General features: G+C 62.7%; 53 protein-coding genes and 1 riboswitch (2 of these 54 cut by a window edge). Of the genes, 29 read left to right on the top strand and 24 right to left on the bottom strand.

The annotated features are described in order from the left end of the window. The 4 genes from ACO77H_RS17700 to ACO77H_RS17685 form a co-directional block, all read left to right on the top strand. Nucleotides 1-137, top strand: partial view of an AraC family transcriptional regulator gene (locus tag ACO77H_RS17700; RefSeq protein WP_170043706.1) — the 3' end only. 607 nt of this gene lie to the left of the window's left edge; only the last 137 of its 744 coding nucleotides appear in the window; the start codon falls outside the window, past its left edge; it ends in the stop codon at nt 135-137. A 114-nt stretch (nt 138-251) separates the two neighbouring features. Next, the gene (locus ACO77H_RS17695; protein ID WP_432754377.1) at nt 252-1,730 is read left to right on the top strand and encodes an efflux transporter outer membrane subunit; all 1,479 of its coding nucleotides are present in this window, start codon (nt 252-254) and stop codon (nt 1,728-1,730) included. After that, nucleotides 1,727-2,878, top strand: a complete 1,152-nt coding sequence (locus ACO77H_RS17690) for an HlyD family secretion protein (RefSeq protein WP_169954783.1) — start codon at nt 1,727-1,729, stop codon at nt 2,876-2,878. Before ACO77H_RS17695 ends, ACO77H_RS17690 begins: the two co-directional genes overlap by 4 nt. Further along, nucleotides 2,868-4,388, top strand: coding sequence for an MDR family MFS transporter (locus ACO77H_RS17685; RefSeq protein WP_169954782.1), 1,521 nt, complete (start codon nt 2,868-2,870; stop codon nt 4,386-4,388). Before ACO77H_RS17690 ends, ACO77H_RS17685 begins: the two co-directional genes overlap by 11 nt. A 22-nt stretch (nt 4,389-4,410) precedes the next feature. Here ACO77H_RS17685 and ACO77H_RS17680 read toward each other — a convergent pair whose 3' ends face one another. Then, complete coding sequence (locus tag ACO77H_RS17680) at nt 4,411-4,995, bottom strand: TetR/AcrR family transcriptional regulator (protein WP_169954781.1); 585 nt, start codon at nt 4,993-4,995, stop codon at nt 4,411-4,413. A 131-nt stretch (nt 4,996-5,126) separates the two neighbouring features. Between ACO77H_RS17680 and ACO77H_RS17675 the strand changes: the two genes are divergently transcribed. Further along, nucleotides 5,127-6,299: an MFS transporter gene (locus ACO77H_RS17675; protein ID WP_169954780.1), complete on the top strand. Its 1,173-nt coding sequence runs from the start codon at nt 5,127-5,129 to the stop codon at nt 6,297-6,299. Nucleotide 6,300: 1 nt separating this feature from the next. Here the strand turns inward: ACO77H_RS17675 and ACO77H_RS17670 are convergent, their stop codons facing one another. Together ACO77H_RS17670 and ACO77H_RS17665 are read right to left on the bottom strand one after the other, a co-directional pair. Beyond that, nucleotides 6,301-6,666: a type II toxin-antitoxin system HicB family antitoxin gene (locus ACO77H_RS17670; RefSeq protein WP_169954779.1), complete on the bottom strand. Its 366-nt coding sequence runs from the start codon at nt 6,664-6,666 to the stop codon at nt 6,301-6,303. Then, the gene (locus tag ACO77H_RS17665; protein ID WP_057439099.1) at nt 6,663-6,914 is read right to left on the bottom strand and encodes a type II toxin-antitoxin system HicA family toxin; all 252 of its coding nucleotides are present in this window, start codon (nt 6,912-6,914) and stop codon (nt 6,663-6,665) included. Before ACO77H_RS17665 ends, ACO77H_RS17670 begins: the two co-directional genes overlap by 4 nt. A 196-nt stretch (nt 6,915-7,110) precedes the next feature. On the opposite strand from ACO77H_RS17665, the gene ACO77H_RS17660 reads away from it, so the two are divergent. The 7 genes from ACO77H_RS17660 to ACO77H_RS17630 all read left to right on the top strand — a co-directional run bounded on the left by ACO77H_RS17660 (nt 7,111) and on the right by ACO77H_RS17630 (nt 35,336). Then, complete coding sequence (locus tag ACO77H_RS17660) at nt 7,111-19,404, top strand: non-ribosomal peptide synthase/polyketide synthase (protein WP_432754376.1); 12,294 nt, start codon at nt 7,111-7,113, stop codon at nt 19,402-19,404. Next, nucleotides 19,397-25,135 carry an amino acid adenylation domain-containing protein gene (locus tag ACO77H_RS17655; protein WP_432754375.1) on the top strand — a complete coding sequence of 1,913 codons (5,739 nt, stop codon included), beginning with the start codon at nt 19,397-19,399 and terminating at the stop codon, nt 25,133-25,135. The genes ACO77H_RS17660 and ACO77H_RS17655 overlap by 8 nt, the downstream gene beginning before the upstream one ends. Next, nucleotides 25,132-28,302 (top strand): non-ribosomal peptide synthetase, encoded by a 3,171-nt coding sequence (locus ACO77H_RS17650; RefSeq protein ID WP_432754374.1) that lies wholly within the window; start codon nt 25,132-25,134, stop codon nt 28,300-28,302. Before ACO77H_RS17655 ends, ACO77H_RS17650 begins: the two co-directional genes overlap by 4 nt. Nucleotides 28,303-28,427: 125 nt before the next feature. Beyond that, complete coding sequence (locus ACO77H_RS17645; RefSeq protein ID WP_262377088.1) at nt 28,428-28,934, top strand: RNA polymerase sigma factor; 507 nt, start codon at nt 28,428-28,430, stop codon at nt 28,932-28,934. After that, nucleotides 28,931-29,863, top strand: a complete 933-nt coding sequence (locus ACO77H_RS17640; protein WP_170058407.1) for a FecR domain-containing protein — start codon at nt 28,931-28,933, stop codon at nt 29,861-29,863. The genes ACO77H_RS17645 and ACO77H_RS17640 overlap by 4 nt, the downstream gene beginning before the upstream one ends. Nucleotides 29,864-29,969: 106 nt before the next feature. After that, nucleotides 29,970-32,492 (top strand): TonB-dependent siderophore receptor, encoded by a 2,523-nt coding sequence (locus ACO77H_RS17635; protein ID WP_432754373.1) that lies wholly within the window; start codon nt 29,970-29,972, stop codon nt 32,490-32,492. A gap of 336 nt (nt 32,493-32,828) precedes the next feature. Further along, nucleotides 32,829-35,336 carry a TonB-dependent siderophore receptor gene (locus ACO77H_RS17630; protein WP_172314475.1) on the top strand — a complete coding sequence of 836 codons (2,508 nt, stop codon included), beginning with the start codon at nt 32,829-32,831 and terminating at the stop codon, nt 35,334-35,336. Between the two features lie 71 nt (nt 35,337-35,407). Here ACO77H_RS17630 and ACO77H_RS17625 read toward each other — a convergent pair whose 3' ends face one another. The 7 genes from ACO77H_RS17625 to pvdM form a co-directional block, all read right to left on the bottom strand. Further along, the gene (locus tag ACO77H_RS17625) at nt 35,408-36,370 is read right to left on the bottom strand and encodes an alpha/beta hydrolase (RefSeq protein ID WP_432754372.1); all 963 of its coding nucleotides are present in this window, start codon (nt 36,368-36,370) and stop codon (nt 35,408-35,410) included. A gap of 57 nt (nt 36,371-36,427) precedes the next feature. Next, nucleotides 36,428-48,235: an amino acid adenylation domain-containing protein gene (locus ACO77H_RS17620; protein WP_432754371.1), complete on the bottom strand. Its 11,808-nt coding sequence runs from the start codon at nt 48,233-48,235 to the stop codon at nt 36,428-36,430. Beyond that, nucleotides 48,235-60,552: a non-ribosomal peptide synthase/polyketide synthase gene (locus ACO77H_RS17615; RefSeq protein ID WP_432754370.1), complete on the bottom strand. Its 12,318-nt coding sequence runs from the start codon at nt 60,550-60,552 to the stop codon at nt 48,235-48,237. Before ACO77H_RS17615 ends, ACO77H_RS17620 begins: the two co-directional genes overlap by 1 nt. Nucleotides 60,553-60,740: 188 nt before the next feature. Further along, complete coding sequence (locus ACO77H_RS17610) at nt 60,741-62,390, bottom strand: cyclic peptide export ABC transporter (protein WP_169954766.1); 1,650 nt, start codon at nt 62,388-62,390, stop codon at nt 60,741-60,743. Between the two features lie 138 nt (nt 62,391-62,528). Further along, complete coding sequence (locus ACO77H_RS17605; RefSeq protein ID WP_169954765.1) at nt 62,529-63,407, bottom strand: formylglycine-generating enzyme family protein; 879 nt, start codon at nt 63,405-63,407, stop codon at nt 62,529-62,531. A 30-nt stretch (nt 63,408-63,437) separates the two neighbouring features. Then, nucleotides 63,438-64,709 carry an aminotransferase class V-fold PLP-dependent enzyme gene (locus tag ACO77H_RS17600; RefSeq protein ID WP_169954764.1) on the bottom strand — a complete coding sequence of 424 codons (1,272 nt, stop codon included), beginning with the start codon at nt 64,707-64,709 and terminating at the stop codon, nt 63,438-63,440. Next, the gene (pvdM, locus tag ACO77H_RS17595) at nt 64,706-66,067 is read right to left on the bottom strand and encodes a pyoverdine-tailoring dipeptidase-like protein PvdM (RefSeq protein ID WP_169954763.1); all 1,362 of its coding nucleotides are present in this window, start codon (nt 66,065-66,067) and stop codon (nt 64,706-64,708) included. Before pvdM ends, ACO77H_RS17600 begins: the two co-directional genes overlap by 4 nt. A gap of 171 nt (nt 66,068-66,238) precedes the next feature. On the opposite strand from pvdM, the gene ACO77H_RS17590 reads away from it, so the two are divergent. Next, the gene (locus ACO77H_RS17590; protein ID WP_432754369.1) at nt 66,239-67,867 is read left to right on the top strand and encodes a PvdJ/PvdD/PvdP-like protein; all 1,629 of its coding nucleotides are present in this window, start codon (nt 66,239-66,241) and stop codon (nt 67,865-67,867) included. 107 nt (nt 67,868-67,974) lie between these two features. Here ACO77H_RS17590 and ACO77H_RS17585 read toward each other — a convergent pair whose 3' ends face one another. From ACO77H_RS17585 to ACO77H_RS17575, 3 genes are read right to left on the bottom strand one after another with little or no spacing between them, the layout of a single operon-like run. Further along, nucleotides 67,975-69,375, bottom strand: a complete 1,401-nt coding sequence (locus ACO77H_RS17585; RefSeq protein ID WP_432754368.1) for an efflux transporter outer membrane subunit — start codon at nt 69,373-69,375, stop codon at nt 67,975-67,977. Nucleotides 69,376-69,382: 7 nt separating this feature from the next. Beyond that, the gene (locus ACO77H_RS17580; RefSeq protein ID WP_432754367.1) at nt 69,383-71,356 is read right to left on the bottom strand and encodes a MacB family efflux pump subunit; all 1,974 of its coding nucleotides are present in this window, start codon (nt 71,354-71,356) and stop codon (nt 69,383-69,385) included. Continuing rightward, nucleotides 71,357-72,529 (bottom strand): efflux RND transporter periplasmic adaptor subunit, encoded by a 1,173-nt coding sequence (locus ACO77H_RS17575; protein ID WP_432754366.1) that lies wholly within the window; start codon nt 72,527-72,529, stop codon nt 71,357-71,359. It lies immediately after the preceding gene. A 386-nt stretch (nt 72,530-72,915) separates the two neighbouring features. Between ACO77H_RS17575 and ACO77H_RS17570 the strand changes: the two genes are divergently transcribed. The 5 genes from ACO77H_RS17570 to ACO77H_RS17550 all read left to right on the top strand — a co-directional run bounded on the left by ACO77H_RS17570 (nt 72,916) and on the right by ACO77H_RS17550 (nt 80,431). Then, nucleotides 72,916-74,253: a lysine N(6)-hydroxylase/L-ornithine N(5)-oxygenase family protein gene (locus tag ACO77H_RS17570; RefSeq protein WP_169954758.1), complete on the top strand. Its 1,338-nt coding sequence runs from the start codon at nt 72,916-72,918 to the stop codon at nt 74,251-74,253. Nucleotides 74,254-74,575: 322 nt separating this feature from the next. Beyond that, nucleotides 74,576-75,292, top strand: coding sequence for an MgtC/SapB family protein (locus ACO77H_RS17565; protein ID WP_170043722.1), 717 nt, complete (start codon nt 74,576-74,578; stop codon nt 75,290-75,292). 325 nt (nt 75,293-75,617) lie between these two features. Beyond that, on the top strand, nt 75,618-76,244 hold the full coding sequence (locus tag ACO77H_RS17560) for a response regulator transcription factor (protein ID WP_169954756.1): 627 nt from the start codon (nt 75,618-75,620) through the stop codon (nt 76,242-76,244). 1 nt (nt 76,245) lies between these two features. Beyond that, a complete protein-coding gene (locus tag ACO77H_RS17555) occupies nt 76,246-79,884 on the top strand; it encodes a transporter substrate-binding domain-containing protein (protein ID WP_432754365.1) in 3,639 nt (1,212 codons plus the stop codon). Between the two features lie 133 nt (nt 79,885-80,017). Then, a complete protein-coding gene (locus ACO77H_RS17550) occupies nt 80,018-80,431 on the top strand; it encodes a chemotaxis protein CheY (protein WP_169954754.1) in 414 nt (137 codons plus the stop codon). A gap of 1 nt (nt 80,432) precedes the next feature. Here the strand turns inward: ACO77H_RS17550 and dkgB are convergent, their stop codons facing one another. The 5 genes from dkgB to ACO77H_RS17525 all read right to left on the bottom strand — a co-directional run bounded on the left by dkgB (nt 80,433) and on the right by ACO77H_RS17525 (nt 89,242). Next, nucleotides 80,433-81,236: a 2,5-didehydrogluconate reductase DkgB gene (dkgB, locus tag ACO77H_RS17545; protein WP_169954753.1), complete on the bottom strand. Its 804-nt coding sequence runs from the start codon at nt 81,234-81,236 to the stop codon at nt 80,433-80,435. A 122-nt stretch (nt 81,237-81,358) separates the two neighbouring features. Further along, nucleotides 81,359-82,273 carry an ABC transporter substrate-binding protein gene (locus ACO77H_RS17540; RefSeq protein WP_432754364.1) on the bottom strand — a complete coding sequence of 305 codons (915 nt, stop codon included), beginning with the start codon at nt 82,271-82,273 and terminating at the stop codon, nt 81,359-81,361. Beyond that, nucleotides 82,270-82,629, bottom strand: coding sequence for a (2Fe-2S) ferredoxin domain-containing protein (locus tag ACO77H_RS17535; RefSeq protein WP_169954751.1), 360 nt, complete (start codon nt 82,627-82,629; stop codon nt 82,270-82,272). The genes ACO77H_RS17540 and ACO77H_RS17535 overlap by 4 nt, the downstream gene beginning before the upstream one ends. Then, a complete protein-coding gene (locus ACO77H_RS17530; protein ID WP_432754363.1) occupies nt 82,629-84,569 on the bottom strand; it encodes a TonB-dependent receptor plug domain-containing protein in 1,941 nt (646 codons plus the stop codon). The genes ACO77H_RS17535 and ACO77H_RS17530 overlap by 1 nt, the downstream gene beginning before the upstream one ends. A 91-nt stretch (nt 84,570-84,660) precedes the next feature. After that, nucleotides 84,661-84,865, bottom strand: a riboswitch (cobalamin riboswitch). 66 nt (nt 84,866-84,931) lie between these two features. After that, nucleotides 84,932-89,242, bottom strand: a complete 4,311-nt coding sequence (locus ACO77H_RS17525; RefSeq protein ID WP_432754362.1) for a dermonecrotic toxin domain-containing protein — start codon at nt 89,240-89,242, stop codon at nt 84,932-84,934. 171 nt (nt 89,243-89,413) lie between these two features. Between ACO77H_RS17525 and ACO77H_RS17520 the strand changes: the two genes are divergently transcribed. Both ACO77H_RS17520 and cobF read left to right on the top strand, forming a co-directional pair. Further along, nucleotides 89,414-89,980 (top strand): histidine phosphatase family protein, encoded by a 567-nt coding sequence (locus tag ACO77H_RS17520; RefSeq protein WP_169954748.1) that lies wholly within the window; start codon nt 89,414-89,416, stop codon nt 89,978-89,980. Nucleotides 89,981-90,027: 47 nt separating this feature from the next. Then, the gene (gene cobF / locus ACO77H_RS17515) at nt 90,028-90,786 is read left to right on the top strand and encodes a precorrin-6A synthase (deacetylating) (protein ID WP_169954747.1); all 759 of its coding nucleotides are present in this window, start codon (nt 90,028-90,030) and stop codon (nt 90,784-90,786) included. Nucleotides 90,787-90,921: 135 nt separating this feature from the next. Here cobF and ACO77H_RS17510 read toward each other — a convergent pair whose 3' ends face one another. Both ACO77H_RS17510 and ACO77H_RS17505 read right to left on the bottom strand, forming a co-directional pair. Further along, nucleotides 90,922-91,506: a hypothetical protein gene (locus tag ACO77H_RS17510; RefSeq protein ID WP_432754361.1), complete on the bottom strand. Its 585-nt coding sequence runs from the start codon at nt 91,504-91,506 to the stop codon at nt 90,922-90,924. Between the two features lie 73 nt (nt 91,507-91,579). Further along, nucleotides 91,580-93,388: a monovalent cation:proton antiporter-2 (CPA2) family protein gene (locus tag ACO77H_RS17505; RefSeq protein WP_432754360.1), complete on the bottom strand. Its 1,809-nt coding sequence runs from the start codon at nt 93,386-93,388 to the stop codon at nt 91,580-91,582. A gap of 317 nt (nt 93,389-93,705) precedes the next feature. On the opposite strand from ACO77H_RS17505, the gene ACO77H_RS17500 reads away from it, so the two are divergent. The 3 genes from ACO77H_RS17500 (at nt 93,706) to ACO77H_RS17490 (ending at nt 107,649) form a co-directional block, all read left to right on the top strand. Next, nucleotides 93,706-104,598, top strand: a complete 10,893-nt coding sequence (locus ACO77H_RS17500) for an autotransporter-associated beta strand repeat-containing protein (RefSeq protein ID WP_432754359.1) — start codon at nt 93,706-93,708, stop codon at nt 104,596-104,598. 136 nt (nt 104,599-104,734) lie between these two features. Further along, nucleotides 104,735-106,291 carry a DUF726 domain-containing protein gene (locus tag ACO77H_RS17495; protein ID WP_432754358.1) on the top strand — a complete coding sequence of 519 codons (1,557 nt, stop codon included), beginning with the start codon at nt 104,735-104,737 and terminating at the stop codon, nt 106,289-106,291. 38 nt (nt 106,292-106,329) lie between these two features. Beyond that, a complete protein-coding gene (locus ACO77H_RS17490; protein WP_172314502.1) occupies nt 106,330-107,649 on the top strand; it encodes an Nramp family divalent metal transporter in 1,320 nt (439 codons plus the stop codon). A gap of 1 nt (nt 107,650) precedes the next feature. On the opposite strand, the gene ACO77H_RS17485 is transcribed toward ACO77H_RS17490, so the two are convergent. Next, nucleotides 107,651-108,583, bottom strand: a complete 933-nt coding sequence (locus ACO77H_RS17485) for a LysR family transcriptional regulator (protein WP_432754357.1) — start codon at nt 108,581-108,583, stop codon at nt 107,651-107,653. 115 nt (nt 108,584-108,698) lie between these two features. On the opposite strand from ACO77H_RS17485, the gene ACO77H_RS17480 reads away from it, so the two are divergent. The 4 genes from ACO77H_RS17480 (at nt 108,699) to ACO77H_RS17465 (ending at nt 110,392) form a co-directional block, all read left to right on the top strand. Then, nucleotides 108,699-109,184 (top strand): DMT family transporter, encoded by a 486-nt coding sequence (locus tag ACO77H_RS17480; protein WP_169954740.1) that lies wholly within the window; start codon nt 108,699-108,701, stop codon nt 109,182-109,184. 4 nt (nt 109,185-109,188) lie between these two features. Continuing rightward, nucleotides 109,189-109,644, top strand: coding sequence for a DMT family transporter (locus tag ACO77H_RS17475; protein WP_169954739.1), 456 nt, complete (start codon nt 109,189-109,191; stop codon nt 109,642-109,644). Nucleotides 109,645-109,734: 90 nt separating this feature from the next. Then, nucleotides 109,735-109,905 carry a metallothionein gene (locus tag ACO77H_RS17470; RefSeq protein WP_169954738.1) on the top strand — a complete coding sequence of 57 codons (171 nt, stop codon included), beginning with the start codon at nt 109,735-109,737 and terminating at the stop codon, nt 109,903-109,905. Nucleotides 109,906-109,975: 70 nt separating this feature from the next. Next, nucleotides 109,976-110,392 (top strand): SRPBCC family protein, encoded by a 417-nt coding sequence (locus ACO77H_RS17465; protein ID WP_169954737.1) that lies wholly within the window; start codon nt 109,976-109,978, stop codon nt 110,390-110,392. A 28-nt stretch (nt 110,393-110,420) separates the two neighbouring features. Here the strand turns inward: ACO77H_RS17465 and ACO77H_RS17460 are convergent, their stop codons facing one another. Continuing rightward, complete coding sequence (locus ACO77H_RS17460) at nt 110,421-111,809, bottom strand: sensor histidine kinase (protein ID WP_172314506.1); 1,389 nt, start codon at nt 111,807-111,809, stop codon at nt 110,421-110,423. Next, entirely contained in the window at nt 111,787-112,470 is a 684-nt protein-coding gene (locus tag ACO77H_RS17455; protein ID WP_169954735.1) for a response regulator transcription factor, read from the bottom strand. The genes ACO77H_RS17460 and ACO77H_RS17455 overlap by 23 nt, the downstream gene beginning before the upstream one ends. Before the next feature lie 441 nt (nt 112,471-112,911). On the opposite strand from ACO77H_RS17455, the gene ACO77H_RS17450 reads away from it, so the two are divergent. Then, nucleotides 112,912-113,799, top strand: a complete 888-nt coding sequence (locus ACO77H_RS17450) for a hypothetical protein (RefSeq protein WP_169954734.1) — start codon at nt 112,912-112,914, stop codon at nt 113,797-113,799. A gap of 144 nt (nt 113,800-113,943) precedes the next feature. Here ACO77H_RS17450 and ACO77H_RS17445 read toward each other — a convergent pair whose 3' ends face one another. Next, a complete protein-coding gene (locus ACO77H_RS17445) occupies nt 113,944-114,849 on the bottom strand; it encodes a MurR/RpiR family transcriptional regulator (RefSeq protein WP_169954733.1) in 906 nt (301 codons plus the stop codon). Nucleotides 114,850-115,090: 241 nt separating this feature from the next. On the opposite strand from ACO77H_RS17445, the gene ACO77H_RS17440 reads away from it, so the two are divergent. After that, nucleotides 115,091-115,343, top strand: the 5' end (the start) of a protein-coding gene (locus tag ACO77H_RS17440) for a bifunctional 5-dehydro-2-deoxygluconokinase/5-dehydro-2-deoxyphosphogluconate aldolase (RefSeq protein ID WP_432754356.1). It continues 1,685 nt past the right edge of the window; only the first 253 of its 1,938 coding nucleotides appear in the window; it begins with the start codon at nt 115,091-115,093; the stop codon falls past the right edge of the window.

Here is a 115,343-nt window from a genome sequence, read left to right as displayed (position 1 = left end):
GCCTGAAGCTGCTGGCCCAGGGCGCTTCGATCCTGGAGGTGGCGCTGGAGCATGGTTACCAGAGCCCGAGCGCGTTCAGCGCGATGTTCCGTCGTTCACTGGGGTATCCGCCGAGTCATTTCCGTCCCGGGGCCTGATGTTGCTTCATGTAACCCAATTGTCCATTTGGCGACGATACATGGCCCTGGCGCGGGCGAATCCGCCAGGGTGCATGCCTAATCTGCAAAGCTCATTCTTCAGCGAGCTTTGTGATGCCCAGCCTTGTCGTTCATCCACCCACTAGCCATCGATCCCCGGCATCCCTGACCCTGCTTCTGCTGGGCGCGCTGGCCGGATGCAGCGGCCTGCCCGACGAGCCAGCCGCGCAGTTGACAGCCCAGGCGGCGCCGCAATTGTCCAGTGGCTCGGCCACCCAGCCGCTGCCCCAGCGCTGGTGGCAGTTGTACCGCGACCCGCAATTGGACCGGCTGGTCGAGCAGGCCTTGAGCCACAACAAAGACCTGGAGGCTGCCGCCGCCCATGTCGACGCGTTGCTGGCCCGCCTGGAACAGGTCGACAGCGAGCGCCAACCCTCGAGCCTGCTGACCTACGGCGTGGGCTATGGCCGCAGCCGAGACGACCAGACCCTGGCCCAGGCGAGCGGTAAACATGCCGACGCCCAATGGAGCCATACGCCCGGATTCGCCCTGAGCTACACCCTGGACCTGTGGGGCGAGGTGCGTTATCGCCTGGCCGCCGCCCGCGCCGATGCGGATGCGGCGCGCGCGCTGGAAGATGAATGGCGGGTGACGGTGGCCGCGCAAATCACCCGCGCCTATGGTCAGGCCTGCGTCTATGAGTTCAGCCGCCAGGTGCAGCGTCATTCGGTGCAAGTGTTGGAGCGCAGTGTAGAAGTCACCCGCGCGTTGCAGAAAGCCGGGGCGGCGACGGCGCTGGACCTGGCGCGCCTCGATGGCCTGCTGGAAGAAACCCGTGCGCCGTTGCCGATATTGACTGCCCGCCGTCAGGCCGCCCTGTATGAATTGGCGGTGCTCAGTGGGGTGGCGCCCCAGGACGTGGCCCGCAACAGCTGTGCCCGACCCCCGCAATTGCAGGCGCCGCTGCCGGTGGGGGACGGCTGGGCGCTGGTGCAGCGGCGTGCCGATATCCGGCGTGCCGAGCGCCAACTGCAAGCGGCCACGCTGGCCATCGGTGTCGCGCGCGCAGATTTGTATCCGCGGGTGACGTTCGGTGCCGCGCTGGAGTCTTCCGCCAGCAGCCTGGGCAAGTTGGGGGACAGTGAGGCGCTGGTGTATTCCGTGGGGCCGTTGCTGTCCTGGCGCTTTCCCCATCGCGGCGTTGCCCAGGCCCAGGTGGGCCAGCGCCGGGCCCAGGCGCGCGAGGCCCAGGCGCGTTTTGACGGCACGGTACTCAATGCCTTGAAACAGGTCGAGCAAGCCCTGGCCCTGTATCAGGGCGAACAGCAACGCCGCCAGGCCCTGCAAGCCGCGCTGGACAGCAGCCAGCGGGCGTTTGAGCTGGCCAACCGCAGTTTTCGGGCCGGCGCCCTCGATGCCCTGCAACTGCTGGACAGTGAGCGCAGCCTGGTCAACCTGCAGGCCACCCTGGCCCAGGCCGACCTGCGCTTGATCAACCGCCAGATCGACCTGTTCCAGGCCCTAGGTGGCGGCTGGCAACGTGACGATCACCCCCAACCCATCCCCCTTGCGACCCTTGGAGCCACGCCATGAACCAGGCTGTTGAACCCGCCATCCTGCAATCCACTCCCAGCTTGATGCAACGCCATCGCCGCGCATTGTTGACGGGCGCATCCCTGGCGACGCTGTTGGGGCTGGGGCTGTTTGCCGGGTATTGGTGGCAATGGGGGCGATTCCTTGAAGAAACCGACGATGCCTACGTGCGCGCCGATTGGGTGGCAATCAGCCCACGCATCGCCGGCTACGTGGCCCAGGTGTTGGTGGAGGACAACCAGCCGGTCAAGGCCGGGGATGTGCTGGTACGCCTGGATGACCGCGACTTTATCGAACAGTTGCACAGCACCGAGGCCAAGTTGCAGCAAGCCCGGGCAGCGGCGACGGCGCGCCAGTCCAGCCTGCATACCCTGGACGCACGCCTGGGCGAGCAGCAGCAACGCATCGTCCAGGCTCAGGCTGCGTTGAGCAGCAGCGAGGCCGAGGCTCATCGTGCCCGCCTGGACTTCCTGCGTTATCGCGACCTGGTGGACCAGCAGATTGCTACCCGTGAGCGCCTGGAAACCGCCAGTGCCGGCCAGGCCAAGGCGCTGGCGGCAGTGACCGAGGCCCGTGCCCAAGTGGCCCGGCAGCAGGCCCAGTGCCAGGTGTTGCAGGCGCGCCGCCAACAGGCCCAGGCGCGGATTGCCCAATCCCAGGCCCGGGTGGGCGAGGCCCAGGCCAAACTGGCCCTGGCTCGCAACGCCTTGAATGACACGGCGATCCGCGCGCCGTTCGATGGGGTCGTGGGCCAGCGCAAGGTGCGTCGCCAGCAGTACGTGATGCCGGGCCTGCCGTTGCTGGCGGTGGTGCCGGTGGAGCAGGCCTATGTGATCGCCAACTACAAGGAAACCCAGTTGCAACACATGGCGCCGGGGCAATCGGTGGATATCGCGGTGGACAGTTTTTCCGGCCAGCACTGGCGCGGCCAGGTAGAAAGCATCGCGCCCGGTTCCGGCGCGGTGTTTGCCTTGTTGCCGCCGGATAACGCCACCGGCAATTTCACCAAGATCGTGCAGCGCTTTGCGGTGAAGATCCGCCTGGTGACCGACGCGGCGAATGCGCCCGTCATCTTGCCGGGAATGTCGGTGATCGCCACGGTGGACACCCGTCCGGCCAGCCAGCAGGACGGTTCCCATGGAGGCTGATGCACGCACCTCGAACGTATCGTTTCGCGCCTGGGTCGCGGTGATCGGTGGCTTGTTCGGGTGTTTCATGGCCGGCATGAACGTGCATGTCACCAGCGCCGCCCTGCCGGAAATCGAAGGGGCCCTGGGGGCTACGTTCGAGGAGGGTTCGTGGATTTCCACGGCCTATCTGGTGGCGGAAATCATCATGATCCCGCTCACTGCCTGGCTGGTGCAGGTGTTTTCGTTGCGGCGGGTGATGTTGTGGGGCTCCGGGGTGTTTCTGGTGGCCTCGGTGGCGTGCTCGATGGCGCCTAACCTGCCGGTGATGATCATCATCCGGGTCATCCAGGGCGCGGCGGGGGCGGTGCTGATTCCGTTGTCGTTCCAGTTGATCATCACTGAGTTGCCCGCCAGCAAGATCCCCCTGGGCATGGCGCTGTTCAGCCTGGCCAACAGTGTGGCCCAGGCTGCGGGGCCGTCCATTGGTGGCTGGCTGACTGATGTTTATTCGTGGCGCTGGATCTTCTACCTGCAACTGTTTCCCGGCGTTGCCCTGTTGGCGGCCGTGGCCTGGTCCATCGACCGCCAGCCGATGAACCTTGGGTTGCTGCGCCAGGGCGACTGGCTGGGCATCGCCTGCATGGTGCTGGGGTTGGGGGCATTGCAGATCGTGCTGGAGGAGGGTGGGCGCAAGGACTGGTTCGGCTCCTCCTTTATTGTGTGGATGAGCCTGGCGGCGGTAGTGGGGTTGGTGGGTTTTGTCGGCCGGCAATTGTGGGGCAGCAAAAGCTTTATCAACCTGCGGTTGTTGGCGCACTACAACTTTGGCGTCGCCAGCGTGGCGATGTTTATCTTCGGCGCCAGTACGTATGGCCTGGTATTTCTGGTGCCCAACTACCTGTCCCAGATGCAGGGCTACAACGCCAGTGAAATTGGCATCAGCCTGATTGCCTATGGTTTGGTGCAACTGGTGCTGGCGCCGTTCCTGCCGCGGCTGATGAAGTGGTTGAGCGCGAAAATCCTCGTGGCTTCGGGTTTTGCGATCATGGCTTTGGGCTGCTGGATGGGCGCGCATTTGTCGGCAGACAGCGCCAGTAACGTGATCATCCCCTCGATCGTGGTGCGCGGCATTGGCCAGCCGCTGATCATGGTGGCGCTGTCGGTGCTGGCCGTGCATGGGCTGGCCAAGGCGCAGTCCGGTTCGGCCTCGGCGGTGTTCTCGATGCTGCGCAACCTGGGCGGTGCGGTGGGCACGGCCTTGCTGGCGCAACTGGTGGTGGTGCGCGAGCAGGTGCATTCGGCGCGCATCGGTGAGTCGCTGAGCATTTTCGAACCTGCTTTGCAGCAACATTTGCCGGGCGGCGGCGTGTTGCAGGAACAATGGCCGCAGCAGCAGCAAGTGCTGGAGTTGCTCGACCAGAGCGTGCGGCACCAGGCATTTTTGATGGCTTACAGCGACGCGTTCTACCTGGCGTGTGTGGCGCTGACCTTGTGTGCGGTGGCGGCGTTGCTGCTTCGTCGCACTTGATGGCTGTCGCGGGTTGAGCAATTCAGCGATTGGGTTTCAGCCCCCGCAGCAGCAACTCCAAGCCTTGCAGCGCTTGCTCCAGGCGTTCGTCCGGGCGTTCGGCATGGGCAATCCATTGCGCCGTATCCACCAGGCTGCCATTGATCAATCGGGCCAGCGCCAGGCTGGGGGCCTGTTCAACCAGCCCGGCGTGCATCAACCCCTCCAGCAGCCCGCGCAATGATTGGATGCATTGCTGCTGGGCTGCGGTGTTTTCGCCAAGTACTGCCGGTGCATCTTGCAGCACGATGCGCTGGATCTCGGGGTCCTGGGCCATGCGCAGATAGGCGCGACAGCGTTCGCAAAAACCATCCCAGGGGTTTTCGGCCTGGGCGCTGATCTGCTGTAGACGTTGATCCATCTCGCCGTCGAGTTGCGCGACTACCGCCGCCAATAAGCCTTTTTTGTCGCCAAAGTGATGGTACAACGCTCCACGGGTCAGGCCGGCGCGGGCGGTGAAATCATCCATCGAGGTATTGGCAAAGCCTTGGGCGGCAAAGGCCTGGCGGGCGCTGGCAAGCAGGCGGGCACGGGTTTGTTCGATCATCTCGGCGCGGGCTCGGCTCATGGGAAACGCTCGCTATTTGCAGGTGAGTGGTTGACATACGCTGCGTATGTTACTCATGATTTGCCACATACGCACCGTATATCTTTCATCGGATGGCCAGCTCCAGGGCTCCCAGCAAGAGGTCACGCACCATGGCAAACCCCTACGCCGAGCTGTTCAAGGCGCCAGGCTCCAGGGCTTTTGTATCGGCTGGCATGCTCGCCCGCATGCCGATTTCCATGACCGGTATCGGGTTGATCACCATGTTGTCGCAGCTTCGCGGCGGCTATGGGCTGGCGGGCGCGGTGGCGGCGACGTTTGCCCTGGCCACGGCCTTTTGCGCGCCGCAGGTTTCACGGCTGGTGGACCGTTACGGCCAGGGCCGTGTCTTGCCGGTGGCGGCGATGATTGGCGGGGGGGCGTTGCTGTTGCTATTGCTGTGCACCCGCTTGCAGGCGCCGGACTGGACTCTGTTTATCTTTGCCGCCCTGGCCGGGTGCATGCCCAACATGTCGGCCATGGTGCGGGCGCGCTGGACCGAGATCTATCGCGGCCAGCCGCGTTTGCAAACCGCCTTTGCCCTGGAATCGGTGCTCGACGAGGTGTGTTTTATCCTCGGCCCGCCGCTGTCGGTGGGGTTGTGTGTGCTGCTGTTTCCGGAAGCCGGGCCCCTGGTGGGGGCGGCCTTGCTGGCGGTCGGGGTGAGCACGTTCGTCCTGCAAAAACAGACGGAGCCTGCCGTCCATGCACAGCTTGAGCAGCATGGCCGCTGGCTGATTACCCAACCTTCGGTGCTGGTGTTGATGATCCTGCTGATGGCCATGGGCACCATTGTCGGGGTGGTGGATGTGGTCAGCGTGGCGTTTGCCGAGCATCAGGGCCAGCCGGCTGCCGCGAGCATCGTGCTGTCGGTGTATGCCATTGGCTCGTGCCTGGCGGGGTTGGCCTTTGGCGCGTTGAAACTGCACATGCCGTTGCCCCGGCAGTTCCTGCTGTGTGGCCTGGCCACGGCGTTGACCACCCTGCCGTTGTTGTGGGTGGGGGACATTCTCGGGCTGTCGCTGGCGGTGTTTGTCTCCGGGCTGTTTTTTGCGCCGACGCTGATTGTGTCCATGGCCCTGGTGGAACGGGTCGTGCCACCCAGTCGCCTGACCGAAGGCATGACCTGGCTGATCACGGGCCTGAGCATCGGCGTGGCCATCGGTGCTGCCAGTTCCGGCTGGATGATCGACCAATCTGGCGCCCCCAGCGGGTTCTGGGTGGCGCTGGTGGCCGGCGCGGTGGTGCTGGTGGCCGCGGTGTTGGGCTACCGCCGCCTGGGATGAGTCACCCCAGGGCGGGGTGACTGTCCGCACCGTGATGGCGCAGGAACTCGTGCAACGCCTGGCGCGTCAGGTCGTTGAGCGTGACCTTTTTCTGCGTCGCCGCCAGGGCTGCGGCCAGGTGCAGATCATGGCCGACCCGCACATTGAACGAGCCTTTGCAGGGCTTTTCCGGTGTCTGGCCCAGGGTCTGGCAAGTAGCCAGGTAATCCTCCACGGCCTCGCGAAAGGCCGCTTCCAACTGGGCCACGGTCTGGCCTTCGTAGCTGACCAGCGGGCGGATAAACAGCAGCTTGCCGAACAGGCAATTGTCCTCGACGCTGGCTTCTATGGAGCCGATGTAGCCTTTGTGTCTCAACTGGTTGCTCATTGAATCAAGCCTCCTGATTCCAACTGTTCAATGATCTGGCGCCGAATGTAGTACTTCAGCTCATTGCCAGGGTGGGGCTTGTGCAGGGTGATCATTGCACTCGGGTCGCCAATGTCGAACTTGACGCGGCTCCCAGCCCCTTCGATTTGTCGATAACCCAGCCAGCCCAGCAACGTGACGAGCTCGGGCCAGGTAAATGCCATCTGCAGGTTGAGCAGTTTGGCGAGCAGCTTTTCATTTTTGGACACGGCGTTCCCTGCGTGTAACTAAATGTAGTTGCAAATGCGGTAATCCGTCAATGATAGGACGCCTTCGCGGGCCTCTGTCGGGTTTGATGTAACGCCCGATGACTGCACTCGCCTGCGCTAATTTTTCCTGTCTGGATTCGTTTTATAGGGACGACGTGCCTTTGTGCTTCCTGCCTATTGCTCCGGATCCCAAGAAATGAACGCTGAAGACTCCTTGAAACTTGCTCGCCGGTTTATCGGGTTGCCCCTGGAAAAACGCCAGATGTTCCTCCAGGCGCTGCAAAAGGAAGGGATCGATTTTTCGCGTTTTCCGATTCCGGCCCAGGTCGAGTCCGAGGACCGTCAGGCGTTGTCCTACGCCCAGCAGCGCATGTGGTTTCTCTGGCAACTGGATCCGGCCAGCGCCGCCTACAACCTGCCGGGAGCGGTGCGCCTCAAGGGCCGTTTGAGCCTGTCAGCCATCGAGCAGGCGTTTGCCAGCCTGGTCGCACGCCATGAAACCCTGCGCACGGTGTTCCAGCGCCAGGCCGATGAGCGCCTGTTGCAAGTGCCCTGCAAACCGGCGCTGGCGATTGAGCCATTGGACCTTGGCAACTTGCCACTGGCCGAGCGCGAACAGGCCGTGATGGCCGCCGCTACCGCACAATCGCTGCAGCCCTTTGACCTGGCCACGGGCCCACTGCTGCGTGTGCAATTGCTCAGGCTTGCCGAGCAGGAGCATGTGTTGCTGTTGACCCTGCATCACATCGTCTCGGACGGCTGGTCGATGAACGTGCTGATCGACGAGTTCATCCGCTGCTATGACGCCTTTGAGCGCAACCAGGCGCCGCAACTGCCGGCCCTGCCGATCCAGTACAGCGACTATGCCCTGTGGCAGCGTCGCTGGCTCGAAGCCGGGGAGCAGGCGCGGCAACTGGATTACTGGCGCGAGCAGCTGGGCGATGAGCACCCGGTACTGGAGTTGCCCCTGGACTTTGCGCGCCCAGCCGTGGCCAGTCATCAGGGCCAACGCTATGAGTTCGCGGTGCCGGCGCCGCTGGCTGAGGGCGCGCGCTTGCTGGCGCGCCAGCAGAATGTGTCGTTGTTCACCGTGCTGCTGGCTGCATTCAAGATCCTGCTGTTTCGCTACACCGGCCAGACCGACCTGCGGGTGGGCGTGCCGATTGCCAACCGGCATCGCGGTGAAACCGAGGGTTTGATCGGCCTGTTCGTAAACACTCAAGTGATGGCCGCGCACGTCGATGGGCAGGCGCGGGCCAGTGACTTATTGCAGGTGCTCAAGGACGTGGTCAGCGGCGCCCAGGCCCATCAGGACCTGCCGTTCGAACGCCTGGTCGAAGCCCTCAAGCCGGAGCGCAGCCTGAGCCACACGCCGCTGTTCCAGGTGCTGTACAACCATCAGCCGCAGGTGGCTGATCTTGAGGCGCTGGTGCTGGAATCCGGCCTGTCCTTGAGCCTGGTGGAGTGGCAAAGCCGCACCACCCAATTCGACCTGAGCCTCGACACCTGGGAGCAGGGCGGCACCCTGCGGGCCGCACTGACCTTCGCCACCGACCTGTTCACGCCCGCCACCATCGAACGCATGGCCCGCCACTGGAGCCACTTGCTCGCTGGCATGGTCGACAACGTGCAGCAGCGCGTGGCCGAACTGCCGATGCTCGACGCTGCGCACTACCAGCAGCAGATCCATGACTGGAACGCCACAGCTTCTGAGTACCCGCAAGAGCGCAGCATCCATCGACTGATCGCCGAGCAGGTCGAGCGTCAACCGGATGCCCTGGCCCTGACCTACGGCGCCAAGACCCTGAGCTATCGCCAACTGGACGGCCAGGCCAATCAACTGGCGCATCAGCTGATCGAGCTGGGCGTGGGCCCTGAAGTGCGGGTCGGCGTGGCCATGCAGCGTTCCGACGCGTTGATCGTCGCCTTGCTCGGGGTGCTCAAGGCCGGCGGCGCCTATGTGCCGCTGGACCCGGATTACCCCGCCGACCGCGTGGCCTACATGCTCGAAGACAGTCGCGCCCAGGTGCTGCTGACCGAGGCCGAGTTGCTCGCCGACTTGCCCCAGACTCAGGCCCGGGTGCTACTGATGGATCAACTGGCCGGCTATCCGCTGACAGCACCGGTCACCGCCGTGGCGCCCAATAATCTGGCCTACGTGATCTACACCTCCGGCTCCACCGGCAAGCCCAAAGGCGTGGCGATTGCCCATGGCAACGTACTGGCGCTGATCCACTGGTCGCAGCAGGTGTACAGCCGCGAAGATATCCAGGGCGTGCTGGCCTCGACCTCAGTGTGTTTTGACCTGTCGGTGTGGGAAATCTTCGTCACCCTGGCCAACGGCGGCTCGCTGATCCTCGCGCGCAATGCCCTGGGACTGCCCGACCTGCCGGCCCGCGACCAGGTGCGCCTGATCAACACCGTGCCGTCGGCGATCAATGCCTTGCAGCGCGCCGGGCAGATCCCCGAGAGCGTGCGCATCATTAACCTGGCCGGCGAGCCGCTCAAGCAATCCCTGGTGGACCGCCTCTACCAGCAGGCGTCGATCAAGCAGGTCTATGACCTGTATGGCCCGTCCGAAGACACCACCTATTCCACCTGGACGCCACGCGAAGCCTTGGGCCAGCCGAGTATTGGCCGACCGTTGAGCAACACCCAGGCCTACCTCCTCGACGCCGACCTGCAGCCCGTACCTACCGGGGCCGCTGCCGAGCTGCACCTGGCCGGCGCCGGGATCACCCGTGGCTATCTGGGCAAGGCAGCCTTGACCGCCGAAAAGTACGTGCCCAATCCTTTTTCCACCACCGGCGAGCGCCTGTACCGTACCGGCGACCTGACCCGCTATCGCGCCGATGGGGTGATCGAGTACGTCGGGCGTATCGACCATCAGGTGAAGATCCGTGGCCTGCGCATTGAGCTGGGGGAAATCGAGGCCCGTCTGCTCAGCCACCCACAGGTCAAGGAAGCGCTGGTGATTGCCCAGGATGGCCGCTTGCTGGTGGCCTATGTGGTACCGGCGACGATGCCTGAAGACCAGGGTGCGTTTGAGCAGACCCTGCGCGCGCATCTGGCCGAAACCCTGCCGCAATACATGCTGCCGACGGTAACCATGGCCTTGGCGCAATTCCCCGTGACCCCCAACGGCAAGCTGGACCGCAAGGCCTTGCCACGGGCCGGCGAGGCCAAGGTACAGGTCTTCAGCGCACCACAGGAGCCTCGGCAATTGCTGCTGGCCGGGATCTGGCAGGACATTCTTGGCCAGCCGCAGATTGGCCTGGATGACAATTTTTTCGAGCTGGGCGGCGACTCCATCGTCTCGATCCAGGTGGTCAGCCGCGCCCGCCAGGCCGGCTTGCAACTGGCGCCCAGCGACCTGTTCCGCCACCAGACCCTGCGCAGCCTGGCCGCCGCCGCCCGTGAAGTGTCGACACTGGCCATCGAGCAAGGCCCGGCCCAAGGCCCGGTGCTGCTGACCCCGGTGCAGCGATGGTTCTTTGCCCAGGACATTCCCGCCCGCCAGCACTGGAACCAATCGCTGCTGCTCACCCCGCGCCAGCCGATACAGGTCGCCGCACTGACCGCTGCGTTGCAGGCGTTGGTGGTACAACACGATGCCTTGCGCCTGCGTTTCGTCGAGGGTGGGCAGGGCTGGGAGCAAGCGCATGCGCAATCCACGACGGTGGAGCTATGGCAGCGCCAGGCCGCCAGCGTCGAGGCATTGCGCGAGCAGTGTGATCTGGCCCAGGCCAGCCTGGACCTGCAACACGGCCCGTTGATGCGGGCCTTGCTGGTGGACATGGCCGATGGCAGCCAGCGCCTGTTGTTGGTGCTGCATCACCTGGTGGTGGATGGGGTGTCCTGGCGTGTGCTGCTGGAAGACTTGCAGCGCGACTACGCCCAGGGCCTGGCCGGCGCACCGCTGACCACGCCGCACAAGACCAGTGCCTACCAGCAGTGGGCCGCGCGCCTGGACGACTACAGCCGCAGCCCGGCGCTGCTGGCCGAGTTAGCGTACTGGCGCGGGCAGTTGCAGGGCGCTGCCAGCGACTTGCCACGGGATAATCCCCACGGCCGGCAAACCCAGGCGGTGGCTGAACACATCCGCCTGCGCCTGGACCGTGAACACACCCGGCAACTGCTGCAACAGGCGCCGGCGGCCTACCGCACCCAGGTCAACGACCTGCTGCTGGCCGCCCTGGCCCGCACGATCTGCCAATGGACCGGCCACCCCTCGGCGCTGATCCAGCTCGAAGGCCATGGTCGCGAAGAGCTGTTCGATGATATCGACCTGACCCGCACCCTCGGCTGGTTCACCAGCCTCTACCCGCTGCGCCTGACCCCTGGCAACGAGGCGGGCGCGACCCTCAAGGCGATCAAGGAGCAATTGCGCCAGGTGCCCCGCAAAGGCATTGGCTACGGCGTGCTGCGCTACGGTGCTGCGGCTCAAGAGCTGGCGGCGCTGGCCCAGCCACGGATCACCTTCAACTACCTGGGGCAGTTCGACCAGCAGTTTGGCGATGATGCGCTGTTCGTACCGGCCAGCGAAGGCGGCGGCCAGGCCCAGAGCCCGGAGGCGCCCCTGGCCAACTGGCTGAGCGTGGAAGGGCGGGTGTACGCCGGCGAGCTGGAACTGGACTGGAGTTTCAGTGGCGAAGTCTACCGTCGCGAGACCATCCAGGCCCTGGTGGATCATTGCGCCCGGACCTTGCACGAGCTGATCGCACACTGCCTTGACCCGCAGCAGGGCGGGGCCACGCCTTCGGACTTCCCGCTGGTCAGCCTCGACCAGGCACAACTGGAAGGCCTGGGCTTGCCCCTGACGCAGATCGAGGACCTCTATCCGCTGTCGCCCATGCAGCAGGGCATGCTGTTCCACAGTGCCTACGATGCCGGGGCTGGCGCCTATATCAACCAACTGCGCCTGACCATCGATGGCCTGGACGTGGAGCGGTTTGGCCAATGCTGGCAAGCGGTGCTAGAGCGCCACGAAGTACTGCGGGCGCGGTTTGTCTGGGAAGGCCAGGCGCAGGCGTTGCAAGCGATCCAGCGTGCGGTGCAACTGCCGCTGACGGTGCTCGACGTCGCCCCCGACGACCTTGACCAACTGGCCCTTGAACAGCGTGAACAAGGTTTCGATCTGCACCAGGCGCCGTTGTTGCGCCTGGTGTTGGTGCCACTGGCGGCTCAGCGCTATGAACTGATCTACACCAGCCATCACATCCTGATGGACGGCTGGAGCAACGCGCAGTTGCTGGGCGAAGTCCTGCAACGTTACGCCGGGCAGGTGCCGGCGCCGGTCACCGGGCGCTATGCCGACTATGTGGGCTGGCTGCTGGCCCAGGACCCCCAGGCCAGCGAGCAATTCTGGAGCGCGCAACTGCAAGCACTGGCCGCGCCGACCCTGCTGGCCAACGCTCTGCCGACGCCGCGCGGGGGCAGCGGTCAGGCCAGTCACCACCTGCTGCTGGACGCCAGCACCACCGCGCGGCTGGGGGAGTTCGCGCGGCACCACAAGGTCACTTTCAACACCCTGCTGCAAGCGGCATGGGCGATTTTGCTGCAACGGTATTGCGGCCAGCCGAGCGTGGCCTTTGGCGCCACGGTGGCCGGGCGTCCGGCCCATTTGCCGGGGATTGAGCAGCAGGTCGGGCTGTTTATCAATACGTTGCCGATTATTTGCAGCCCGGAGGCCACCCAGAGCGTCGCCAGTTGGTTGCAACAGGTGCAGGCGCACAGTGTGGTCCTGCGCGAGCACGAGCACACACCGCTGTACGACATCCAGCGCTGGGCCGGGCAGCCGGGCAGTGCACTGTTCGACACCTTGCTGGTGTTCGAAAACTACCCGGTGTCCCAGGCGCTGCAAGCCGGCGCACCGGCCGGCTTGAGCTTCAGCGGGCTGCACAACCACGAGCAGACCAGCTATCCGCTGACCCTGGGCATCGAGTTGGGTGAAACCCTGAGCCTGGACTTCAGCTATGCCCGGACCGCCTTCAGCCCGCAGCAAATACACACTATCGGCGCGAGCCTGTTGCAACTGCTTGAGCAGTTTGTCGAGGCGCACGGCCAGGTACTGGGCAACCTGAGCCTGCGCGCTCCGGCCCTGGAGCAGGCGGCGGTGCAGCCGGCCGTCGACCCGTTGCTGGCGCACCAGCGTATCGAGCGCCGCGCTACGGCGACCCCGGATGCCCTGGCCTTGATCAGCGGTGACGAGCGCTGGACCTATGCCGAGCTCAATCAGCGCGCCAACCGCCTGGCCCATCGCTTGCGCGAGCAGGGTGTAGTGCCCGGCCAGCGCGTCGGGCTGGCGGTGCGTCGCGGTGGGGCGATGATTGCCAGCCTGCTGGCGATCCTCAAGGCCGGCGCCGCCTATGTGCCGTTGGACCCTGATTACCCGGCCCAACGCCTGGCCTACATGATTGATGACAGCGCCATGGATCTGCTGCTGCGCCAGCCCGGCGTGCTCGACGACGCCCTGGCCGATGCACGCGTGCCGTGCCTGCTGCTCGACGGATCGGAGCGCGACTATCCGTGCACCAACCTCGCCAACCTGGCGCTGGCCGAGCACCTGGCCTACGTGATCTACACCTCCGGCTCCACCGGGCAGCCCAAGGGGGTGTCCATCGCCCATGGCGCGCTGCGCGAGTTCTGCACGATAGCCGCCGAGTACTCGCAACTCACCCCTCAGGAGCGGGTGCTGCAATTCGCCACATTCAGCTTCGACGGGTTTGTCGAGCAATGCTTCCCGCCGCTGTGCGAAGGCGCCTGCCTGGTGCTGCGCGGTGACGACACCTGGGACACCGTGACCCTGTACGAGCAGATCATCGAGCACGGCGTGACCCTGGCCGACTTGCCGGCGGCGTACTGGTTCCTGCTGGCCCAGGACTGGGCCGCCGACCCGCAGCGCAGTCGCGGGCAACTGCGCCAGGTGCATGTGGGGGGCGAGGCGATGTCGGTGGAAGGGCTCAAGCTCTGGCACGCCGCAGGCCTAGGCGGCGTGCGCTTGCTCAACACCTATGGCCCGACCGAAGCCACGGTGGTGTCCAGCACCCACCTGTGCCAACTGATGGATGCCGACGCGGCCAATGGTGTGCCGATTGGCCGTGCCTTGCCGGGTCGGGCGCTGTATGTGCTCGATCGCGACGCCAACCCACTGCCCGATGACGTGGTCGGTGAGTTGTGCATCGCCGCTTGCGAGGGCTTGGCCCAGGGTTATCACCAGCGTGCGGCACTGACTGCCGAGCGTTTCATTCCCGACCCATTCGCCGCCGTGGCCGGCAGCCGCGTGTACCGCAGTGGCGACCTGGCGCGACGCGACGCGGCGGGGGTGGTGCATTACTGTGGGCGGATCGACCACCAGGTGAAGATCCGTGGTTTCCGTATCGAACTCGGCGAAATCGAATCGCGCCTGTTGCAACAGCCCGGTGTACGTGACGCGGTAGTCCTGGCCCATCAGGGCGCGAGCGCGCAGCAACTGGTGGCCTATATCGTGCCGGCGCAGGCCGAGCCTGGGTTGCGCGAGCGCCTCAAGGCCAGTCTCAAGACGAACATGCCGGACTACATGGTGCCGACCTACTGGATGCTGCTCGACCACTTGCCGCTGACCCCCAACGGCAAGCTCGACCGCAAGGCCCTGCCCAAGCCGGACGCCAGCCTGTTGCAGCAGGACTATGTGGCGCCGGTCACCGCCGTGCAGCAGCAACTGGCGGCTATCTGGCAAGCAGTGTTGAACCTGCCGCGGGTGGGGCTTGGGGACAACTTCTTCGAGCTGGGCGGTGATTCGATCCTGTCCATGCAGGTGGTCAGTCGAGCCCGTCAGGCGGGGCTGCACTTCACTGCCAAGGCGTTGTTCGAGCAGCAGACCATTCAAGGCCTGGCCAGTGTCACCCGCAGTGGCGATGGCCTGCCGAGCATCGACCAGGGTCCGGTGGTCGGTGGCATGCCGTTGCTGGCGGTGCAGCAGGTGTTTTTCGACGAGGATATTCCCCAGCGCCAACACTGGAACCAGTCCGTACTGTTGACACCCCGCCAGCCCCTGGATGGGGCGCGACTTGCCCAGGCCTTGCAGGTGCTGGTCGCCCATCACGATGCGCTGCGCCTGAACTTCCAGCACGACGGTGCGCAGTGGCTCGCCAGCCACGGCGCGGCGTCAACCCAGGAGCTGCTCTGGCAGCACCGGGTCAATCACGACGCCGAGCTTCAGGCGCTGGCCGACCAGGCCCAGGCCAGCCTGGACCTGCAACAAGGTCCGCTGCTGCGCGCGGTGTTGTTCGACAAGGCTGATGGCAGCCAGCGCCTGCTGGTGATCATCCATCACCTGGTGGTCGACGGCGTGTCCTGGCGCGTCCTCCTGCAAGACCTGCAGGACGCTTACCGCCAGCCCACCGTGAGCTTGCCGGCCAAGACCACCGCGTTCAAAACCTGGGCCGAGCAACTGCAAGGTCTTGCCCGCAGTCCCGCGCTACACACCGAGGTTGCGTTCTGGCAAGCACTGCACGGCACCGACAACCACCTGCCGGGCGCCAGGGTGGACGCCAGCCTGCGCAGCCGCGACGGCATTACGCTGGATACGCGCCTGGACGCCGACCTGACCCGGCGCCTGTTGCAGGACGCACCAGCGGCCTATCGCACCCAGGTCAATGACCTGCTGCTGACGGCATTGGCGCGGGTCATCACGCGCTGGACCGGGCGCCGTGAAGTGTTGATCCAGCTCGAAGGCCATGGCCGTGAAGAGCTGTTCGACCACCTGGACCTGACCCGCACCGTGGGTTGGTTCACCAGCCTGTTCCCGGTACGCCTGGTGCCCGCCGAGGCGCTGGACGATTCGATCAAGCAGGTCAAGGAGCAACTGCGCGCCATCCCCAATCGGGGCGTGGGTTTTGGCGCCTTGCGTTACCTGGGCGACGCATCGGTGCGGCACACCCTGGCGGCACTGCCGGTGCCGCGTATCACCTTCAACTACCTGGGCCAGTTCGACAGTAGCCTTGAAGGCGAGCACACCGCACTGTTCGTACCCAGTGGCGAACGTGCCGGGCTTGAGCAGCACCCGGACGCGCCGCTGGGCAACTGGCTGACCCTTAACGGGCAGGTGTTCGACGGCGAGTTGTGCCTGGGCTGGACCTTCAGCCAGCAGATGTTCGACGCCGCCACCATCCAGGCACTGGCCGACGTCCTGGCCTCGGAGCTCAAGGCGCTGATTGAACACTGCACGAGCGCCGGCCATCACGGCGTGACCCCGTCGGACTTCCCGCTGGCGGCGTTGACCCAGGTGCAAGTGGATACCCTGGCCGACGCCTGCGACGCCATCGAGGATATTTATCCGCTGTCGGCCATGCAGCAGGGCATGTTGTTCCATAGCCTGCTGGAGCAAGGCGGCGAGTATGTCAACCAGATGCAGGTCAGCATCGACGGCCTCGATCCCGAACGCTTCCGGGCGGCGTGGCAGGCAGCGGTCGATGCTCATCCTATCCTGCGCACCGCCTTTACCTGGCAGGGTGGTTTGCCGCAACCGGTGCAGGTGGTGCACAAGCGGCTTGAAGTGCCGTTCAGCGTGCTCGACTGGCGTGAACGCAGCGACCAGCCACAGGCGCTGCAAGCGCTGGCCGCCGCCGAGCTGGCCCAGGGTTTTGACCTGAACCAGCCCGGGTTGTTGCGCCTGGTGCTGGTGCGCCTGGACGCGCGTCGTTGCGAATTGTTGTACACCCACCACCACATCCTGATGGATGGCTGGAGCAACTCCCAGCTGTTGGGCGAGGTGCTGCAACGCTATGACGGCCAGGTGCCGACGCCGTCGGTGGGGCGCTATCGCGATTACATCGCCTGGCTGCAACGCCAGGATCAGCAGGCTGGCCAACAGTTCTGGCGCGCCAACCTGGCGGCACTGGAAGAGCCGACTCTGCTGGCCCAGGCGGTCAGCGACCCGGCGCAGGCGCTGGCCGGTGGTCATGGCGATCATTACCTGACGCTGGATGTGACGCAAACCCGCCGCCTGGGCGAGTTTGCCCGCCAGCAGAAAGTCACCCCCAACACCCTGGTGCAGGCCGCATGGCTGTTGCTGTTGCAGCGTTACACCGGGCAGGACAGCGTAGCCTTTGGCGCCACGGTCGCCGGTCGCCCGGCTGACCTGGCGGGTATCGAGCAGCAGGTTGGCCTGTTCATCAACACTTTGCCGGTGATTGCCAGCCCGCGTGCCGAGCACACGGTCAGCCAATGGCTGCACGCCGTACAGGAGCAAAACCTGGCCCTGCGCGAGCATGAGCACACGCCGTTGTTCGATATCCAACGCTGGGCCGGGCACAGTGGTGACGCGCTGTTCGACAGCCTGCTGGTATTTGAAAACTACCCGGTGGCCGCAACCCTCAAGCGTGGCGCACCCCAGGGGCTGGTGTTCGGTGAGGTGCGCAGTGTCGAGCAGACCAACTATCCGTTGAGCCTGCTGGTCAGCCTGGGGGAAACCCTGACCGTGCATGTGCGCTTCATCCACGCCCATTTCAGCGTGGGCACCATCGATGAACTCAGCGAGCATTTCAGCCGCCTGCTGTTGGGCATGCTCGATCAGCCCGAACTGGCGCTGGGTGACTTGTCGATGCAAGGTGCGGCCCGTCAACGACAGGTGGTTGCGCAATGGAATCCACCGGCGGTCGATTACCCGCGCGAGCAGTGCATTCATCAATTGTTCGAAGCCCAGGCCAAGCGGGCCCCCGAGGCCGTCGCGCTGGTGTTTGGCCAACAGTCGCTGACCTATGCCGAGCTTAATCAGCAGGCCAACCAACTGGCGCATCGGTTGCTGGCCGAAGGTGTCGGGCCGGATCGTCTGGTGGGGATTGCGGTGGAGCGCGGCTTGCCGATGATCATCAGCCTGCTGGCGATCCTCAAGGCCGGTGGCGCCTACGTGCCGCTGGACCCGGCTTACCCGGCCGATCGCCTGGCGTACATGATGCAAGACAGCGGCCTGAGGTTATTGATTACCCAGGCGCCGCTGCTTGGTTCGCTACCGATTCCGGGCGGCGTGCAGGCGCTGGTGCTGGAGGGCGAGGCGGGCTGGTTCGCCGGTTACCCGAGCCACAACCCACCGGCGTCGGCCGGGCCGGACAACCTGGCCTATGCGATCTACACCTCCGGTTCCACCGGCAAGCCCAAAGGCGTGATGGTGCCCCATGGCGCCCTCGGCAATTTCATTGCGAGCATGGCCCGCGAGCCGGGGCTTGCGGCGGGTGAACGGATCCTCTCGCTGACCACGTTCTCGTTCGATATCTTCGGCCTGGAGATCTACCTGCCGCTGACTGTCGGCGCCTGTGCGGTGCTGGTGGACAAAGACACCACCCTCGATCCGGACGCGATCCTCAGCACCGTCGCGAGCCAGCGCGTCAACACCCTGCAAGCCACGCCCTCGACCTGGCGCATGTTGCTCGACAGCCCGCAGGTGGCGGCGTTGCAGGGTTGTACCTTGCTCTGCGGTGGCGAAGCCCTGGCCGACGAACTGGCGGCACGCATGCTCGCCCTCGGCGGCGCGGTGTGGAACCTCTATGGCCCGACCGAGACCACCATCTGGTCGGCAGCCCACCGCCTCGACGGCCAGCCATGGCTGGGGCGGCCAATCGATAACACCGCGTTGTACATCCTCAGCCAGGACGGTGCGTTGGCCCCGGTCGGCGTGCCCGGCGAGTTGTTGATCGGCGGCGATGGCCTGGCGCGCGGCTACTTCCAGCGTCCAGGCCTGACTGCCGAGCGCTTCTTGCCCGACCCATTCGGTGCGCCCGGCCAGCGCCTGTATCGCACCGGCGACCTGGCGCGCTACCGCGCCGAAGGGGTGATCGAATACCTCGGGCGCCTGGACCACCAGGTGAAAATCCGTGGTTTTCGCATCGAACTGGGGGAAATCGAGGCGCGCATCCAGGCCCAGGACGCTGTGCGGGAAGCGGCGGTGCTGGCCCTGGACGGACCCAGCGGGCCGCAACTGGTGGGCTATGTGGTGCTCGCCGAACCTAGCGATAGCCCCGAACGGCACGCGGCGTTGCGCGAGTCGATCAAGGCCGGCCTCAAGCAGCATCTGGCCGACTACATGGTCCCGGCGCACCTGGTGTTTGTCACGCAGATGCCCCTGACCCCCAACGGCAAGCTGGACCGCAAGGCCTTGCCGGCGCCGGACGTCAGCCAAATGCAGCGGGCCTATGTGGCACCGGCCTCGCCGCTCGAGCAGCAACTGGCCGAAATCTGGCAGCAAGTGCTCAAGGTCGAGCGTATCGGGCTTGGCGACAACTTCTTCGACCTGGGCGGGCACTCCCTGCAGGTGGTGGTGATGCTGTCTCGCGTGCGCGCGGTGCTTGGGGTGGACGTGGCGGTGAAGGACTTTTATGCCCAGGACAGCCTTGGGGCGTTGGCCAAAACCCTGGCCGACGCGGCCCAGGGCGATGGCCTGGCCGATGACTTTGACCTGATCTTCGATGCCCTCGATGAGCTGGAGCAGGAAAACCTGGAGGAAAGCAATGCTTAACAAAACTGCGGAACTGGTGGCGCGCATCAAGGATTTGAGCGCACCCAAGCGCGCGCAACTGTTCAGCAAGCTGGAACAACAGGGGGTCAATGTCGCGCGTTTCCCGATTGTGCCGGCCAGCGAGACCGGGCCCCAGGCCCTGTCGTATGCCCAGCAGCGGCAATGGTTCCTCTGGCAGTTCGACCCCCTGGGCAGTGCCTACAACATCTGCGCGGCCCTGCGTTTGAAGGGCGAGTTGGATGTCGAGGCGCTGCAATGCAGCCTGTCGCAGGTGCTGGCGCGTCATGAAGGGCTGCGCGCCGGGTTTGTGCAAGAGGATGAGCGGGTGCTGTGCATCATTCGGCCGATTGACGCGCTGGAACTTGCGGTACAGGACGCTGCGGCGGGCGACCCCGAGTCTGTCATCAAGGCGTTTGTCCAGGTGCAGAGCAGCCAGCCGTTCGATCTGGAACACGATCTGTTATTGCGTGCCGCAGTGTTGCGCCTGGCGGACGATGAGCATGTGCTGGTGCTGACGTTGCACCACATCGTCACCGATGGCTGGTCGATGCAGATCATGATCGATGAGCTACTGGCGCTGTACATCGCCCAGGTTACGGGCACGCCATGCGCGTTGCCGGCGCCGGTCATCCAGTACGCCGACTATGCCGCCTGGCAGCGGCAATGGCTGGAGGCCGGGGAAGGGCGCCGGCAGTTGGATTACTGGCGTGGCAGACTGGGCACAGAGCATGTCCTGCTTGAACTGCCGGTGGATCGCCCGCGCCTGGGGCCGCCGGACCAGCAGGGTGCGACGCTGCCGCTGGCGTTGGACCGCGCCCTGAGCGATGGCCTCAAGGGCCTGGCGCAGCAGCAAGGGGTGAGCCCGTTCATGTTGCTGCTGGCGTCGTTCCAGGTGCTGTTGCACCGTTACAGCGGCCAGTCGGATATCCGCGTCGGCGTGCCCACCGCCAACCGCAACCGCGCCGAGACGGAGCGGGTCATCGGCTTTTTCGTCAACACCCAGGTGATGCAGGCCACGCTCGACAGCCAGCAGCCGTTTGCGGACTTTGTGCAGACCGTCAAGGCCGCCGCCCACGAGGCCCAGACCTGGCAGGACCTGCCGTTCGAGCAGTTGGTGGAGGCGCTGCAACCCGAGCGCAACAGCCTGCACACGCCGTTGTTCCAGGTCATGTTCAACCACCAGATGGAAGCTGGCCGGTTTGCCGATGGCCAGCCCCTGGGCGGGTTGCTGTGCACCCCGGTCGACTCGGAAAACCGCAGTGCGCCGTTTGACCTGACTCTCAATACCTTCGACGGGCCCGATGGCTTGTCGGCGGCTCTCACCTATGCCACCGACATCTTTGACGCCTCGACTGTCGAGCGCCTGGCGCGGCACTGGCAGGCCTTGTTGCAGGGCATGCTCGATGACCCCTGCCAGCGCATTGGCCAACTACCGATGCTTACCGCCGCCGAACAACGCCTGGCACTGCAAAGCTGGAACAGCAGCACCGCCGACTACCCTCGCCACAGCGCCATCCATCAGTTGATCGAGGCCCAGGCCACCCGTACTCCGGACGCTGTGGCGTTGGTGTTTGATACACAGTCGTTGACCTTTGCCCAGCTCAACCAGCAGGCCAACCGCCTGGCCCATCGTTTGATCGAAGCCGGCGTGGGCCCGGATGTGCTGGTGGGCATCGCGGTGCAGCGCAGCGTCGACCTGGTGCTCGGGCTGCTGGCGATTCTCAAGGCTGGTGGTGCCTACATCCCGCTGGATCCGGCGTATCCCGAGGATCGCCTGGCCTACATGATGCAAGACAGCGGCCTGGCCCTGCTGCTGACCCAGGCGCCGTTGCTCGCGCGCTTGCCGATCCCGGCCGGGGTCAGTGCGCTGGTCCTGGACCAGCCGGGTGCGTGGCTCGATGGCTACAGCTGCGAAAACCCACTGCCACGCAGCACCGCCGAACACCTGGCCTACGTGATCTACACCTCCGGCTCCACCGGCAAGCCCAAAGGCGTGATGGTGCGCCATGGTGCGCTGACCAACTTTGTGTGCAGCATGGCCCGCCAGCCGGGGTTGCACGCCCAGGACCGGTTGCTGTCGCTGACCACCTTCTCGTTCGATATTTTCGGCCTGGAAATCTACGGGCCGCTGCTGGTCGGCGCGACCCTGGTGCTGACCGGGCAGGACATCAACCTCGACCCGCAAGCCTTGCTGGCCCTGGTCAAGCAGCAGCGCATCAGCGTGTTGCAGGCCACGCCTTCCACGTGGCGCATGCTGCTCGATCACCCCCAGGCCGAGGCCCTCAAGGGCTGCAAGCTGCTGTGCGGCGGTGAGGCGCTGCCCCTGGAGCTGGCGACCCGACTTTTGGCGCTCTCGCCCCAGGTGTGGAACCTCTACGGGCCGACCGAAACCACCATCTGGTCGGCGCAGTACCCACTCACGCCAACCCAGCCACAGCCGTGGCTCGGCGGGCCGATTGCCAATACCAGCCTGTATATCCTCGACGATAACCTGGCGCCGGTGCCGGTCGGGGTCGCCGGCGAATTGTTGATTGGCGGCGACGGCCTGGCGCGAGGTTATTTCCAGCGCCCGGCACTCACCGCCGAACGCTTCTTGCCTGACCCATTTGGTGCGCCCGGCGCGCGCCTGTATCGCACCGGCGACCTGGCGCGCTACCGCGCGGACGGGGTGATCGAGTACATCGGTCGCGTGGACCATCAGGTGAAAATCCGTGGGTTGCGGATCGAACTGGGGGAAATCGAAGCGCGGCTGTTGGAGCAACCGCCAGTGCGCGAAGCCGCCGTGGTGGTGCGGGACGTCGCTGGCCATCCGCAGTTGGTGGCGTACGTGGTTGCCGTGCAAGCGGTGAGCGATGAGCAGGCGCTGCGTGAGGCGTGCAAGCGTCAGCTCAAGGGCGACCTGCCGGAGTACATGGTGCCCAGCCATTGGGTCTTCCTCGACAGCCTGCCGCTGACTCCCAACGGCAAACTCGACCGCAAAGTGTTGCCGGCGCCGGATGCCAGCGCCCTGCAGCAACACTACATCGCGCCGCGCAACGCCCTGGAGCAGCAGATCGCCGAGGTCTGGCAGCAGGTGCTGGGCCTGGCGCAAGTGGGGGTGAGCGACAACTTCTTCGAGCTCGGCGGGCACTCGCTGCTGGCCACCCAGGTGATCGCGCGACTCAAGCAAACCCTGGCCAGCAACCCAGGCTTGCGTGACCTGTTCAACGCCCCGGTGCTGGAAGATTTTGCCGCATTGCTGGCAAGCCGTTCGGCTGTGCAGCCGGCGCAAATCGCCTTGCACGCCCATGGCCCGCGCAGCACTGCGCCCTTGTCCCTGGCCCAGCGGCGCTTGTGGGTGGCCGAGCAGTTCTCGGCCGGCAACGGCGCGTATGGCATGCCCTTGGCGTTGCGCTTGCGTGGCGAAGTCTCGCTGGCGTTGTTGATCGCAAGCCTCAAGTGCGTGGTGCAACGCCATGAGGTGCTGCGTACCGCCTATGTCGCCGACGATGACGGCGATCCACTGGCGGTGATCGCGCCTGAAGTGAATGTGGACTTCGCCGTGGTCGACCTGTCGCACCTGGACCGTATCGAACAGGAAGCCCAGGTCGCCCAGGCCACACTGGACAATACCCGGCGCCCGATCAACCTGGCGCAGGCGCCGTTGTTCCGTGGGCAGATCCTGCGCCTGGGCGCCCATGAACATGTGCTGCTGTATTCGATGCACCACATCATCTCCGATGGCTGGTCGATGGCGGTGCTGGTGGGTGAACTGGTGCAGCACTACGCTGCGCTCAAGCTGGGGCGTGGCATCGATCTGCCGCCGCTGGCGGTGCAATACAGTGACTACGCCCAATGGCAGTTGGAGTTGGAACAGGCCGGGGTGTTGCAGCAACAGGCCGGCTACTGGAAGGACGCCCTGGCCGGTCACCCTGGGCAACTGCTGCTACCGACAGACTTTGCGCGGCCGCCGATGCCGTCCTTCGAGGGCTCCAGCGAGTCATTCAGCGTGCCGCCGGCGTTGGGCGAGGCACTGAAAAGCCTGTCCGCACGCCAGGGTGTCACGCCTTACACCACGTTGTTGGCCGCATTCCAGGTGTTGCTGCATCGCCTCGCCGCCAGCGACGACCTGCTGGTGGGCGCCGATGTGGCGGGGCGTCAGCATGCCGAGCTGGAAGGCCTGATTGGTTTCTTCGTCAACATCCTGCCCCTGCGCTCGCGCTTCGACGCCCGGGCGCGGTTCAGCGATTTCCTCGCCGCGGCCCGGGAAACCTCCCTGAGTGCCTTCGAACACCAGGACCTGCCCCTGGACATGATCGCCGAAGCCAGCAACGTGCCGCGCCACAAGGGTTTCAACCCCTTGGTGCAAGTGCTGTTCGTGATGAACAACCTGCCGGTGCACAGCGCGGGCCTGGCGGACATTGCGGTGGAAATGGTGCCCAGCCTGGGCGGTTATTCCAAGTTCGATATGGCGCTGTTTATCGACGAAGACCACGGCCAGTGGCAGGGCACCTGGCAGTACGCCAATGACTTATTCAAACAAGAGCGCATCACCGAACTTGTGAGCGCCTGGATGGGAATTCTTCAACAGATTGTCATGGATCCAGACATCCGATTAGGGGACATCATCATGCCGTCGAATACCGCTGTTGCTCCTGCCGCACCTGCCAGCCCGAAGGCCGACAAGCTGGGCAAGTTCCTCAAGAAACCATCTAGCCCGGTGGCCAGGGCCCCGCTGCCGGCGATGCGTGAATCGCTGTTGAACGCCGACCAGGTGTTCCCGTTGCTGATGGAACCCAACGACCCGGGGCTCGACCTGGTGACCTGGGTCCAGGCCAATCGCGCCCTGGTCGAAGAGAAGCTCGCGCGGCATGCGGGGATCCTGTTCCGTGGCTTCGCCATGCGTGACATCCACGACTTCGAGGCCTTTGCGGAAGCCGTCCAGCCGGGCCTGTATGGCCAGTACGGCGACTTGCCGAAGAAAGAGGGCGGCAAGAACACCTATCGCTCCACGCCTTACCCGGAAAAGAAAATGATCCTGTTCCATAACGAGAGCTCGCACCAGGATCGTTGGCCGCGCAAGCAGCTGTTTTTCTGTGAGCAACCGTCGCCCGTGGGCGGGGCCACGCCGGTGGTCGATTGCCGGCAGATGTACCTGCGTTTGCCGCAAGCGTTGCGCGATACCTTCGAAAGCAAGGGCCTGCTGTATGTGCGCACCTTTGCCGACAAGCTCGACGTGTCCTGGCAGCATTTTTTCAAGACCGAAGACCGCGCCCAGGTCGAGCAGCGTTGCGCGCTGGCTGGCATCCAGTGGACCTGGCTGGACAACGACGAACTGCAGATCCGCACCCCGTGCCCGGCGATCATCACCCACCCGGGCACCGGCGAGAAAACCTTCTTCAACCAGGTGCAACTGCACCATATCTACTGCCTGGACCCCGATGTGCGCGACGACTTGCTGGGCCTGTTCGGCCCCGAGCGGATGCCGCGCCACGTGTACTACGGCGACGGCAGCCCGATTGAAGACGCGGTGATGCAGCAACTGGGCGAACTCTACGAGGCCTGTGCGGTGCGCTTTGACTGGCGCAAGGGCGATGTGATCCTGCTGGACAACATGCTCGCCGCCCACGCCCGCGACCCCTTTGAAGGCCCACGCAAAATCGTCGTGGCCATGGGCGAAATGATCGAACGGCGCGACCTGGAAACGGTAGTGCCCTCCACACGTATGCAAACTGAAGGGACTGACGCATGAGTACGCTTAACGATGCAGGCCTGGCGCTGCTCGCCGAACAGCAGCAGCGGGTGCTGGACGCCCAGGGCGGCGCGAGCTGGGGCGACATTGCGCACCTGCTGTCTATCCAGATCAGCGGCGCGCTCGATGTGCCACGGCTGCAAGCGGCGTTTAGTGGATTGCGCCAGCGTCACACAGCGCTCGCGGCGCGTTTGGCGACCGCGCCCGGTTACCGTGGCCTGCGGCAGTTCTTTGATGCCGGGGCGGCGAATGGGGCACTGGCGGTGGATGAGTCCAGTAACACCGCGCAGGTCCTGGCGCTGTGGTGTCAGCGCCCGGTGAGCTTGGCGTCCGGAGTGTTTTTTGAGGGCCTGTTGCAGCGTATCGACACGCAGCACTGGCAACTGACCCTGGGCCTGGCGGGTTTTATCGGCGACCAGGCCAGCCTGGAAATTCTCTATCAAGACCTGTGCACAGCCTATGAGCAGGGCAGTTGCAGCGTGGACGAGGAACTGGGGCAGTTTGCCCAGTACCTGGAATGGCACGCAGAAGTGGTGCTTGACGAAGACGCGGATACCGCCAAGGCCTATTGGCAAACCTACCTGGCGGGCGCTGGCGCGCTGGCGCCGGACTTGCCGGGCCGCTACGCCAATACCGTGCAGGGCAAGGCCGTTGGGCAGTCCCTGAGTACCGACCTTGACCCGCGCGTGTTGGCGCGCCTGGGCCAGTTGGCGACCCAGCACGGCACCCAGGTGACCACGCTCTTGCAAGCCGCCTGGTGGGTGCTGCTGGCGCGGATCAGCGGGCGCGAAGGGTTTGTCGCAGGCCTGCGGCATGACGCGCGCGCGGACTATGAGTTCTTCGCGCCGACCGTGGGCCTGTTGCAAAGAACCCTGGCGCTGCACCTCGACCTGGCGCCGACGGCCTCGTTCAGCAGCGTCCTGGCGCAGTTGGCGGGGGTGCTGGACAGCCATGGCACCTGGCAGGAATATGCGCCGCTCGACGCTGGCCTGCCGCTGACCCATGGCTTTGGCGTGCGCCGCCAGCCGGCAGCGCGCGCAGTGGGGGCATGCACTTGGAGTGGCGCCTACAGTGCTGATCTGCGGCCGCTGTTTGAACTGGCGCTGAATGTCGATGTGGAGGAGGGCGGCGCGGTTACCGGGCTGTCGCTGGACTATGCCGCCGCCGTGTACAGCCAGGCATCGATGCACACGCTGCTGGCGCAGTATCAAGTGCTGCTGGCCAGTGTGCTGGAGCAGCCGGACGCGGCCATCGCTACCTTGAGCCTGTTGGGGGAAGCGGAGCGCCAACGCTTGCTGGCATTCAATCCTGCGACCCAAGTGCTGGAAGAGCGGGTGCTGTTGCCCGAGCATATTCTCAATTGGGCCGAAATCACCCCGGATGCGCTGGCGTTGGTGGCGGGTGGGCAATCGTTGAGCTATGCCGGGCTGGACGCCGGTGTGCGCCAACTGGCCGGCCGTCTGCGCCAGCACGGCGTTACTGCGGGCGGTATCGTCGCCCTGGCGTTGCCGCGCGGCGTGGCCCAGGTGCTGACCATTCTTGCCACCTGGCGCACAGGGGCCGCCTACCTGCCGCTGGACCCCAGCTGGCCCGCGGCCCGCCAGGCCCAACTGGTGGCGCAGGCCGGCGCGCAACTGCTGGTCACCCAGGGCGCGGCGCCGGATGGATTGGGCTGTGCGGTGCTGGATCTCGATCAACCGGTGCAGCAGCCGTTGCCGGAAGGGCCGAGCGCGAACCTGCAAGGCCAGGACGCGGCCTATGTGCTGTTTACCTCCGGCACCACCGGTGTACCCAAGGGCGTGGTGGTTGAGCATCGGCAATTGCTCAACTATGTCGCGGGTGTCAGCGGTGAGCTGGACCTGGCCGCCTGCCGGCACTTCGCTCAGGGCTCAACCGTCGCCGCAGACCTGGGCAATACCAGCCTGTTTGGCGCGTTGTACAACGGCGCCACCTTGCATATCGCTGATGAAGCCACGATGCAGGATCCGCAGGCGTTTGCAGCGTTTATCCAGACCCAGGGCATCGACTGTCTGAAAATCGTCCCGTCCCATCTTGCGGCCTTGCTCGAAGCACCGCAGCCGACAGTACCGGCGACCCTGATCCTCGGCGGCGAGGCCATCGGCCAGGGGTTGGTGGCGCGCATCTTCAACCTGCGCGCCGATTGCCGCCTGTTCAATCACTACGGCCCCACCGAAACCACCGTCGGCGTCGCCGTGCATGGGATCAGCCCGGACGACTTGCAGCAGATGGCGATTGCCCTGACTCGGGTGCTGCCAAACAACCAGTTGTACATCCTCAACGAGGACCAGCAACTGGTGGCCAGCGGTGAACTGGGTGAGCTGTATATCGGCGGCCAGCAATTGTGCCGAGGCTACCTGAATGACCCGGTGCAGACCGATGCCGCGTTTATCAGCAGTCCGTTCGCCCCTGGCGAGCGCCTGTACCGTAGCGGCGACCTGGCCCGTTACCTGCCCCAAGGCGGTATCGCCCTGTATGGCCGGCGCGACCACCAGGTGAAGGTGCGCGGGTTCCGTATCGAACTGGCAGAGATCGAACAACACCTGCTGCGTGCCCCAGGAGTGAGTGAAGCCGTGGTGCTGCTGGCGCAGGATGAGCCGGTAGCCTTTGTACTGCCGAGCCAGGACGCGCCAGCGCACTGGCTGCAAACCCTCAAGCAGCACATGGCCGAGCACTTGCCGGCGGTGATGGTGCCGCGTCAGTACCAAGTGGTGCAGCACATGCCCCGCCTGGGCAATGGCAAAGTCGATCGCCAGGCCTTGCAGCGCCTGGAGCCCATCGATGAAGACGACAACTTCGCCGAACCCCAGGACGCCCTTGAAGCCTTGCTGGCCAGCCGCATGGCCCAGTTGCTGGGCCGTGACCGCCTGGGCCGCGACCGCGACTTTTTTGCCGCCGGCGGCCATTCGCTGCTGGTGATCAAGCTGGTGGCGGGGATTCGCAAACTGCTGCACTGCGAAGTCCATCCCGGCATCGTGTTCGACCACCCAAGCCCCGGCGAGCTGGCCCAGGCCCTGCGCGCCCAGGAAGACAGCCCTGGCCAACTGGAAAAACTGGCCCAGGCACGTTTGCGCCTGGATGCATTGAGCCCAGAGGAGAAGGCCGCGTTACTGGAGAAGGCGCGCCAACAGGCGGCAGTGCAGAGCTGAGACGGTTGCGGGCGCTGGCGGTCAGTCAGCGCCCGCACGTTTTATGCTGTTGCGAACGATTCTCATAAATTGTAGTCTAGCGCCCCCTATGTGTGCCCTGCACACGGATGCCCATGGAGTGTGCGTTGGATAATCTGGATCGGTTGTTTCGCCTCTATCATCGCGAACTGCAGCAGATTGCCTACCGTCGGCTGGGCGACCGGGAAATGGCGGCCGACCTCATGCAGGACGCGTTTGTGCGCTACGTCGGCCTGGACCGGCAGCAGCGCACCCATACCATCACCAATCCGCGGTTTTTCCTGATTCGCGTATTGCGCAACCTGATCATCGACCTGGGCCGCAGCCGCACACGGCGCGGGCCGATGGACTCGCTGGAGGATGTGCAACACGAGTTGCTCGACCCATGCCCGGGCCCTGCGGCACTGGTGGAAATGCGCCAGCAATTGCAGCTGTTGCAGCAGGCGTTGGGAGAATTGTCCGAGAACAGCCGCCAGGCCTTGCTGCTCAACCGCCTCGACGGCTTGGGCCATGCGGCGATTGCCAAGCAACTCGGGGTGTCTCCCAGTATGGTCAGCAAATACATCATGAGCGCGGTGCTGCATTGCGCCCGGCGTCTTGGGATGACCGAGTGACACTGGAAAAACCTTCACCATTGCTGACCGAGCAGGCGTTGCAATGGCTGGTCGACCTGCATTCGGGCAGCCCCGAGGCACCGACCTGGGACGCCTACCTGCAGTGGTGCGAAACCTCGCCCGAACACCAGCGTGCCGCCCATGCGGCGGAACGACTGTGGGAGAGCCTGGGCAGCGCACTGGAGCGCCCACCTGGATCGTCACGCCGCTTGTTGCAACTGGGGCTGGTCGTCGCATTGAGCCTGGCGGGCGGCTTGTCCTGGCAGGCGGAGCAACACGGCTGGATGGCGGACCAGGTGACCGGCCTGGGTGAGCACCGCCGCGTCACACTGGACGACGGCTCGCACCTGGAACTGGCGCCGCGCACCCGGGTGGATATCGACATGCAAGGTGGTCGCCGGGTGCTGCATCTGTATACCGGCGAACTGTTCGTCCAGGTCGCCCCCGATACCCAACGCCCCTTCGAAGTACGCGCCGGGCGCGGCAGCCTGCGCGCGCTGGGCACTGGCTTCGACGTGCGACGCGAGGGCGAGCAGGTGCGGATGGTCGTCACCGAACACGCCGTGCGTGTGACCTTGGACGGCGACCCGCAGACCACCGATGTCGAGGCCGGACAGGCCGTGCAATACGGCCCGGACGGCCGCGCGCGCACCCAACCGGTCGACGTCGGCACCGCCACGGCCTGGCGCCGCGACAAACTGGTGTTCAACCGCCAACCCCTGGGCGAGGTGCTGGAGCAACTGGGTCGCTACCATCGCGGCGTGATCTGGGTCCGCGACAACAGCCTGCGCGACCTGCCCGTGACCGGCATCATCGCCACCGACGATACCGACGCCCAACTCAAACTGCTGCAACGCACCCTGCCACTGCGGGTGCGCCTGCTGCCGTGGCTGACCGTGATCGAGCGCGACGACTCGCGCCGACAGTAACCCATGCGCAAAAAATACGCTGGCCGCCGCTGTCGGGTTTCAGAAGGCTGACGTCTTTCCTGTTGAGATTGATTTTTATTTGGCTGATTTCAGCAGGGGGAGCGTTATGCAGCATCTGATCAGGCACACCGCCTTGAGCCTGGCACTAGCCACGGCCAGTGCCGTGGGAATAAGCCTGCCGGCACAGGCGGCGCAGCAGCAGAAGACCGACAACCGGGCCTACGATATCGAAGCCGGTCAACTTGACCAGGTACTGACGCGCTTTGCCGAGCAATCCGGGTTGCGGTTGATGGTCGTCAGCGAGTGGGTGGCGGGTCAGCAGTCGCAAGGGTTGAAGGGGAACTACCCGGTGCAGCAGGGGCTTGACCGGCTGTTGCTGAACAGCGGCCTGGTCGCCCGGCTGAGTGATGATGTGATCTTGATTGAAAAGGCCCCGGTGCAGGGAGGGGCGGTGGAGTTGGGGGCTACCACGATTCAGGGGCAGGGGATGGGGGAGATGACGGAGAATTCGGGGTCGTACACTACCGGACTTGTCAGCGCCGGTTCAAAAACGCCTACCAGTCTGAGGGACACACCGCAGTCGGTGTCTGTCATCACCCAGCAGGTCCTGCAAGACCGGCGTATTGTTGATCTGTCCGATGCCATGCGGCGCACGCCGGGCATCACCGTCAAAAACGCCAACTACCGCCTGCCGCAGTTCATTTCTCGTGGTTTCCGTATCGATAACATCCAGATTGATGGCGCCTCGCCGATGGATATCGGCTCTGGTATCGGTACCTTCTACGCCAACAAAACCTATGACATGGCTGAGTTCGACCATATCGAAGTGTTGAAGGGAGCATCCGGCCTGTTCGGTGGGACTGGTGATCCGGGTGGCATCATCAACGCCGTGCGTAAACGTCCGCTGGACTACTTCCAGCTCAAGTTCAATACATCGGCAGGTTCCTGGGACAACTACCGTACTGAAGTCGACGTGACGGGGCCAATGGCCTTTGACGGTAAATTGCGTGGGCGTGTGGTGGTCGCCAACACCGATCGCCAGTACTTCATGGATAACCGTAGCACCGAGAAACCTTTCATTTACGGCGTGTTGGAGGCTGATGTAACAGGCACGGCGCGGGTTACCGTCGGGGGGCGCTACGAGAAAATTCATGAAAATGGCACCGGCGACGGTTTGCCGCGCTTCAGCACCGGGCAGGACTTGAAGCTCAGTCGCCGCACTTGGTACTCGCCGAACTGGGCCTATGGCGATAACAGCTCCCAGGAAATCTTTGCCAAGTACGACCAGGAATTGGCTGACGACTGGAAGTTGAACGTTTCCTTGACCAATACCTTCGATAAATCCGAGACCAAAGGTGCATTCCTGTGGGGCTCTCCTGATCCGGTAACGCTTGAAGGCGCTACCTGGGGAGGGAGTTACATTAAAAGCTGGAGTGAGCAGACGCTGTTCGATGCCAACGTTTCCGGAAAATTTACGGCGTTCAATCGTGAGCATGAACTGCTGATCGGTGCTGATGCGCAGAAGGTGACCAGCCGCTGGCGCTCAACGAAAGCTATGCAGGGCTTCTATCCTATTGATGTCTACAATCCAGACCTCACACCTCTGCCTTCTGACAGCATTGGCAACAAGCTTGAGCGTGATTACAGCCCCAATACCCGTAAGCAGTATGGTCTGTACTCGACCTTGCGTTTACAACTGACAGATCCACTCAAGTTGATCATCGGGGCCAGGGTGCAGCGCTATAAGTTCGAACAGACCTACATGGCCGTAAAGGCTGATACAGGTGCATGGGGCATTGAGTCCCAGAGCAATCATCGTGAACCGACTAAGTTGGTTCCCTTCGGTGGTTTGGTTTACGCCCTCGATGATGAATGGTCGGCGTACGCCAGCTATTCGGAAATCTTCAAGCCCCAGGCCCAGCAACTGCAAGGTCCAAGTACTTCTGGAAAAGTCCTGGAACCCATGGTTGGCAAGACCTACGAAACCGGCATTAAGGGGGAACTCTACGGCGCAATGCTGAACGTTTCGGCTGCGCTGTTCTATACCAAGCGGGAGAAAGAGGCGATTCAAGATCCTCGGTTCGTGGCTGAGTCAGTCTTGTATGGCGGTAGTTGCTGTTATCTGGCCCAGGGCGAAATCGTCAGCAAGGGTCTTGAGCTTGAAGCCAGTGGTGAGGTGTTGCCTGGGTGGATGGTGATGGGCGGCTACACCTTGAATCTCACAGACAATGGTACCAAGGACACTTTCCTCACTACGGTTACACCCAAGCATTTGGCGAAGTTGTGGACCGTTTACACACTGCCTGATCGTCTTTCTGACTGGAAAGTAGGTGGTGGTGTCAACATTCAGAGTGCCAGCTACGCCAGCGGAACATCTTATAGGGTTAGAAAGAACCAAACAGGTGACGGGTATGATGCGTACGATGAAAAGCCTTTTGATATGGCCCAAGGCGGCTACGCCGTATGGGACGCCATGGTCGAATACAAAGTCGATGAAAACTGGACCGTTGCCCTCAACGGCAACAACCTGTTTGACCGCAAGTACTTCGAGACTCTGAAGACTTCCGAGTATGGCAATTACTACGGTGAACCGCGCAACTACATGCTGACTGTGCGGGGTACGTTCTAGGCTGTCCCTATCGTCGTAGAAAATCACCTCACCTGAGGTGATTTTTTTACGTGCGCCAAGCTCGCCAATGATTTAGAGGTGAGTACTCCACTGCGTGGCTGACAAGATGCGGTGTGGACCTGAGGCAAAGGTTTTGCGACTGTTACAAAGTGATTGAGAATCCTTCTAAATTATTTTTATCCCAAACGTTCATTAATGGCTCGACACCGATTCAAGCCAAAACCGTCCCTCTGCAACAGGGAGTGGAGTCCGGACGGTTTAACTAAATTCAGGTCATTCCGCCTCAAGAGTGGGAGGCCTTCGACATTAATGACATATCTGGGGCTTAACCAAACAATGAAACGCGAGAGTAAAAGGTTCAGGCAAAAACTCTTCAATGCTCCCCTCTCTTCCTGCCGCAGTTGCGTGTCGGTAGCGCTCCTTGGGTTGGCTCTAAGTGTCTGCGGCGTGGCTTTCGCCCAGCCCATACAGGTGAATGTGCCAGCCCAGTCGCTGGACAAGGCCCTGACCGAGCTGGGTAAGCAGACCGGCCTGCAAGTGCTTTTCGGGCCGGATATGGTTGCGGGCAAGAAGTCCACCGCCGTCAAAGGCACCCTGGAGCCCGAGGCAGCTCTTGAAGCATTGCTCAAAGGCGCGGGCCTGACTTTCCGGATTGAAAACAATACCGTCATCCTCGGCCCCGAAAATAGTACGAGTTCAACTCTTGAGCTGGGCGCCACTACCATCCAGGGCCAGGGCATGGGAGAGATGACGGAGAACTCCGGCTCCTACACCACCGGCTTGACCAGTATCGGTTCGAAAACCCCGACCAGTCTGCGGCAGACGCCACAGTCAGTGTCGGTGGTGACGGCGCAGGTTATTGACGAAAAACGCATGACTGACCTGGCTGAAGCCATGAAAGTGACGCCGGGCATCACGGTCACTAACAACAATTTCCGTTTGTCGGACTTCTCGTCGCGCGGCTTCAAGATTGAGAATATTCAAATCGACGGTGCTGCCCCGATGGCATTGGGCACTACGTCTGGCAGCTTCTACTCCAACAAAAACTACGATCTGGTTGAGTTCGACCATGTTGAGGTCCTACGTGGTGCTTCCGGTCTCTTTGGCGGTACCGGCGACCCGGGTGGCATGATCAATCTGGTGCGCAAACGCCCGCTGGATGCCTATCAGTTGAAAGTCGATATGTCGGCGGGCAGCTGGGACAATTATCGCACCCAAATGGATGTCACCGGTCCGTTGGGCTTTGATGGCAAGTTGCGTGGCAGGATGGTCGCGGCTTACACGGATCGTCAGTACATGCTGGATGATCGGGGTACAGAAAAGCCGATTTTCTACGGGATTCTGGAAGCCGATATCCTCCCTGACACACGCCTGACCTTGGGTGGGCGCTCGGAGCGTATTCATGAAACGGGGTCGGGGATCGGTTTACCGCGCGATGTGAACGGCAAGGACCTTGGTCTGTCCAGAAGTACCAGCCTGACCCAGAAGTGGTCGTATCTGGACGGGCGATCCCAAGAAATTTTTGCCAAGGTCGACCATGAACTGAGCGATGACTGGAAGCTCAATGTTTCGTATACCCAAACGCTGGATTCTGGCTTTTCAAAAGCAGCATTCAGCTTCGGCGCTGTCGACCCGGTAACACTCACCGGCCCGAAAACCGGAGGCACTAATAATCAGTATCGCAGCGATCAGAAGCTTCTTGATGTGAACCTGGCTGGCAAATTCGAATACGCAGGCTTGCAGCACGAATTGCTGGTTGGCATGGATCATCAAAAAATCACCAGCCAGTGGGAGGGGACTACCTCGTCCAACGGGGTAGGCAATCCGGTGAATGTATTTGACCCGGATGCGACGCCCTGGCCACAACCTGGAACAGACAAGAACTTTATTCGTAACTACAGCCCCAACAGCCAGACACAATATGGCCTTTACTCTACATTGCGTTTGCAACTGGCGGACCCACTTCACTTGATCATTGGTGCTCGTGCGCAGCGGTACAAGTTTGATCAGTTGTACCAAGCGATCGAAGAGGGAGCCTGGAAAGTGCAGTCGGACGTATCGACCCGCGAAGCAACCAAACTGGTTCCTTATGGCGGTATCGTCTATGACCTGACGGACGAATGGTCGACCTACGCCAGCTACTCCGAAATCTTCAAGCCTCAACAAAGCACGATGCAGGGACCATTACCGGGCAGCTCCATGGAGCCGATGACCGGCAAGACGTACGAGACCGGCGTAAAGGGCGAGTTGTGGGGCGGAGCCGTCAACACTTCCTTTGCGTTGTACTACACCTCGCGTAAAAACGAGGCAGTGCTGGATCCACGCTACGAAGAGTCCAGTATTCTGTTCGGCGGCAACTGTTGCTACTTGCCTCAGGGTGAGGTCGTCAGCAAAGGCGTCGACATGGAGTTTACCGGTGAAGTCTTGCCGGACTGGAACGTTCTGGCGGGCTATACGTATAACCACAATCGCAACCGCACTGCGGCGAAGGTATTCAGCAGTATTACGCCAAAACATCAGTTTAAACTATGGTCCACCTACCGGTTACCAGGAATACTCAACGACGTGAAAATCGGCGGTGGCGTGAATTTGCAAAGCGCTACCTACGTCAGTGGGACCACATTTGTGAACGATGTGGAGCAGAACTACAAGTACGTTCAGGCGGGTTATGCCGTATGGGATTCCATGGCCGAATACCGAGTTAACGAAAACTGGAGTGTTATCTACAACGCCAACAACCTGTTTGATAAGAAGTACTACAGCAAACTGGGGTCTTCGGCATCGGGCAACTGGTATGGCGACGAGCGCAACCACATGCTGACTTTGCGCGGTACCTTCTGGTAACCGTAGCTTGAAATAAAAAGGGACATCGCCAGATGTCCCTTTTTTATGCCTCACGGAGCAACACAGCATATTCAGTCCGTACGCTCTTCCAACCACCCCTCGACTGCCACATAAATCCCGCCAATGTCCGCACTGATCCCCGACATCCGCAGGAAGTCATGGGTCAACCCACCCTGAGTCAACAAAGTAACGTCAGTCCCGGTATCGCGAAGCAGCTGGGCGTATTCAAGTCCTTCGTCATACAACGGATCGTACTCGGCCAGGCTGACGTAGGCCGGTGCAAGAGGACCGAGGTCTTTTGCCAACAACGGTGATGTGCGCCAGTCACCGCGTTGCTCAGCGTCGGGAGTGTAATGTCGATAGAACCACTGCAAGGTATCGCTTTCCAGCAGATAGCCTTCGGCATACAGCTGGTGGGAAGGGCGCGTACGCTGAGTGTCGGCCACCGGGTAAAACAGCAACTGGGTCTTGGGCTTTAGCGCAAGGTGTTCGGGTGTCTGCACGGCGCTGATGGCCAGTACCGTGGCCAGGGTGGCGCCGGCACTGTCGCCGGCGACACTGACATTGTCCGGGTCCAGATTCAGGGAGTGCGCCTCGCGAGCCAGCCAGTTGGCGCAATCCAGGGCATCGTTGACGGCCGTGGGGAACGGATGCTCCGGAGCCAGCCGATAAGCCGGGGCCAGGACGGCATGGCGTCCGCTTGATGCCAGGCGGCGGCAAATCGAGTCATGGGAGTCAAGGCTGCCGACCACGTAGCCGCCACCGTGGAAATACAGAATGCTCGGTTGTGAAGGTTGGGCATGATGTGCCGAGCGATATAGCCGGGCTTCTATCTTTGCGCCGTCGCGTGTCGGGATGTGCAAGGTTGTAATCGTCAGGCTGGCGGGCGGCGAAGGGTCGAGGATCTGCGAGCTCAACTCGAACTCCTGCCGTGCCTGACTCACACTCAAGACATGCATGGGCTGACTCTTGCCACTCAGGCGACCCATTTCAGCCAACTCCAGAAAACCTTCGAGATCGGGGTCCAGGGGCATTACGTGTTCCTTATTGATTCAATACAGTGCCGCCCCTGTGCAGGGGCGGCGTTGGGTTCAGTTGGTCACGGCTTCGTTTTGCGGCAGTTGCTGCAGCAGGTCATGGAGCCAGTCCGGGTGTTTCAGGATGTCGTAGTGACCAGCGGCAATCAGTTCGTCGCTCAGTGCACCAGGCACTGGGCTGATGAAGTCTGCTTGCGGCGTGCTGGCCCACCAACAATGAGGACGGCAGCCGGTATCTGGCAGGACCTGCAATTGTTCGGACAACGCCTTGAGTTTCATCGCCACGATAAACGTATGGGCCAATTCTTCGGTGCTGATGCTGCTGTATGCCGAGTCGCCAGCGACATTGCTTTGCACCGATGCGATCAACTGTTCCAGGCGCGCAATGTCGCTGCCCGCCGGAATTTCAATCGCCGGCAAACGCCCGACAGCCACATCGAAGATGACTGCGAGGAAACCGCGCAAGTCATCGCTCCAGTCGTCCTCAGGCTGCGCCTGTTCTGCAGTTGGGGTGAAGGCATCGACCAACCCCACGAACTCCACGACTTGGCCCTGGCTTTCCAGCTCCTGCGCCACCAGTAACGCCAATGGGCCACCGAGGGACCAGCCCAACAGGTGGTATGGGCCATCGGCCTGTTTCTGCCGGATGTACTGGGCGTAGTCGATGGCCATGGCCTGCAAGGATTCATCTTCCCAATCGCGGTCCAGCAGCATTCGGCACTGCAGGCCATAGACACTGCGCTGGCCGTCCAGACGCCGGGCCAGGGGCTCGTAGTCGAACACCGTGCCGAAACCGGCGTGCAGGCAGAACAGCGGCGCAGCATTGGCCACACGATTGTTGAGCAGCAACAGCGGGTCGAGGTTCTGCTCGCTCGGGGTGTAGCCCGACAGTTCGGCAATGGTCGGTTTGCCCATCATGTCGCGTAGCTTGAGGCTCAGCCCCAGTTCCGGTTGACTACGCACTTTGGACAACACTTTAAGCACTCGTAGCGAGTCGCCGCCCAGCTCGAAGAAGTTGTCGGTGACCCCGACTTGCTCTACCTCCAACACCTCTTGCCAGATCGCTGCCAAGGCTTTTTCCAGCGCGTTGCGCGGGGCGATGAACTGGCGTCCCTTGAAGTCCGGGTCGGGCAGGGCCTGGCGATCTAGTTTGCCGTTCGGGTTGAGTGGCAAGCGCTCCAGCACGAGGATTTGCACAGGCACCATATAGTCCGGCAGATCCTGTTGCAGTTCGCCACGCAGGCGCTCACCGAGGCCGGCCACGTCGCTGGCGACCACGTAGCCGATCAGTTGTTTGCCACCGGCAGTTTCCCGGGCAACCACTACAGCGTCCTGAACATCGGAAAGTTCGCGTAGACGTGCTTCGATCTCTCCCAGTTCAATGCGGAAACCACGGATTTTTACCTGATTGTCCAAGCGCCCGAGGTAATCAATCACCCCGTCCGCACGCTGGCGCACCAGGTCGCCTGTGCGGTACAGGCGTGCGCCGGTACTGGAAAACGGGTCGGCGACAAAACGCTCGGCGCTCAATCCGGGTCGCTGGTGATAACCGCGCGCCACACCTTCGCCGCCGATATACAGCTCACCGGCCACACCCTCTGGCACAACATTGAGGGCATCATCCAGCACGTAGAGAGTACGTTCGCCGACACGCTCGCCGATCGGCGCATAAACCGCGCCACACACGGCGTCTACCGGGACTTTCCACAGCAGTGGGGTCACCACGGTTTCAGTTGGCCCATAACCGTTGGTCAAGTACTGCGGTTTGAGGGCGCGCTTGACCAGTTCGAAGTTGGCGTCGGCCACTGCATCACCGCCAAAGCAATAGATGCGTACCGGTGGTGGCGCCTGGTCCTGAGTCTGGGCGAACTCGGCGAGTTGCTGCAGATAGGCCGGCGGGAAGCAGGCGATGCTGATGGCGTGCTGATGCAACGCCTGCCAGGTTTCTTCCGCAGTCCATAGGCGATTGTCGCGTACCACCAGGCGAGCACCGCTGGCCAACGTCGACAGCCAGCGCTCCTGGGCACCGTCGAAGGCAAACGACATAAACAGTAACTCGCGGGTGCTGGCGTCCATGTCGTAGCGCCGGGCGATGGCCTGGCAATGCATGCGGATCTGCCCATGGCTGACTGCTACGCCCTTGGGTTTGCCAGTGGAACCGGAGGTGTAGATCAGATAGGCAAGGTTGTCATCCAGTACAGCGCTGGTAGGGCAATGGTCGGGCTGACTGTCCAGGCTCAGGCCGTCGAGCGCGATCAGTGCCGGCGCCCACGGTTGATTGAAGCGCGAATGCAGGCTTTCGTGGGTAATCAGCAAACTCATGGCCGAGTCTTCGACGATCCACTGCACGCGCTCCTGGGGATAGTCGATGTCCAGCGGCACATAGGCACCTCCGGTTTTCATGACCGCGTAGAACGCCACGATGACGTCAACTGAGCGCTCCAAGGCAATCCCGACAAAACTTTCCGGGCCTATTCCTTGGGCGATCAGGTAATGGGCCAGGCGGTTGGCGCGGGACTCCAGTTGCCCATAGGTCAACTGAGCTTCGGCACATACCACTGCGACGGCGTCTGGTGTGGCTGCTGCGTGGCTTCGGATGACCTCGGCCAGCAACGGCGCCGTTTCCTGCAAAGGGGTCAGTATGTTGCGTTGGTTGAGGCGTTGCTGCTCGTTGTTGCTGAGCATGGCCAGGCTGCCGAGGGTTGCGTCGGGGTTGTCGAGCATGGCGCACAGCAAGGTTTCGAAGCTAGTGCGGATTTGTTCGGTCGCTTCTGGGGTGAAGCGGTTGCGCAGGTACATGAACTCGATGGTTAGGGTATTACCGAGGTTGATGGCCAGGTCCATTGCAAAGTTAGTGACGTCACGGGTGCTGATTTCGCCGAAACGTAATTGGTTGTGCTCTGCCTCTTGCAGGCGTTCATCCACCGGATAGTTCTCGAACACGACAATGCTGTCGAAGAGTGGCGTTCCACCTTGACCCGACCAGCGCTGAACGTCGGCGAGGGAGGCGTGTTCGTGGTCGCGTATTTCCAAGTTGTAGTTTTGCAATGCTTGTAGCCACTGTCGCGCAGAGGCTTGTGGGTCTGGAGTTTGAATGATGGGAAGGGTGTTGATGAACAGCCCGAGCATTTCATCAGCGCCGGGCAGGCTTGCTGGCCTACCGGCGACGGTGGCGCCAAAACAGACGGTGGCTTGCCCGGTATAGCGCTGCAAGAGCATCAGCCACGTAGCCTGGATCAGCGTGTTGGGCGTAACGCGCAGGCGCTGCGCGCACTCACGCAGATACTGGGTTCGATCCGCATTCCAAATCATGTATAGCGCTGCATGACCTTGGAGATCTGATGGCGCACGCGGGACGATGCTGTTTGCCAGATTCGTCGAACCACTGAACCCTTCCAGCTTGCCTCTCCAGAAAGTTTCCAGATCAATCAGGGACTGATTTCTCAGCCACTGGATGTAATCGCGGTAACTGCCTCGCTTAGCCGCCGGAGTCTGGCCATTGTAGATTTGGAACACTTCACCCAGCAGTCGCGAACTACTCCAGCCGTCCATCAGAATATGATGGCTGGTCCAGATAAGATGCATTCGCTGTTCATCGAGCTTGATCAATGTCAGCCTGACCAGCGGTGCGTGTAATAAATCAAAGCCTTTGTCTAGGTCATCCTTGGCTAACTGTTCAAGGTCTTGCGGCGTGACGGCTCGATTCTGCCAATCAATGATCTGAACGGGCAATCGGGCCTTGCGGTAGACAATTTGCAGCGGTTCAGCCAGATCGCTGGAGGACCAGAAACCCGTTCGCAGGATCTCATGGTGCTGGATCACGCGGTTCCAGGCGCTGATGAAACGGCTACTGTCCAGGCCTTCAACGGGTACCGACATCTGGTTGATGTAAAGCGCAACCTCTGCAGACTCTTGCGTATGGAACAAAATCCCTTGTTGCATGGGAGAGAGGGGATAGATGTCCTCGACGTCTTGCGAGGCTACAGGAAGCGTATTCAGGTGCTGCTGACTGAGTGCGGCGAGTGCGAAGTCTGATGGTGTGACGCCCGAATAGTGGCCATCGCAGCAGTGCTCAATGAGGGCTTTAAGCTCGTTGGCGTATTCATCCGCCAGGTGCTGAATAGTGCTTTCCTTGAACATCTGGGCGCTAAAGCCCCAGTTAAGACTTAATTCACCGCCATACACTTGGCCGTTGATGCTCAACCAGTTGTCCAGAGGGGCCTGCGGACTGCGTTCGGCACCAGCGCTGTCATCGCACGGTGCGAAAAGCGCGTCTTTAGCATGGTCAAAACTGCTGTCGAACTGACCCAAGTAGTTGAAGGTGAGTCGCGGAACGGGCAGTGCACTCAGTGTTTGGCGTGAATGGTCATCGCCCAGATAACGTAGTGTGGCGTAGCCAATACCCTTGTCAGGAATGCGGCGTAACTGTTCTTTGACATGGGTAATTGACTCTCCCAAATCGCTGGTCGTAGAGAGTTTTACCGGGAAAACACTGGTGAACCAGCCGACAGTACGGGTCAAGTCGACATCTTCAAACAGATCTTCACGACCATGGCCTTCGAGTTGGATCACGCAGTCGGGACGCGCGGTCCATCGTGCAATGACGCGGGCGAGCGCTGTAAGTAACAGATCATTGATCTGAGTCCGATATGCAGCCGGGGCATCTTGCAGCAATTGACGGGTGAGTCGAGCGTCCAATCGTGTTTGTACACCACGGCCATGAGAACGCTCCAGGCTACCGGCACTATCATCGCAGGGTAGGGCGACGAAGGCGTCACGCAATTGTTCCTGCCAGTAGGGCAGTTGCTGACGTAAGGCATCGCTATGGGCATGATTGCTTAGTCGCTCGCCCCAGGTTTGCACCGAGCTGGTTTTGTTGGGTAATGTCAGTGATCGTGCGGCTTGCAATTGTTGGTAGATGGTTTGCAGATCCTCGAACAGGATGCGCCAGGAAACACCGTCAATCACTAAGTGATGAACTGCCAACAGCAAACGTTGACCGCCATCGTCCAGATCAATTAAAAGCGCGCGCAGCATAGGACCATTGGCCAGGTTCAGGCTACGCTGCGCGTCGGTGCACAGCCGAGCAATCTCATCGGCATCGTGGGCGGTAATCTGTTGAACGACGGCCGGAACTTCGCCACTGGCTTGGAAACTTGCCTGCCAGCCATGGTCGCTTTCCCGGAAGATCAGTCGCAATGCATCGTGATGCTGGATCAGAGCGTGCAAGGCGTGCTCCAGTAAACCAGCCTGAAGTGTTGTGCTCGGTTTGAGCAGCACGGACTGGTTCCAATGATGGCGCTCCGGTATCTCGGTCTCGAAGAACATATGTTGAATTGGTAACAGTAGTGCTGTTCCGCTGACGGCTCCTTGGTCGACTGATACAGCCTGTGTGCCAGCCTTTGCTACCCTAGCCAAACCCTCGATGGTCTGATGCTGGAATAGTTCTTTTGGGGTAAAACCAATTCCTGCCTGGCGGGCACGACTGACTACCTGAATGGAAATGATCGAGTCTCCGCCTAGCTCGAAGAAGTTATCGTTTATGCCGATCTTTGCGAGCTTGAGGACATCTTGCCAAATGGCAGCGATGCGTTGCTCCATCTCGTTTTGCGGTGCGATGTAGGTTTGTTGCAGCAGGCGGGTATCTGGTGAGGGCAGGGCGTTACGGTCGAGTTTACCGTTGGCGGTCAGCGGCAAGTGCGGCAGGAACAGCAGGTGGCTTGGCACCATGTAATCGGGCAGGTGCTCTTTCAGATGCGCCTTGATGATTTCACGCATACTGTCTTCAGTTGTGATTTGGCCGGGGACGATATAGGCAACGAGTTGCGCCTGGCCGCTCTTGCCCTTTTGTGCCAAGACGACGACTTGGCGTACAGCCTCCAGGTTCGACAGGACGGCTTCGATTTCTCCCAGCTCAATACGGAATCCGCGAATCTTTACCTGATGGTCGATGCGCCCGATGTATTCGATTACCCCGTCGGTTCGATAGCGGGCCAGGTCTCCGGTGCGGTAAAGGCGTGCGCCGTTTTGGGAAAACGGGTCTGCGATAAAGCGGGTTGCGCTCAGGTCTGTTCGGTTGAGGTAACCACGTGCCAAACCTGCGCCGCCTACATACAGCTCTCCGACGCACCCTTGGGCTACAAGATTGAGGTCGGCGTCCAGCAAATACCATGATAAATCATTCAGTGGCCGCCCGATTGGGCTGGTGGCGTCGCTCGATAGGTCGGCCAGGCTGATCGGTCGGTAGGTCACATGTACCGTGGTTTCGGTAATGCCATACATGTTGATCAATTGCGGTGAGCTATCGCCGAACTGCTCGAACCAAGGACGTAGGCTCTGGATCTCCAAGGACTCACCACCAAATATGACGTAGCGCAGTGCCAGCTTTTTGTCTGAGTGCGGCGTTGCACAGACGCTGTGCATGAGTTGCTTGAACGCCGAAGGTGTCTGGTTAAGTACGCTCACCTGCTGTTCGCACAACAATGTGTAGAAGTCTTCCGGTGAGCGGCTGACTTCATGGGGCACGATAACCAGTCGGCCTCCGTACAATAGAGCGCCAAAAATCTCCCACACCGAAAAATCGAAGGCGTAGGAGTGAAAAAGGCTCCATACGTCCTGTGCGTCGAAGGAAAACTCTTTCTCGCAGGCGCTGAAGAGTCGCAGAACATTCTGATGGGTAAGTAGCGCGCCCTTTGGGTGACCAGTCGACCCCGAGGTGTAGATGACGTAAGCGAGACTCTCTGCCTCTACCGGGATCCGTGGGTTCTCCACGCTGTAGTGGTTTTGCTTGTCGGACTCCAGCAGCAGGATGCGGACATTGGACGTCACGGGTATCTGTTCAATCAGAGAGGCCTGCATAAGTATTAGTGTCAGGCCACTATCTTGGATCATGTAGGCGAGCCGATCATTCGGATAGGCCGGATCTAGAGGCACATAGGCACCGCCTGCCTTGAGAATCGCCAGCAAACCTATGACCATATCCAGGCTTCTTTCGCTAGCCAGTCCCACCATGACTTCGGGACCGACACCCTGCTCGATCAGTTGATGGGCCAACTGATTCGCGCGTGTGTTGAGTTGTTCGTAACTTAACTGGTGTGTGCCCAGCGTCAGTGCTATGGCGTGCGGCGCACGTGTGGCGTGACCTTCGATGAGCTGATGCAGACAGCCAGCCTCAGGATATTGCGTGACACGTGGGTTCCATTCTTCAAGCGTCTGCTGCAGCTCGTCAGCACTGTGTAGTGCCAACTCAGCGATACGCTGTTGGGGCGATTTGATAATACTCTGCAACAACGTTTGCCAGTGTTTGACCATACGTTCGATGGTTGCCCGCTCAAACAGGTCAGTGGCGTAAGTCAGGGCAGCGGAAAAACCATTAACTGACTCGAAGGTATTGAGGGTCAGATCAAACTGTGCAGTCCGGGTCTCCCATTTCAGACTCTCAACGGAGAGTTTCGTCAGGTGTTCCTTGGATGGTTGTCCGCTGTTCTGATGATTGAACAGTACCTGGAATAGTGGGCTGTGACTCAGGGTGCGTTCCGGGCGCAGTGCCTCGACCAAGTGCTCGAAAGGCAGGTCCTGATGCGCTTGTGCCTGCAATGCCGTGTGCTTGACATGTTGCAAAAACTTACTGAATGGTAATTGACCATTCACATTGGCTTTAAGTACTTGAGTATTGACGAAGAAACCGATGAGTCCTTCAGTTTCCAGGCGATTGCGGTTGGCGATAGGCACTCCGACACATATCTCGGTTTGTCGGCTATAGCGATGCAGCAGCGCCTGGAACGAGGCTAACAGCAGCATGAACGGTGTCACGTTTAATTGCTGGGCGAGCTGCTTGAGCGACAGGCTCAGTGAGTTGGATAAGGAGAACTCCACCTTCGCGCCACGAAAGCTCTGTTCCAGCGGGCGTGGACGGTCCAGAGGCAGTTCCAGGAGTGTTTGTTCGCCTCCTAGTTGTTGCGACCAATATGCGAGTTGACGCTCGCGTTCACCAGCCTCCATCCACTGGCGCTGCCAGATCGCGTAGTCGGCGTACTGCACTGGCAATGCTGGCAACGCAACATTCACTCCCTGGCTCTGGCCGGTGTATAGCTCAATCAGCTCACGCACCATGACTTGCATAGACCAGGCGTCGGAAACGATATGGTGTTGAACGATAACCAGCACGTGGTCGTCCGTAGCCAGTTGCAGCAGTTTCACTCGCAGGAGAGGACCTGATTGTAGGTCAAACAATTCTGCAGTCTGCGTTTCAACATACTTCTTGATCGCTTGTTCTAGCTCATCGGCAGGTGCCAGCGTGTCCAGGGTTATGGTCAAAGGTGTCGCCTGAGCGATGACTTGGACGGCCTGTTCGCCTTCAAGGAGAAAATGGGTGCGCAAGGTCTCATGACGTTCGATCAGCGAGCTGAAACTACGCTCCAGAGCCGGGACGTCGAGATCACCTTTCAGGCGCAGGGCTGCCGGAATATGGTAGGCAGCACTATCAGGTGCCAGTTGCCAAAGGAACCACTGACGTTCCTGAGCATATGACAATGGCAGGGAGGTACTGCGTTCTTGTGCTACCAGCGGGACATGCATACTAGAAGATGTCTCAAAAGCTTGCACGAACGCCCGCAGTTCACTGTGTTCAAACAGGCTTTTCAGGGCGACATCGCACTTGAGAGCCTGCCGGACCCGCGATATCACCTGAGTCGCCAGTAAAGAGTGGCCGCCTAGTTCGAAGAAGTCATCCGTCATACCGACCTGATCGATCTTCAGCACTTCTGCCCAGATATTGGCCACCGTGCGCTCGATATCATTTTGCGGCGCAATGTAAGTTTTGCGCAGTTGATCGGCATCCGGGCGAGGTAGGGCTTTGCGATCAAGCTTGCCGTTGGGAGTCAGTGGCAGTGCGGGTAAAAACATCCAGTGAGGCGGGACCATATAGTCCGCCAGGCTCTGTTTGAGATGCAGCTTGAGGATTTGGCGCAGTTCGCTTTCAACCCGTAGTGAATGGAGGACGAGGTAAGCTACCAGTTGTGCCCCTCCCGGACCTTCTTGTGCCAGTACAGTGGCTTCGCGTACGTCTGGATGCTCAAGTAATCTCGCTTCGATCTCACCCAATTCAATTCGAAAGCCGCGAATTTTCACCTGATGATCGAGGCGGCTGATGTATTCAACTACACCGTCGTTACGGTAGCGGGTCAGGTCACCGGTGCGATACAGGCGTGCTCCCGGAGCCCCAAATGGATTAGGCACGAAACGTTCTGCAGTCAGCGCCGGTCGCTGGAAGTAGCCGCGAGCCAGGCCTTCTCCGCCGATCAACAGCTCGGCGCCTACGCCTATAGGTACCGCACACAGGTCATCATCCAGCAAAAACAGTGTGGTATTTGCAATTGGACGGCCGAGGTAAGGTTGGGTATGTGTGCGATCCAGAGCGTGGAGAGCGGACCAGATGGTAGTTTCCGTGGGGCCGTAAAGGTTCCAGACCTGATCCGACAACACGAGCATACGTTGCGCGAGTTCTTCAGGCAGCGCTTCGCCCCCGCAGAACAGCTTGCAGCCCTGCAGCACCAGACTGTCGGGGCTGTCGAGCAGCATTCGCCATGTGGAGGGGGTGGCTTGCAGAACCGTTATCTCTTCTTCATACACCAGCTTGAGTAACGAGTCAGGGTCTTGATTGATCGCCTGGCCGGTCAATGTCACGAGGGCGCCAACGGAGAGCGGCACATAGATTTCCAGGCCAAAAATATCAAACGAGAATGTTGTCAGCGACAAGACTCGGTCCTGACTGGAAACCCCGGGTAATCGCGTCATGCTGGTGACGAAGTTGCTCAAGGCGCCGTGGGACACCATCACGCCTTTTGGCTTGCCCGTCGAGCCAGAGGTGTAGATTACGTAAGCCAAATGCTCCGCAAAGAGGGGTTGTCGTGGATTGACGTCGGGATAATGCTCCAGCCAGTTGTGTGCTTGATCCAGATTCAACGCCTGAACACTATTGGGAACAGGCATCCGGGGTAGCACGAAACTCTGGGTCAGCAGCAAGGCGATCCCACTGTCCTGCATCATGTAGGCTAGGCGGTCTTCGGGATAGCTAGGATCAAGTGGCACATATGCACCGCCGGCCTTAAGCACAGCCAGCAACCCGATAATCATCTCCACGCTGCGCTCGAGGGCGATGCCTACCAGTACGTCTGGGCCTACTCCCAGTTCGATCAATTTGCCTGCCAGGCGGTTGGCACGGCTGTTGAGCTGTTGGTAGGTCAGTCGTTGCTCTGCGAATACCAATGCAATGGAGTCGGGTGAGAATTCGGCCTGGTTTTCGATTAGCTGGTGCACCCGCAGTTCGCGGGGGTAGTCAACGGTACTGCTGTTCCACTCCTCAAGTATTAGCTGCTGTTGCGCAGTGTCGAGCAATGGCAGCTGAGCGACAGATTGCAGGGGGTTGGCCACGACCGCTGTCAGCAGGCATTGCCAGTGGCAGCTCATGCGTTCGATAGTGGCGGGTTCGAATAAGTCGGTGGCGTAAGTGAAGGCGCCGCAGAACCCTTGTGGGGTTTCTAGCACAGTCAAGGTCAGGTCAAATTGTGCGGTCGAGTTTTCCCAGCTCAGTCCTTCCATCATCAAGCCGGAAAGTTGACGGCTGCGCTCATCATGATCGGCGACGCTAGCCTTCTGATGGTTGAACATCACCTGAAACAGCGGGCTATGGCTCAGGCTGCGCTCTGGATGCAGCGCCTCGACGAGTTGTTCGAAGGGCAACTCCTGGTAGGCCTGGGCGTCAAGGGATGTTTGTTTGACCTGGGCAAGCAATTCGCTGAAGGGGCCTAGGGGTGAGATGTCCGCCTTGAGCACCTGAGTATTGACGAAAAAGCCGATCAGCCCCTCGTTCTCGACCCGGTTTCGATTGGCGGTTGGAACCCCCACCCGGATGTCCGTTTGTCGGCTGTAACGATGAAGCAAAGCCTGAAACGAGGCTAGTAGAACCATGAACGGAGTGACATTGTGCTGTTGAGCCAATTGTTTGATGCCTGTTCCCAGTGCATCGCTCAGCTCAAATGAACACTGTGCCCCACGAAAACTCTGCACCGCCGGCCGCGGATAGTCCGTCGGCAATTCCAGCACCGGCTGCTCGCCGCCCAATTGCTTGTTCCAGTACGCCAGTTGCCGCTCACGCTCGCCCGCTTCCATCCAGTGCCGTTGCCAGATGGCGTAGTCGGCATACTGGATCTGCAACGGCGCCAAGGTGATGTCCTGTCCCCGGACGAAGGCGCCGTAAGCCTGCACCAGTTCGCTGACCATGATTTGCATGGAGGCGCCATCGGAGACAATGTGGTGTTGGGTCAGTACCAGTACGTGGTCGTCGTTGGCCAGGTGTAGCAACTTGACTCGCAGCAGTGGGCCGTTGTGCAGGTCGAAGGGTTGTTGGGTTTCGTGTTCGACGAAGTCTTTGATCTGCTGTTGTTGTTCGCTTTCACTCAGGTGTGCGTCTAGGCGGACTAGTTCCACCGCGAGGGGCATGTGAGGGGCGATGACTTGCACCGCGCGCTCATCGATTTGCTGGAAGGTGGTGCGCAGGCTTTCATGGCGTGCCACCAGGGTGTTGAACGCGTGTTCCAGTGCTGGCACGTCCAACGCGCCGCGCAGACGCAGGGCGGTGGGGATGTGGTAGGCGGCGCTGGTGGGATCCAACTGCCAGAGGAACCATTGGCGCTCCTGGGCAAACGACAGCGGGATGAGCTCGAACTCACTGCGCACTTCGGGGATCGGCAGGTTGGCGGGCGAGACGCCTTCGGCCAGCATTTTTTCCAGGTACAGCGTGCGCTTGTCCAGGGGCAGGGTGATGAAACGCTTGGCGATTCGGGTGGCGACGCTCTTGTCCATTACAGTTGCTCCATATCGTCAAGCAGCGCTTCGAGCTTGCTCAATTTTTCGGTATCGAATTGCCCACCGCTGCTTTGCAGTTCACTGACGAAAGCGCCCAGGGTGGGGAATTGAAAGAGTTGTTGTGGGGTCAGTTGCATGCCCAACTCCAGTTGGGCGCGTGAGACCACGCGCACCACCAGCAGGGAATGCCCGCCGAGTTCAAAGAAGTTGTCATCCAGGCCTACGCGCTCCAGTTCCAGGACTTGTTGCCAGATATCCGCCATCTGTTGTTGCAACGGGGTCTGGGGGGCGACAAAGGCGCGTTGCGACTGGACGGCCTCAGGCATAGGCAAGGCTTTGCGATCCAGTTTGCCGTTGGGCGTCAGCGGCAGTTGATCGAGGAACACCAGGTGCGCAGGGACCATGTAGGCCGGCAGGTTTTCCTGGAGCCTGGCCTTGATCAGCGGGCGCAGTTGGTCCTGGGATGCTGCGTCTGGGAGCGATTGACGGGTAACCACGTACGCCACCAGCTGTTGGCCGTCGAGGTGTTCCTGGGTCAGCACCACTGCTTCGCGTACGTCGGGGTGTTGTAGCAGGCGGCTTTCGATTTCGCCCAGCTCGATGCGGAATCCGCGGATTTTCACCTGGTGGTCGATACGCCCGATGTATTCAATCACCCCATCCTGGCGATAGCGGGTCAGGTCACTGGTGCGGTAGAGCCGCTCGCCACTTGTCGAGAACGGGTTGGGCACGAATTTTTCAGCGGTCAGCGCCGCCCGGCCCAGATAACCTCGGGTTATGCCGGCGCCGGCCAGATACAGCTCGGCCGCAACGCCCAGGGGAGCCGGTTGCAGGTCCTGGGTGAGCAGATAGCTAGCGGTATTGCCGACCGGGCGGCCGATATTGGCCGAGCCTGCGACTTCGCGGCGGGTCCAGGTGGAGTAGGTGGTGTCCTCCGAGGGGCCGTACAGGTCGTAGATGTGGGTGACGCTGGTCTGTTCGTAGAGCGTATCCACCAGGGCCTGTTTCAGTGGTTCGCCGGCGAGGTTGATGATGCGTACGCTGTCTGGAATCTGCGCGGCACGTTGCAAGGCGTTGATAGCAGAAGGCACGGTATTGATCAGGCGCACCTGATCGCGTGCTGGCAGGGTTGGCAGTTCCAGGGCATTGCGCGCCAGAACGATATGGCCACCGCAGGCCAGGGTCACGAACAGCTCCCACACCGACAGGTCGAAACAGATCGAGGTCGAGGCCAGTACCCCTTGCAAGTCTTCGCGTGAATACACCTGAGCAGACCAGCGAACCAGGGCGCAAACGTTGCGATGGGCAATGGCCACGCCTTTGGGCAGGCCAGTGGAACCCGAGGTATAGATCACGTAGGCCAGGTTATCGGGGGTTACCGTAGTGATAGGCGGCTGCTCGCTGTAACCGGCCAGCCAGGCGTCACCGGGCTCGATCGTCAGCACTTGAGTGGTCGCGTGGGCGCGCAATTCGTCCGGCAATTGTTGGCCAACCAGCAGCAGGTGCGCGCGGCTGTCGTCGAGCATGTAAGCCACGCGGTCGGCCGGGTAGTCGGGGTCCAGCGGCACATAAGTGCCACCGGCCTTGAGTACTGCCAGCAATGCGATCAGCAGGTCGCCGGTACGTGGCATGGCTACGCCGACCCGCACTTCCGGGCCGACCCCAAGCTCAATCAACTTGTGGGCGAGGCGGTTGGCACGTTGGTCCAATTGCTGGTAGCTCAGGCGTTGCTCACCGTCGATCAGTGCCAACTGCCCGGGGGTTTCCTGGGTCTGGCGATTGATCAGGTGGTGAATGCACTGTTCATCGGCAACCGACAGTGGAGCGCTGTTCCATGTGTTGAGGATCAAGGCTTGTTCGGACTTGTCCAGCAGGTTTAGCGAGCCCAGCGCACGGTCGGCGCTGTCCATCAAACCGTTCAACAGTTGATCCATGTGCCGGGCGATCTGCTCGATCAGCGCATCGCTGAAATTCGCCCGCACGTAGCGGTACTGCAGGGTCAGGCTGGCACCCAGGCCAACGCTCAGGGTCAGTGGATAGTTGGTCTGCTCCTGGCTATGCACCGGACCAAAACGCAAGCCTTGCGGTGCGCCTTGTTCCAGTGCTTCGGAGATCGGGTAGTTCTCGAACACCAGGATGTTGTCGAACAGGCTTTCGCCGCCCACTCCTGCCTGGCGCTGGGTTTCGAACAGTGGTGTGTGTTCGTGCTCACGCAAGGACAGGTTCTGTGCCTGGACCTGCTGTAGCCACTGCGCAACGCTTTGCTCTGGGCGCGGGCTGGCCGCCACGGGCAGGGTATTGATGAACAGGCCGATCTGTTGCTCGACGCCATTGAGCTGTGCCGGGCGCCCGGCCACGGTGGCACCGAAGCACACCGTGGTTTGGCCGGTGTAACGCTGCAACAAGAGTAGCCACGCCGCTTGCACCAGGGTGTTGGTGGTCACTTTCTGTTGGCGGGCAAAGGTGTTGAGGCGCTCGGTAGTGGCGGGGTCAATGACCTTGCGGTATTCGCCATGGCCATCTCCAGGTACTAGCGTCACGCTTTGGCCGAGCAGGGTTGGCGACTCCAGGCCGCGCAATTGCTCTTGCCAGAAGCGCTGGCTGGCGGCGCTGTCCTGCTGCTGCAACCAGGCGATATAGTCGCGATAGCGCCCGGTATTGGCGGTTACGGCTTGCCCACTGTAATGCTGCAACACCTGGCCCATGAGCTGGGAGTTGCTCCAGCCGTCCATCAGGATGTGATGACCGGTGTAGATCAGGTGATAGCGCTCGGCGCCGGTCTGTACCAGGGCCAGGCGCAACAACGGTGCTTGATCCAGCACGAACGGCCGCTGCAGTTCAGTCAGGGCCAGCGCGTCAAGTTGCTGTGCATCGTGGCTGCCCAGGGCGTATACGCTGAACGGCACCTGCGCTTGCTTGAGTACCCACTGCAATGGTTGCTCCAGCCCTTGCCAGACAAAACCTGTGCGCAGGATTTCGTGATTGTCCATCGCTGCTTGCCAGGCCTGCTGGAAACGCTGCGGGTCAAGCCCGTCGATATCCACGCGCAATTGGTTGATGTAATTGCCGGTCCCTTGTTCATACAAGGTATGGAACAACATACCCTGCTGCATCGGCGACAATGGGTAGAGGTCGGCGATCTGTGCGGCAGGTATGGGCAAGCGATCCAGCTGTGCCTGACCAATAGCGGCCAGAGGCACATCCGAGGGCGTCAGGCCGCGGTGGGCCGGATCAAGGCAATGGGCGATGAGGGCGGCAAGCTCTTCGGCGTATTCATCAGCCAGGTGCTGGATGGTGGCCTCGTCGAACATCTCACGGCTGAACAGCCAGTTCAGGCTCAACTCGCCAGCGTAGATCTGGCCGTTGAGCGTCAACCAGTTGCCCAGCGGCGCGTCCGGGCTTTGCTCGGCACCCGTACCTTCGCTGGCCGGGCAGAACAGGGCCTGTGCATCGGCGCTGAAGCTGCCATCGAACTGGCCCAGGTAGTTGAAGGTAATGCGCGGTTCAGGCAGGGCCGCCAAGGTTTCGCAGGCCCGGGCATCGCCCAGGTAGCGCAAGGCACCGAAGCCGATTCCTTTGTTGGGGATGGCCCGCAGTTGTTCCTTGATCTGCTTGATCGACGCACCCAGGTCATTGGCAACAGGCGTCAGTGCCACCGGGAACAGGCTGGTGAACCAGCCTACGGTGCGTGTCAGGTCCACGGGTTCGAACAGCTCTTCACGGCCATGGCCTTCAAGCTGGATCAAGCACTGTGGGTGGTGGGTCCAGCGACTGATCACCCGTGCCAGCGCTGTCAGCAGCAGGTCATTGATCTGGGTGCGGTAGGCGGCGGGAGCTTCTTGCAGCAACTGCCGGGTAAGGGCCTTGTCCAGCCGGGTATTGACGCTATGGCCGTGACGGTTTTCCAGGCTGGCATCGCAGCGAGCACCAGGCAGCTTGCCCTGGGCATCTTTCAACTGGGACTGCCAGTACGCGAGCTCTCCCGCCAGGCCACCCTGGGTGGCATGGCGTTGCAGATGCTCGGCCCAGGTTTTGCCTGAGTCTGTTTTTGCCGGCAGGCTGATGATCTGCCCCGCTAAGGCTTGCTGGTAAGCGGTCTGCAAGTCTTCAAACAGGATGCGCCACGACACGCCATCAATCACCAGGTGGTGGGCCGCCAGCAGCAGGCGCTGGATGTTATCGGCCAGGGTCACCAGCACCGCTCGCAGCAGGGGGCCCTGGGCCAGGTCGAGACTGGCCTGGGCCTGGTTGCCCAACTCTTCCAGCTCCGTGGTGGAGAGGGCGCAGGCTTGTTGCAGGGCCGGAGCCTGTTGCCAGTCCTGCTGCTGTTGCGCCACCGAGCGATAGTTGGCCTGCCAGCCTGCAGTGTTTTCGCTGAAGCTCAGGCGCAAACCGTCATGATGGAGGATCAGGGCCTGCAGCGCCTGCTCGAGCGCATCGGCCTGCAACGGTGCCTGGGCCGATAGTAGTACTGCCTGGTTCCAATGGTGACGCTCGGGGATCGCCTGCTGGAAAAACGCCTGCTGTACCGGCAGTAGAGAGGTCGGCCCCGTGAGCGGTTGTTGATCGATTTCCTGCGCGGGCGTACCGGTGCGGGCCAGGATGGCCAGTTGTTGTACGGTCTGGGCTTCGAACAGTTCCTTGGGGCTGAATTGAATCCCGGCCTGGCGCGCGCGACTGACTACCTGGATGGAGATGATCGAATCGCCGCCCAGTTCGAAGAAGTTATCGGTCAGGCCGACGTTCTGTACCTTCAGTACGTCTTGCCAGATATTGGCGATTTGCTGTTCCAACTCGCTCTGCGGGGCAACGTACCGGACCTGCACCTGGCTGGCATCTGGTGCCGGCAGGGCCTTGCGGTCCAGCTTGCCGTTGGGACTCAGCGGCAGGGCATCGAGGAACACCCAGAGTGCCGGGACCATGTAGTCCGGCAGGTGCTCCTTGAGGGTGTTCTTGAGGGTCTCGCGCAGTGCTTCGTTGGCGTTGGCGCTTGGCACCACGTAGCCGACCAGTTGCAGGCCGCGACCGCTGTCCACAGCCAGCACGGCGGCCTCACGAACTTCGGCCTGCTCCAGCAGGCGTGCCTCGATTTCTCCCAGCTCAATGCGCAGACCACGAATTTTCACTTGATGGTCGACACGGCCGATGTACTCGATCACGCCATCGGCTCGCTGCCGCGCCAGGTCGCCGGTGCGATACAGGCGCTGGCCTTTGGTAAAGGGGCTGGCAACAAAGCGCTCGGCAGTCATGCCCGCACGGCGGTGGTAACCACGGGCCAAGCCTTCACCGCCCAGGTATAACTCGCCCACCAATCCCACCGGTAATGGGGCCAGATCGCTATTGAGAACGAACGTGCTGAGGTTGGCGATGGGCTGGCCGATCGGTACGGTGTGAGCCTGCTCCTCGCGGCAGGTCCAGTGGGTGACGTCGATGGCAGCTTCAGTGGGGCCATACAAGTTGTATAGGCTGGCACCCGGCAGGCGGGCGAACACCTGTTGTTGCGTATCCACCTGCAAGGCCTCGCCGCTGCAGATAATCCGGGTCAGGCCGGTGCAACGCTCACTGCTATCGTCTTGCAGGAAGGCTTGCAGCATCGACGGTACGAAATGCAGGGTCGTCACCTGGTGCTCGGTGATCAATTGCACCAGTTTTTGCGGGTCACGATGATCCCCAGGACCCGCCACGACAAGGCGGGCACCTGTCATCAAGGGCCAGAAAAACTCCCACACCGATACATCAAAGCTAAACGGGGTTTTTTGCAACACGGTGTCGTCGCCGCTTAACCCATAGGCTTGCTGCATCCAGCACAGACGGTTGGTCAGGGCACTGTGGCGGTTGCCGGCACCTTTGGGTTTGCCGGTAGAGCCCGAGGTGTAGATCACGTAGGCGAGGTTTTCCGCTGCCACGCTAATAGCTGGGTTGGTGTCCGGCAAGGCATCCAATGCCAGGGTATCCAGGCACAACGTATGGAGTGTTGCTGGCAGTGGCAGGGTGCTGAGCAGCGATTGCTGGGTCAGCAGCAGGTCGATACCACTGTCGTCGATCATGTAGGCCAGGCGATCAGTCGGATACTCAGGATCCAGCGGCACATAGGCCCCGCCCGCCTTGAGGATGGCGAGCAAACCAACGACCATTTCCACGCTGCGTTCCAGCGCAATCCCCACCAGCCGGTCCGGGCCTACGCCCAGAGCGATCAGATGATGGGCCAGTTGGTTGGCCCGGGCGTTGAGTTGGGCGTAGCTGAGACGAACATCTGCAAATATCAGGGCCGCTGCGTCGGGAGTCTGCTCGACCTGGTGTTCGATCAGCGCCTGTACCGGCCGCTCCAACGGGTAGTGCCTGGCAGTATCGTTCCAGCGATGCACAACCTGCGCGCGCTCGCTGTCGTCCAGCAAGTTTAGCTCGCCGATGGCTCGGTCCGGCCGTTCGGTGAGGCGCAACAGCAGGTTGTGCAGGTGCTGCGCCATCCGTTCGATCACGGCTTCGCTGAAGGCGTCGTGGGCGAAGCTGTAGTGCAGTGACAGGGTTTCCCCGGCATTCAGGGCCAGAGTCAGCGGGTAGTTGGTCTGTTCGTAGGTGTCGACGTTGCCAAACTCCAGGCCTTTGGGGGCCTGTTGTTCAAGAGCGTCGGCGATCGGGTAGTTTTCGAACACCAACAGCGTGTCGAATAACGCTTCGCCGTTGTGCCCGGCCCAGCGTTGAATATCGGCCAGCGAGGTATGTTCGTGTTCGCGCAACGACAGGTTCTGCGTTTGCACGGCCTGTAGCCATTGATCGACCCGGGTTTGCGGGTTGACCGTGGCAATCACCGGCAGGGTATTGATGAACAGTCCGACTTGCTGCTCGATACCGGCGATATCTGTCGGGCGCCCGGCGACGGTGGCGCCGAAGCACAGGCTGTCCTGTCCAGTGTAGTGATGCAACAGAAGCAGCCAGGCGCCTTGCAGCAGAGTGTTGAGGGTGACTTTCTGGCGACGGGCAAACTCGTTGAAGTAACGGGTCTCGACGATACCGAAGTGCTGGTAATGATTACCGTGGCCGGTGGCGGTGGTAGGTACGCTGACCAGGCTGCTGGCAAGGCGGGTGGGTTCTTGCAGTGTCGCCAGTTGGGCTGCCCACCAGGTTTGGCTGGCGCTGCTGTCCTGGCGTTGCAGCCAGGCGATGTAGTCGCGGTAGCGCCCCATTCTGGCCGGCAAGGTCTGGCCGGCGTAGCGTTGGAGGATCTCGCCCATGAGTTGGGAGTTGCTCCAGCCGTCCATCAGGATGTGGTGTACGGTGTAGATCAGGTGGTGTTGGGCTTCCCCGGTCTGAATCACCTGCACGTCCAGTAGCGGCGCACGAGCCAGGTCGAAGCGCTGTTGCAAACGCTCCCAGGCCAGTTTATCCAGTGCTGGTTGCAGGTCTGCGTGTTGCTGCCAGTCGTGGCAGACCATGGGCAGTGTCAATTGCTTATGGACCACTTGTACCGGTTGTTGCAGTTCACCTTGCCAGATGAACGAGGTACGCAGGATATCGTGGGCGTCCATCGCCTGTTGCCAGGCATCACGCAAGCCTTGCGGGTCGAGGCCGGTAACGTTCAGGCGCATCTGGTTGACGTAGGCGCCAACGTTTTGCTCGTAGAGCGAATGGAACAGCATGCCTTGCTGCATCGGCGCCAGCGGGTAGATGTCGTCGATCTGTGTGACGGCTATTGGCAGTGCGTCCAGTTGCGCTTGGTCGAGGTGGGCGAGGGGGAAGTCCGAAGGCGTTACACCACGGTTATGTGGGTCGCAGCAATGCTCGATCAGTTGTGTCAGCTCCTCGGCGTATTCATCGGCCAGGGCTTGCATGCGTGCGGGCTCGAACATCTGCGCACTAAAGGTCCACACCAGGCTCAGTTCGCCGTCGTACACCTGGCCGTTGAGGGTCAACCAGTTACTCAGCGGTGCCTCGGCGCTGTGTTCAGCACCGCTGCTTTCAGGAGCTGGAGCAAAGAGGGCGTCGTCGTTGGCGTTGAAGCTGGTGTCGAACTGGCCCAGGTAGTTGAAGGTGATGCGTGGCACTGGCAGCGCCTGTAACACTTGCCGCGTCTCGGGGGTGCCCAGGTAGCGCAGGACGCCGAAGTCCAGGCCCTTGTTCGGGATGCTGCGCAATTGCTCCTTGATCTGTTTGATCGTGGTGCCGTGGTCGGACTGGGGCGTCAAGCGCACCGGGTACACCGTGGTAAACCAGCCCACGGTGCGGGTCAGGTCGATGTCGTCGAACAAGGTTTCGCGGCCATGGCCTTCGAGTTGGATCAGCACCTGTGGCTGGGCGGTCCAGCGGCTGATGACCCGTGCCAGTGCAGCGAGCAACAGATCGTTGATCTGTGTGCGGTAGGCGCTCGGGGCATCTTGCAGCAGACGTCGGGTCAGATCCTGATTGAGATGGGTATTGACGGTCTGACTGTCTGCTTTCTTCAGGCTGGCGTCAGCGCGTATCACTGGCAGTTCGGCGCAGCCGTCTGCCAGTTGTTGCCAATAGGCGATCTGTCCTTGTAGTTCGGCACTTTGACCGTAGTCCAGCAGACGCTGGCCCCAGGCTTTATAGGCGCTGGTTTTCTCCGGTAAGGAGAAACCTTCACCCGCTTGCACCTGACGATAGGCCATCTGCAAATCCTCAAACAAAATCCGCCACGACACGCCGTCCACCACCAGGTGATGAATAGCCAGCAGCAAACGCTGGCTACCGTCCCCCAGGCTGACCAGCACCGCTCTAAGCAACGGCCCGTCTTGCAGGTTGAGGCTGCGTTGGGCTTCGTCGCCCACCGAGTGCAACTGTGTGGCGTCGTCGATGCGGGTTTGCCATAGCACCGAGGCTGTGCTCGGGCGGTATTCGGCGTGCCAGCCGTGTTCAGCCTGGGTGAAATTCAGGCGCAGGGCGTCGTGGTGGTGGATCAGGGCGTTGAGGGTCTGTTCCAGCAGGTGCGGGTCCAGGGGGGTGGCGGGTTTGAGCAGGACCGACTGGTTCCAGTGGTGACGCTCGGGGATGTCGGTGTCGAAGAACAGGTGTTGGATCGGCAGCAGCGGGGCTGGGCCTGTGACCGGGCCCTGGTCGATTGCGAGGCCCTGGCCGTGGTTTTTTGCCACGCTGGCCAGGCCCTGGATGGTCTGGTGCTGGAACAGGTCCTTGGGGGTGAAGTGGATACCGGCCTGGCGCGCGCGGCTGACGACCTGGATGGAGATGATCGAGTCGCCGCCCAGTTCGAAGAAGTTGTCGTTCAGGCCGATTTTTTCCAGCTTGAGTACGTCTTGCCAGATGCTGGCGATACGCTGTTGCACTTCGTTCTGCGGGGCTACGTAGGCGTGCAGGGCCTGGCTCGCGTTGGGGGCGGGCAGGGCCTTGCGGTCGAGTTTGCCGTTGGGGGTCAAGGGCAGTTGCGCGAGGATCAGCAGGTGGCCGGGGACCATGTAGTCCGGCAGGTGTTCGCCGAGGTGGGCCTTGAGGGTCTCGCGCAAGGCGTCCTGGCGGGCAGTGTCCGTTGCCAGCGCTGTCGGCACCACGTAGCCCACTAACTGCGCGCCGCCCAGGGTTGGGTGGGCGATGACCACGGCTTCGCGCACCGCCTCGTGTTGCAGCAGTTGCGCTTCAATTTCCCCCAGTTCGATACGCAGGCCGCGGATTTTGACCTGATGGTCGATGCGCCCGATGTAGTCGATGACCCCATCGGCGCGGTAGCGGGTCAGGTCGCCGCTGCGATACAGGCGCGCGCCGTTGCCTGCGAACGGATCGGGAATAAAGCGTTCGGCGGTCAGCCCCGGGCGCTGGTGGTAGCCCTGCGCCAGGGAGTCGCCGCCGATCAGCAGTTCGGCGCTGGTGCCCATGGGGCACAGTTGCAGGTCGTGGTCCAGCAGGTAGGTGCGCACGTTGGCGATGGGGCGGCCGATAGGGGCAATGGCACCCTCGGGCAAACTCTGGACATCAAAGAAGGTGCTGTCGATGGTGGCTTCGGTTGGGCCGTAAAGGTTGCACAGGCGGCCGTTCCAGCGTTCGCGCAGTTGTGCGACCAGCGGGGTGCCGAGGGCTTCGCCGCCGAGCAGCAGCAGGCGCAGGGATTGCATCTGTGCGCCCTGTTCATCGGCGAGCAAGGCTTGCAGCAGGGAAGGCGCCATTTGCAGCACGCTGATGCGCTGGGCGGCTACTTGCGACCACAGCACTGACAGGTCTTCGGCCAGCTCGCTGGAAGCCAGGACCAACTGCGCACCGTTGAGCAATGGCAGCCAGAACTCCCACACCGAGGCGTCGAAGCTAAAGGCGGTTTTTTGCAAGACCCGGTCCGCAGCGCTCAGGCCCAGTTCGCCCTGCATCCACAGCATATGGTTGGTCAGGGCGCCATGACGCACTTGCACGCCCTTGGGCTGCCCGGTGGAGCCGGAGGTGTAGATCATGTAGGCCAGGTTGTCGGCGCTGACCGTTACCTGGGGGTTGGCGCTGTCATAGCCTTCCAGCCAGTCGCTGTCCTGGTCCAGGCTCAGGGACGGCAGGCTGTCAGGGGCGGGCAATGCCAGGCTGCTTTGGCTCAGCAGCAGGCCGATGCCGCTGTCGTTGATCATGTAGGCCAGGCGTTCGGCGGGGTAGGCCGGGTCCAGCGGCACATAGGCGCCGCCGGCCTTGAGCACGGCCAGCAGGGCGATGACCATCTCCAGGCTGCGTTCAAGGCCAAGGCCCACGCAGACGTTGGGGCCGACGCCCAGTTCCAGTAGCTTGTGGGCCAGTTGGTTGGCGCGGCGATTGAGCTGGTCCAGGGTCAGTTGCTGGTCGCCGAACACCACGGCGACAGCCTGTGGCTGGCGTTCGGCTTGCTTGGCGACCAACACGTGCACAGGCGCTGCGTCGGGGTAGTCGACGGCCGTGGCATTGCACTGCGCCAATTGCTGCCCGCGCTCTTGGTCGCTGAGCATCGGCAGTTCGCCGATCAGGGCATGGGGCTGCTCGATCATGCCCTGCAACAGGTTCTGCCAGTGCCCGGCCAGGGTGGCGACGGTCGCCGGACGCAAGCAAGCGGCGTCGTATTCAAAATGCGCGGTGATCTGCTGCTGGCTGTATTCCACGTCCAGCGACAGGTCGAACTTGGCCTGCAGCGGGTGGCTGTCCATAAACCTCAGCTCCAGCGGGCCCAGGTGCAGGGCCTCTTCCTGCGCGGCGCCGACGCGCCAGTTGAACAGGGTCTGGAACAGCGGGTTGGCCTGGGGGCTGCGTTGCAGGTGCAGGTCTTCGAGGATCAGCTCGATGGGGTAGTCGGCATGTTCCAGGGCGGCCAGGGACTGCTGGCGCAGGCCCTGGAGGAACGCGCTGCAGGTTTGCTCGGGCGCCAGCCGCGCGCGATACACCTGGCTGCTGACAAAAAAGCCCACCAGGTCCTGGATCTGCGCCTGGTTACGGGTGGCGTTGGGCACGCCGACGGTGAAATCGACCTGGCCGCTGTAGCGCCCCAACAGCAACTGCCAGGCACCCAGGAGCACCACGAAAGGCGTCAGGCCCTGTTGCTGGCAAAAGGTCTGGAGGCGCTCGCTCAGGTGGGCGGGCAACGCGTGCCGATGATGGCCGGCACCGGCGGGCTTTTCCAGGCGCTCGCGAGGCAGCTCCAGGGTGGGGATTTCGTCGCCCAGGCAGGCTTTCCAATACTGCGCGGCTGCGCTGTGTTGCGGCGTCTGCGGGTAGTCCTGGCGCTGCCATTGGGCGTAGTCGGCGTACTGGATGGCCGGGCGCGGCAGGGCCTGGCCCGGTTGGCCGAGGGCGCTGGCCAGGTCGTGGATCAGGATCGGGTTGGACCAGGCGTCCGAGACAATGTGGTGCATGTTGAGCAGCAGCACGTAGTCCTGCTCGGCCCGTTTGAGCAGGCTGCTGCGAATCAGCGGCGCCTGGCGCAGGTCGAAGGGTTGGGTGGCGTGCTGGCGGATACGCTGTTGCAGCAGCAGGTCGCGCTGCTGGCTGTCCAGGGCGCTCAGGTCCTCTTCCAGCAGGGTCAGCCGCGCATCATGCTCGATGACTTGCAGCGGCGTGCCGTCGGTGTCGCGAAAGGCGGTGCGCAGGATATCGTGGCGGTCGATCACCCGGTTCAGCGCTGCTTCCAGGGCGCGCGCGTCTACCGGGCCCTTGAGGGCAATCGCCCGTGGCAGGTTGTAAGCATGGCTCTGGGGATCGAACTGTTGCAGGAACCACAGGCGCTGCTGGGCGAACGACAGCGGTACCGGGTCATGCCCGGCGAGGCTCTGGATGGACTGCCCGGCGCCGGCTTCATCGGCCAGCAACAGGGCCAGCAGGTCGTCGTCGGGAAGTTGGTTCAATTGGTTCATGATCGATCTCGTCGCCGTCGGCAGAGGAAATAAGCTGTGTCAGGAAGACGAAGTTCGATCGATCAGATTTAGGCGCAATAGCCGGCGGGAGGCGTTGTAGGAGCCGGCTTGCCGGCGATGAGGCTCGTGGCTTCATCGCATGCCTTGAGGCAGCCATCGCCGGCACGCCGGCTCCTGGGGGAGGGAGGTCAGGCGCAGGCTTTTTCGCTGATGACGCGACCGGCCTGCATGCGTACCAATTGGTCGGCGACGTCGAAGTAACGGTCGTCGTGGGAGATGACGATGATGGTCTTGCCCAGGCGCTTGAGGTCCGGCAGCAGCTCGGTGTAGAAAATCCGTCGGAAGGTCGGGTCCTGGTCGGCCGCCCACTCGTCAAATACCAGCACCGGGCGCTCATCGAGCCAGGCGTTGACCAGGGCCAGGCGCTTGCGTTGCCCGGTGGACAGGTCGGTGGTGGTGAACGCGCCATCGCGCACGCTGACCTTGTGCGCGATCTCCAGGCGCTCCAGGTATTGGGTGGCGTCGTCGGGCAGGGCCTTGTCGTTCTGCACCAGGTCGTCGAACAGGAAGTAGTCGGCAAAGATCGTGGTGAACATCTGGCGGTAGTCGTCCAGGCCCAGGGCGTCCACGGGCAGGCCGTTGAGGCGGATTTCGCCTTGCTGCGGGGTGTACAGGCCCAGCAGCAGCTTGATCAGGGTGGTCTTGCCGCAGCCGTTTTCGCCGACGATAAACAGGATTTCCCCAGGCTCGATGCTCAGGTTGACCGGCCCCAGCTTGAATGGCTCGCTGCCTTCCACGGGCGGGAAGGCGTACTGCACGTTGCGCAGTTCCAGGTGCTTCATCACCGGCACGCTTTTGTCGGCGTCATCGAGCAGCAGGTGCGGTTCCGGCGAGGAGAAGCGCTCCGACAGGTCGGCAATGCGCCGGAAGGCGATTTGTGCGCGGCTGATGATCGGCAGGTTGCCGATCAGGTTTTCCAGCGGGCCTTTCATGTACAGCAGCACCAGGACAAAGCCGCTCATCACCGCCGGGTCCGAGCTGGGCCAGAACTGTTGCAGGGTCAGCGCCAGGCCGATGACCACGAAAAACAGCATCGAGCCCAGGCTCTTGGCGATCACAAAAATATTGATCGAGCGGATATGGGTGTCGCAGATATGGTCGGCGGTGCCCTGGATATTGCGGGTGTGCATGGCGTGCCGGCGTGGGCGATGGATGCGCAGTTCCTTGGCGCCCTCGGCAATCGCCGAGTAGTGTTTTTGCAGGTTGTCTTCGGCGTCACGGGCCGCGTAGAAGCCCTTGATGCCTTTGCTCTGGGCCACGAACTGCACCGCCGAACCAATGCCGATGGCCAGCAGGGTCATGAGGAAGATCGGCCAGGACAGCACCGCCAGGTAGCCCAGGCAGCCCAGGATCACTGTGGTCGAAATCGCCAGCGGGGCAAAGGCGAAGGCAAAGTCGCTGATGGTGTCCACGTCATGGGTCAGCACCGGGATCAGGCGGTGGGTGCGATAGCGCTCGATCTGCTCGATGGGCGCGGCGAGCACCTTGGCGCCGAGGTCCTTGCGCAGTTTGGCAATCACCTTCTGCCCAACGAAGTTGGTGCCGATATCGGCGCCGATACTGCTGAGCAACGCCAGCAGACACAGCCCGGCGAAGGCCAGGACCACGCCGGTGCCCATGCCGTCGGCGCTGTGCAGGCCGCGGTTGACCGTGGCCAGCAGCGCGGTGACGCTGAGGCCACCGACGATGCCCAGGGTGATGGAAGAAATGACAATCCGTCGATAGGGCTTGAGCAGGCTCAAGAGTTCGCGAATGGCGCTGCGCGGTGCTGCGGTCATGAAACTACCTCGATCGCGACGTGGCTACGTGCTGTGGGCAAGTGAAGGCCTGCGCGCGAAGGTTTACCGCTGGCAGGCCGATAGTAGGAGGACGAGTCGGGCCCGGCGCGATTTAGCCGCGTCCCGAGTTGCACAGGCTCAGAGCTCCCGTGCCACGCGAAAGCCCAGCCAGTCGCCGCGCACGTTGGGGTAGAGGTTGTTGCGGTTGCCGGAGCGGGAAAACACCGGCGCCTCGCCCCAGTCGTTGCCGCGAATCTGCCGCACCTCGCATTGCCCGGTCAGCCAGGCACTGCCATCGCTGGGCGCTCCCACGTAGCTGTCGTTTTCACAGTCTTCGACCCATTCGTAGACGTTGCCATGCATGTCATACACGCCGAACGCATTGGGCGCATAGCTGCCGGCCGGCGCGGTGTAGCTGTAGCCATCGGCCGGCCCGTAGGTGTTGGCGTGCTTGGCGATGCTGTATTCCTTGCCCTCGTCGAACGGGAACGGGAAGGGCCCGGAGGTGCCGCCACGGGCGGCGTACTCGCGCAGGGATTCGCTGACCATGCGGTACTGCTTGCCGGTTTTCTTCGACAGCCAAGCGACATAGGCGCGGGCTTCGGCAAAGTCCATGCACACGGCCGGATGTTTGGCGCTTATCTTGTAGGTGGGCTTGCCAGCCGTGCATTTGCGGCCAGGGCGGTCGTCGCCGTCGGGCATTTTGTAGCCGGTTTCTTGCAGGTAGCTGTCCCATTCGCCGGCCAACACCTGGAAGCGGCTGATGGCCACGGGTTTGGCGAAGGTCACGTCATGGATCGGGCCTTCATCGGGCTGGCGGCCGACTTCATCATCCGGGGTGCCCATTTTGAAGGTGCCGGTGGGCAGCACCACCATTTCCGGGCAGTTCTTGCAGTCCTTGAACACGGTGCCGGGCTTGGGCGGCGTGGCGGCCTGGGCGGACGGTGCCAGGCAGGCGATCAATGCCGTCAGCGCCAGGGACTTGAGCAGCGTTGGGGTGAGCGGTTCATCGTTCATGAGTCGTCTCGTGGGCAAGAAAAAAGGGGATCAGAGGGCTTTGTCGAGCAGGGCCAGGAAGCGGTCGACCTCATCTTCGGTATTGAGCAGGCCCGGCGCGGTACGCACCACCGGGCCGACGTCGCGGTTCACCGCGTCGCTGACCACGCGGTTACGCATCAGGTAGGCGGCCACCTTGTCGCTGTCCTGGCCCTTGACCCGGAAGAAGCTGAAACCGGCCGACAGCTGCGGGTTGGCCGGGGTGACCAGCTCGATGTTCGGTCGCGCCTGCAAGCGCTCCTTGAGATAGGAGTTGAGGCTGTGGATGCGCTGCTGAACCTCGGCCTTGCCCAATTGCAGGTGCAGCTTGAAGGCCTCGTCCAGCGCCCAGCGATGCTCAAAGGCGTGATAGCCGCCGGGGGAGAAGGTGGTGGCGAAATCGGTGTCTTCGGAAAACGTCGGCATGCTCGGGGTGAGGGTGGTCACTTGCTCCGATGCGGCGCACACCAGGCCAGTGCCCCGTGGGCCGAACATCCATTTATGGGTGCCGGCGATAAAGAAGTCGCAGTGCATGTCCGGGAAGGCCAGGTCTTCGACGCCGAAGCCATGCACGCCATCGACCACGTAGAGGATCCGATCCTTTTCTTCGCGCCCCTGGTTGTGGCGCTTGACCAGTTGCCCGATTTCAGCGATCGGCAGCTTCACGCCGCTGCCCGACTGCACCCAGGTCATGCCCAGTACTCGGGTATTGGGGCGAATGTTGCGCTCGATGGCCGTCAGCACTTCATCGACCGACACGTGGTGGGCGTTGGCGAACAGCTTGATCTTGCGCACCTGGGTGCCGTCACGCTGGGTGCGCAACGCGAGGATGCTGTCGGTGGAAAAGTGCTCGTGCTCGGTGGTGAGGATTTCCTGGTCGGGGCGCACGTGGATGCCGCCGTAGATCATAGCCAGGCCCTCGGTGGTGCTGCCGGTGAGGGCGATCTGGCCGGGTTTGGCTTGCAGATAGCGGCCGGCCCAGTCACGCACCTGGCCTTCGCGTTTCCAGGGTTCCTGCAGGTCCCAGTCCATGGTCAGGCCGGGGTTGCGGTCAAGGGCGGCGCGGTGGCGCTCGATGGCTTCGCGCACGGGCCTTGGGTGCGAGGTGATCAGGAAGTTGGAGAAATGGATGTAGTTCGGATCCTGGTCGAACAGTTGGCGCAGGCCGGCCCATTTATCGACGGGGGCCTTGGCGCTAGCCGCCTGCACGTGCAGGCTGGTGCCCAGCGGCAGGCTGGCGGCGAGGATGCCGGCCTGTTTGAGAAAGGTGCGACGGTCGGTCATGGCGTTTGCTCGCTTGGCAGCACACCAGGCTTGGCGGACTTTTGCACCTGCTCCCACACCCGCAGGAAATTGCCGCCCCACAACTTGGCGATATCGGCTTCGGAGTAGCCGCGGGTGATCAGTTCGGCGGTCACGTTGCGCACTTCACTGACATCGTTCCAGCCCTTGACGCCGCCGCCTTCGTTGAAGTCCGAGGCAATGCCGACGTGGTCGATACCGATCTTGCGCACGGTGTAGTCAATGGCGTCTCCCAGGTCCTTGAGGCTGGCCTTGGGTTCTTCTTCGAGAATGGCGTAGAGCTCGCTGGCGTACTCGCCGAACTTCTGCTCCGGCCAGGCAGCGATGATCGGGTCGCCGGGCATCAGGGCCATCGCCAGGTTGGGCAGGGGTGGCAGGTCGAAACGCGCGCGCAAGGTATTGAGCTTGTCCTGGATCGGCTGGCTCAACGGGCGCAGATACCCGCCGAAGGCCACCACTTGCACCACGCCGCCACTGTTCTTGATCAGTTGCAGTTCTTTGTCGCTGAGGTTGCGCGGGATATCCACCGAGGCCCGCGGCGCGGAGTGGGAGGCGACCATGGGGGTGCGGCTAAGCTGGGCGACTTGTTCGAGGGCGGTGGTCGACATTTGCGAGACGTCGATGATCACGCCCAGGTCGTTCAGGCGCTGCACTGCTTGCTTGCCGATGGCCGAGAGGCCGCCGAGGGCATCCGGCGAATCATTGAAAAACGGCAACGGGCGCGAGGAGTCGGCCCAGCTGTTGTTGCCGATGTAGCTGAAGCCGAACATGCGCATGCCGCGCGCCGTCCACATGTCCAGCAGGTTCAGATCATTGCCCAGGGGGTAGGCGTTGAGCATGCTGATAAAAATCGCAAACTTGCCCTCGCCATGCAGGCGGCGCAAATCGGCCGGGGTGTAGGCGATGCCCACCTGGTTGGGGAAGTCGCGGACCATGCCGGCGATGATCTTGTAGCGCACCTCTTGCTGGTGCCGGGCTTCGTCGACAAAACCTGCGGTGGGTTTGTGTGGTGCATTGGGGCCATTCCACAGCTCGGGCCAGCCGAAAATCGTCAGCGCCGCCCCCGACAGGCGCCCGCGACTGGCCTTGGCCAGGTCGAACTGGCCGCTGCCGTCCTTGTCTGCTTCATGGCCGGCGGTGCCGAAGTCCAGGGGCACGGTGATATGGCTGTCGAACGACAGCAGGCGGTCCTGCAATTCATTGGCCTGCTTGATCACTTCCAGCGGGTAGCCGGCATTGCCGCCAAACCAGTGATCCCAGGCCAGGCCTGCGCCGGCAGCAATGGCCAGGGCCAAGGGCAGGCCGATGTATAGAGCCTTTTTCGAACGTGGTTTTGTCATTGCCATCTCAGTCGGTTCGCCTTTGAGGTGCAGGCGCAAGGGGCCTTTGCTATCTGGGGAGAACGAGCGCAGGACCGGGAAATTTAAGCGCGGCCCCTACAGTAAATTTGCCGCCCGGCTAAACGTTCTAGCTTGGATAAAGCCTGCTCCAGGGCTGACACAGGTAGGAACATGACGATTTCTCGACGAGGGTTTATCGCAGGCCTGGCGCTGACCGGCGCCGCCGTACCTGCTGCCTTTTATGCCCATCGCGAGTTGACGCGTGAGGAATTTCCCATCACTCCCGAGGAAGCCACGGTGGACCTGGCGGACACCGCCGGCCAGCAGTTGGCGAACAGCCTGCGCGGGATCTGGAGCCTGCGCCTGGAAGGGCGTGACGCCGGGCTGCAAGGCTTGCCCCTCGACGGTCTGGAACTGTTTCTTGATATTGCACCGCGCGGCCGGGGCGTGCGTGGCTACCTGGACACCGCTGGCCAACTGCGTGGGCAGGGTGAGCCGCGCTATCAGGTGCTGGGTGACCTGGCGCCGGGCGACGCGGCGCTGTTGTACTGGCGCCTGATCGACCGCGACGCGCCGGACGGCATGCCGGCCTATGAATTGACGATGCGCCTGGATGAAGTCTGGGGCAGCTTCGGCAATGCCGGCAGCGGCACCCTCAGCGGGCAGATTCTCAATCTCGACCGGCCCCTGGCGCTGCTGGAGCTGGATAACCGGTTTGTCGCCACCAAACAGCTGTTCCCCGAAGCCCGCGAACGCATCGGCCTCAACCCGGCGCTGCTGGCATGGTTGATTGCCCCCGAACACCGCCTGTTCCACCAGCTCTGGCACGCCTCGCGGGACCAGTGGCACAAGCTCCCCGAAGACAAGCGCAACGCCCTGCGCGGCATCGGTTGGCAGCCCGGGCCACGGGACCAAGAGCGCGATGCCCGTGGCCCGCGCAAGGACCGCAATGGCTCGGGTATCGATTTTTTCTTTATGCATCGGCATATGCTCGGTACGGCGCGCTCCCTGCAGGACTTGCCGTCCTGGCCGCGCTTCCCCCAGCCGCAGCCCGAGCTTGAGCGTGATCGCCAGGGCTTCGCGCGCTACTTTGACAATCACGATGGCTTCGCACTGCCACCGACCTGGATGGCCAGTGGCGACGAGCAGTACAGCCAGTGGGTCAGTGATATCAAGGCTTGCGAGACCTATCACAGCAACTTCCAGGTGTGGGAGTCGCAGTACCGCGACCCGCGTTACCTGGCCAGGTTGACCCTGGGCCAGTTCGGCTCGGAGGTTGAGCTGGGGCTGCACGATTGGCTGCACATGCGCTGGGCGTCGGTGCCGCGCGACCCTTCCAACGGCGCACCGGTGCCCTTTGCGCGCGATCCAGCGGATTTTTCGGCGCGGTGGTATGAGCCTGAAAATGACTTTTTGGGCGACCCGTTTTCCTCCCATGTGAACCCGGTGTTCTGGCATTTCCACGGTTGGATCGATGACCGGCTGGAGGACTGGTTCCGCGCCCATCAGCGCTTTAATCCGGGTGAGCTGAGCCGCCTGGAGGTCAACGGTGTGCCATGGTTTGCGCCAGGGCGCTGGGTCGAGGTGGGTGATCCATGGCTGGGGCCGGATACCCACGGTTGCAGCACCACCCCGGGATTGCAGATGGGGCGCACGGTGGAGATGGATCCGGAAACCATGAAGCTGGCGTTGCGCATCACCTTCGGCGCTGATGATGACAAGTTGCAGGACTTGTTCCGCAAGGTGCCGAAGCGGCCGTGGTATGCGCGGCATTTGAAGGTCAGGGAGCGGACGATTTGACCTGTCCGATCAACGTCAAACGGTAGGCGCTGGCTTGCCGTCGATGGCAATGGCGATGGGGCAGGCAACATCGCCGGCAAGCCAGTTCCCACATTAGATCCTCATCGTTAAAGATCAGACGCCTGCCACCCCCCTCCCAGTGCCTTGTACAGGGCAATACTCGCCCCCAGCCGTGCCTGGCGCAGTTGCACGTTCAAATCCTGGGCGGCATACAGCGTGCGCTGGGTTTCCAGTACGGTAAGCAAGTCCTCCGCGCCAGCCTCATAGCGGCTCTGGGCGATACGGAAGGCTGTCTGTGCCTGGTCCAGTTCTTCATGCTGCCACTGGCGCTGCTCGTCCAGTCGGCGAATGCTGCTCAGGGCCTTTTCTACATCGGCAAAGCCATTGATGATCGCGCCGCGATAGGTTTGCAGCAGCTCATCCTGGCGTGCCGTGGCCTTGTCGCGTTCGGCGCTGAGGCGGCCGTTGTTGAAAATCGGTGCGATCAGCCCGCCCGTGAGGTTGTAGAACGGGTTGCGCAGCATATCGCCAGCACGGTTGGCGCCCGAGCCCAGGTTGGCGCTGAGGGTCACGCTGGGCAGCATGGCGGCGCGGGCGACGATGATGTCGGCCTGGGCGGCCGCCAGTTGCGCTTCGGCGCTGGCAATGTCCGGGCGGCGGCTGAGCAGGTCGCTGGGTACGCCGGCGGCGATGCTTGGCCAGCGCAGTTGCTCAAAGGCCTGGGGCGTCAGTTGCAGCGTCTGCACCGGTTGGCCGAGCAGGGCGGCCAGGCTGATCCGTGCGGCTTCGGTCCGCTGGCGTACCTCGGGCAGTTGGCGTTGCTGCGCGGCGACCAGGCTCTTTTGCTGGGCCAGTTCCAGTTGGGTGGCAGAGCCCGCGTCATGCCGGGTCTGTACCAGCTTGAGCACGTTCTGCGCATTGGCCAGGTTGAGCTCGGCGATGCGTTGTTGCTCGTGCAGGGCCAGGAGCTGGGTGTAGGTGGTGGCCACGCCGCTGAGCAGGGTCAATTCCACCGTGGCGCGCTCGAATTCGCTGGCGCGCACCGCCAGTTCAGCACTGTCGCGAGCGGCGCGCTTGCCGCCCCAGAAGTCGATTTCGTAGGTGGCCGTCAGGCTGGCATTGAAATAATCCACCGCGTCATTGTTGTTGTCGGCATCCAGTTCGCTGTAGCCGTTGCCGCGCAGCAGTTTCTGGCGGTTGGCGTTGAGCCCGCCCTTGAGTTCGGGCAGCAGCGGCGCGCCGGCCACCACGGCGCCGGCCTGGGCCTGGCGCACCCGGGCCATGGCGCTGGCCAGGTCGTAGCTGCCGGTGCGGGCCTGTTCGATCAGTTGGTCGAGCTGCGGGCTGGCAAAGGCCTTCCACCATTGCTGGTTGACGTGCAGAGCGTTGGCCTGGCTTGCCGTGTCCCAGGCCGGCGGCGGCTGCAGGCCGCTGGCCGGGCGCTGCGCCGGGCTGCTGCACGCGGCCAGCAGCAGGCTGGCGGCAACGAGGGTCAAGTGCGCTTTCATAGGGCGATCATTCACTGGTAAGGGCCGTGACCGGGTCGAGCCGGGCTGCTTTGCGGGCCGGCATAAAGCCGAAGATGACGCCGGTGACCAGCGCGCAGGCGAAGGCGCCCAGGGCTGCGGGCAGCGAGAAGGCGACGGCCACGCTGCTGAGGATCAGCGCGCCACCGACCAGCAGGGCCAGGCCGATCCCGGCCACCCCGCCGACCACCGTGAGCATCACCGCTTCGGTGAGGAACTGGCGCAGGATGTCGCGCTGCCGGGCGCCAGTGGCCATGCGGATGCCGATTTCCCGGGTGCGTTCGCGCACGGTCATCAGCATGATGTTCATCACGCCGATGCCGCCCACCAGCAGCGAAATGGCGGCAATCGAGCCGAGCATCAGCGACAGGGTGTTCTGGGTCCGGGCCTCGGCCTGGATCATCGCGGCGTTGTTGGTCAGTTCAAAATCCCGCTTGCCGTTGTGCAGGCGCAGCAGCAACTGGTCGATGGCTTTTTCCGCTTCATGCACCTTGCGCGCGTCGGCGGCGGCAATCACCACGTATTCAGGGTTATAGGTGCCGAACAGGCGAATACTCGCGGCAGAGTAGGGGATGGCGATACGGTCGTCGCTGTCCTTGTCGCCGGAGCTGGCGCCTTTTTCGGCAAGCACGCCGATCACCTGGAACGGCACGTTTTCGATCAGGATGTATTGGCCGATGGGGCTGGGCAGGTCCTTGAACAGCTTGTCGCGCACCCGTTTGCCAATCACCGCGACGGTAGCGGCGGCGCGTTCGTCAGTCTCGGTGAAGTAGCTGCCCTCGACCACTGGCCAGTTGAAGATCGTCGGGAAGTTGGTGTCGTTGCCGCCGACATAGGCCATGTGGTCGACATTGCCGAAACGCACCCCGGCCTCCGCGCCATTGACCGGCATGATGCGCTTGACCTGGGGCAGGGCGGCCATGGCGGCGACGTCGTTCATGGTGATAATGCCGGGCGGCGTACGTGGGTTGGGCGCCGAGCCGCTGACATACAGGATGTTGGAGCCAAAGGCGCCCATCTGCGCCATGACCTGGCGTTTGCTGCCTTCGCCCACGGCCAGCATCACCACTACCGAGGCCACGCCGATAATGATCCCCAGCAGGGTCAGGGCCGTGCGGAAGCGGTTGATCCACATGACCCGCCAGGCCGCCTGCACCGCGTCCACCAGTTCAGCCTTCCAGGCGCCGTTGTGCTCGGCGCCGTCGGCCAGGCGTTGGCGCAGGTCCACCGCTTGCAGGGCCTTGGGGTTGGCTTCAGTGGCGGGCTGGTTGTGGGTGTTGGGGGTGTCGCTGATGATCAGGCCGTCGCGGATCTCGATGATGCGCTTGGCCCGCGCCGCCACTTCGCGGTCGTGGGTGATCAGGATCACCACGTGGCCCTGGCTCGCCAGTTCGTCGAGCAGGGTCATGACCTCGGCGCCGCTATGGCTGTCGAGGGCGCCGGTAGGTTCGTCGGCGAGGATGATATGCCCGCCGTTCATCAAGGCCCGGGCAATCGACACCCGTTGCTGCTGGCCGCCGGACAACTGGTGCGGGCGGTTGCCGGTGCGCCCGGCCAGCCCCAGGCGGGTCAGTAGGGCGGCGGCGCGGGCGTGGCGTTCGGCGGCCGGTGTGCCGGCATAGATCGCCGGCATCTCGACGTTTTCCTGGGCCGAGCCGGACGGGATCAGGTGGTAGCCCTGGAACACAAAGCCAAAGGCCTCGCGGCGCAGCCAGGCCAGTTCGTCGGTGTCCAGTTGGGCGACGTTTTCCCCGGCGAACAGGTACTGGCCGACGGTGGGGCGGTCGAGGCAGCCGAGGATATTCATCAGGGTCGACTTGCCTGAGCCGGAGGCCCCGACAATCGCCACGAATTCCCCGGCATGGATCGACAGGTCGATCCCGCGCAGCACATCGACCTGGGGCGCATCACCGCCCCCGTAGGATTTGCGGATGTCCCGAAGTTCGATCAGCGGCGTCAACATTCAGCCTCCGCTGCTGTCGGCGGGGCCGATCAGCAGATGATCGCCTTCGTTCAGGCCGTCGAGGATCTGGATGCGCAGGCGATCGCTGATACCCACCCGCACCTCACGGTCTTCGATGCTGCCGTCCTTGGCCACCACGCGGGCCAGTTGCATGTCGGGGCGGGTGCTGCCCTGCAGGGCAGCGACGGGCGCGGTCAGCGCATCGGTGACGCGGCTGGCGACGAAAAACACCTGGGCGGTCATTTCCGCCATCAGTGCGTTGTCGGCGTTGTCCACATCCAGCAGCACGGTGTACAGCACCACCCGGCCGCTGCCGCTCTTGCTCGAACTGCTGGGGCTGCCGCCGCCCTGGCTGGTTTCGTTGAGGGGCTTGGGCGGCACCGGCAGGATCTGGCGCACGGTGCTGGTCCAGCGCCGGTTGCCACCGCTTAGGGTGGTGAAATAGGCCTGCATGCCCGGTTTGACATGGCCGATATCGGCTTCCGAGACTTCCGCCCACACGGTCATCGGCGACAGGTTGGCAATGCGCAGGATCAGCGGCGTCTGCTGCTGGCTGTTGAGGGTCTGGCCTTCGCGGGCATCCACGGCCACCACGGTGCCGGAGATCGGCGCATAGATGCGCGTGTAGCCCAGTTCAGCCTGATCAACCCGCAGCGTGGCCTGGGCCTGGCTGATCTGCGCCTTGAACATGTTGATGCGTGCCTGGGTAGCGTCCAGTTCGGCCTGGGCGGTTTGCACGTCTTCATCGCGGGTGGCGCCACCGGCGGCCAGGCGTTGCTGGCGCTGGTACTTCTGCTGCGCCAGGCGGTGCTGCGCGTGCTGTTCCTGCAGTTGGGCCTGCAAGTTGGCGATGGAGTAACGGGTGGCGTCGAGCTTGGCTTGTTGGGTGGCGGGGTCGATCTCTACCAGCAGGTCGCCTTCCTTGACCTGGGCGCCGGCTTCGACGTGAATCTTGCGGATCTGCCCGGAGGCCTGGGCGCCGACATCCACGTAACGCCGCGGTTGCAGGGTGCCGAGGGCGGTCACACTGCTTTCGATATCGCCCCGGTGTACTTGCAGGGTGGCAAATTTATCCCGGCCGGGCGGGATCAGTTGCCAGGCGGCGAACGCGGCCACGGGGATCAGGCAAAGTGCTGCCAGCAGAGCGCGCCGGGTGTGTCGGGGACGGTTCATGCACGGGTTCCAGCCAGGAAAGTTCGGACCGCAGCTCAATCGCCCACAAGGGCAGAGACAGGCGCGGCAAGCTGTCAGGTAAACGAGGTATTTGCCCTGAAATTTAAGTGCTTACACACGCCGTTACAGCTGGGCGAAACGCCAGTATTGGACGTTGTGTGTAGGACTTTTCAAATCTACATGAGAATTACTATAAATTAGACGGCCTCAAACTGCCATCACCGCATTGCCCGCGTCGGCGGCTCCGCGCCTGCCAGGGTGAATCCAGTGCGGGGCTTAAATTTTTTTTCATGGTCCTCGTTTCCTATCAACACATGGCCTGTTGTTCAGCAGGTCGCCCAGGCTTTCCGCCCCATCGCCACGGGGCTTATCCAGAGGACACTGGAATGACACAGGCAATTGCATCGCCCGCGGTTCACGACCTGATCGGTATTGGTTTCGGTCCCTCGAACCTGGCGCTGGCCATCGCCCTGCAAGAGCGCGAGAAAGCCCAGGGTAAGCTCGATGTGCTGTTTCTCGACAAGCAGGCCGACTACCGCTGGCACGGCAATACCCTGGTGAGCCAGAGCGAGCTGCAGATTTCCTTCCTCAAGGACCTGGTGACCCTGCGCAACCCCACCAGCCCGTACTCTTTCGTCAATTACCTGAAGGCCCACGGGCGCCTGGTGGACTTTATCAACCTGGGCACCTTCTACCCGTGCCGCATGGAGTACAACGACTACCTGCGCTGGGTCGCCGGGCAATTTACCGAGCAAAGCCGCTATGGCGAGGAAGTGCTGGCCATCGAGCCGATCCTGCATCAGCAGCAGGTCGAGGCGCTGCGGGTGATCTCCCGCGATGCCCATGGCGAGCAACTGGTGCGCACCGCACGTTCGGTGGTGGTCAGCGCCGGTGGCACGCCACGGATTCCCGAGGCGTTCAAGGCGCTCAAGGATGACGGGCGGGTGTTCCACCATTCCCAGTACCTGGCGCGCATGGCCCAGCAGCCGTGTGTCGAGGGCAAGCCGATGCGCATTGCAATCATCGGCGGTGGGCAGAGCGCGGCCGAAGCGTTTATCGACCTGAACGACAGCTTCCCCTCGGTGCAGGTGGACATCATCCTGCGCGGCTCGGCCCTCAAGCCTGCCGATGACAGCCCGTTCGTCAACGAAGTGTTCTCCCCGGAGTTCACCGACCTGGTGTTCCAGCAGCCCAGCAGCGAGCGCGAACGCCTGGTCAACGAGTACCACAACACCAACTATTCGGTGGTGGACCTGGACCTGATCGAGCGCATCTACGGGATTTTCTACCGGCAGAAAGTCTCCGGCATCGCCCGCCACGCATTCCGCACCCTGACCACCGTGGAAAAAGCCAGCGCCGGGCCCTTGGGCATCGAGTTGCTGGTACGTCACAACGCCACCGGTGAGACCGTGATCAACCACTACGATGCGGTGGTCCTGGCCACAGGTTATGAACGGCAGATGCATCGCCAGTTGCTGGCGCCGCTGGAGGCCTATATGGGTGACTTTGAAGTCAGCCGCGATTACCGCGTGGTCACCGACGAGCGCTGCAAGGCGGGCATCTACATGCAGGGTTTCAGCCAGGCCAGCCATGGCTTGAGCGATACGTTGCTGTCGATCCTGCCGATTCGCGCCGATGAGATTGCTGCCTCGCTGCACGAGCATGACCGCAGCCTGGGCCAGGCGCGCTCGGTGCGTGATGTGCTGCTGGCCACCGCGAGCTGACAGCGTTGCAGATCGTTCCCGCGCCCGCGGGAGCGATGCCTGGCTGAACCCTGGCTGAAGAACCCGGCGATTCGCCGCACTGTCACTTTCCTCCCGCAGACTGCGGGCGTAAGCTGCGCCGGTTTTCAACCATAGCGCAGACCTTCGTGAACAGACTTTCGAGTGACAGTTGTCGACCAGGCTTGGCCAGCTGACGCGCATCCCCGTGCCGTTGCCTCGCCGATAAAGCGAGAAGCGGTCTTTGGGTAGCGAACCGTCCGGTTCCTGCCTGATCCCCCTTTTTTCGACGCTGATTCTGCGGGCAATCAAAGGGAGATTCATCATGCAAGCCCTCAACAATATCAATCTGGATTCCCTGATCGACACCGTGGTCAGCCTCAGCGCGGCTTTCATCCTGGGTGGGCTGATCGGCTTTGAGCGCCAGTTTCGCCAGCGCACGGCGGGGCTGCGCACCAACGTGCTGGTGGCGGTGGGGGCGGCGATCTTTGTCGACATGGCCAACCGCCTGGCCGGGGCCGAAGGGGCGGTGCGGGTGGTGGCGTATGTGGTGTCCGGGATTGGCTTTCTCGGCGCCGGGGTGATCATGCGCGAGGAGGGCAATGTACGCGGGCTCAATACGGCGGCCACGCTGTGGACTTCCGCCGCCGTGGGCGCCTGCGCCGGCGCCGACCTGATCCTCGAGGCGTTCCTGGGTACCTGTTTTGTGCTGGCGGCCAACACCTTGCTGCGGCCGATCGTCAATAACATCAACCGCCAGCCTTTGGATGTGGTGTCGGCGGAGGTCACCAATATCCTCTACGTGATCGCCCGGCGCGCCCAGCAGCAGGCGGTGATGGCCTTGCTCGAATCGGAACTGGCGCGCTGCAACTACCCGGCCAGTGATGTCGACGTACGGCCATTTGGCACTGAGGAGGTGGAAATCGAGGCGACGCTGGCGGCCAACTCGGTCGACGGTGACGAACTGGACGCCCTGGTGGCGCGGATCTCGCAGTCGACCCTTGTGGTGCAGGCCTTCTGGAGCCCCAGCACCACCGACTGAAGCAAACCCTGCATCCCCCAAAAAGCCGCCTCCTGTCATAGGGGGCGGCTTTTTTTATTGAATTTGACTACGCTTTTGGAAGGATTAATCCTACAAGTGCGCCGGATTTTCCCTTCGGGCGAAACATCATTCCGTTGTTAATGTTGCGCCGTTGCACCTAACCAAATTCCGTTGAAACGTTCTGTGTAGACAGTGCCGCTGGTCGGAACTGGTATTTCTCACAGGTACAGGGGTTTCGTGTGATGTGTAAGGGTGTTGGCGCCCCTGAAATGAGTGGTCGCCAATGAAGCAACTAAACAATCGTGGTGTCTTCCCAGGGAGCCGCATGAGCAAAGCGCTAATCGTGGATGATCATCCGTTCATTCGTTCTACCGTCAAATACCTGTTGCGCCAGGAGGGCTTCGAGAAGATTTTCGAAGCTGCCAACGGTGCCGACGCCTTACAGATTGCCAGGGAGGAGCGACCGGACCTGGTCATCCTCGACCTGGCCATGCCCAAGTTGGGCGGGCTGGAGGTCATCAGCCGGATCAAGGCATTGGGCCTGCCCTGTAAAATCCTGGTGCTGACCTCCTATCTGGCAGTGTTCTTTTCCACTCGTTGCATGCGCGCCGGGGCGATGGGCTTTGTCGCGAAAACCGGTGAACTCGATGAGCTGCAAAAAGCCATCAAGGCCGTCATGTCCAACTACAGCTGCTTCCCCAGCCTGCCCACCAGTTCGGTGCGCAAAGACGACTTGCAAACCACTGAACAGCAACTGGTAGAGGCACTTTCCGACCGCGAACTGATGGTGCTGCAAAAGCTCGCCCTGGGCCTGGGGAACAATGAAATCGCCAAGGACATGCTGTTGAGTCACAAGACCATCAGCACCTATAAAACCCGGTTGAAGGAGAAACTGCGCATGTCTTCGGTGGTGCATTTATCCAAGTTCGCCCAGCGCAATCATCTGATCTGAAATGTCGACCTCTCTGGGCAAGTGGCTCGCCGTACTCTGGCTGGCGGGCCTGTCACTCACCGTCAACGTGGCTCTGGGCGAGCCACAGGCTTTGCATCTGTTGGGGCATTCGAGCCTGGAAGCGCCGCAGGTGAACCTCAATGAGGCGGACTGGCGCTGGTTGCGCCAGCGCCGCACGTTGGTGATGGGGGTTTCCGCTCCCGACTACGCGCCCTTTGATCTGACGAATAACAACGACGAACTGGAGGGGATTACCGCCGATTATGCGGCGTTGATCGCCCTGGCCCTCAACGTCAAGGTCCAGGTGCAGCGCTATGAGCACCGCGACGAAGCCATCGCCGCCCTCAAGCACGCGGAGGTGGACTTTGTAGGCACGGCCAACGGCTACGAGGCGGCGGACGGCCAGTTGAAGCTGTCGCGCTCCTACGCCAATGACCAGCCGATCCTGGTGACGCGGGTGGGCGATAGCCAGTCGCTGACGGCCGACCTGGACGGCAAGCGCCTGTCCATGCTTTATCACTACATGCAGCCCGGTGCAGTCGCGGCCTTCTACCCCAATGCTTCATTGCATATCTATCCGTCGGCCTTCGAGGCGATTGGCGCAGTGGCCTTTGGCCAGGCGGACGTCTACCTGGGCGATGCAATCAGCACCAACTATCTGATCAATAAAAATCATCTCAATAACGTGCGCATGGCGGACTTTTCCAGCCTGGAGGTCAACCCCTTTGCGTTCGCGCTCGCCGGCGACAATGAGCGGCTGCTGCGTATTGTCAATGCGGTGCTGGAGGTGATCCCCGCCAATGAGCAGATGGAGATCCTGCGCCGCTGGAGCGCCGGTAACCTGGGGGTGGTCGGCCGCGAACGCCTGCGCCTGAGCGCCAGTGAGCAACGCTGGCTGGACAAGCACCCACGGGTCAGGGTCACGGCGCTCGACAAATTCCTGCCGCTGTCATTTTTCAACGACCGTGGGCAGTTCCAGGGCTTGAGTGCCGAGGTACTGGCGCAGGTCAGCTTGCGCACCGGCTTGAAGTTCGACGTGATACGCGGCGGTTCGCTGCCGCGCCAAGTCGAGCAGGTCAGCGAGGGCGACGCGGACATGATCGCGCTGATTACCCCAAGCATGTCCCGGGAGGACAAGATCCGCTTTACCCGGCCTTACCTGAGCAACCCGTTCGTGCTGGTCACCCGCGACGATGAGCGCAGCCCGATCACCATGGAAGATATGACAGGTAAGCGCCTGGCGGTGATTCGCAGCAGCGTACAGCGGGAAATCATCAGCCGGGAATACCCCCAAATCATCCTGGTAGACGTCGACGGCCCCGCCGAGGCCATGGCCCTGGTGGCCAGTGCCGGGGTCGATGCGTCGGTCAATGCGCTGATGATTGCGCGTTACATGATTGCCCATAAATACCGTGATCGCCTGCGTATCACCAGTACCGTGGGCGCGCAGCCAGCGCGTATCGCCTTTGGCGTGGGGCGCGGCCAGTTGGAGCTGTATTCGATCCTGGAAAAGGCGCTGCTGAGCATCTCTCCCCAGGAAATGGACGAGTTGACCAACCACTGGCGCAGCGAAGTGGTGATCGACGACAGTTACTGGCTGCGCCACCGCGACACGATTATCCAGGGGTTTGCGCTGGCCGCGCTGCTGTTGGCGCTCACCCTGGGTTGGGCCATTTACCTGCGCAGCCTGATACGCAAGCGCGGCCAGGCCGAGCGCGCGCTGAGCGACCAGATGCGCTTTATGAGCGTGCTGATCGACGGCACGCCGCACCCGATCTATGTGCGCGACCGCATGGGCCGGTTGATGGCGTGCAACAGCGCCTACCTGAATGTATTCGGCTTTTGCCTTGAAGATGTGATCGGCAAGACCGTGGTCGAGACCGACACCGGCAACCAGCCCCAGTCCCAGTCCTACCATGAAGACTACTTGCGCCTGATGGAGCGCGGCGAGCCGCAGATTCACGACCGTGTCCTCAAGGTGCCTGGGGGCGCGACCCTGACCATTTACCACTGGATGCTGCCGTACCGCGACGGTGACGAGAAGGTCGTGGGCATGATTGCCGGCTGGGTCGATGTCAGTGAACGCCAGCGCTTGCTGGGGCAATTGCAGGAGGCCAAGGAGGGTGCCGACGCTGCCAACCGGGCCAAGACCACGTTCCTGGCGACCATGAGCCATGAAATCCGCACGCCGATGAACGCGGTGATCGGCATGATCGAGCTGGCGTTGAAAAATGCCGAGCAGGGGCGGATCGACCATGATGCCCTGGCCGTGGCCTCCGACGCTTCGCGGGGCATGCTGGAATTGATCGGCGATATTCTCGACATTGCGCGCATCGAGTCCGGCCACCTGTCCCTGGCCCTGGAGCCATCGAACCTGCGTGAGTTGCTGACCTCGGTGGCGCGCATCTTCGAAGGGCTGGCGCGGACCAAGGGCCTGGTGTTGCAGGTGGCACTGGACCCGCTGCTTGACCGGCATGTACTGATCGATCCGCTGCGCTTCAAGCAGGTGGTTTCCAACCTGTTGAGCAACGCCATCAAGTTCACCGCCCAGGGCCATGTGCGCTTGAGCTGCAGTGGCTCGCCTGCGGTTGCCAATGGTTATCTGAGCCTGCGGCTGGTGGTGGAAGACACGGGGGTAGGCATCAGCGTCGAGGACCAGATGCGCCTGTTCAACCCGTTTGTCCAGGGGCGCAATACCGACCAGTCGGCGCGCAGTGGCTCTGGCCTGGGGCTGGTGATCAGCCGCAGCCTGTGTGAAATGATGGGTGGCCAACTGAAGTTGAGCAGTGTGCTGGGGCAGGGTACTCGCGTGGAGGTCACGTTGGCCCTGGCCGTGGCGTCTGCTGCCGCGGCCCATCACGAGCCGGCCGCTCTGGATGCTCCGCCGGCCCATAGGTTGAATATCCTGGTGGTGGATGACTACCCGGCCAATCGCCAATTGCTGACCCGCCAACTGAGCTTCCTGGGGCACCGCATCACTACGGCCGAAGATGGTGTGCAGGGCCTGGAGTACTGGCGGGCCGAGCGCTTCGATGGGGTGATCACCGATTGTAATATGCCACTGAAAAACGGCTATGACCTGGCGCGGGAAATTCGTGCCGACGAGCGTGCCCGTGGCCTGGCGCCTTGCCTGTTGCTGGGGTTTACCGCCAATGCCCAGCCCGAGGAAACCGAGCGTTGCCTGGCGGCGGGGATGGACGGTTGCCTGTTCAAGCCGACTGGCCTCGACGACCTGCATGCGGCGCTGGCTTCGCGTACGGCCCTGCCTTCGGTCAACGAGCCGCAGGCGGCCGAGGCGATCCAGACGATCGATCTGGGCCGCTTGCTGAAGTTGACCGGTGGCGATATGGACGCGATCAGGGAACTGTTGGGGCCGCTGCTCGACAGCCTCGCCGAAGACCGCACGCAACTGCCGGCCTTGCTGCAACAAAACCACTACGCACAGTTGCATGACCTGGCCCACCGGACCAAGGGCGGGGCGCGCCTGGTTGAGGCGCAGGCGTTGGTGAGCGCCTGTGAGGCCCTGGAAGCCGCCTGTGAACAGCGTGATCGGGAGGCGTTGGCCTTGGCGGTGGCTGGCGTGCAAGCAGCCATTGATCAGTTGCATCAGGCCCTGGCGGACTATTGCAACCGGGCATAAGAGTAGGAACTGCGAGAGTGTTTAGGAGAACTCCTACGTGCAGAGGGAACTACGCTGATTTTGCTATCGAAATATGTCTGAAAAAGTAGGCCGCTCCTTCAAACCACGAGCGCTGCCTGCTCAGGGACCTGCCATGCCCACCAAAGCACTGACCATCCTGATCGCTGATGAACAGCACCTGCAACGCTTGCACCTCGAGAAAATGCTCAACCAACTGGGTTACTACCGGATCGTCCCGGTGCAGACCTTCGATGAAGTGCTGATCCTGACCGATATTCCAGCCGAGCCATTCGATGTGCTGATTATCCATGCGGGCCTGGCCGCCAGCGCGGGTGACGCACTGGCGTTCCAGCAGGTGCGCCATGTGCTGGTCTATGACGACCAGCACAGCGGGGCGCCGGCCTCCCAGGCGATGATGCGTTTGCCGGGGTCGCCCGACAGCCTCACCCTGGAGCACTTCATGGGCATCATCGACCCGCCGTCACCGGCCAGCGGCTTGCGGGTCTTGCCGTGGCTGCGGGAGTTGGCGCGCAGCCCGGCGGTTTAGCTCAGTCCCACTGCGGCGCTATGCCCTTGGGGCTGGTCAGGCGCTGACCGCGCTCAAGGCCTGCGATCTGCGCCATATCGGCTTCGCTCAAGGTCAGTTGCACGGCCTTGAGGTTGCTCTGCAGGTTGGCGCGTTGGGTCGAGGACGGAATCACCGCGTATCCCAGTTGCATGGCCCAGGCCAGGGCCACCTGTGCCGGTGTGGCCTGGTTACGCTCGGCAATCGCCTGGATCACCGGGTCTTTGAGCACCTCGCCGTAGGCCAGGGTCATGTACGAGGTAATCTGGATGCCGTGGCGCGTGGCGAAATCCACCACCTTGCGGTTTTGCAGGTACGGGTGCAGCTCGATCTGGTTGGTGGCGATATTCTCGGCGCCGACGGCGGCGATGGCTTGTTCCATCAGTGCCACGGTGAAGTTGGAAATGCCGATCTGCCGGGTCAGGCCCTGGCGCTTGGCTTCGAGCAACTGCCCCATGAACTGGGCGACGGGCACCTGGTTTTCCGGCGACGGCCAATGGATCAGGGTCAGGTCCAGGTAGTCGGTCTTGAGCTTGCGCAGGCTTTCCTTGAGGCTGGGGATCAACTGGCCTTCGGCAAAATTGGCGATCCAGATCTTGCTGGTGATGAACAGCTCATCGCGGGGGATACCGCTGTCAGCGATAGCCTGGCCGACCTCGGCTTCGTTCTCGTAGATCTGCGCGGTATCGATGACCCGGTAGCCCAGGTCCAGGCCAGTGCTGACGGAATCGATGACCACCTGGCCTTGCAGGCGGAAAGTGCCAAGGCCGAATGCGGGAATAGACATGAGTGACTCCTGTGGTGGCGTGAACAATGGCCTCGAGTATCTGCCCCGGGCCCCCGCGGAAACACCCACGATTGTTCAAATGACTCTTGACCACAAGTCACGAGTCGCCGGCAAGCCCGCTCCTACAGGGTGTTGAGCTGGCGCGCCAGGTCCAGCACCACTTTGCCGCTGCCGACAGTGGGCACCAGGTGGGTAAACGGGATATCGATCATGCGGTTTTCCCGCACCGCCCGCAGGCGCGACAGCACCGGGTCGCGGGTCAGCAACTGGCGTTTACGGCTGGCCGGGGACCATACGGCATCGGCCAGCAGGATCACATCCGGGTCGCTCATCAATAACGTCTCACTGCTGACCGTGACCCGGTATTGATTGATCCCGGCCAACAGGTTGCGCGCGCCGGCGGCGGCCAGCAGGGCAGTGACGAAACCTTGCTGTCCTTCGCTGTCCAGGCCGTTGACTTCACTGTCGAGGTAAAACACCGACAAGGGTGTTGCCGGCTTGGCCAGTGCCCGGGCGCTGGCCAGGTCGGCGTCCAGGGCGGCAATCAGCTCGCGGGCGCGCTGCGGCTTATGCAGCAGGTTGCCCAGGGTTTGCAGGTCTGTGCGGATATGCCCGAAATAATCCAGGGAGTGCCCGGCACAGGCCGATTCCAGCAGATACGAAGCCACGCCATTGCCCGCCAGCCCGGTGCGCGAGGTGATGCCGTCGCCAAAAGCCGTGGCAAACCCGCCCACCACCAGGTCCGGCCTCTGCCCATACAGCACCTCGCTGGCCGGGTAGCGCGGGGCAATCACCGGCACCCCCAAATACTTGCCCTGCTTATGCGCGGCGCCGTTGTCATCCAGGTACGCCACGCCCACCAGCGCCGGGCCGGCGTCCAGGGCCAGCAGCATATCGGCAGCGTGTTGGTTGAGGGCGACAATCCGCGCCGGCGGTGCATGGGGCAGTTGCCAATCCTGCTGGCAGTTGCGGTAGTCGTGCGCAATGGCCGAGGCACTGCACAACAGGGCGATGGCAACGCCTGCCAAACGTTTCATGGATGCTCCCGGATCAACAGTTCCTCGACCACCTCGCCGCCCACCAGGTGCACATCCACCAGGCGCACGGCATCGGCCTTGCTGTGCACTCCATACCAGCAGCGCTGCGGGTACACCGTGAGCACTGGCCCCAGGTTGCAGGGGAACTGGCAATGGGTGCGCGTCAGCAGCACACCGCCAGGCACTTCGATGTGCTGGTGCTCCAAAAGGCGCCGGCGCAGGGTTTTCCACAGTTGCAGGGCGCCACGCTGGGTGCAGCGCGGGCCGGTGCACAGCAGCACATGGTGGGCATGCTCGGGGATACGGGACCAGTCGGGGTGGGTGTCCACCCCGTCGATTTGCGTGATTTCAGTCATCAGAAGCGATACGTGTAACGCACCTCCGTGGTGAACGGCCGGCCCAGGTTGTCGACATTGCTGGAGCGGCTGGTGACGTAGTCGCGGTCGAACAGGTTTTCTACCAGCAGGCTCACGCGGTGTTGATGGGCAGGGTCGAGGTAGCGATAGGCGTCGGCGTCCACCACCGAATAGTGGCCGTATTCGACTCTTTTCGAGCTGATCACATCGTGGATATAGCGGATCGCCGCGCCGGCGCCCCACAGGCGGTTCTGCGACTCGAAACCCACCCGCGAGCGGGCAAAGAAGCTCGGCACGTCATTGAGGGTGACCCCGGCGCGCGATTCGGTCAGGTTGCGGGTCATGTCCGCCTGCAAGCTCCACTGGTCGTTGAGCGCCAGCTTGGCGTCGGCCTCGAAACCGCGCACCTGGATCTGCCCCTGGACGTTGACCCAGTGGCTATCGTCGAGGGTGATCAGGTCGGTGATCTTGCGCTTGAACAGGGTCACGCTGGCGCTGAATTCACGGTCGGCCAGCAGGCCCTTGTAGTCCAGGCCCAGCTCGGCGTTACGGCTTCTTTCCGGCTTGAGGTTGCGGTTGCCCAGCTCGTCGCCGGGTTCATTGACGAACAATTGCTCGGCATTCGGCAGCTTGTAGGCCGTGCCGTACTGGCCGCGCAGGGCCCAGTTGGGGTTGAGGTCGTAGAGCGAGGTGAGCATGCCGACGGTGGCACTGTCGCCGCCGCTCATGGTTTCGTGGCGCACGCCGATGCTCGGATGCCAGTCGGGCAGGGCGTCGATCTGCGGGCGCAGCTGGGTGTACAGGGCGTGGGCCTGGGCCTTGTTGTTGTCGATCACCAGCACGTCGTCCTGGCCCTTGAACCACTGGTTGTCCGAGCCGAACACCAGCACATGGCCGCCCGTAAGCTCAGCCTTGCCTTCGGCCTGCACGCCCCAGTCGGTAAAGCCCCAGTAGTCATTGTGGTTGCGCACCACGGTGCCGCCGTCGGCGGTGTTGTTGACCCTTGAGTAGCGAGTGTCCCAGTCGTTGATATGGCCCTTGAGGAAGTAACTCAGCCGCTCGTTGATGTTTTGCTCGAAGGTCGCTGTGGCAATCTGCTGCACACGGTCGTTGGTGGTCTTGCGGTTGTTGGTGGCGCCGGCAAAGTCCAGGTTGGCGTCGGAGTACTGGTAAAACAGTTCCAGGCGCGAGTCATCGCTAAAAGACTGGATGGCCTTCGCGCCGAGGGTGGTGACTTCGTAGGAGCGTTTCTTGTCGGTGACGTTGCTCATGTCGCGGTTGCGAAAGGGCTGGTAGCCCTCGGACACGTTATGGCTGACATAGGCCAGCAGGCCGAGGTCGCCCAGGCCATTGGTGAAAATCCGCTCGGCCCGGGCATCACCCGTGGTGCCGCCAAAGGTATCGACGCCCAGGTTGGTTTCGCCGGACACCTCACGGGTCTGCGGGGTGCGCGTGACGATATTGATCACGCCCGCCACGGCCTGGGTGCCGAACAACAGGCTCTGGCCACCCTTGAGCACTTCGATGCGCTCCACGGCGTTGGCCGGCAGGGTGTCCAGGTACAGGCCCCCGTACAGGCGGTTGTTCAGGCGTACGCCGTCGAGCAGGATCAGCGTGTCGTCGTTGCGCCCGCCCAGCAGGGAATAGGTGCCGTAGTCGAACGGGCCGTTTTTCGGCGCGACGTAGAAACCGGGGATAAACATCTGCATCGCCCGCGTGATATCGGCGCTGGGGCCGGCGCGTTCGATCTGGGCGCGGGTGACGATCTCGACCTTGCTGCCGTATTGGGCCATGTCGGCCACGGTGGTGGACTCCACCGACGGTGCCAGAATGGTCTGCGGCTTGAGTTCCAGGGCGCTGTTGTCAGCCAGTAGCAGGGGGCTGAACAGGCAACCCAACAGCAGGGTTGGGCCAGAAGTGACGTAACGTTGAAAAATCATAGTCTTCTCGAAAGTATCTTCGCAGAAGCACGCAGGAGAAAGTATCGAGCACACGCCAATACCGGCCCATGCCCGCCCACCGCAGGATTTTGCCAAACACACATTCCAGGCCGGTCTCCGGGCTCTCGCGTATCGAACCCTTCACCTTCCCATGGCGCTCTGGCCACAGTGGTGTGTCGAAGGGGTCACGCGAATACCGTTGCGGGGGCAGCACCGGACTTGCTCGAACGAGCGTACCGGTTTCCCGTTTCACCTCATGCACGGCGGCATGCGGCACCTGAAACAGGGCCGCATCTGAACATTCGCCGGACCGTTCGTCAATGTGCCGAACCGATTGCGCCGCGCCGCGTGCTTGCCTGGGCTCAGCGATTGGCCGCGCGAGGCGGGTAGTGGACGGGGTAGTAGGAGAACAGCAGGTACTCCAGCGGGTTACGGATCATGGAGATGTCCGTACGATCCTTGACGGTTTCCACGCTGTCGTACTGCGCATAGGTGTCGCTCACCAGTTTGGGCCCGTCGTGCGGCCCGTGCATCTGGATGCCGGTCTTGAACTCGGCAGTCACCAGTTCGGGGCTGGGAGTTACGGTCACCGTGCCGACAAAGGCCTTTACCGGTTTGTTGATCAAGCGCTGGAACTGGGCGGCAAAGGAGTTTTCGGCGCCATTGCCGGAGTAGCACACCAGCAGGCGCACGTTGTCGAACTGGCTGGGGTCGATGCCTTTGGCCAGCAGGTGGGCGTGCAGTTGTTCGGGGGTGTGTTCGGCGCCGTCATAGAGGATGGTTGAGCTGGCGCCGGTCAGGCGCTCGGTGACGCTCAGGTCGCGGCCATGGGCGTTGATATTGAGCCGGGGTTTGCCTTTGTATTGGTCTTCAAAGGTAAAGAGGTTGCCTTTGACCAGTTGCATCTTTTCCATCGTGCCCTTCATGACCTGCAGGCGCCGGACCTTCTGGCCATTGGGGGCCTCGACAATGCTGTTGCGGCTGGCGCTCACGGGGGCGCCGACTCGCCTGGCCGCAGGCCGCGCGGGCGTCTGGAGTAACAGCATTGCCAGGTTGACCAACAAGTCGGCCATGGCCGGGGCTTTGTTGCCGGTATCGTCGTCGGCCAGGGTCTGTAGGTCACTGAGAATGCCCTGGAACTGCAACGCCACGCCGATGGCCGCGCCCGGCCCGCGCAGTGCGGGCAGCACGGCGTTGAGCAGCAGATAACCGCCCTCTTTGAGCGTGGCCCAGCGGCTTTCGTCATCGGAGACCGACTGTTGTTCGGCAATGCTGGTCAGGCCCAAGGCATTGGCGTCGTACAGGTGGTTCATCAGTTGCCCGGTTTGCAGCTTCTCTTTGAGTGTATTGGCCGCCTCGTAACCGCCGGCGGCCAGCTTGGGCTCGGCAGGCACGGTCTCACCGTCGCCCACGCCAAATATGCTGGTGGTCTGGAGGCTGGGCTCCTTGAAACTCCAGGCCTTGTAGTACGCCCGGGTCGCGTCATCGGGCAACCAGGCCAGGATGTCTTTTTGCAGGCGGCCTGGTTGCTGGATGGCTTGGAGCAATGCCTGGCGCGTCGGAAATTGCAGCAGCGGGGCATCGGCGATCAGCGGGCGGTAGAGGATATGCGGGCCCTTGGCACTGTCCTCGGGTTCGATCAGGTACATATTGTCGACCACATCGGGGCTCTTGCCGGGGCCCGGCACGAATGCCAGTGGGCGGATTACGATCTCCTGGCCGTCGACGCGCTTGGTGCCGGGGGCGGGGTCGAGGATGGCCTGGATGTAGCTCAAGCCAGTGGTATCGACACCGGATTGTTTGTTGACGGCCAACTCCAGGGCCTTTATTTGCAGCTCTACTGGCACTTGCTCGGCAAACAGGGCCAGGCGTTCGGCCTTTTTGGTGCGCTCGTCTTGCAGTTCACGTTTGAGCAACAGCGGGTACTTCTTGCCGACGTCGGCGTCCTCGATCAGCTTCTGCAGGACACCATCCTTTTCAAGTTCGGTGACGCGGGTGTTGCCCGGCTTGAGGTAGACCTCCACGTCTCGACTGGGCAGGCCCGAGAGGTTGCGCAGCAGGGCGTCGGTGAGGCTCATGGACTCGCGATGAATGCCGCCGCTGATCACACCACCGGGCGAGGTGCCGCCCACCGCAACCTTGAACACCACCTGCAGATCCTTGGCGGGATGGTTCACCGCCTTGAGGTTATCGAAAGTCTGTTCGGCAAAGGGGCGGATATCGGGAATGTCGCTGTTGTAGGTGCGGCCCTTGTTGCGCTGGTGGATGCTTGCCAACTGCAGGCTCAGGTCATGCAACACAAAACGTTCGGCCTCGCTGGCGTTGTTGACCCAGCCCGGCATTTTGCGTGTGGGCCGCTCGCCCGCCACCGCGCCGTAGGCCGGGCTGCTGCTGAGCACGTCACCCAGGCCCTGTTCGATGAGGGTCTGTGCCTGGGCGACGAACGGATCTGCGTCGATTTTCTTCAAGGTGTTCAGGCGCCCCGTGCCTGGGGCTTGTTGGCTGAGGTGTTGCGCCCGGGCGGCGTCGAACGCGGCGTAGGAGTCATAGGGGGTGACGGTGCCGTTTGGCGCGCACAGCAACAGGATCAAACGCTCGCCGATATGGCGTTGCACCAGTAGGTTGGGGGAGGCGGTTTCGCTGGCGTCCGGGTGTTGCCGTGTAACGCTGCCAAGGGCAAATACGGTGATGTCACTGTTGGCGGCGGGAGGTGGGCGTGTCACCAGTTGGTCCAGGGTTTCGCGTTGCGCGTCATCCAGCCCCGGCTGTTTGAGCCCGGCCAGGCGCAGATTGTTGCGCAACAACTCACTGACCAGCGCCTGCCGATCGCCGGCGAAGGGCCCGGCCGCGGTGCTGAACGCCGGTTGTGCCCAGTAGCTGCGCAGGTCGCTGGCCATGGCCTCGCTCAACTGCGCGGGCAGCGCGTGCAGGGCGGCTTCAACGGCTTTCAGATTGATCGGCAGGGGCGTGTCGGGGGTGTTGCCCGTATGGGCGAGCAGGTCCGGGCGGGTGTCGACCAACTTGCTGTTGTCGGGAAAGCTCGGCGCGTCCTCGCCGCTCAGGTAGTTCAAGGCCACGGCCGTGAGGGAGCTGCGCCGGAAGTGCCCCGGGTTGGCCGGGTCGGGCTCGGCGTAAGCGATCTGGTTGATATCGAAGTCCAGGCCGGGAGAGACCTTCTGAATGGCCTCGGTGAGCAGTCGTTGCACAACCGAACGCACATCGGGTTGGCCGTCAAATTGGCGGCGAACGGTCTCGGTTGTCGGGTTGAGGGCCTTGGCAGGTGCCTGGTCGAGGCGTTCAATCGCAAGGCGCCGTTTTTGCTGGAGGGCGCGTGTGGGGGCAGTGTCCGTGGGGCTACTTGCGCTTAACGCCGGGAAACCACTGCGGTTGAGTACCGCGCAGCGCTTGAGGGTTTCCAGCAATGTGCCGTCTGCGGGTGTTTCACCATAGAAGTTCAAGATGTCCTGGAAACGGACCGCGTTGTAGTGCGGGTGACGGACCCTGTCTGTCGACCCTGCGGCCAGGTTCCGGGCCTGCGCGACGATGTCGGCCGCGACGGCTGACCAGCCGGAGTCGTCGCTCAGGGTGAAGCGTTTTTCGAGCATCACCCCATTGGGATCGGTGACCTGGCAGACCAGATCGCCGGTTTGCGGGGCAATGCTGACACTGGGCAGGTCAAGTTTGTGCTGTTGCGCAAAGCGCAAAAAAGCCTCGGCGTTCAACGCCTGTTCGAACGCCTGGCGGGTTTGGCCCATCGTCGAGAACGTTGGCAGCCGGCCTATGCTCCCCCCGGATGTTCCGTGCCCAGGCAGCCGGGTTTCGGGGTGCCCGGAGCTCAGGTCGCTGCTGCACAGCCTGGCCAGAAACAGATCGCCTGCGCTGATTTTTTCCAATGAGCTCTGCTGGGGCAACGACGGGCTCTGATCGCGGGCCGCAACGGAGTCGATCGCATCCCGCTGCAGTTGCTTGGCGTGTTGGTGCTCGGGGCGGTTGTAGTGCGGCTGCTCAGAGCCTGGGTAAACCAGGGCGGCAAAGCCATGTTCGGTCTGTAGGCGGCCAATATAGGTGAGGGTGTCGGCCTTGGTATTGGCGAAGGAGTCCCCGTAGAAGTCGCTTACCACGTTGGATGACGCGCTGTGTTCACCGGCGTATTCAAACGACTGTGCAAGTGTCGGGGCCAGCACCCGCGCAGCCGCTAAAACGTCGGCGGATGCCTGGTCCCAGCCGCTGTCGTACGAGGTAAACGTGGCCGGTTTGTCGTTGACGGTGCAGTCCAGCCACCCCGACCTGGGGTTGAACGTAAAGCGTGAGGTGTCGATATGGTGTTCTTTGGCAAATGTCGCAAATGGCTCGCTATTCACGGCTTGAGTGAGGCGCGACCAGGCCTGGCCGAAGGTCGAGTCGGCGGGAATAGCGTCCACCTGCCTGGCGCTGGGGCTGTCTTGCCCGCCAGGCTCAAGGGAAATGACCCGGCTCATCAAGGTGGCGGCCAACAGGCACGCCAGGTCGCTATCGGCTTGCCTGACCAATGACCGGGCTTGTTGCTGGGCGTCGAGGCTGATAAACGGCACCCTTCCTAGGGGTGTCGCATCGCTGGGTTGCGCGGGTGCCGGTTGCACGCTTGGGTAGGTGCCCGCAGGGGCGAGGGCGGGGCGGGAGTCGGTCAGTCTCATGGGCAATCCTTGGACAATAGGGGAGGCTTTTTGGGTGGCGGTCGGGTGCCCGCGGTTCCGCCCGGAGCGCCAACCCATGCGATAGATAATGTGTCGCACCAACCGCTGTACTATGGTGAGGCCGCTTCGGCGGTCGACCCTTCCACTACCTTCAACCTCGCGGGATTCTGAATGCAGGCCACTCGCTTGACCCTGATCGCCCACGCCCCTACGTGCGCCCGTAAACCGGCACGTTTTGCCCTGGACGAGTCATTGCAAATGGACTGGCAGCAGGCACGCCTGTCCCAGGCGCAGCGCTTCAAGCGGGCACCGCGCCTGCTGTGTGGACCGGAGGCGCGAACCCGGCAAACTGCGGGGTTGTTCGGCGAGTCCGCGCAGGTTGAACAGGCGTTACGTGACTGTGATCTGGGGCGCTGGCAAGGCATGGCCATCGATGCGATTCAACACGCTGAACCCGAGGCCTTGCAGGCCTGGCTCACGGACAGCACGGCTGCGCCCCATGGCGGCGAGTCCGTGGCCCAGTTGTGCGAGCGAGTGGCGCAGTGGCTAGGCACCCTGGAACAGGCGCCGGGCCATGTGCTGGCGGTGACTCACCCCTTTGTGATCCGTGCTGCGTTGCTGCATGCGCTGCAATGCCCCCCGGCTATGTTCAATCGGATCGATGTGGAACCGCTCTCTAGCACTGAGCTGCGTTTCAATGGCATCTGGCGCCTGCGCCTGCAAACGCGCGAGACCTGAGCGGCGCGAACATGGCAAAATCCCCGCCCCGCACTGAGAACCCCGTCATGAAAAAAATCCTGATCATCGGCATTGGCGCCGGCAACCCCGACTACATCACGATGCAGGCGGTGAAGGCGCTTAACCGCACCGACGTGTTTTTCCTGATGGACAAGGGCCAGAGCAAGGACAAGCTGATCGACCTGCGACGGGAAATCTGCCAGACCTACATCGACGCCGGGCACGTCTACCGCTTTGTCGAAGCCGACTGCCCCGAGCGCGTGCGTGGCGAGATTGACTACACCACGGCCGTGCAGGATCTGAACCGCGACAAGCAACAGACGTTCGAGCGCATGATCAACCAGGAAATGGCCGACGGCGAAGTGGGCGCTTTCCTGGCCTGGGGCGATCCGGCGTTGTACGACAGCACCATCCGCATCCTGCAGGCGATCCTGGCCAGTGGCAGCAGTGAGTTTGAATTCGAGGTCATCCCCGGGATTACCAGCGTCCAGGCCTTGGCGGCCCAGCATAAGGTGGCGTTGAACCGCATTGGCCGGTCCATCGAGATCACCACCGGGCGCCGACTCGCGGCGGGGCAAGCCAGTGATGCCGATACGCTGGTGGTGATGCTTGACGCCGAGGACTCCTACCGTAGCGTCGCGGACCAGGAGATGGACATTTATTGGGGCGCGTACCTGGGCACCCCGGATGAAATCCTGATCAGCGGCAAGGTGGCCGAGGTGGCCGACGAAATCGAGCGCGTGCGCAAGGCGGCGCGCCAGGCCAATGGCTGGATCATGGATACCTACCTGCTGCGCAAGCCGTAGGGGGGAATGCAATAAACAAAGTGGGAGCGGGCTTGCCCGCGATGGCGGGGTGTCAGTCAGCCTATGTATTGGCTGATACACCGCGATCGCGGGCAAGCCCGCTCCCACATTGGATGTGTGGTGCTTAGGGGAATGTCACTTGCCGCTGGTAATCTGCCTGACCAGCAGGCCATGCCCCGCTACATCCTCGGCCCGGGAAATCGCCTGGATCACCAGCAATCGGTTGCCGGAGCCGGCAAGGAAGGTCGAGTTCAAGGTCTTGCCGCCGCCCATGCTGGCGGTGCCATCAATCTGGCGCAGGCCCACGCCCTTGATCAGCAGTTTCTTCTGCGCCAGTTTCTTGTAGTCCGGCAGGCTGGTGCCTACGTCCTTGAGGAAACCTTCAGCTGCGCTATCGAGAAACAGCGGTTCGTCGTCCTTCAGGTCGATACCGTCGTTGCGCAAGGTCTGGGCCACTACCACCACGCTTTTTGACGCCTGGTTGATGTACATCGTGCCATTGGCGCCCGCGGTGCCCTGGGCTTGTGCGCCGGCGGGCAGGGCGTCGGCCACGTAGCCCTTGGGCAGGGTGAAGGTGAACTTGCCGTCCAGGGTCGAGACGATCTGGAAGTCGTCCGGCGGCGCGGCGGCCGGCTTGGCAGCCGCGAACAGCGGGCTGGCGCCCAGGCTGACAGTCAGCGCCAGGGCCAGGCGGGCGGCGGTTTTGCTGAGGATGAGCATGAGGTCTTCCAATGGATGAACGAAATTGCGCTGTATTCTGTCAGAAAATTCGCAATATCGTTCAGATCCATCCTCAGACCTTTCCGGACTCTTCTTCGAGGCGGTCCATTTCAAACAACCGCGCCAGTTCCGCACGGGCTTCCTGGGCCGACTGCATCACCTTGGCCGCATCGTCGTACACCGCGTGCTGCGCTGTCAGCAGTTGCAGGTCGTGATGCTTGAAACGGTTGATCCGCGCATCGGCCTGGGCCTCACTCAGGCCCAGGCCGACCAGGGTGCGGCGGCTCATTTCCAGGCTGGAATAGAACGTTTCGCGCACCGGTGACGCGTCCAGGTCCACCAGGCGATGCACGTGCTGGCGGTTACGGGCGCGGGCGATGATTTTCATGTGCGGGTAGAGGTTGCGCACCAGTTCGGCGGTCTTGATGTTGATCTCTGGATCATCCATGGCGATCACGAAATACTCGGCCTGGTCGACCTTCGCCGCATGCAGGATTTCGGGTCGCTGGGGGTCGCCGTAGAACACCGGCATGCCGCCGAAACTGCGGGTCAGCTCGATGGTTTCGACCGAGGTGTCGAGGGCGATAAACGAGATGTTCTGCGCCCGCAGGATCCGCGCCACGATCTGCCCCATGCGGCCCATGCCGGCGATCACCACCCGTGGCGCATCGCTCTCGATGGCGCGGTATTCTTCCGGCACTTCCACCGGCTTGGCCTTGGCCCGAAACAGCTTCGGGCACAGCAGTAACAGCAGCGGAGTGAGGGCCATCGACAGGGTGATAGTCAACACCAGCACGTCGTACAGCTGCGGGGCGAACAGGCCCTGGTCGCGGCCGATCTTGAACACCACAAAGGCAAATTCACCGCCGGCCGCCAGCACTACGCCCAGGCGTACTGCGCTCTCGCGGTTGAGTTCGCCGACCATCTGCCCGACCGCGTACAGCAGCGGCAACTTGATGGCGATCAGCAGCAGGGTCAGCCCCAGCACCACAAAGGGCGTGCTGAACAACAGGCCGATATTGGCGCCCATGCCCACGCTGATAAAGAACAGCCCCAGCAACAGGCCCTTGAACGGCTCGATCTGCGATTCCAGCTCGTGGCGGTATTCCGAGTCGGCCAACAGCAGGCCGGCGAGGAACGCGCCCAGGGCCATGGACACGCCCACCAGTTCCATCAGCCAGGCGGTGCCAATCACCACCAGCAGCGCGGTGGCGGTGGACACTTCGCGCAGGCCGGTCTTGGCGACGATCCGAAACACCGGCCGCAACAGGTAGCGACCGCCGATGATCACCACGGCGATGCTGCCCAATACCTGCAAACCGTGGTTCAGGTCCTGGGCGGCGGTGGTGGTGTGGTCGCTGCCGGCCAGCAGCGGCACCATGGCGATCAGCGGGATCGCCGCGATGTCCTGGAACAACAGGATGGCAAACGCCAGGCGCCCGTGGGGGCTGTTCAGTTCCTTGCGTTCGGCCAGGCTTTGCAGACCGAAGGCGGTGGAAGACAGCGCCAGGCCCAGGCCCAGCACAATCGCGCTGTTCCACGACTGGCCAAACGCCCAGAGTGCCACGGCGCCCATCACCATGGCAGTCAACAGCACTTGCGCCAGGCCCACGCCAAACACGGCCTTGCGCATCACCCACAGGCGTTTGGGCGACAGCTCCAGGCCGATGATGAACAGCAACAACACCACCCCAAGCTCAGAGAACTGCGCGACGCTTTGCGGGTTGCCCACCAACCCCAGCACCGAGGGGCCGATGATCACACCGGCGAACAGATAGCCCAGCACCGCGCCCAGTTTCAGGTGCTTGGCCAGGGGTACGGTGAGCACCGCCGCTAGCAGGAACACCACGGCCGCTTGTAACAGGTTGCCTTCATGGGGCATCGCTTACTCCAGGATCGTTGAGGCGAATCGACAGGGCGCTATTAGAGCGCGCTTTTATGCGGTTGAATCTGAATTTTTGCCGAGGTAGGGCGCTGTACGCCGGCGCCTGTTGGATGTCGTCCAAATCCTACAAGGCACTTACGAAAGTATTAATACCATTTATTTCAATGACTTTAACGCGCGTCAGCTACGGTTCTGACAACAGGATTGTTGTCATCACGGTCAGGTAATTCGCTTTCGATGCGTGTTGGATCTGTTGCATGGGGCTTCTACGCATTCACGGACGAAAGGCTTGGACCACGAAGGAGTTGTTGCCCGTGGAAAGAAGAATTGTTGCTGGCGCCAAAACCGATGTTTCTCCTCTCTCTCTTGCGATTCGTCTGGGTGTCCTCGGGCTGGTGGCAGGCCTGGCGAGCCCCGAGGCGTTGGCGGCGTGCTCGCCGGCGAACCCGGGCGTAAACGCGGTGGTTACCTGTACCGGAGCGCCAAGCCTGCCCCTGACGCCGGTCAACAACTTTTCCAGTTCGACCAATGGCCTGCAGGTCACCGTCGATGCCGCAGCGCGGATGAACACTGTGCTGGGCACGGTATTGAGCTTGACGGGTAGCGGTATAACGCTGACTAACCTGGGGGTGATTGACCCGGCGTTCCTGTTGCCCCTCAGCGCCTTGACCAGTGGCGTGGTGATTGGCAACGCTTCAACCTCAGGCAACGTATCGGTGACCAACAGCGGCACGATCAGAGGCACCATCCCATTGCTGGATGTGGCCTCGCTGCTGGGCGGCGCGGCGCTCAATATCACCAATGGTGCAAACTTCACCACCAGCATCTACAACAGCGGCACTATCGGCGCTTCGAGCATTGGCGTATCGGTACTGCAACCTGACGAAGCCCCTGTGGTGGTGGTGCAGGGCGGCTCCCGGGTCAATATGACCAACAGCGGCACGGTCACCGGCCGGATAGGCTTTGAGGCCTCGGGTGCCGCCGGCGGGGTTGGCAACTCGTTTATCAACGCAGGCACGCTCAATGGTGGGGTGTCCCTGGGCGCCGGGCGTGGGGGCAATACATTTACCGCGGTCACCGGGTCTGTGGTGAATGCCGGTACCGGGATCAGCCTGGGTGGACTGGTCAACGTCAATCTGTCGTTCGCACCCTCCGGTAAGGTCGATGGCGGCGTGGGGGGGACCAACAATACCCTGGTCCTGGATAACCAACTGGCCGGGGTGAATGCTGTTATCCAGACCGGCACCGCATCCAGCAGTCAATACATCAACTTCAACAAACTGCTGATCAATGGCGGGACCTGGACCCTGCAAGGGGCGCTGGTCAACGGGTCGACGATACTCAATAGCGCCCTTGTGCAATTTGACAATAGCGCCGCGTTCGGCAGCGGCGTGCTGAACGTCAATGGCGGGACCCTGGCGGCCAGCACCGGTAACCTGAACGTGGCCAACAACGTGGTGATCGGTGCCGGTGGGCTCACGGTGCAGGGCACCAACGCTTTTGCCTTTGGCGGCAACCTTAGCGGCACGGGGGCCTTGCGCAAAAACGGTACGGCGGACCTGATCCTCAACACCACCAATACCTACAGCGGTGGCACCCAGTTGAACGCCGGCACTCTGGTGCTTGGGGCCACGGACGCGCTGGGCTCGGGCACCCTGACCGCCAGCGCCGGGACCAACCTGAGCACCGGTCCGCTGCTGGGCGCGGCGATTGCCCTGGCCAATGGCATCGACCTGCTGGGCAACCTGACCGTGATTGGCAGCAATGCGCTGACCCTGGGCGGGGTGATCGGTGGTAGCGGCGGCCTGGTCAAGGAAGGCAGCGGCGACCTGATTATCAGCGGCACCAACAGCTACCAGGGCAACACGGTGCTGAACCTCGGCAAATTGGTGGTGGGTGCCGACGGTGCACTGGGCGCCGGAGCGTTGAGCGCCGCCGCCGGCACCACTCTGGATGCCAATGCCACGGCGAGCCTGACCAACCAGGTCAGTCTCAACGGCGCGGTGACCGTGGGCGGGACCGCAGATTTGACGCTCACCGGGCCGATTATCGGGGGCGGCAGCCTGACCAAGAATGGCGGCGCCACCCTGAACCTCTCCGGCAACAACCTTTTCCTCGGTGGCCTGAACCTCAACGCTGGTACTTTGAAAGTGGGCAGCAATACAGCGCTGGGGTCGGGCAATTTGACCGTGAGTGGCGCCTCGAGCCTGGACAGCAGTGCCGCGGTGGCCCTGGTCAATAACATTGTGCTCAACGCCGGCTTGACCGTGGCGGGCAGCAACGCCCTGACTCTGGACGGTGCGCTCAGCGGCACCGGCACGCTGACCAAAGCGGGCACGGCCAACCTGACCCTCAATGGGATCAACACGTTCCAGGCGGGCACGCTGCTCAATGGCGGCCGCCTGACCCTGGGGAATGCCGCAGCCCTGGGCGGCGGTGCGTTGACCGTGGGTGGCGCGGCGAGCCTGGACAACAGCGCGGCGTTTACCTTGGGCAATAACATCACCCTCAATGCCGACCTGGCCCTGGCCGGCACCAATAACCTGACCCTGGGCGGGGTGATCAGTGGCGCCGGTGGCCTGACCAAAAATGGCACGGCCGACCTGACCTTAAGCGGCAACAACACCTTTACCGGCGCACTGAACATCCTTGGCGGTAGCGTGTTCGCCAGCAGCGCCGCGGCCCTCGGTGGCAACAGCGGGCTGAACATTGGCGCCGGCGCCAGCCTCAACCTGGCCGGCAATGGCGTGCTCGGCGGCTTGAGCGGCGCTGGCGTTATCGACGTGGGCTTGAACAACAGCCTCACCGTAGGCGGTGCCAATACCAGCAGCACATTTGGCGGCAGCCTCACAGGCAGCGGCAGTTTGATCAAAGTCGGCGGCGGCCAGCTCGAGCTGACCGGCATCAACAGCCTCAGCGGCAATACCCAGGTCAACGCCGGCATCTTGAAGGTGAGCAATACCCTGGGCAGCGCCATTGTCGACGTGAATGCCGGGGGCACCCTGACCGGCGGCGGATCGCTGCTGGGAGCGCTGAACATCAACAGCGGCGGCCACTTGGCCTTGAACAGCGCGGATACGCTGTCTACCGGTTCGCTGGTGGTGGGCAGCGGCGCCAACCTCGACGTCAGCCTTGGTGCGCCGTCCCCGACGCCGCTGCTCAGCGTCAATGGCAGTGTGAGCCTGGATGGCAACCTGAATGTCAGCAATGGCGGGGCCTTTGGTGCCGGTATCTACCGTTTGATCAACTACACCGGCAGCCTGGCCGGGCAGGGCCTGACAGTGACGGGCGTGCCCCAGGGCTTCAACCTGGGCGATGTGCTGGTAGATATCGCCACGGCCAACCAGGTGAACGTAGTGGTGTCGGTGGCCAACATGCTGTTCTGGGACGGCAGCCAGACCACCGGCAACGGCACGGTCGAAGGTGGCAATGGCACCTGGAGCGTTGGCGCCAGCAACTGGACCGCCATCGGCGGCACGCCCAACTCAGCCTGGGCCGGCGGCTTTGCAGTGTTCACAGGGACTGCGGGGACGGTCAGCGTGGACGGCACGCAGCAGTTCACCGGCCTGCAATTTGCCAGCGACGGCTACAACGTCGTGGGCGGTGCTGCGGGGCAACTGACGGCGGTCAACGGCAGCGCCGGCAATACGGCGATCCGTGTCGATCCAACCCTCACCGCGACCCTGGGCGTGAATATCGACGGCGCCGGCAAACTGGCCAAGCTCGACAGTGGCACCCTGGTGCTCAATGGCAACAACAGCTACACCGGCGGCACTGCCCTTGAGCGTGGGGCGCTGGTGGTGGGCAGTAACACCGCGCTGGGCGTCGGCCTGCTGAGCACGGCCGCGGGCACCACACTCTCCAGCAATAAAACCGTGGCCCTGGGCAATGACCTGGCCCTGGCTGGCAACCTCAACGTCACTGGCAGCAATGCCCTGGCCTTGAATGGCGTGATCAGTGGCGCCGGCGGCCTGGTCAAGAGCGGCACCTCGCAGCTCACGTTGGGCGCTGTGAACACCTACCTCGGGCCCACCGCGCTGAACGCCGGTGGCCTGATCCTGGCGAACAGCGGCGCCTTGGGCAATGGTGCGTTGAATGCGGCGGGCGGCACGACCCTGGACAGCAGCACCGCGGTCAGTGTCGGCAATGCCCTTGACCTGGGAGGCAACCTGAGCATTGGCGGTAGCGCCGACTTGACCCTGGGCGGGGTGATCAGTGGCAGCGGCAGCCTGACCAAGGAGGGCGCGGCCAACCTGACCCTCAATGGCCTCAACAACTACCAGGGCGGCCTCACCCTCAATGCGGGCACCCTGACCCTGGGCACTGCGGCGGCACTGGGTACGGGCGGGCTGACCGTGACGGGCAATTCGACCCTGGCCAGCAGCACGCCACTGGTCTTGGCCAACGACTTGACCGTCAACGCCGGCCTGAGCGTGGGCGCCAGCAATAACCTGACGCTGGCCGGTGTGCTGGCGGGCAATGGCAGCCTGATCAAGACCGGTACTTCAGACCTGACGCTGGCGGGCAACAACACCTTCAGCGGCCTGCTGGATATCCAGGCGGGCAGCCTCACCACCGTCGGCAACGGTGCGCTGGGTAACAACAGCGCGATCAACCTGGCGACCGGCACTGCCTTGAACCTGGGCAGCTCCGCCAGCCTGGGCAACCTCACCGGCGCCGGTACTGCGCTGGTCGGCCTCGGCAATACCTTGAGCCTGGGCGCCAACAATGGGAACGGCACTTTTGGTGGGGTTCTTGCCGGCCTGGGTAACATCGACAAACTTGGCAACGGCACGCTCACCCTGGCCGGGGTCAGTACGCTGGCAGGCAATACCCAGGTCAGCGCGGGTACCTTGAACGTCAACGGCCAACTGGCCAGTGCCGGGGTCAATGTGAACAGCGGCGCGACCCTCGGCGGCAGCGGGACCTTGCTGGGCACGGTGAATGTTGCCGATGGCGGCCACCTGGCCGTGAAGTCCGGCAGCGTACTGACCACCGGCGCCCTGGTGCTGGGGGCCAACGCCAACCTGGATGCCGGCCTCGGCGCGCCGTCCACGGGCGGCACCGAGCTGCTGCGGGTGTTGGGCAACCTGACCCTGGATGGCACCCTCAACATCAGTGATACCGGTGGCTTTGGCGCCGGGATCTATCGCCTGATCAACTACACCGGCGTGTTGACCAACAATGGCCTGCTCCTGGGCAGCCTGCCCGGTGGCGTCCTGCCTGGCAGCCTCGACCTGCAAACGGCGATTGGCAACCAGATCAACCTGCTGGTCAATGGCAACACCAACGTGCAGTTCTGGGATGGCAGCCAACTGGTGGGCAACGGCACCATCGAAGGCGGCAACGGCACCTGGAACGCGGCGTCGAGCAATTGGACCGAGCTCAACGGTAGCTTCAACCTAGGCTGGGCACCCAACAGCCTGGCGGTGTTCCAGGGCACGGCGGGCACCGTCACCGTGGACGGCGCGCAGGCGGTCACGGGCCTGCAATTTGTCACCGATGGCTACAACCTGGTGGGCGGTACGGCAGGCGGCCTGACCCTGTTCAATGGCGCCGGCGGCAACACCGCAGTGCGGGTCGACCCCACTGTCACCGCGACCCTGGATGTGAACCTCAGCGGCGGCGGCACCCTGGCCAAGCTGGACAGCGGCACCCTGGTGCTCAAAGGCAGCAACACCTTCACCGGCGGCACGGCGCTGAACGGCGGTACCCTGGTGGTGGGCAACAACAATGCCCTGGGCAGCGGCGTATTGACTGCCGCCAACGGCACCACCCTGGACAGCAACACAGCGCTCGCGCTGACCAATGACGTGGTTCTCAATGGCAGCCTGGCCATTGGCGGCAGCAATGCCCTGATCCTGGCGGGCACTGTCAGCGGCGCCGGCAGCCTGATCAAAAACGGCATCGCCCGCCTGACCTTGAGTGGCAGTAATACCTACCAGGGGCCTACCACCCTGAATGCCGGCGGTTTGATCCTGGCCTCCAGCAGCGCCCTGGGCGCAGGCGCGTTGAACAGCAGCGCCGGGACCACCCTCGACACCACCGCTGCAGTGACCCTCGCCAATGCTCTGAACCTGAGCGGCAACCTGGGTATCCTCGGCACGTCGGACCTGACCCTCAATGGCCCGGTCAACGGTGCCGGCGGGCTGATCAAAAGCGGTAGCGGCAACCTGACCCTCGCCGGCGGCAACAGCTATGTCGGCGGTACCCAACTCAACGCCGGCAGTCTGACCGTCGCTACGGGCAGCGCCCTGGGCGCAGGCGCCTTGCTGGTCAACGGCCCGGCGACCCTGGACAGCAGCGCGAATGTGACCCTGGGCAATGCGCTGACCCTCAATGGCACGCTGACAGTGGCCGGCAGCAACGGCCTGACCCTCGGCGGGATCGTCGACGGCGCCGCGCAGTTGATCAAGAACGGCGGGGCCAACCTCAGCCTCAATGGGGCCAACAGCTACGGCGGCGGTACGTTGCTCAACGCCGGTACGCTCACCCTCGGCAGCAACACTGCGCTGGGCAGCGGTACCCTGAGCGTGGGCGGTGCGGCCACCCTGGATAACAGCGCACCGCTGGTGCTGGCCAATGCCATTGACCTCAATGCCGACCTCACCGTCGCCGGTAGCCACGACCTGAACCTGGCCGGCGTAGTGGCCGGCAATGGCGCACTGATCAAAAACGGCACGGCGGGCCTGACCCTCAGCGGCAATAACCTGCTGAGCGGCCCGTTGACGGTGCTGGGGGGCAGCCTGACCACCGTCGGCTCCGGCGCCTTGGGCAACACCTCCGGGGTCACCGTGGGCAGCGGCGCCACCCTCAACCTGGGCAGCAGCGCCACACTCAACACCCTGGCCGGCAACGGTGCACTGCAAGTGGCGGCGGGCAATACGCTGACCGTCGGCGGCACTAACACCTTCGGCGGCAGCCTGGGCGGCAGCGGTGCCCTGGATAAAGTCGGCACCGGCACCCTCAACCTCACCGGCAACAGCGGCCTGACCGGCGCTACCAGCGTCACGGGCGGCACGCTCAACGTGGCGGGCAGCCTGGCCAGCAGCAGCGTGACGGTCAACAACGGCGCGACCTTGAGCGGCGGCGGCAGCTTGGCCGGTACGGTGACGGTGGCCGATGGCGGCCACCTGGGCCTGAGCAGCGCCAGTGCGCTGACCGTGGGTTCGCTGGTGCTGGGGGGCAATGCCAACCTGGATGTCGGCCTTGGCGTACCGGTAGTCGGTGGCGGCAGCGGGCTGCTGAATGTCGGCGGCGACCTGGTCCTGGATGGCAACCTCAATGTCAGTGATCTCGGTGGTTTTGGCACTGGGGTCTACAACCTCATCAACTACGCCGGGGCCCTGACCAATAACGGCCTGACCCTCGGGACTCTGCCCTCAAGCGTGACTGCCGATGACCTGCAACTGCAAACCGTGATCAGCAACAAGGTCAACCTGGTGGTCATCGCGCCCAACACCACCGTGCAGTTCTGGGACGGCGGCCAATTGATCGGCAACGGCGCCATCGACGGCGGCAACGGCACCTGGGGCAACGGCACCAATTGGGCGAATGTCGACGGCAGCCTCAACCAGAGCTGGAACGACAAGTTTGCGGTGTTCCAGGGCGCGGCTGGCACGGTCACGGTGGACGGCAGCCAAAGCCTGACGGGCATGCAGTTCGTCAGCGACGGTTACAACCTGGTGGCCGGTACCTCTGGCCAGTTGAACCTGGTGAACGGCGGCACTGGCAACACCGCCGTGCGGGTCGACCCCAACGTCACTGCCACCCTCGGTGTAAGCCTCAATGGCAGTGGCACCCTGGCCAAACTGGACAGCGGCACCCTGGTGCTCAACGCCGCCAATGGCTACACCGGGGGTACCGCTCTGAACGGCGGCACCCTGGTGGTGGGCAACAACAATGCCCTGGGCAGCGGCGTATTGACCGCCGCCAACGGCACCACCCTGGCCAGCAACATTGCTGTGACCCTGGGCAATAACGCGCTGCTCAACGGTGCGATGACCGTGGGCGGGGCCAGTGCCTTGACCCTGGATGGCGTGGTCAGCGGCAATGGCAGCCTGGTGAAAACCGGCGCATCCAGCCTGACCCTCAATGGCGTCAACACCTACAGCGGCGGCACCAGCCTCAATGCCGGGCAACTGACGCTGGGCAACAATGCGGCACTGGGCAGTGGCGCCCTGAGCGTGGGCGGCGCGGCGCAGTTGGATGGCAGCAGCGCCCTGCAACTGGCCAATGCCATTGCCCTGGGTGGTCAGTTGACGCTGTTGGGCAGCCATGACCTGACCTTGAGTGGCGCGCTCAGCGGCACCGCCAGCCTGGTGAAAAACGGCAACGGTGCGCTGTTGCTCACCGGCAGCAACAGCTATGGCGGCGGGACAATTCTCAATGGCGGCAGCACCACCGGCAGCACCAGCAGCCTGCAAGGGGCGATAGCCAATAACGCGGCGCTGACCTTCGAGCAAAATGCCGATGGCACCTACACCGGCAACCTCACTGGTAGCGGCTCGCTGACCAAGACCGGCAGCGGTGATCTGCTGCTGACCGGCAACAACAGCTTCACCGGTAGCACCAACGTCACGGCCGGTGGCCTGCTGGTCAACGGCACCTTGAACAGTGCCGCCGTCCAGGTCGCCAGCGGCGCCTCCCTGGGCGGTAGCGGGCAATTGGCGGGGGCGGTGAGCATGGCTGACGGCTCGACCCTCACGGCCGGAACTGCGACGCCGCTGTCCGTGGGTGCCCTGGCCTTGTCAGCGGGGACCAGCCTGGACTTCGCCCTCGGCGCACCGGGCGCATCGACCACGGTGGTCAACGTGGCCGGCAACCTGACCCTGGATGGCACCCTTAACATCAGCGACGCAGGAGGGTTCGGCGTTGGCGTCTACCAACTGTTCCGCTACGGTGGCAGCCTGACCGATAACGGCCTGCTGCTGGGTAACTTGCCAGGCGCGATTGTGCCGGGCGCGCTGAGCCTGCAAACGGCGCTGGCCAACCAGCTCAACCTGCTGGTGCAAGCCGCGCCTGGGCAAATCCAGTTCTGGAACGGCACCACCACCAGCCCTGACGGCACGGTACATGGCGGTAGCGGCACCTGGGGCCCCGGCACCAACTGGACCGACCCGACCGGCACCCAAGGCCAGGCCTCGAACAACCAGTTTGCCGTGTTCGGCGGGCAGGGCGGGACCGTCACCGTGGCGGGCAATCAGAGCTTCACCGGCCTGCAAGTGTTGGACAGTGGCTACACGCTGGTCGCCGGCACGGGCGGCAGCCTCAGCCCCACCAATGCCGCAGACGGCAGCCTGGCGACGGTGCGTATCAATGCCGGCGTGACCGCCGAGGTCTCGGCGCCCCTGGTGGGTAGCGGTGGGATCAACAAAACCGACGCGGGCACCTTGTTGCTGACCGGCGCCAACACCTACAGCGGCGGGACCACCGTCAGCGGTGGGACGCTGGCCGGGAACACCGGCAGCCTGCAAGGGGCAATCACCAACAACGCCAACCTGCTGTTCCAGCAAGACAGCAATGGCCAGTTCAACGGCACGCTGACCGGTACCGGCACTGTGGTCAAACAGGGCAACGGCAGCCTGTTGCTGACCGGCAACCAGCCGTTGAGCGGTGCAGTAGCCGTCAACCAGGGCCTGCTGCAAGTGGGCAATGCCAGCAACCCGGGGACTGTGCTCGGCGGCCAGGTGACTGTGGCCAATGGCGCGGGCCTGAGTGGCAACGGCAGTGTCGGCTCGCTGGTCAACCATGGCGTGGTCACTCCCGACAGCGGCAAACTCAGCGTCGCCGGGAACTTCACCAACGCTGCCGACGGCACTCTCAACCTGGTGATCACCCCATCGGTGGCCAGTTCCCTGGCGGTCGGCGGCAGCGCGAACCTGGCGGGCAGCCTGAATGTGCTCAACCTGGTCCCTTACACCGGGCCCACCACCTACACCCTGTTGACGGCTGGCGGTGGCGTGACCGGCACCTTTACCAACACCAACCTGCAGAACCTGGCGTTCCTCGATACGGCCCTCAACTACAGCCCGAACCAGGTAGCGTTGGCCGTGAGCCGCAACACCACCAGCTTCGCCAGCGTGGCGGCCACCGGCAACCAGCGGGCCGTGGCCACGGCCTTGGGCAGCGGCGTGGCAGTGGGCGGCAGTGCCGTACAAAACGCCTTGCTCACCGGCGATGCAGCCAATGCCCGCGCAGCGTTCGACAGCCTGTCGGGGGAAATCCACGCCAGCACCGCCAGCGCCTTGCTCGAGGATTCGCGCTACGTGCGTGACGCGGTCAACGAGCGCATGCGCCAACCGGGCTGCTACCGTCAGGACGATCCACGCAACAGCCTGGCACCCAGCGAAAACCGCCTGAGCAGCGCCGGGTGCCACGGCGAAATGGTCGGCTGGATGCGCGTCCTCGGCACCTGGGGCCACCTGGGCGGCGACAGCAACACCGCGCGCCTGGATCGCAACCTCAGCGGCTTCCTGCTGGGCACCGACAAGCAACTGGATGATGCCTGGCGCGCCGGTATCGCTGCTGGCTATACCCGCAGTGACCTGGACGCCAAGCGCCGCAACGCCAGTGCCGACATCGACAGCTACCACCTGATGGCCTACACCGCGTATCAGCAGGAGGCCTTCGCCGCACGCATGGGCATGGGTTACACCTGGCACGACATCGAAAGCAAACGTGACGTGGCCGTGGGCACCGAGGGTCAGCGCCTGAAAGCCGACTACAAGGCGCGCAGTGCGCAAGTGTTCGGTGAAGTCGGGTACACCGTGGAGGCCGGCGGCCTTGCCGTGGAACCGTTCGCAGGCCTGGCCTACGTCAACTACGCAAGCGACACCCTCAAGGAAAAAGGCGGTTCGGCCGCCCTCAAAGGGGATGCCGACCAGGACATCACGTTCTCCACCCTTGGCGTGCGCCTGGGTAAAACCATCGCCCTGGGCAACGGTTCGAGCATCACCCCACGGGGCAGCATCGGTTGGCGCCATGCCTTTGGTGACACCCAGCCGGATGCCGACCTGAGCTTTATCAATGGCGGCGCGTCCTTCAGCACTCAAGGCGTGCCGATTGCCAAGGACAGCGCGGTGGTGGAGGCGGGCGTCGATTACCAGATCAGCCCTAACGGCAAACTGGGACTGGGCTACTCGGGCCAGTTGTCACGCAACGACAAGGACCATGGGATGACCATCAGTTTCTCCCTCGGCTTCTGATCAAGGCCGGGTTCTTCAAGCCGCCCGCGAGGGCGGTTTTTTTTGCATTAAAGCTGGGTGTGTGCCCATGACCCCCGCGGCCCTGCGCCGATTCTTGCTACTATCGCGCTGCGTTTTCACCAGGAGCCAGCGCCTCATGCAACACCAGTGGGACCAAATGCACCGTACCCGCAAGCCTTCGTTCGTACTGTGCGGCGCGCCCCAGGGGCCGGTGCTCAATCTCTATGTCCATGGTTATTCTGCGTTTTTCAACCCGCAACAACTGGCCAATTTCCAGGCGCAACTGGCGGGGATCGAAGGTTCGACCAACGTGATGCTGTTCTGGCCGGCCGGGCACTTCCTGGAAAACCTGTTCGCCCCCTTCAAGGACATCATCGCCTCGATGCTCGGCGGCGGGACCCTGGGCGCGGCGACCGTGGGCCTGGGCAAGGCGGTGGGCTATTTTCTCGATCACTACAAAAGTGTCGAGGCGCGGGTGGACGAAGTGGCCAGGACGCTGTTGGCGGAACTGGCCAACTACCTGCATGCCGAGTCGATCGAGGTGCGCCAGATCAACCTGATCGGCCATTCCCTGGGCGCTCGCCTGCTGGTCAAGAGCCTGCTGGCCAGCCCGGAGCTGGCCCGGGAGCTGCCGCTCAATCACCTGTTGTTGATGGGCGGCGCGATTTGCACGTCCAGCCCCTGGGAGCAGGTGTCGGCACCGCTCAAGGGGCGGGTGATCAACTGCCATTCCAGCAAGGACTGGGCCCTGGCGCTCAAGCCGGATACCGAGCGCTGCATCGGCCGCTATGCCATTCCCCTGACCCCATCGCTCAAGGGCAAGGTGACCAACGTGCATCTGGTCACCTTCGACCACGCCGCCTACTGGCCGCAGTTGCAGACCGTGGTGCAGTACACCGACTTGCTGCACGAGCGCCGGGGCATGATCCGTGCGGACCAGCGCAGTGCCCAGGTGCGCTTTGCCGAGGAGGATGTGGACCTGTTCCCGGTGCTGCTCCAGGCACGGGCGCCGGAGTTGCAGTTCCTCGCCGAGCTGATGGCCGCCAAGCGCAGTGCGACCATCGCTGCGGATGTACGTGACCCATTGCAGTTGGCCATCGAGTTGCAGCGCATGGGCGGTGACAGCTTCATGAACCTGGCCCGTGGGCACGGTGTGAGTTATCGCCAATTGGCCCAGGACGTGGCCTTGCGCGTCGGCATCAAGTTTGACCAGCCCCTCGACAGCGTGGCCCTGGTGAGCCTGGAAGAACGGGTCGCCGAGACCCTGATCGAGCAGTACAAGGACAAACTCAGCCTGGCCGACCGCCAGGTGTTCGAGGCTGAACTGCGGGCGGCGGCGCAAAAGGAGCAGGGGTTTTTCCACCGTTTCGATGTCGGCCGTTCGGCCACCACCGCCTTGAGCGGTACAGCGCTGGCCGGGTTGACCGGGTTTATCGTGCGGCGCGGCGCGGCCACGGCGATTCCGGTGGTGGGGCAGGCGTTGGCGGCGGCGATGTTGCTGGTGAGCGGGGTGCGCGCGTTTTCCGGGCCGGCGTATTCCATCACGACCCTGGCGGTGCTGGTGCTGGGGGTGATTCGCCAGCGCATGGAACGCGAGGCGCTGAATCAGGAAATGGACCTGGTGGTGCAGGTGGTCGAGGCGTTCGATCTGCCCAGTGAAACGCTGATGCGCACGGTCTCGCCTGACTGCTAAGCTGCGGGCTTGTCCTGTGTGTCTGCCTGGTACCCCGCGTGAAATTCAGCCTGCCGAAAATTGCTACCGCGCCGTTCTGCCCACCGGAAGTGGCGGGCACTATCCCCGTCGATCCCCGCGCATCGTTCTTCAAACGGGTCGTGCAGTTTGCCGGCCCCGGCCTGCTGATTTCCATCGGCTACATGGACCCCGGCAACTGGGCCACGGCCATCGAGGCCGGGTCGCGCTATGGCTATAGCCTGTTGTTTGTGGTGTTGCTCGCCAGCCTGGCGGGGATGGCGGTGCAGTGCCTGTGTTCGCGGCTGGGCATCGCCACTGGCAAGGACCTGGCGCAGTTGTGCCGCGAACGCTACAGCCGGCGTTCAGCGCGCACGCAATGGGTGCTGGCGGAAATCTCGATCATTGCCACCGACCTCGCCGAAGTCCTCGGCTGCGCCCTGGCGTTCCATCTGCTGCTGGGGGTATCGCTGACCACCGGGATTGTCATCACCGCGTTTGACACGCTGCTGATCCTGGCCCTGCAAAACCGCGGCTTCCGGCGCCTGGAAGCGATCATGCTGGCGCTGGTGGCGACCATCGGGGTGTGTTTTTTTGTCGAGCTGGTGTTGATCAAACCGTATTGGCCAGACGTCTTGCGCGGTTTCACGCCGTCGCTCTCGGCGATCAGCGATGCCGCGCCGCTGTACCTGGCCATCGGCATCCTCGGGGCCACCGTGATGCCGCATAACCTGTACCTGCACACGTCCATCGTGCAGACCCGCTTGTTCGGCAAGGACCTGGCCAGCCGCCAGGACGCGGTCAAGCTGGCGCGTATCGACACCATCGGCTCCCTGGCCCTGGCCTTGCTGGTCAACGCCGCGATCCTGGTGCTGGCCGCCGCGGCATTCCACCAGAGCGGTCATACCGAGGTCGTGGAAATCCAGGACGCCTACCACCTGCTGGACCCGCTGGTGGGCGGTGCCTTCGCCAGTATCCTGTTCGGCATTGCCTTGCTGGCGTCCGGGCAAAGCTCGACCTTCACCGGCACCATCGCCGGCCAGGTGATCATGGAGGGTTACCTCAACCTGCGCATTCCCTGCTGGCAACGCCGCCTGATCACCCGTGGCCTGGCGCTGATTCCGGCGTTCCTCGGGGTGTGGTTGATGGGCGACCAGGCCATTGGCAAGTTGCTGATCCTCAGCCAGGTGGTGCTCAGCCTGCAACTGCCGTTTGCCCTGTACCCGCTGATCCGCATGACCGGCGACCGGCAATTGATGGGGTCATTCGTCAATCGCCTGCCCACCAGGATCCTGGCCTGGAGCCTGTTCACCGTGATCAGCGGCGCCAACGCCTGGCTGATCGGCCAGTGGCTGTTCTGAGTCAGCGGTCCCAGTAGGGCACGCTGCCAAAGCGCTCGACAAAAAAGTCGATGACCGTGCGCACCTTCACCGACAACCGCCGGCTGCCGGGCCACAGCGCGGCAATCTGCTGCGGCTCCAGGGTGGTCGCCACTTCGTAATCGCTCAGTACCGCCTGTAAGCGCCCGGCGCGCAGGCTGTCGCCGATCAGCCAGGAGGGGAACACCACGAACCCCAGGCCTTGTTCGGCGGCGCGTGCCAGGGTGTCGGCGTGGTTGCCGGTGATCGGGCCCTTGACTGTATAGGGCGTCCAGTCGTCCTGGGCGCGGCGGAAGAACCAACGCTGCTGGCCGTTCACGCCCTTGTACGCCAGGCACTGATGATTGCGCAGCTCATCGGGATGGCGCGGCGTGCCAAAGCGCGCCAGGTACTCGGGGCTGGCGGCGATGCGGTAGTGCTGGGGCGCGAAAATGCGCGCCTGCATTCCCGAATCGTTGAGCACACCGATCCGGAACAGCAGGTCGGCGCCTTCCTGCAAGGGGTCGACGTAGGTGTCGGTCTGCTGGATGTCCAGTTGCAGCTTGGGGTATCGCTGGCACAACTCGGCCAGCCAGGGCGATAGGTGCCGTTGGCCGAACACCATGGGCGCATTGATGCGCACCAGGCCGCTGGGTTCGCTTTCCTGTTCTTGCAGGGCCTGCCCGGCCTCTTCCAGTTGTTGCAGCATCAGGCGCGCATGATGCCCGAGCAGGCGCCCGGCTTCCGTGGGGCTGACGGCGCGGGTGTGTCGATAGAGCAATTGCTGGCTCAGGGCCTGTTCCATCAACTGGATCTGCCGGGAGATGGAAGAGGGCGCCAGGCCCTCACGGCGTGCGACCTCGGAGAAACTGCCGTGGTCCAGCACCGCCACGAACAGGCGCAGCGCCTTGAAACTCAACTCATTGAAGCCCTGCATGAGCCCTCCGTACTGTGCGATTTACGCAAAGGTGTTGTCTGCATGCTCCCATTTATCGCACAGATGGGCCAGCGGATAATGCGCGTCATTGTTTAATCTGACGTGTAGGTGGTGTATGCAAACTTCTTCTCTCGAGGCCGCGGCCCAGGCCCGGCCGAAAAACCGCCTGGGGCTGCTGCTGTTGCCGCTGGTGATCCTGGCAGGCATGGGCCTGTCGGTGGAGGCGGGCCTGTTGGGGCCGCTGGGCGCCCAGGTGGGGCACTTATGGGCGACCTTGAGCATCTTCGCGGTGGGCACGGCAATCTTGCTGCTGCTCCTGCTGTTCAGCGGCCCGCAAAAAGGTCCGGCCCTCAATGAACTGCCGCGCTGGCAGTTGATCGGGGGCTTCCTGGGGCCGATGTATGTGGTGGTACTGACCCTGGCCACGCCCCATATCGGCATTGCCATGACCATGATCGCGATCCTCTGCGGCCAGGTCGGCAAGAGCGTGCTGATCGACCACTTCGGTTGGTTCGGCACCGCCCGCAAGCGGGTCAATGGCGAACGCTGGGTTGCCCTGCTGTTGATTGTGATAGCCCTTGTTTTGATTGCGCGAGGTTAAGGCGATGAATCTGATTGCATTGTTGGTGCTGGTGGTTGCCGCCGGCGCGGTGTTGAGTGTGCAAGCGGCGATCAATGGGCGCCTGGGGCAAACCGTCGGCGTGCTGCGCAGCAGCCTGGTGACGTTCTCGGTGGGCACGCTGGTGACCGGCCTGCTGATCCTGTTTTTTGAGCCGGCCCAGGCCGTCAGCCTGCTCGAGGTGCCCAAGTGGCAGCTGACCGGGGCGCTGTTCGGTGTGGTGTACATGATGGTGATGGTCGGTGCGGTGCCGATCGTGGGCACGGCGGTGGCGACGGTGGCGGTGATCGTCGGCCAATTGGCCATGGGCATGTTGATCGACAACTTCGGCTGGATGGGCAACACGGCCATCGAACTGTCCGGCAGCCGGGTGCTGGCGATGCTGTGCCTGGTGCTGGCCCTGGTGTTCATGTATCGCAGCAGCACGCGCCAGGCTGATTAACGGCGCTGAACCAAGGGCAGCGGCCCGCAGTCACTGCTAAAGGTGCCGGCATTCGCTGCACCGGGACGACCAAAAAAAAGGAGTCTGATCATGCCAGATCCAACCTGTGCCTGCCCGCATTGCAAATGTGTACTGGGGCAGAACGCTGTGACCAAAGACGGCAAGGGCTATTGCTGCCAGGGTTGTGCCGATCACCATGCCCATGGTGAACCGTGCGAGTCGGCCACCGGCTGCGAGTGTGCCAAGTCGGCACACGGCTGAGCGGCCAATAGCGCCAACACCGCCAGGCAGCGTAAGCTGCCTGACTTTTTCCCAGTCGTGGAGTTATATCGTGGCCAAAGCTGCTGCTGTCATTGAAATCCCGGTGTCGGCCGATCAAGTCTGGCAACTGGTCGGTGGGTTCAACTCGTTGCCCGATTGGCTGCCGCTGATTGCCAAGAGCGAACCGGGCGAAGGCGGGCGCGTGCGGCACCTGCAAACCGTGGATGGCGCGGTGGTGGTCGAGCACTTGCAGACCTTCGATAACGTTGCGCGCACCTACAGCTACACCCTCAGCGAATCGCCGTTTCCGGTCAGTGCCTATCTGGCGACATTGCAGGTTGAAGCGCTGGGTGAGCACTCGGCCAAGGTCACCTGGTCGGGTGTGTTCACTCCGGTTGCGGGCGTGACCGATGCCGAGGTTGAAGAGCTGTTCAGCGGCGTCTACACCGGCGGCGTCGAGGCGCTGCGCAAGAACTTCCCGGCCTGATCGGCCACTATCGCCGGCCAGCCGGCGCCTACAGTGGGGTGTGTGTGCGGCAGTCCAGGGTCAGTCGCGCGCCCCCACGCTCGCTGCTGCCAACTTCCAGACGGAAGCCATGCAGGTTGATGATCGCCGCCACAATCGACAGGCCCAGGCCAAAGCTGCCCTGTTGGTTAACCTCATCGACCCGGTAGAAACGCTGGAACACCGCCGCCCGTTCCGCTTCGGGAATCCCTGGGCCGCTGTCCAGGACTTCGATGCGCGTGCTGCCAGCAACGTCGATCCCGCGCAGAATCACCTCGCCGCCCGGCGGGGTGAACTTGATCGAATTACTCAGCAGGTTGGCCAGGGCCTCGAACAGCAGTGCCCGGTCACCGGTAATCGGTGGCAATGCTTCGGGGACTTGCAGCAGCAGTTCCAACTGACCTTCTTCCGCCAGGGGCAGGTAGAAGTCATGGAGTTCCTGGAGCAACGGCAGGGGATCGAAGACCAGGAAGCCGGAGCGTCGTTGACGGTCCTCCAGCTCGGAAATACGCAGCAAACCGCGAAAACGCGCCATCAGCGTGTCGGTCTCGCTGATCACTGTATCGAGCTGCAGGGCCAGGGGGGACTCCTCGCTGGCCTGTTGCTTGATCCGGTACAACTGCGCGCGCAAGCGGGTCAGTGGGGTGCGCAGGTCGTGGGCAATGTTGTCGCACACGCCCTTGACCTCGTTCATCAGTTTTTCAATGCGCTCAAGCATGGCGTTGACGATGGCGGCGAGCATGTCCAGTTCGTCGCGGCGGTTGGACAGCGGCAGGCGGTGGGTCAGGTCGCCGGCGACGATGGCTTCGGCGCTGGCCTGGATCCCGCGAATCCGCCGCAACGGGCGCCGGCGTAGCAGATGCCAACCGGCGACGCCGGGGATGATGGTCAGGGAGATTGCCCAGAGCAGGGCTTGCAGGATGATCCTTGTCACGCCCAGCAATGAACCGTTATCGCGCACCAGCACCAGCCAGCGGCCATCCTGGGTGTGGGTCGCCACCGCGTCGCAACTGCCCCGGGGCAGTTTCGGGTCATCCGATTCGATGCAGTTGGCCAAGGCATGGATGCGCCCGTCCAGGGGCAGGCCTGGGGGGATTTGCTGGAGCGGGCCGCTGAGGGGGCGCTGTTGGCCATCGAACAAGCCATAGGCGTCAATGCCCTTCATATCGAAGGTCATGCTGGTGGCCAGGGCTTCATCCAGTTGCGCGCCTTCGAAGCGCTGGAACAGATGCTGGCGCTGCATCAGCGAATGGCGCGACAGGTCGCCCAGGTAACCCGAGACTTCGTAGTACAGCACCCCCATGAGGATGCAGCTCCAGGCCACGAACAGCGAACTGTACAGGGCCAGCAGGCGGCTGCTGGACGAGCGCCAGCCGTTAGACGGGTTCAGCAATGACATAGCCCGAACCTCGTACCGTGCGGATCAGTGGCGTCAGGCCCGGCGGGTCGATTTTCTTGCGCAGGCGGCCAATGTGCACGTCGATCAGGTTGGTGCCCGGGTCGAAGTGATAACCCCAGACTTCCTCGAAGATCATCATCCGCGAGAGGATTTGCCCGGTGTTGCGCATCAGGAATTCCAGCAGCTTGTACTCGGTGGGCAACAGGCTCAGGGGTTGGTCGGCGCGACTGGCTTCGCGGCTGATCAGGTTCAGTTCCAGGTCGGCCACGCGCAGCGCGGTTTGCGCGGCCTTGAGCGCATTGTTACGGCGCAGCAGCACCTCGACCCGCGCGGCCATCTCGTCGGAGGCAAAGGGTTTGGTCAAGTAATCATCGCCACCGGCCCGCAGGCCGCGCACCCGTTCATCCACGTCGGAGAGGGCGCTGATCATCAGGATCGGCGTCGACACGCCGAGGGTGCGCAAGGTGGTGACGATGGCCAGGCCATCGAGCTCCGGGAGCATACGGTCGAGGGTGATCAGGTCGTAGTCGCCACTGACTGCCCGCGTCAGGCCTTCGCGGCCGTTGTCGACCCAGTCCACGTCCAGTCCATGACTGCTCAGCTCGGCGACGATCTCGCGAGCCGTCACGGCGTCGTCTTCGATAGTCAAAATGCGGGTCATAAGGGTTACCTGGTCACACGGGAGTGGGGGGCATTTTGCCAAGAAATGATAGCGAGGTTTCTAAAAGAAAATTCATGTAGGCCTCGCTCAATGTGGGAGCGGGCTTGCCCTAAGCCAGTCAGTTAAACGCAGATCCCCTGTGGGAGCGGGCTTGCTCGCGAAAGCGGCAGGTCAGTCAACATCAATGTTTGCTGGGCCGACGTCTTCGCGGCGATGCGGCGATCCGACAAGCCCGCTCCCACAAGGTTGGCGGATGTCCCGGGAATGCATAACGCCCGCCACTTAACCTGCGTTCTTGCAAGTTGCATGATCCTAGGAAGTTCAACTTACTTATCTCATTGAAATTAATAGGTTTTTATTTTAACGGCGACTGGCACGCCGCCTGCACTGTCCTTTCCGACAGATGTAACACCATTTTTCAATGCCTGGAGCACAACAACAATGATGACATCCTCATCCACTTTGCAAGAGTCGAGCACGCTCTCCGGGGTTTCCTGGGGGGCGATCTTTGCCGGGGCCGCAGCTGCCGCTGCGTTATCCCTGGTCCTGGTGTTGCTGGGCTTCGGCCTGGGGTTTTCGGCGGTGTCGCCGTGGGCCGACAGCGGCATCAGCGCCAAGGGCCTGGGCATTTCCACGATTGTCTGGCTGGCCTTTACCCAGATTGTCGCGGCGGGGCTGGGCGGATATATCGCCGGCCGGCTGCGGGTCAAATGGGCCAATATGCATGGCGATGAGGTGTACTTTCGCGACACCGCCCACGGCTTTCTGTCCTGGGCCGTGGCCACGCTGGTGACCGCGACCCTGGTGGTCGGCTCGGTCAGCAGCATTGTCGGCGGCGGTGTGCAGGCCGGTGCGAGCGTGGTTTCGGGTGCCGCCAGCGGCTTGACCCAGGCTGCCGGCAACGCGGCCAATGGCGATGACTTCGGCTACTACGTCGACAGCCTGTTCCGCGATGATCGCCCGGCCGCTGCCAGTGACGATGCGGTGCATGGCGTGGTGGCGCGGATTTTCGCCCGCACCCTGGGCAACGACGGCCAGTTGGCGCCGCAAGACCGTACTTACCTGGCGCAGTTGATCAGCCAGCGCACCAACCTCAGCCAGGCCGATGCCGAGCGGCGTGTCGACCAGGTCTACGGTGATGCCCGCAAAGCCCTGGAAGATGCCAAGTTGAAGGCCAAACAGGCCGCCGATACCGCCAGCAAGATCGCCGCGGTGACCTCGCTGTGGACCTTCGTCGCGCTGTTGCTCGGTGCCTTCTTCGCCAGTTTCGCCGCGACCTTCGGCGGTCGCCGCCGGGATGCCGTGGTGTATCTGGAAACCATTCGTTAATTCAAGGAGAACGTCATGCGCTCATTACTGCTGTGGTTCCTCGGTGTGCCGATCCCGGTCATTATCCTGATCGCGATCTTCATGCACTAACCCGCGTACCCGCTTGATCAAGGCCGCTCCTGCATGGCAGGGGCGGCCTTTTTATCAGTCGTCAAACCCCACCTGTTCGTGAATCTCATCGACCTTCAACTCCAGCCGGTACGCCACCGCAATAAACAGCGCCTGGCACAGGCACAGCGTGGCACTGAGCGAGCGGAACGCAAACGAGGAACCTTCATTGACCAGCAACACCGTGTTGGCGCGCTTGGCCAGCGGTGACAGGTTGCTGTCGGTGATGATCAGCGTCTTGGCCTGGTGATGCTGGGCGATACGCAGGCAGTGTTGGGTTTCCTTGCCGTAGGGCGTGAAGCTGATGGCGATCACCAGGTCATTGGCGCGCACGCTGCGCATCTGCTCGCGATAGCTGCCACCCAGGCCCGAGACCAGGTGGATGCGCTTGTTGGTGTGCTGCAGGTTGTAGACCAGGTAGTCGGCCACCGCAAAAGAGCGGCGCACCCCGACCACGTAGATATTGTCGGCGTTGACCACCAGGTCCACGGCTTTCTCGAAGGCTGCGTCGTCCAGTTCCAGGCCCAAACGCTCGATGCCGGACAGTGTGGCATTCACGCATTCACGGGCGAGGTCGCCAGCGCTGGCTTTCTGCGACTTGTTGGCGATCATGCTGCGGATGCGCTGCTGGTAGTTCTGCACCGGCGTGGTCTTGTGGGTATACGCCTCGCGAAACAGCGCCTGCATCTCACTGAACCCGCTGAACCCAAAGCGCTGGGAAAACCGCACGATGGCCGAAGGATGGACTTCGCATTCCCGGGCGATGTCGCTGATGCGGTCGACCATGATCCGATCGCTCTGCTGGCTCATGTAGCTGGCGATGCGCTTGAGCTGGCGGGGCAGGCTTTCGTATTCATCGGTGATCAGCTGCAACAGACGCTCGGCATTGATCGGAGGGCTGGCGAGCATCTCGGCGGGAGCCTGCTGATCGGAGCGGGACATAGGCAATCCTTCTGGCTTGTTCTTACAGGGCAGGTGAGGCGCACCTCGCCCATGACAATAGGTCGATGGGCGCAAGTCTACAGGGAAGGCGGCAAAAAATATCTTAATGGAAAATATATTCCACATAAAATATTTATAGAATAAATATTGATTGCTGGCGCCGGACGTCCTAGTCTGCATCCACCAAGAGCGTCGCCGTCACGACGGCAGGCGCGGGCTGATAAAAATAACAGGAGCCAGCATGGGCCAGACTCGTTTTGCCAGTGGGCGTCAATTGGATCTGATTTGTCTTGGGCGCCTGGGCGTCGATCTCTATGCGCAGCAAGTCGGGGCGCGCCTGGAAGATGTCGCCAGTTTTGCCAAGTACCTGGGCGGCTCCTCCGCCAACATCGCCTTCGGCACTGCGCGGTTGGGGCTCAAGTCGGCGATGTTGAGCCGGGTCGGTGACGATCACATGGGGCGCTTTCTGGTGGAGTCGCTGGTGCGCGAGGGCT

Source organism: Pseudomonas sp. WMBT8 (assembly GCF_050916005.1).
Taxonomy (GTDB): domain Bacteria; phylum Pseudomonadota; class Gammaproteobacteria; order Pseudomonadales; family Pseudomonadaceae; genus Aquipseudomonas.
This window is presented reverse-complemented; position numbering and strand designations above follow the sequence as displayed.

Bases quoted from the DNA above. Each gene is read 5' to 3' on its own strand.
- ACO77H_RS17695 (WP_432754377.1), top strand. From the start codon at position 252: ATGCCCAGCCTTGTCGTTCATCCACCCACTAGCCATCGATCCCCGGCA.
- ACO77H_RS17690 (WP_169954783.1), top strand. From the start codon at position 1,727: ATGAACCAGGCTGTTGAACCCGCCATCCTGCAATCCACTCCCAGCTTG.
- ACO77H_RS17685 (WP_169954782.1), top strand. From the start codon at position 2,868: ATGGAGGCTGATGCACGCACCTCGAACGTATCGTTTCGCGCCTGGGTC.
- ACO77H_RS17680 (WP_169954781.1), bottom strand. From the start codon at position 4,995: ATGAGCCGAGCCCGCGCCGAGATGATCGAACAAACCCGTGCCCGCCTG.
- ACO77H_RS17675 (WP_169954780.1), top strand. From the start codon at position 5,127: ATGGCAAACCCCTACGCCGAGCTGTTCAAGGCGCCAGGCTCCAGGGCT.
- ACO77H_RS17670 (WP_169954779.1), bottom strand. From the start codon at position 6,666: ATGAGCAACCAGTTGAGACACAAAGGCTACATCGGCTCCATAGAAGCC.
- ACO77H_RS17660 (WP_432754376.1), top strand. From the start codon at position 7,111: ATGAACGCTGAAGACTCCTTGAAACTTGCTCGCCGGTTTATCGGGTTG.
- ACO77H_RS17655 (WP_432754375.1), top strand. From the start codon at position 19,397: ATGCTTAACAAAACTGCGGAACTGGTGGCGCGCATCAAGGATTTGAGC.
- ACO77H_RS17650 (WP_432754374.1), top strand. From the start codon at position 25,132: ATGAGTACGCTTAACGATGCAGGCCTGGCGCTGCTCGCCGAACAGCAG.
- ACO77H_RS17635 (WP_432754373.1), top strand. From the start codon at position 29,970: ATGCAGCATCTGATCAGGCACACCGCCTTGAGCCTGGCACTAGCCACG.
- ACO77H_RS17630 (WP_172314475.1), top strand. From the start codon at position 32,829: ATGAAACGCGAGAGTAAAAGGTTCAGGCAAAAACTCTTCAATGCTCCC.
- ACO77H_RS17625 (WP_432754372.1), bottom strand. From the start codon at position 36,370: ATGCCCCTGGACCCCGATCTCGAAGGTTTTCTGGAGTTGGCTGAAATG.
- ACO77H_RS17620 (WP_432754371.1), bottom strand. From the start codon at position 48,235: ATGGACAAGAGCGTCGCCACCCGAATCGCCAAGCGTTTCATCACCCTG.
- ACO77H_RS17615 (WP_432754370.1), bottom strand. From the start codon at position 60,552: ATGAACCAATTGAACCAACTTCCCGACGACGACCTGCTGGCCCTGTTG.
- ACO77H_RS17610 (WP_169954766.1), bottom strand. From the start codon at position 62,390: ATGACCGCAGCACCGCGCAGCGCCATTCGCGAACTCTTGAGCCTGCTC.
- ACO77H_RS17605 (WP_169954765.1), bottom strand. From the start codon at position 63,407: ATGAACGATGAACCGCTCACCCCAACGCTGCTCAAGTCCCTGGCGCTG.
- ACO77H_RS17600 (WP_169954764.1), bottom strand. From the start codon at position 64,709: ATGACCGACCGTCGCACCTTTCTCAAACAGGCCGGCATCCTCGCCGCC.
- pvdM (WP_169954763.1), bottom strand. From the start codon at position 66,067: ATGACAAAACCACGTTCGAAAAAGGCTCTATACATCGGCCTGCCCTTG.
- ACO77H_RS17590 (WP_432754369.1), top strand. From the start codon at position 66,239: ATGACGATTTCTCGACGAGGGTTTATCGCAGGCCTGGCGCTGACCGGC.
- ACO77H_RS17585 (WP_432754368.1), bottom strand. From the start codon at position 69,375: ATGAAAGCGCACTTGACCCTCGTTGCCGCCAGCCTGCTGCTGGCCGCG.
- ACO77H_RS17580 (WP_432754367.1), bottom strand. From the start codon at position 71,356: ATGTTGACGCCGCTGATCGAACTTCGGGACATCCGCAAATCCTACGGG.
- ACO77H_RS17575 (WP_432754366.1), bottom strand. From the start codon at position 72,529: ATGAACCGTCCCCGACACACCCGGCGCGCTCTGCTGGCAGCACTTTGC.
- ACO77H_RS17570 (WP_169954758.1), top strand. From the start codon at position 72,916: ATGACACAGGCAATTGCATCGCCCGCGGTTCACGACCTGATCGGTATT.
- ACO77H_RS17565 (WP_170043722.1), top strand. From the start codon at position 74,576: ATGCAAGCCCTCAACAATATCAATCTGGATTCCCTGATCGACACCGTG.
- ACO77H_RS17560 (WP_169954756.1), top strand. From the start codon at position 75,618: ATGAGCAAAGCGCTAATCGTGGATGATCATCCGTTCATTCGTTCTACC.
- ACO77H_RS17555 (WP_432754365.1), top strand. From the start codon at position 76,246: ATGTCGACCTCTCTGGGCAAGTGGCTCGCCGTACTCTGGCTGGCGGGC.
- ACO77H_RS17550 (WP_169954754.1), top strand. From the start codon at position 80,018: ATGCCCACCAAAGCACTGACCATCCTGATCGCTGATGAACAGCACCTG.
- dkgB (WP_169954753.1), bottom strand. From the start codon at position 81,236: ATGTCTATTCCCGCATTCGGCCTTGGCACTTTCCGCCTGCAAGGCCAG.
- ACO77H_RS17540 (WP_432754364.1), bottom strand. From the start codon at position 82,273: ATGAAACGTTTGGCAGGCGTTGCCATCGCCCTGTTGTGCAGTGCCTCG.
- ACO77H_RS17535 (WP_169954751.1), bottom strand. From the start codon at position 82,629: ATGACTGAAATCACGCAAATCGACGGGGTGGACACCCACCCCGACTGG.
- ACO77H_RS17530 (WP_432754363.1), bottom strand. From the start codon at position 84,569: ATGATTTTTCAACGTTACGTCACTTCTGGCCCAACCCTGCTGTTGGGT.
- ACO77H_RS17525 (WP_432754362.1), bottom strand. From the start codon at position 89,242: ATGAGACTGACCGACTCCCGCCCCGCCCTCGCCCCTGCGGGCACCTAC.
- ACO77H_RS17520 (WP_169954748.1), top strand. From the start codon at position 89,414: ATGCAGGCCACTCGCTTGACCCTGATCGCCCACGCCCCTACGTGCGCC.
- cobF (WP_169954747.1), top strand. From the start codon at position 90,028: ATGAAAAAAATCCTGATCATCGGCATTGGCGCCGGCAACCCCGACTAC.
- ACO77H_RS17510 (WP_432754361.1), bottom strand. From the start codon at position 91,506: ATGCTCATCCTCAGCAAAACCGCCGCCCGCCTGGCCCTGGCGCTGACT.
- ACO77H_RS17505 (WP_432754360.1), bottom strand. From the start codon at position 93,388: ATGCCCCATGAAGGCAACCTGTTACAAGCGGCCGTGGTGTTCCTGCTA.
- ACO77H_RS17495 (WP_432754358.1), top strand. From the start codon at position 104,735: ATGCAACACCAGTGGGACCAAATGCACCGTACCCGCAAGCCTTCGTTC.
- ACO77H_RS17485 (WP_432754357.1), bottom strand. From the start codon at position 108,583: ATGCAGGGCTTCAATGAGTTGAGTTTCAAGGCGCTGCGCCTGTTCGTG.
- ACO77H_RS17480 (WP_169954740.1), top strand. From the start codon at position 108,699: ATGCAAACTTCTTCTCTCGAGGCCGCGGCCCAGGCCCGGCCGAAAAAC.
- ACO77H_RS17475 (WP_169954739.1), top strand. From the start codon at position 109,189: ATGAATCTGATTGCATTGTTGGTGCTGGTGGTTGCCGCCGGCGCGGTG.
- ACO77H_RS17470 (WP_169954738.1), top strand. From the start codon at position 109,735: ATGCCAGATCCAACCTGTGCCTGCCCGCATTGCAAATGTGTACTGGGG.
- ACO77H_RS17460 (WP_172314506.1), bottom strand. From the start codon at position 111,809: ATGTCATTGCTGAACCCGTCTAACGGCTGGCGCTCGTCCAGCAGCCGC.
- ACO77H_RS17455 (WP_169954735.1), bottom strand. From the start codon at position 112,470: ATGACCCGCATTTTGACTATCGAAGACGACGCCGTGACGGCTCGCGAG.
- ACO77H_RS17450 (WP_169954734.1), top strand. From the start codon at position 112,912: ATGATGACATCCTCATCCACTTTGCAAGAGTCGAGCACGCTCTCCGGG.
- ACO77H_RS17445 (WP_169954733.1), bottom strand. From the start codon at position 114,849: ATGTCCCGCTCCGATCAGCAGGCTCCCGCCGAGATGCTCGCCAGCCCT.